The sequence below is a fragment of the Streptomyces sp. NPDC031670 genome (assembly GCF_055580545.1).
Genome location: NZ_JBVILC010000001.1, coordinates 708,139 through 820,665, shown reverse-complemented (window position 1 = coordinate 820,665; position 112,527 = coordinate 708,139). Strand labels below are relative to the sequence as shown.

102 protein-coding genes and 3 pseudogenes (1 of these 105 only partly in view) are annotated in these 112,527 nt (G+C 73.1%); 44 read left to right on the top strand and 61 right to left on the bottom strand.

What is annotated here, in order from left to right; all coding sequences use genetic code 11:
* Positions 1-3,297: pseudogene (fxsT, locus tag ACZ5ID_RS03720) on the top strand (FxSxx-COOH system tetratricopeptide repeat protein) (it extends 666 nt beyond the left edge of the window).
* Between the two features lie 161 nt (positions 3,298-3,458).
* On the opposite strand, the gene ACZ5ID_RS03715 reads toward fxsT, so the two are convergent.
* The 11 genes from ACZ5ID_RS03715 to ACZ5ID_RS03665 all read right to left on the bottom strand — a co-directional run bounded on the left by ACZ5ID_RS03715 (position 3,459) and on the right by ACZ5ID_RS03665 (position 13,975).
* Positions 3,459-4,322: an alpha/beta fold hydrolase gene (locus tag ACZ5ID_RS03715; protein WP_468893030.1), complete on the bottom strand. Its 864-nt coding sequence runs from the start codon at positions 4,320-4,322 to the stop codon at positions 3,459-3,461.
* Between the two features lie 141 nt (positions 4,323-4,463).
* Positions 4,464-4,871 (bottom strand): CoA-binding protein, encoded by a 408-nt coding sequence (locus ACZ5ID_RS03710; protein ID WP_468893028.1) that lies wholly within the window; start codon positions 4,869-4,871, stop codon positions 4,464-4,466.
* A 28-nt stretch (positions 4,872-4,899) separates the two neighbouring features.
* Positions 4,900-5,796, bottom strand: coding sequence for a class I SAM-dependent methyltransferase (locus tag ACZ5ID_RS03705; RefSeq protein WP_468893027.1), 897 nt, complete (start codon positions 5,794-5,796; stop codon positions 4,900-4,902).
* Positions 5,796-6,590 (bottom strand): alpha/beta fold hydrolase, encoded by a 795-nt coding sequence (locus ACZ5ID_RS03700; protein WP_468893026.1) that lies wholly within the window; start codon positions 6,588-6,590, stop codon positions 5,796-5,798. Before ACZ5ID_RS03700 ends, ACZ5ID_RS03705 begins: the two co-directional genes overlap by 1 nt.
* Positions 6,587-7,240, bottom strand: a complete 654-nt coding sequence (locus ACZ5ID_RS03695; RefSeq protein ID WP_468893024.1) for a LysR substrate-binding domain-containing protein — start codon at positions 7,238-7,240, stop codon at positions 6,587-6,589. Before ACZ5ID_RS03695 ends, ACZ5ID_RS03700 begins: the two co-directional genes overlap by 4 nt.
* The gene (locus tag ACZ5ID_RS03690) at positions 7,233-8,081 is read right to left on the bottom strand and encodes a DUF6182 family protein (RefSeq protein WP_468893023.1); all 849 of its coding nucleotides are present in this window, start codon (positions 8,079-8,081) and stop codon (positions 7,233-7,235) included. The genes ACZ5ID_RS03695 and ACZ5ID_RS03690 overlap by 8 nt, the downstream gene beginning before the upstream one ends.
* Positions 8,072-9,235, bottom strand: a complete 1,164-nt coding sequence (locus tag ACZ5ID_RS03685; RefSeq protein ID WP_468893021.1) for a hypothetical protein — start codon at positions 9,233-9,235, stop codon at positions 8,072-8,074. The genes ACZ5ID_RS03690 and ACZ5ID_RS03685 overlap by 10 nt, the downstream gene beginning before the upstream one ends.
* 46 nt (positions 9,236-9,281) lie before the next feature.
* On the bottom strand, positions 9,282-10,688 hold the full coding sequence (locus ACZ5ID_RS03680) for an FAD-dependent oxidoreductase (protein ID WP_468893019.1): 1,407 nt from the start codon (positions 10,686-10,688) through the stop codon (positions 9,282-9,284).
* 17 nt (positions 10,689-10,705) lie between these two features.
* Entirely contained in the window at positions 10,706-11,563 is an 858-nt protein-coding gene (locus ACZ5ID_RS03675) for a class I SAM-dependent methyltransferase (RefSeq protein ID WP_468893018.1), read from the bottom strand.
* A 74-nt stretch (positions 11,564-11,637) separates the two neighbouring features.
* Positions 11,638-13,338: a GH3 auxin-responsive promoter family protein gene (locus ACZ5ID_RS03670; protein ID WP_468893016.1), complete on the bottom strand. Its 1,701-nt coding sequence runs from the start codon at positions 13,336-13,338 to the stop codon at positions 11,638-11,640.
* Entirely contained in the window at positions 13,325-13,975 is a 651-nt protein-coding gene (locus ACZ5ID_RS03665; protein ID WP_468893015.1) for a hypothetical protein, read from the bottom strand. Before ACZ5ID_RS03665 ends, ACZ5ID_RS03670 begins: the two co-directional genes overlap by 14 nt.
* A gap of 292 nt (positions 13,976-14,267) precedes the next feature.
* Between ACZ5ID_RS03665 and ACZ5ID_RS03660 the strand changes: the two genes are divergently transcribed.
* The 3 genes from ACZ5ID_RS03660 to ACZ5ID_RS03650 all read left to right on the top strand — a co-directional run bounded on the left by ACZ5ID_RS03660 (position 14,268) and on the right by ACZ5ID_RS03650 (position 19,157).
* Positions 14,268-14,894 carry a YigZ family protein gene (locus ACZ5ID_RS03660; protein WP_406552161.1) on the top strand — a complete coding sequence of 209 codons (627 nt, stop codon included), beginning with the start codon at positions 14,268-14,270 and terminating at the stop codon, positions 14,892-14,894.
* Positions 14,895-14,964: 70 nt separating this feature from the next.
* Positions 14,965-16,146, top strand: coding sequence for an exonuclease SbcCD subunit D (locus ACZ5ID_RS03655; RefSeq protein WP_468893013.1), 1,182 nt, complete (start codon positions 14,965-14,967; stop codon positions 16,144-16,146).
* Positions 16,143-19,157, top strand: coding sequence for an AAA family ATPase (locus ACZ5ID_RS03650; RefSeq protein ID WP_468893012.1), 3,015 nt, complete (start codon positions 16,143-16,145; stop codon positions 19,155-19,157). The genes ACZ5ID_RS03655 and ACZ5ID_RS03650 overlap by 4 nt, the downstream gene beginning before the upstream one ends.
* 19 nt (positions 19,158-19,176) lie before the next feature.
* On the opposite strand, the gene ACZ5ID_RS03645 is transcribed toward ACZ5ID_RS03650, so the two are convergent.
* A complete protein-coding gene (locus ACZ5ID_RS03645; RefSeq protein ID WP_468893010.1) occupies positions 19,177-19,623 on the bottom strand; it encodes an Lrp/AsnC family transcriptional regulator in 447 nt (148 codons plus the stop codon).
* Positions 19,624-19,717: 94 nt separating this feature from the next.
* Between ACZ5ID_RS03645 and ACZ5ID_RS03640 the strand changes: the two genes are divergently transcribed.
* A complete protein-coding gene (locus tag ACZ5ID_RS03640) occupies positions 19,718-20,203 on the top strand; it encodes a rhodanese-like domain-containing protein (RefSeq protein ID WP_468893008.1) in 486 nt (161 codons plus the stop codon).
* Positions 20,204-20,251: 48 nt separating this feature from the next.
* Here the strand turns inward: ACZ5ID_RS03640 and ACZ5ID_RS03635 are convergent, their stop codons facing one another.
* Positions 20,252-21,934 carry a DUF885 domain-containing protein gene (locus tag ACZ5ID_RS03635; protein ID WP_468893006.1) on the bottom strand — a complete coding sequence of 561 codons (1,683 nt, stop codon included), beginning with the start codon at positions 21,932-21,934 and terminating at the stop codon, positions 20,252-20,254.
* 50 nt (positions 21,935-21,984) lie between these two features.
* Positions 21,985-22,515, bottom strand: a complete 531-nt coding sequence (locus ACZ5ID_RS03630) for an Lrp/AsnC family transcriptional regulator (RefSeq protein ID WP_468893005.1) — start codon at positions 22,513-22,515, stop codon at positions 21,985-21,987.
* Positions 22,516-22,574: 59 nt separating this feature from the next.
* Between ACZ5ID_RS03630 and ACZ5ID_RS03625 the strand changes: the two genes are divergently transcribed.
* Entirely contained in the window at positions 22,575-23,840 is a 1,266-nt protein-coding gene (locus ACZ5ID_RS03625; RefSeq protein ID WP_468893004.1) for a trans-sulfuration enzyme family protein, read from the top strand.
* On the opposite strand, the pseudogene ACZ5ID_RS03620 reads toward ACZ5ID_RS03625, so the two are convergent.
* Both ACZ5ID_RS03620 and ACZ5ID_RS03615 read right to left on the bottom strand, forming a co-directional pair.
* Positions 23,803-25,176 (bottom strand): annotated as a pseudogene (locus tag ACZ5ID_RS03620) (GNAT family N-acetyltransferase); the annotation flags it as partial. The gene ACZ5ID_RS03625 and the pseudogene ACZ5ID_RS03620 sit on opposite strands and share 38 nt — an antisense overlap.
* A gap of 170 nt (positions 25,177-25,346) precedes the next feature.
* Positions 25,347-26,930: an alkaline phosphatase D family protein gene (locus tag ACZ5ID_RS03615; protein ID WP_468893003.1), complete on the bottom strand. Its 1,584-nt coding sequence runs from the start codon at positions 26,928-26,930 to the stop codon at positions 25,347-25,349.
* Between the two features lie 286 nt (positions 26,931-27,216).
* Here ACZ5ID_RS03615 and ACZ5ID_RS03610 point away from each other — a divergent pair, with 286 nt between their 5' ends.
* The gene (locus tag ACZ5ID_RS03610; protein ID WP_468893002.1) at positions 27,217-27,630 is read left to right on the top strand and encodes a VOC family protein; all 414 of its coding nucleotides are present in this window, start codon (positions 27,217-27,219) and stop codon (positions 27,628-27,630) included.
* On the opposite strand, the gene pdxR is transcribed toward ACZ5ID_RS03610, so the two are convergent.
* Entirely contained in the window at positions 27,627-29,114 is a 1,488-nt protein-coding gene (gene pdxR / locus ACZ5ID_RS03605; RefSeq protein WP_468893000.1) for a MocR-like pyridoxine biosynthesis transcription factor PdxR, read from the bottom strand. The two genes, ACZ5ID_RS03610 and pdxR, sit on opposite strands and share 4 nt — an antisense overlap.
* On the opposite strand from pdxR, the pseudogene ACZ5ID_RS03600 reads away from it, so the two are divergent.
* Positions 29,105-29,566 (top strand): annotated as a pseudogene (locus tag ACZ5ID_RS03600) (EamA family transporter); the annotation flags it as partial. The gene pdxR and the pseudogene ACZ5ID_RS03600 sit on opposite strands and share 10 nt — an antisense overlap.
* A 483-nt stretch (positions 29,567-30,049) precedes the next feature.
* Here the strand turns inward: ACZ5ID_RS03600 and ACZ5ID_RS03595 are convergent.
* Positions 30,050-30,880, bottom strand: coding sequence for an alpha/beta fold hydrolase (locus tag ACZ5ID_RS03595; RefSeq protein ID WP_468892999.1), 831 nt, complete (start codon positions 30,878-30,880; stop codon positions 30,050-30,052).
* 204 nt (positions 30,881-31,084) lie between these two features.
* Here ACZ5ID_RS03595 and sigJ point away from each other — a divergent pair, with 204 nt between their 5' ends.
* On the top strand, positions 31,085-32,059 hold the full coding sequence (gene sigJ, locus ACZ5ID_RS03590) for an RNA polymerase sigma factor SigJ (RefSeq protein ID WP_468892998.1): 975 nt from the start codon (positions 31,085-31,087) through the stop codon (positions 32,057-32,059).
* Positions 32,060-32,307: 248 nt separating this feature from the next.
* Complete coding sequence (locus tag ACZ5ID_RS03585; protein ID WP_468892996.1) at positions 32,308-33,069, top strand: GntR family transcriptional regulator; 762 nt, start codon at positions 32,308-32,310, stop codon at positions 33,067-33,069.
* Positions 33,070-33,181: 112 nt separating this feature from the next.
* Here ACZ5ID_RS03585 and ACZ5ID_RS03580 read toward each other — a convergent pair whose 3' ends face one another.
* The 3 genes from ACZ5ID_RS03580 to ACZ5ID_RS03570 form a co-directional block, all read right to left on the bottom strand.
* A complete protein-coding gene (locus ACZ5ID_RS03580; RefSeq protein WP_468892994.1) occupies positions 33,182-34,339 on the bottom strand; it encodes an ROK family transcriptional regulator in 1,158 nt (385 codons plus the stop codon).
* Positions 34,340-34,427: 88 nt separating this feature from the next.
* Positions 34,428-35,078, bottom strand: coding sequence for a response regulator transcription factor (locus ACZ5ID_RS03575; protein WP_406554645.1), 651 nt, complete (start codon positions 35,076-35,078; stop codon positions 34,428-34,430).
* 239 nt (positions 35,079-35,317) lie between these two features.
* Positions 35,318-36,490: a sensor histidine kinase gene (locus ACZ5ID_RS03570; protein ID WP_468892992.1), complete on the bottom strand. Its 1,173-nt coding sequence runs from the start codon at positions 36,488-36,490 to the stop codon at positions 35,318-35,320.
* 107 nt (positions 36,491-36,597) lie between these two features.
* On the opposite strand from ACZ5ID_RS03570, the gene ACZ5ID_RS03565 reads away from it, so the two are divergent.
* From ACZ5ID_RS03565 to ACZ5ID_RS03550, 4 genes are all read left to right on the top strand, one after another.
* The gene (locus tag ACZ5ID_RS03565; RefSeq protein ID WP_468892990.1) at positions 36,598-37,539 is read left to right on the top strand and encodes an ABC transporter ATP-binding protein; all 942 of its coding nucleotides are present in this window, start codon (positions 36,598-36,600) and stop codon (positions 37,537-37,539) included.
* A 3-nt stretch (positions 37,540-37,542) separates the two neighbouring features.
* A complete protein-coding gene (locus ACZ5ID_RS03560; protein WP_468892988.1) occupies positions 37,543-38,289 on the top strand; it encodes an ABC transporter permease in 747 nt (248 codons plus the stop codon).
* Between the two features lie 37 nt (positions 38,290-38,326).
* On the top strand, positions 38,327-38,764 hold the full coding sequence (locus tag ACZ5ID_RS03555) for a hypothetical protein (protein ID WP_468892987.1): 438 nt from the start codon (positions 38,327-38,329) through the stop codon (positions 38,762-38,764).
* A 129-nt stretch (positions 38,765-38,893) separates the two neighbouring features.
* Positions 38,894-39,295 (top strand): hypothetical protein, encoded by a 402-nt coding sequence (locus tag ACZ5ID_RS03550; protein ID WP_468892985.1) that lies wholly within the window; start codon positions 38,894-38,896, stop codon positions 39,293-39,295.
* A gap of 139 nt (positions 39,296-39,434) precedes the next feature.
* Here ACZ5ID_RS03550 and mug read toward each other — a convergent pair whose 3' ends face one another.
* Genes mug through ACZ5ID_RS03535 form a run of 3 tightly spaced genes read right to left on the bottom strand, consistent with a single transcriptional unit; the run spans position 39,435 to position 42,362 of the window.
* Positions 39,435-39,992, bottom strand: coding sequence for a G/U mismatch-specific DNA glycosylase (gene mug / locus ACZ5ID_RS03545; protein WP_468892983.1), 558 nt, complete (start codon positions 39,990-39,992; stop codon positions 39,435-39,437).
* 40 nt (positions 39,993-40,032) lie between these two features.
* Positions 40,033-41,475 carry an adenylosuccinate lyase gene (gene purB, locus ACZ5ID_RS03540; protein ID WP_468892982.1) on the bottom strand — a complete coding sequence of 481 codons (1,443 nt, stop codon included), beginning with the start codon at positions 41,473-41,475 and terminating at the stop codon, positions 40,033-40,035.
* Positions 41,476-41,534: 59 nt separating this feature from the next.
* The gene (locus tag ACZ5ID_RS03535; RefSeq protein ID WP_468892981.1) at positions 41,535-42,362 is read right to left on the bottom strand and encodes an SGNH/GDSL hydrolase family protein; all 828 of its coding nucleotides are present in this window, start codon (positions 42,360-42,362) and stop codon (positions 41,535-41,537) included.
* A gap of 709 nt (positions 42,363-43,071) precedes the next feature.
* Here ACZ5ID_RS03535 and ACZ5ID_RS03530 point away from each other — a divergent pair.
* Positions 43,072-43,362: a holin gene (locus ACZ5ID_RS03530; RefSeq protein WP_468892979.1), complete on the top strand. Its 291-nt coding sequence runs from the start codon at positions 43,072-43,074 to the stop codon at positions 43,360-43,362.
* A gap of 39 nt (positions 43,363-43,401) precedes the next feature.
* Here ACZ5ID_RS03530 and ACZ5ID_RS03525 read toward each other — a convergent pair whose 3' ends face one another.
* From ACZ5ID_RS03525 to bioB, 8 genes are all read right to left on the bottom strand, one after another.
* Positions 43,402-44,421, bottom strand: a complete 1,020-nt coding sequence (locus ACZ5ID_RS03525; RefSeq protein ID WP_468892978.1) for a hemolysin family protein — start codon at positions 44,419-44,421, stop codon at positions 43,402-43,404.
* Positions 44,418-45,929 (bottom strand): hemolysin family protein, encoded by a 1,512-nt coding sequence (locus ACZ5ID_RS03520; RefSeq protein ID WP_468892977.1) that lies wholly within the window; start codon positions 45,927-45,929, stop codon positions 44,418-44,420. The genes ACZ5ID_RS03525 and ACZ5ID_RS03520 overlap by 4 nt, the downstream gene beginning before the upstream one ends.
* A gap of 271 nt (positions 45,930-46,200) precedes the next feature.
* Complete coding sequence (locus tag ACZ5ID_RS03515; protein ID WP_468892975.1) at positions 46,201-47,004, bottom strand: ABC transporter ATP-binding protein; 804 nt, start codon at positions 47,002-47,004, stop codon at positions 46,201-46,203.
* Between the two features lie 132 nt (positions 47,005-47,136).
* Positions 47,137-47,808: a class I SAM-dependent methyltransferase gene (locus ACZ5ID_RS03510; protein WP_468892973.1), complete on the bottom strand. Its 672-nt coding sequence runs from the start codon at positions 47,806-47,808 to the stop codon at positions 47,137-47,139.
* A 111-nt stretch (positions 47,809-47,919) separates the two neighbouring features.
* Positions 47,920-48,273: a VOC family protein gene (locus tag ACZ5ID_RS03505; RefSeq protein ID WP_468892971.1), complete on the bottom strand. Its 354-nt coding sequence runs from the start codon at positions 48,271-48,273 to the stop codon at positions 47,920-47,922.
* Positions 48,273-48,965, bottom strand: a complete 693-nt coding sequence (gene bioD / locus ACZ5ID_RS03500) for a dethiobiotin synthase (RefSeq protein WP_468892970.1) — start codon at positions 48,963-48,965, stop codon at positions 48,273-48,275. The genes ACZ5ID_RS03505 and bioD overlap by 1 nt, the downstream gene beginning before the upstream one ends.
* A 1-nt stretch (position 48,966) precedes the next feature.
* Positions 48,967-50,274, bottom strand: coding sequence for an adenosylmethionine--8-amino-7-oxononanoate transaminase (locus tag ACZ5ID_RS03495; protein ID WP_468892968.1), 1,308 nt, complete (start codon positions 50,272-50,274; stop codon positions 48,967-48,969).
* On the bottom strand, positions 50,267-51,478 hold the full coding sequence (gene bioB / locus ACZ5ID_RS03490; RefSeq protein WP_406553815.1) for a biotin synthase BioB: 1,212 nt from the start codon (positions 51,476-51,478) through the stop codon (positions 50,267-50,269). The genes ACZ5ID_RS03495 and bioB overlap by 8 nt, the downstream gene beginning before the upstream one ends.
* 144 nt (positions 51,479-51,622) lie before the next feature.
* Here bioB and ACZ5ID_RS03485 point away from each other — a divergent pair, with 144 nt between their 5' ends.
* The gene (locus ACZ5ID_RS03485; protein ID WP_468892966.1) at positions 51,623-52,765 is read left to right on the top strand and encodes an 8-amino-7-oxononanoate synthase; all 1,143 of its coding nucleotides are present in this window, start codon (positions 51,623-51,625) and stop codon (positions 52,763-52,765) included.
* A gap of 16 nt (positions 52,766-52,781) precedes the next feature.
* On the opposite strand, the gene ACZ5ID_RS03480 is transcribed toward ACZ5ID_RS03485, so the two are convergent.
* Together ACZ5ID_RS03480 and ACZ5ID_RS03475 are read right to left on the bottom strand one after the other, a co-directional pair.
* Positions 52,782-53,030, bottom strand: a complete 249-nt coding sequence (locus tag ACZ5ID_RS03480) for a DUF397 domain-containing protein (protein ID WP_468892964.1) — start codon at positions 53,028-53,030, stop codon at positions 52,782-52,784.
* Between the two features lie 7 nt (positions 53,031-53,037).
* A complete protein-coding gene (locus ACZ5ID_RS03475) occupies positions 53,038-53,895 on the bottom strand; it encodes a helix-turn-helix domain-containing protein (protein WP_468892962.1) in 858 nt (285 codons plus the stop codon).
* A gap of 242 nt (positions 53,896-54,137) precedes the next feature.
* Here ACZ5ID_RS03475 and ACZ5ID_RS03470 point away from each other — a divergent pair, with 242 nt between their 5' ends.
* The gene (locus tag ACZ5ID_RS03470) at positions 54,138-54,569 is read left to right on the top strand and encodes an ATP-binding protein (protein ID WP_468892960.1); all 432 of its coding nucleotides are present in this window, start codon (positions 54,138-54,140) and stop codon (positions 54,567-54,569) included.
* Positions 54,570-54,667: 98 nt separating this feature from the next.
* Here ACZ5ID_RS03470 and ACZ5ID_RS03465 read toward each other — a convergent pair whose 3' ends face one another.
* From ACZ5ID_RS03465 to ACZ5ID_RS03455, 3 genes are all read right to left on the bottom strand, one after another.
* Entirely contained in the window at positions 54,668-55,141 is a 474-nt protein-coding gene (locus tag ACZ5ID_RS03465) for a C40 family peptidase (protein WP_406553810.1), read from the bottom strand.
* A gap of 501 nt (positions 55,142-55,642) precedes the next feature.
* Positions 55,643-55,951 carry a hypothetical protein gene (locus tag ACZ5ID_RS03460; RefSeq protein WP_468892959.1) on the bottom strand — a complete coding sequence of 103 codons (309 nt, stop codon included), beginning with the start codon at positions 55,949-55,951 and terminating at the stop codon, positions 55,643-55,645.
* Between the two features lie 5 nt (positions 55,952-55,956).
* The gene (locus ACZ5ID_RS03455) at positions 55,957-56,589 is read right to left on the bottom strand and encodes an ATP-dependent Clp protease proteolytic subunit (protein WP_468892958.1); all 633 of its coding nucleotides are present in this window, start codon (positions 56,587-56,589) and stop codon (positions 55,957-55,959) included.
* Positions 56,590-56,671: 82 nt separating this feature from the next.
* Between ACZ5ID_RS03455 and ACZ5ID_RS03450 the strand changes: the two genes are divergently transcribed.
* From ACZ5ID_RS03450 to ACZ5ID_RS03415, 8 genes are all read left to right on the top strand, one after another.
* Entirely contained in the window at positions 56,672-56,953 is a 282-nt protein-coding gene (locus ACZ5ID_RS03450; protein ID WP_468892957.1) for a type II toxin-antitoxin system Phd/YefM family antitoxin, read from the top strand.
* 210 nt (positions 56,954-57,163) lie between these two features.
* On the top strand, positions 57,164-57,466 hold the full coding sequence (locus tag ACZ5ID_RS03445) for an urease subunit gamma (protein WP_406553806.1): 303 nt from the start codon (positions 57,164-57,166) through the stop codon (positions 57,464-57,466).
* 14 nt (positions 57,467-57,480) lie between these two features.
* Entirely contained in the window at positions 57,481-57,792 is a 312-nt protein-coding gene (locus tag ACZ5ID_RS03440) for an urease subunit beta (protein WP_468892956.1), read from the top strand.
* Positions 57,785-59,506 carry an urease subunit alpha gene (locus ACZ5ID_RS03435; protein WP_468892953.1) on the top strand — a complete coding sequence of 574 codons (1,722 nt, stop codon included), beginning with the start codon at positions 57,785-57,787 and terminating at the stop codon, positions 59,504-59,506. The genes ACZ5ID_RS03440 and ACZ5ID_RS03435 overlap by 8 nt, the downstream gene beginning before the upstream one ends.
* An 85-nt stretch (positions 59,507-59,591) precedes the next feature.
* Positions 59,592-60,266, top strand: a complete 675-nt coding sequence (locus ACZ5ID_RS03430; RefSeq protein WP_468892951.1) for an urease accessory protein UreF — start codon at positions 59,592-59,594, stop codon at positions 60,264-60,266.
* Between the two features lie 124 nt (positions 60,267-60,390).
* Positions 60,391-61,068, top strand: a complete 678-nt coding sequence (gene ureG / locus ACZ5ID_RS03425; RefSeq protein ID WP_468892950.1) for an urease accessory protein UreG — start codon at positions 60,391-60,393, stop codon at positions 61,066-61,068.
* Positions 61,065-61,841: an urease accessory protein UreD gene (locus ACZ5ID_RS03420; RefSeq protein ID WP_468893176.1), complete on the top strand. Its 777-nt coding sequence runs from the start codon at positions 61,065-61,067 to the stop codon at positions 61,839-61,841. Before ureG ends, ACZ5ID_RS03420 begins: the two co-directional genes overlap by 4 nt.
* A gap of 109 nt (positions 61,842-61,950) precedes the next feature.
* Complete coding sequence (locus tag ACZ5ID_RS03415; protein ID WP_468892948.1) at positions 61,951-63,528, top strand: alpha/beta hydrolase; 1,578 nt, start codon at positions 61,951-61,953, stop codon at positions 63,526-63,528.
* A 61-nt stretch (positions 63,529-63,589) separates the two neighbouring features.
* On the opposite strand, the gene ACZ5ID_RS03410 is transcribed toward ACZ5ID_RS03415, so the two are convergent.
* The 7 genes from ACZ5ID_RS03410 to ACZ5ID_RS03380 all read right to left on the bottom strand — a co-directional run bounded on the left by ACZ5ID_RS03410 (position 63,590) and on the right by ACZ5ID_RS03380 (position 69,901).
* Entirely contained in the window at positions 63,590-64,621 is a 1,032-nt protein-coding gene (locus ACZ5ID_RS03410; protein ID WP_468892946.1) for an NAD-dependent epimerase/dehydratase family protein, read from the bottom strand.
* Between the two features lie 64 nt (positions 64,622-64,685).
* Positions 64,686-65,387 (bottom strand): lysophospholipid acyltransferase family protein, encoded by a 702-nt coding sequence (locus tag ACZ5ID_RS03405; RefSeq protein WP_406554725.1) that lies wholly within the window; start codon positions 65,385-65,387, stop codon positions 64,686-64,688.
* Between the two features lie 40 nt (positions 65,388-65,427).
* Positions 65,428-65,586, bottom strand: a complete 159-nt coding sequence (locus ACZ5ID_RS03400; RefSeq protein ID WP_180357116.1) for a hypothetical protein — start codon at positions 65,584-65,586, stop codon at positions 65,428-65,430.
* Between the two features lie 83 nt (positions 65,587-65,669).
* Positions 65,670-66,620 carry a cytochrome c oxidase assembly protein gene (locus ACZ5ID_RS03395; protein ID WP_468892943.1) on the bottom strand — a complete coding sequence of 317 codons (951 nt, stop codon included), beginning with the start codon at positions 66,618-66,620 and terminating at the stop codon, positions 65,670-65,672.
* Positions 66,621-66,726: 106 nt separating this feature from the next.
* Positions 66,727-67,752, bottom strand: a complete 1,026-nt coding sequence (locus ACZ5ID_RS03390) for a 6-phosphofructokinase (RefSeq protein ID WP_406554727.1) — start codon at positions 67,750-67,752, stop codon at positions 66,727-66,729.
* Positions 67,753-67,911: 159 nt separating this feature from the next.
* Positions 67,912-68,640 (bottom strand): type 1 glutamine amidotransferase, encoded by a 729-nt coding sequence (locus tag ACZ5ID_RS03385; RefSeq protein WP_101387171.1) that lies wholly within the window; start codon positions 68,638-68,640, stop codon positions 67,912-67,914.
* A gap of 22 nt (positions 68,641-68,662) precedes the next feature.
* Positions 68,663-69,901 carry a MurT ligase domain-containing protein gene (locus tag ACZ5ID_RS03380; protein ID WP_358836097.1) on the bottom strand — a complete coding sequence of 413 codons (1,239 nt, stop codon included), beginning with the start codon at positions 69,899-69,901 and terminating at the stop codon, positions 68,663-68,665.
* A 117-nt stretch (positions 69,902-70,018) separates the two neighbouring features.
* Between ACZ5ID_RS03380 and def the strand changes: the two genes are divergently transcribed.
* Positions 70,019-70,576, top strand: a complete 558-nt coding sequence (gene def / locus ACZ5ID_RS03375) for a peptide deformylase (RefSeq protein ID WP_468892940.1) — start codon at positions 70,019-70,021, stop codon at positions 70,574-70,576.
* 200 nt (positions 70,577-70,776) lie between these two features.
* Here the strand turns inward: def and ACZ5ID_RS03370 are convergent, their stop codons facing one another.
* A complete protein-coding gene (locus tag ACZ5ID_RS03370) occupies positions 70,777-71,424 on the bottom strand; it encodes a TetR/AcrR family transcriptional regulator (RefSeq protein ID WP_468892938.1) in 648 nt (215 codons plus the stop codon).
* A gap of 209 nt (positions 71,425-71,633) precedes the next feature.
* Here ACZ5ID_RS03370 and ACZ5ID_RS03365 point away from each other — a divergent pair, with 209 nt between their 5' ends.
* The gene (locus tag ACZ5ID_RS03365; RefSeq protein WP_468892936.1) at positions 71,634-72,887 is read left to right on the top strand and encodes an acyl-CoA dehydrogenase family protein; all 1,254 of its coding nucleotides are present in this window, start codon (positions 71,634-71,636) and stop codon (positions 72,885-72,887) included.
* Between the two features lie 78 nt (positions 72,888-72,965).
* On the opposite strand, the gene ACZ5ID_RS03360 is transcribed toward ACZ5ID_RS03365, so the two are convergent.
* The 3 genes from ACZ5ID_RS03360 to ACZ5ID_RS03350 are packed head-to-tail and all read right to left on the bottom strand — an operon-like array spanning position 72,966 to position 76,910.
* Complete coding sequence (locus tag ACZ5ID_RS03360; protein ID WP_468892934.1) at positions 72,966-73,454, bottom strand: glutathione peroxidase; 489 nt, start codon at positions 73,452-73,454, stop codon at positions 72,966-72,968.
* 32 nt (positions 73,455-73,486) lie between these two features.
* Positions 73,487-74,365, bottom strand: coding sequence for an acyl-CoA thioesterase (locus ACZ5ID_RS03355; protein WP_468892933.1), 879 nt, complete (start codon positions 74,363-74,365; stop codon positions 73,487-73,489).
* 31 nt (positions 74,366-74,396) lie between these two features.
* Positions 74,397-76,910, bottom strand: a complete 2,514-nt coding sequence (locus tag ACZ5ID_RS03350) for a DEAD/DEAH box helicase (protein ID WP_468892932.1) — start codon at positions 76,908-76,910, stop codon at positions 74,397-74,399.
* Between the two features lie 123 nt (positions 76,911-77,033).
* Between ACZ5ID_RS03350 and ACZ5ID_RS03345 the strand changes: the two genes are divergently transcribed.
* On the top strand, positions 77,034-77,825 hold the full coding sequence (locus tag ACZ5ID_RS03345) for a metal-dependent hydrolase (RefSeq protein WP_468892930.1): 792 nt from the start codon (positions 77,034-77,036) through the stop codon (positions 77,823-77,825).
* A 52-nt stretch (positions 77,826-77,877) separates the two neighbouring features.
* On the opposite strand, the gene ACZ5ID_RS03340 is transcribed toward ACZ5ID_RS03345, so the two are convergent.
* Together ACZ5ID_RS03340 and ACZ5ID_RS03335 are read right to left on the bottom strand one after the other, a co-directional pair.
* Positions 77,878-79,659, bottom strand: coding sequence for an ABC transporter ATP-binding protein (locus ACZ5ID_RS03340; RefSeq protein WP_468892928.1), 1,782 nt, complete (start codon positions 79,657-79,659; stop codon positions 77,878-77,880).
* Positions 79,656-81,473, bottom strand: a complete 1,818-nt coding sequence (locus tag ACZ5ID_RS03335) for an ABC transporter transmembrane domain-containing protein (protein ID WP_468892927.1) — start codon at positions 81,471-81,473, stop codon at positions 79,656-79,658. The genes ACZ5ID_RS03340 and ACZ5ID_RS03335 overlap by 4 nt, the downstream gene beginning before the upstream one ends.
* 158 nt (positions 81,474-81,631) lie before the next feature.
* Here ACZ5ID_RS03335 and ACZ5ID_RS03330 point away from each other — a divergent pair, with 158 nt between their 5' ends.
* Entirely contained in the window at positions 81,632-83,245 is a 1,614-nt protein-coding gene (locus ACZ5ID_RS03330; protein ID WP_468892925.1) for a peptide-N4-asparagine amidase, read from the top strand.
* A gap of 52 nt (positions 83,246-83,297) precedes the next feature.
* Here ACZ5ID_RS03330 and ACZ5ID_RS03325 read toward each other — a convergent pair whose 3' ends face one another.
* Both ACZ5ID_RS03325 and ACZ5ID_RS03320 read right to left on the bottom strand, forming a co-directional pair.
* Entirely contained in the window at positions 83,298-84,737 is a 1,440-nt protein-coding gene (locus ACZ5ID_RS03325) for a Gfo/Idh/MocA family protein (RefSeq protein WP_468892924.1), read from the bottom strand.
* 304 nt (positions 84,738-85,041) lie between these two features.
* Positions 85,042-85,485, bottom strand: a complete 444-nt coding sequence (locus ACZ5ID_RS03320) for a MarR family winged helix-turn-helix transcriptional regulator (RefSeq protein ID WP_406557576.1) — start codon at positions 85,483-85,485, stop codon at positions 85,042-85,044.
* Positions 85,486-85,630: 145 nt separating this feature from the next.
* Between ACZ5ID_RS03320 and ACZ5ID_RS03315 the strand changes: the two genes are divergently transcribed.
* Entirely contained in the window at positions 85,631-87,436 is a 1,806-nt protein-coding gene (locus tag ACZ5ID_RS03315; RefSeq protein WP_468892923.1) for an ABC transporter ATP-binding protein, read from the top strand.
* 27 nt (positions 87,437-87,463) lie between these two features.
* Positions 87,464-88,294, top strand: a complete 831-nt coding sequence (gene mltG / locus ACZ5ID_RS03310) for an endolytic transglycosylase MltG (protein ID WP_468892922.1) — start codon at positions 87,464-87,466, stop codon at positions 88,292-88,294.
* Positions 88,295-88,358: 64 nt separating this feature from the next.
* Here the strand turns inward: mltG and ACZ5ID_RS03305 are convergent, their stop codons facing one another.
* On the bottom strand, positions 88,359-89,444 hold the full coding sequence (locus tag ACZ5ID_RS03305) for an NAD(P)-binding domain-containing protein (RefSeq protein ID WP_468892921.1): 1,086 nt from the start codon (positions 89,442-89,444) through the stop codon (positions 88,359-88,361).
* A 98-nt stretch (positions 89,445-89,542) separates the two neighbouring features.
* Here ACZ5ID_RS03305 and ACZ5ID_RS03300 point away from each other — a divergent pair, with 98 nt between their 5' ends.
* Positions 89,543-89,962 (top strand): secondary thiamine-phosphate synthase enzyme YjbQ, encoded by a 420-nt coding sequence (locus ACZ5ID_RS03300; RefSeq protein WP_468892920.1) that lies wholly within the window; start codon positions 89,543-89,545, stop codon positions 89,960-89,962.
* Here ACZ5ID_RS03300 and ACZ5ID_RS03295 read toward each other — a convergent pair.
* The gene (locus ACZ5ID_RS03295; RefSeq protein WP_468892919.1) at positions 89,946-90,572 is read right to left on the bottom strand and encodes a TetR/AcrR family transcriptional regulator; all 627 of its coding nucleotides are present in this window, start codon (positions 90,570-90,572) and stop codon (positions 89,946-89,948) included. The genes ACZ5ID_RS03300 and ACZ5ID_RS03295 overlap by 17 nt on opposite strands.
* Before the next feature lie 242 nt (positions 90,573-90,814).
* Between ACZ5ID_RS03295 and ACZ5ID_RS03290 the strand changes: the two genes are divergently transcribed.
* From ACZ5ID_RS03290 to ACZ5ID_RS03255, 8 genes are all read left to right on the top strand, one after another.
* On the top strand, positions 90,815-91,378 hold the full coding sequence (locus ACZ5ID_RS03290) for a (2Fe-2S)-binding protein (protein WP_468892917.1): 564 nt from the start codon (positions 90,815-90,817) through the stop codon (positions 91,376-91,378).
* Complete coding sequence (locus tag ACZ5ID_RS03285; protein ID WP_468892915.1) at positions 91,375-92,367, top strand: FAD binding domain-containing protein; 993 nt, start codon at positions 91,375-91,377, stop codon at positions 92,365-92,367. The genes ACZ5ID_RS03290 and ACZ5ID_RS03285 overlap by 4 nt, the downstream gene beginning before the upstream one ends.
* On the top strand, positions 92,364-94,505 hold the full coding sequence (locus ACZ5ID_RS03280) for a xanthine dehydrogenase family protein molybdopterin-binding subunit (RefSeq protein WP_468892914.1): 2,142 nt from the start codon (positions 92,364-92,366) through the stop codon (positions 94,503-94,505). The genes ACZ5ID_RS03285 and ACZ5ID_RS03280 overlap by 4 nt, the downstream gene beginning before the upstream one ends.
* The gene (locus ACZ5ID_RS03275; protein ID WP_468892912.1) at positions 94,498-95,685 is read left to right on the top strand and encodes an XdhC family protein; all 1,188 of its coding nucleotides are present in this window, start codon (positions 94,498-94,500) and stop codon (positions 95,683-95,685) included. The genes ACZ5ID_RS03280 and ACZ5ID_RS03275 overlap by 8 nt, the downstream gene beginning before the upstream one ends.
* A gap of 82 nt (positions 95,686-95,767) precedes the next feature.
* Positions 95,768-96,340, top strand: coding sequence for a M48 family metalloprotease (locus ACZ5ID_RS03270; RefSeq protein ID WP_406552862.1), 573 nt, complete (start codon positions 95,768-95,770; stop codon positions 96,338-96,340).
* A 24-nt stretch (positions 96,341-96,364) separates the two neighbouring features.
* The gene (locus ACZ5ID_RS03265; protein WP_468892911.1) at positions 96,365-97,579 is read left to right on the top strand and encodes an MAB_1171c family putative transporter; all 1,215 of its coding nucleotides are present in this window, start codon (positions 96,365-96,367) and stop codon (positions 97,577-97,579) included.
* Positions 97,576-98,598, top strand: coding sequence for a DNA-binding protein (locus ACZ5ID_RS03260; protein WP_468892909.1), 1,023 nt, complete (start codon positions 97,576-97,578; stop codon positions 98,596-98,598). The genes ACZ5ID_RS03265 and ACZ5ID_RS03260 overlap by 4 nt, the downstream gene beginning before the upstream one ends.
* An 84-nt stretch (positions 98,599-98,682) precedes the next feature.
* Positions 98,683-99,168: a DUF3574 domain-containing protein gene (locus ACZ5ID_RS03255; protein WP_468892908.1), complete on the top strand. Its 486-nt coding sequence runs from the start codon at positions 98,683-98,685 to the stop codon at positions 99,166-99,168.
* Between the two features lie 28 nt (positions 99,169-99,196).
* Here the strand turns inward: ACZ5ID_RS03255 and ACZ5ID_RS03250 are convergent, their stop codons facing one another.
* The 5 genes from ACZ5ID_RS03250 to ACZ5ID_RS03230 all read right to left on the bottom strand — a co-directional run bounded on the left by ACZ5ID_RS03250 (position 99,197) and on the right by ACZ5ID_RS03230 (position 106,877).
* Complete coding sequence (locus ACZ5ID_RS03250) at positions 99,197-102,061, bottom strand: NHLP bacteriocin export ABC transporter permease/ATPase subunit (RefSeq protein WP_468892906.1); 2,865 nt, start codon at positions 102,059-102,061, stop codon at positions 99,197-99,199.
* 1 nt (position 102,062) lies between these two features.
* Positions 102,063-104,336: an NHLP family bacteriocin export ABC transporter peptidase/permease/ATPase subunit gene (locus ACZ5ID_RS03245; protein ID WP_468892905.1), complete on the bottom strand. Its 2,274-nt coding sequence runs from the start codon at positions 104,334-104,336 to the stop codon at positions 102,063-102,065.
* Entirely contained in the window at positions 104,333-105,139 is an 807-nt protein-coding gene (locus ACZ5ID_RS03240; protein WP_468892903.1) for a hypothetical protein, read from the bottom strand. Before ACZ5ID_RS03240 ends, ACZ5ID_RS03245 begins: the two co-directional genes overlap by 4 nt.
* 75 nt (positions 105,140-105,214) lie before the next feature.
* The gene (locus tag ACZ5ID_RS03235; RefSeq protein WP_468892901.1) at positions 105,215-105,442 is read right to left on the bottom strand and encodes a type A2 lantipeptide; all 228 of its coding nucleotides are present in this window, start codon (positions 105,440-105,442) and stop codon (positions 105,215-105,217) included.
* Between the two features lie 382 nt (positions 105,443-105,824).
* Entirely contained in the window at positions 105,825-106,877 is a 1,053-nt protein-coding gene (locus tag ACZ5ID_RS03230; RefSeq protein WP_468892900.1) for a chitinase, read from the bottom strand.
* A gap of 195 nt (positions 106,878-107,072) precedes the next feature.
* On the opposite strand from ACZ5ID_RS03230, the gene ACZ5ID_RS03225 reads away from it, so the two are divergent.
* A complete protein-coding gene (locus ACZ5ID_RS03225) occupies positions 107,073-108,077 on the top strand; it encodes a tellurite resistance/C4-dicarboxylate transporter family protein (RefSeq protein WP_468892898.1) in 1,005 nt (334 codons plus the stop codon).
* Here ACZ5ID_RS03225 and ACZ5ID_RS03220 read toward each other — a convergent pair.
* Both ACZ5ID_RS03220 and ACZ5ID_RS03215 read right to left on the bottom strand, forming a co-directional pair.
* Positions 108,061-108,384, bottom strand: a complete 324-nt coding sequence (locus tag ACZ5ID_RS03220; RefSeq protein WP_406555318.1) for a cupin domain-containing protein — start codon at positions 108,382-108,384, stop codon at positions 108,061-108,063. The genes ACZ5ID_RS03225 and ACZ5ID_RS03220 overlap by 17 nt on opposite strands.
* 125 nt (positions 108,385-108,509) lie before the next feature.
* Complete coding sequence (locus ACZ5ID_RS03215) at positions 108,510-108,989, bottom strand: Lrp/AsnC family transcriptional regulator (protein ID WP_468892897.1); 480 nt, start codon at positions 108,987-108,989, stop codon at positions 108,510-108,512.
* Positions 108,990-109,147: 158 nt separating this feature from the next.
* On the opposite strand from ACZ5ID_RS03215, the gene ACZ5ID_RS03210 reads away from it, so the two are divergent.
* From ACZ5ID_RS03210 to ACZ5ID_RS03200, 3 genes are all read left to right on the top strand, one after another.
* Positions 109,148-109,519 carry a VOC family protein gene (locus ACZ5ID_RS03210; RefSeq protein WP_468892895.1) on the top strand — a complete coding sequence of 124 codons (372 nt, stop codon included), beginning with the start codon at positions 109,148-109,150 and terminating at the stop codon, positions 109,517-109,519.
* A gap of 182 nt (positions 109,520-109,701) precedes the next feature.
* Complete coding sequence (locus ACZ5ID_RS03205; RefSeq protein WP_468892894.1) at positions 109,702-111,216, top strand: FUSC family protein; 1,515 nt, start codon at positions 109,702-109,704, stop codon at positions 111,214-111,216.
* Positions 111,217-111,343: 127 nt separating this feature from the next.
* Positions 111,344-112,387: a lactonase family protein gene (locus ACZ5ID_RS03200; RefSeq protein WP_468892893.1), complete on the top strand. Its 1,044-nt coding sequence runs from the start codon at positions 111,344-111,346 to the stop codon at positions 112,385-112,387.
* Positions 112,388-112,527: the final 140 nt, after the last annotated feature.

Genomic DNA, 112,527 nt, shown 5'->3' with positions numbered 1-112,527 from the left:
ACCCGGATCGACGACGGCGAGAAGGAGAAGGCCGACGCCGGGCGGGCGCTCGCCCGGGAGTGCTTCGAGGGCTTCCCCAGCGGACTGCGCGGCGAGGCCGCCGACGGCTACTGGGGCACGGTGGAGATCCCGTACCGGCCCTTCTACGCCTACGAGGAGGTCCTGGCGACCTTCGGCGACACGCCGGGTCTGGGCAGTTCGCTGCTGGCCGCCTGCGAGCGGCTCACCGGGGTGCTCACCGAGGGCGAGGTGACCGGGCTGCCGCCGATCGACGAGGCCCTGCGGATCGCCCACCTCGACGCCTTCACCCGGCGCCGGCCCGTCTCGCCCGCCAACATCGTCCTGAACCACGTCTCCGAGGACCGGATGTGGGTCGAGTGGCTGACCGCCGTCCTCGGCGCGGCGGGCTTCCGCACCTTCCCCGTCGATGTGCGCGCCCCCCACCCCGGGCGGCCCCAGGAGGAACCCGCGGGGGAGGCCCACCGCGTTCTGCACCTCGCCTCCCCGCCCTACCTCAAGTCCCGCGCGGGACGCGGCCTGTGGGACAGCGGCCCCGCCCAGGACCGGGCCGGAGGCCGCCGCCAGGTGCTGCCCGTGCGCGTCGGCGACGTACGGCTCACCCCGCCGCCGGGCGGTCTGCGCGCGGTGGACCTGGTGCGCGTCGACGAGGCCGAGGCGGCGGCGGCGCTGCTCGGCGCACTCGGCCGGGCGGAGGCCGCCGGCACGCTGCCGTGCGCCCCCGAGCGGCCCCGCTTCCCCGGGAACGCGCCCCGCGTGTGGAACGTACGGCCGCGCAACACCTGGTTCACCGGCCGCACCGACCTGCTCGACCGGGTACGCGACCAACTGCGCGGCGACAGCCGCTCCGCCCAGCGCCTGCCCCAGGTCCTGTACGGACTCGGCGGCGTGGGCAAGACACAGGTCGCGCTGGAGTACGCGCACCGCTTCCGCGCCGACTACGACCTGGTCTGGTGGATCGAGGCGGAGCGCCCCGACCTGGTGGTGGCGTCGCTGGCGCAGCTCGCCGCCGAGATGGACCTGCGGGCCGGGGACGTGGTGGCCGAGGCGGCCATGGCGGCCCTCCAGGAGCTGTGGCGCGGCGAGCGCTATCCGCGCTGGCTGCTGATCTTCGACAACGTCGAGGACCCGGACCAGGCGCTGCGCCGCCTGCCCGACGCCATCGGACCGCTCCCCGGCTCGGTCTACGGGCATCTCCTCGCCACCTGCCGCAACAAACCGGCCACCCCACGGGTGGAGAGCACCCAGGTCGAGGTCTTCGACCGGTTCGAGAGCGTGGAGCACCTGACCTGGCGGGTGGCGGGCCTGCCGCCCGAGGACGCCGACCGGGTCGCCGACGCGGTCGGCGATCTGCCGCTGGCCGTGGAGGTGGCGGCGGCCTGGCTCGCCGAGACGGCGACGCCCGTCGACGAGTATCTGCGCCAGCTCGCGGAGCAGAGCACCTAGGTCCTCTCGCTGGGCACGGCCCCGGGGTACGGGCTGCGGTTCGGCGCCACCTGGGCCATCTCCATCAGCAGGCTGCGCGAGGAGTCCCGGGCCGCGGTGCGTCTGCTGGAGATCTGCTCGTTCTTCTCCGCCGAACCCGTCTCGATGCGGCTGATCGGCAGCGACGCGATGTTCGACGCGCTGCTGCCGTACGACGCCGATCTGCGCGAGCGGTACATGCTGGGCCGGGTCATCCAGACGCTCAACCGGTTCGCCCTGGCCAAGGTGGACCCGGCGGACAGCAGCATCCAGGTGCACCGCCTCGTCCAGGCGGCCGTGCGCGACGCGCTCACCGCCGAGGAGCAGACCGAGACCAAGCAGGTCGTCCACCGCATCCTGGCGCAGGCGCGGCCGGCCGAGGGCGTCGACCGCGACGACCCGGTGAACGACCCCAAGAGCTGGCCCGCCTTCGAGCTGATCTGGCCGCATCTGAACGCGTCCGGCGTCGCGGAGAGCGACGACCCCAAGGCCCGCGAGCTGATGATCGACCGGATCCGCTATCTGCTGCGCCGCGGCGAACTGGAGAGCGCCCGGGCCTTCGGAGCCGAACTGGACCGCATCTGGACCCGCCGGCTCGGTGAGGACGCGCTCCAGACCCTCAACATCCGCTTCGAGCTGGCCAACGCGCTCCGCGCCCAGGGCCGCTACCAGGAAGCCCTGACCCTGGACGAGGACACCCTCGCCCGCCAGCAGCGCCTGTTCCACCCCGCCGACGACCACCCCAGCGTGCTGGTCGTCACCGGCAGCCTCGCCGCCGACCTGCGCGCGGTCGGCAGGTTCACCGAGGCGCTGGAGCGCGACCTGTGGGTCTACCGGGGCATGCGGGGCCTCTTCGGGGAGACCCACCGGCGCACCCTGACCGCCGCGCACAACCTCGCCATCGACTACCGGCTGACCGGGGACAGCGAGGCCGCGCGGCGCCTCGACGAGCGGACCGTGGAGCGGCGCGGCATGCTGCTCGGCGACGACCACCCCTACACCCTGGTCACCAAGGCGAACCTGGCCCGGGACCTGCGCGAGACCGGCGAGTACGCGGTGTCGGGCGAGGTCCTGCGCGAGGTCGTGGAGGGGCTGCGCCGGGTCCTGGACCCGCACGCCCCCGAGGTGCTGCGCGCCGCCAAGAGCCTCGCCGTCTCGCTGCGCAGGGCCGGACATCCGCACGAGGCGATGCGGCTGACGAGCGAGGCGTACGAGCGCTTCCACGACCGGTACGGTCCCGACTCGCCCGACACCCTGGCCTGCGGGGTCAGCCTCGCCGCCGACCTGGCGGCCACCGGCGAACCCGGGCGCGCCCTGGAGCTGGCGCGGCGGACGCTGCACGGGTACCGGGGGACGCTGGGGGAGTCCCACCCCTACAGCCTGGCGTGCCGGGCGAACGTGATCGTCCATCTGCGGGCGACCGGAGGCGCCGAGGAGGCGGTCGAAGACGCCGAGGAGGTCCGCGGGCGCCTGGAGCGGGCGCTCGGCCCCCAGCACCCGTTCACCCTCTGCGCGGCCGTCAACCTGGCGAACGTGTACGGGGACCTGGGCCGGGCCGACCTCGCCGAGCGGTGGGAGTACGTGGCGCTGGAGGGGCTGCTCGACAAGCTCGGCGCCTGGCATCCGGACGTACTGGTCTGCCGGTCGAATCTGGCGGTCTCCCTGCGGGCGGCGGGCCGGGGGGACGACGCGGCCGGAATGCGCGCGGCGGTGATCGAACCGGCCGCGGAACGGCTCGGCGTGGACCACCCGATCGCGGAGGCGGCCCGCTCATGGCGACGGCTGGACCGGGACATCGAGATCCAGCCGGTCTGACGCGGGCGGGGAGTGCGCCGGGGTGCCGGGCCGCACGGGAGGGACCGCGGAGAGCCGCGCGCCCGGGGCCGGGGCTGAGTCGGCCCGCAGCCGCGTCGCGGCCCCCGGCCGGATCAACGCCGCTCACCCCGCCGCGCGACGGCCGCACGGGAGCGCGCCCCTCAGGCCACCGCCCACCGCAGCGCCCAGGTGAACACCGAGAGCGCGCCGAAGTGCGCCTGGTCCGACGGCACTTCCAGCCGGGCGCCCGGTATCCGCTCGGCCAGCCAGCGGGTGTGCCGCGCGGGCGCGAAGACGTCCTGCGCGCCGTGCCACAGCAGCACCGGCGTACGGATGTCCTCCGGCCGGAACTCCCAGGGCGAGCTCAGCGCCAGGATGTCGTCCACCCACCCGTCGGCCGAACAGCGCAGCCCCTCCGCGAAGTTGCGCACCAGCAGCGCCCGGATCGCGGCGTCGGCCAGCACTTCCCGGTCCGGCCCCGGCACCATGGCGTGCATCGCGGTGACCGTCGCCCTCGGATCCGCCCGTATCGTCGCCGCCCGCCCCTCGAAGGCGGCGGTCACCGCCCGGGGACCACCCGCCGCGATCGTGTACGCCCGGACGTTGTCCTCGGTCATCCCGTCGAACCAGTCGAGCCCTTCCGCGTCCCGTGGCGCGAGCGGTACCAGCGCCACCGTCCTGGCCGTGCGCCCGCCGAGCAGCGCGGCACACGACAGCGCGTGCGGAGCGCCGCCCGAGCGCCCCACCACGGCGAACTCGCCCAGCCCGAGGGCGTCGGCGATCGCCGCCACGTCCTGCGCCGCGTGCCCGACCCGCCGCCCGGAGCGCCGGTCCGAGTCGCCGTACCCCGGCCGGTCGAAGGTGATGAGACGGACGCCCATCCGGTACAGCACGGTGCTGCGGGGAGCCGGGCCGTGTCTGCTGCCGGGAGTGCCGTGCAGCAGGAACACCGGCCTGCCCCGCGGGTCGCCCCGGCTCTCCACGGCCAGGTTCCGGCCGTCCGGGGTGCGGATGAACGTCGGCAAGGCGCGCCTCCCGTGGGTCGGTTCGGGGGCTGGGGATGGCGTCAGTATGAGCGCGCCGGGACGGCCGGTACAGGGACGGTGGGATGCGGTGGGATGCGGAGGGTGGTGGGACGCGGGCGCGGCCCCGCGGCCCCGAGGGGCTCAGCCGAGCCGGGGCAGCTCGATCGCCGGGCAGCGGTCCATGACCATGTCGAGCCCTGCGGCCCGCGTCCGCTCGTACGCCGCCTCGTCGATCACCCCGAGCTGGAACCAGACCGCCCTGGCCCCGGCGGCCACCGCCTGGTCGGCTATCTCCCCGGCCTGCTCGCTGTTCACGAACACGTCCACGACGTCGACGTCGAAGGGGATCGCGTCCAGCGACGGATACCCCTGCTCGCCGTGGACCGTCTCGGCCTTCGGATGGACGGGCACGATCCGCTTCCCGTACCGCTGGAGCACCGCCGCCACTCCGTACGCCGCGCGGCGTTCGTTGGACGACAGACCCACGACCGCCCAGGTGTCCCCGGTCTCGGTCAGGATCCTGCGGATGGTCTCCTGCTCGCTGCTCACGTCATGCCTCCCGCGGACCAGGGGCCCGTCAGATGTGCTTCTCTCCCGCAGAACGAGTGGCGGGCTCCCGGAATTCCCATCCGCCGGGCACGGTGGCGACGGCCAGCACATTGCCCTCGCTGATGTATCCGTCGGGCGCGTCCAGCGGGTGGTCCGCCGCGTCCGGGTCCGCGAACCGGCCCCACTCCTCGCTCAGCCCGAGCGCCGCCGCCTGCTCGGCGAGGCGGGCGCAGGTCGGGGCGTAGAACGCCCGGGCCTGCGGGGAGAGCGGGGCGAAGTGCTCGATCAGGACCGTCTGTTGCCGCACATCGGTCAGGCCCGCAGCCTTCAGATGACGGTAGAGATCACGGCTGCGCAGGAGCTGGGCCGCGTATCCCGGAGTGCGTCCGGCCGCGCGGAAGAAGTCCGCGAAGAGATACGGGTCGGCCGGCCGGGCGGTGATCAGATGGGCGTCCAGGTCCTTCACCGCTATCGTGCCGCCGGGCCGCACCACCCGGCGCAGCTCCCGCAGAGCGAGGGCCAGTTCGGTGTCGCTCAGATACTGCGCGGTGTTGGCGCACCAGACGGCGTCGAAGGTGGCGTCCGCGAAGGGCAGCTCCAGCAGGTCGGCGCGGCGCACCTCCACCGGGCAGGCGGGAGCCCACCGCCCCAGCCGTTCCCGGGCCAGCCCGGCGTTCTCCTCGGCCAGGTCCACGGCCGAGACCCGTCCCCGTGGCCCCACCAGGTCCGCCAGCCACGGCAGGAAGTCCCCGCCTCCGCAGCCCGCGTCCAGGACGTGCGCACCGGGCCGGATGCCCGCCCGGCCCAGGAGAGTGAGGTAGGCGTCCCGGCACGCCTCGAAGTGGGCGTCGACGATGGTGTGGTGGGTGAAACCGAGCCCGGTGGAGGTCGTGAACCCCCAGGCACGGTGGTCCTCGCCCGGCATCAGCGCCCTCCCCCTTCCGCGGTGAGTGCTGCGCACTCTTCGAGCAGCGCGTCCAGCTCGGCCTGGGTCGCCTCGGGTGTCTCCATCGGCGGCAGATGGCCCGCGCGCGGGACGACGACGAGGCGCCCCCGGGGCAGGGCGTCGGCCATCGTGCGCGCGTCCGCCTCCGTCACCAGCTCGTCCTCCTCCCCGATGATCACCACGGCCGGAAGGTCGGCGCCCCGCAGAACGTCCAGCGTGTCCTCGCGCGCCGCGATCGCCCGCTGGGCCCAGGCCAGGGACGCGGGGGCGGCCCGGGCCGCGACGGCGCGGACCCGCGCCAGCACCTGCGGGCGCTCGGCCCGCGTGGTCGCGCCGACCAGCCGGGGCACGGTGGACTCGACGGCCGCCGGGCCCCTCACCGGGTCCTCCATCAGGGCAGCGAATCCCGCCCGGGCCGTACGTGCCGCCTCGTCGTCCGCCTGCGCCCGCGTCGAGAGCAGGGCCAGCCCCTGGGCCCGCCCCGGATGCCGACGCAGGAACACCATCGCCGCGTAGCCGCCCATCGACACCCCGACCAGCACCGCGCGCCCGATCCCGCGCCTGTCCAGCTCCCGTGCCAGGTCGTCGGCGACCGCGTCCAGCGACGGCGGACCGGCACCGAGCGGAGTGCCGCCGAAACCGCGCTGGTCGGGCGCGATGACGGGGTGGCCGCGCCGCTCCAGGGCCGCTCGCTGCGCGTCCCACATGGAGGAGTCGAGAGCGAGCGCGTGCAGGAGCACCACGGGCACCGCGCCGCCGGGCGCCGCCGTCATCGCGCGGTGCTCCCGTTCTCGGCGTCCTCGATGAACCGCGTGATGTGCGCGGCCGGTTCGGGGGTGCGCAGCCAGGCGAGGGAGACCGGCGCGGGCGGCAGGTCGAAGATCGGGACCACCTTCATCCGGGCCGGCGCGACCGCCTCCAGGGACTGGAACGTCAGATGCACCGCGTCCGTCCCGGAGAGCGTCCCCATCAGGCCCTTCACCGTGCCCATCTCATACGCCCGCCGGATCCTGCGGCCCTTGGGGGTGCGGGGCGGCACCACCTCGTCCCACACGTACTCGGGGAAGGCGCCCGGGCAGCGGAAGCCCTCGTAGGCGGCCAGCTCCTCCACCGACACCGACGCGTGCGTGGCGAGCGGGTGGTGGGCGCCGACGATCACCGCGCGCGGATCGAGGGCCACGGGCCGGCTCACCGCCAGATCGGACTCCCGCAGCCCGTACTTGACGATCATGACGTCCAGTTCCTTCGCCCGCAGTCCACGGAACGGGTCGGCCACCTCGTACCCGACGAGCTCGACCTCGTTCTGGTCGCGGCCCGCCGCGCGGATGATCGCGGCGGCGAGGTCGGGCGAGCCGTGGATGCCCAGGCGGACCGGGGGCGTGCCCGGGAGGCGGTCGGCGGCAAGCGGGGCGGAGTCAGTCATCGGGGGTCTCCTCGGTCAGTGCGGCGAAGGCGCGGAGCCGGTCGGGGTGGGCGGGGTCGATGTCGACGCGGAGCGCGGCGAAGGGAGCGGTCGCGCCGGTCAGGCTCGGGACGGAGCGCAGGGTCAGCCGGTCGCCCGGCGAGATCAGGCCGTCCAGGGCCGCCTCGGCCACGAGGTGGTTGAGGTGGACGAGCGCCTCGGGCACCCGAACGCCCGAGGCGGCCAGATAGAGGTCGCGGTGGATCCCGGCCCTCGGCGGTGGGCCGGAAGGCGGCGCGACTGACCGCGCCGGGTGCTGTCGCCGTGTCCCGGAGCCGCCCCGAGTGGCGGTCGGGGCCGGGACCGTGACCGTTCTCGGCGGGCCCACCGGGAACGCGGCCGTGGACAGGAACAGCTTGAGCAGACGGCGCAGCTCCGCACTGCTCGCGGCGGGTGCCGGGCCGCACCAGCCGACCGACCCGTCCTCGGCCAGGCGGTCGAAGGAGTAACGGCCCAGCAGGTTCGCGGGGTTCCCGGCCAGATACACCGTTCGGGTGAATGATCGGCGCCAGGCCGCCGCCGCGTCGGGCGCGAGCCCCAGAGCGAAGGCGGACGCCTCACGGACCCAGGCCGCCGGGTCGAAGTGGCGCACGACCGCCACCGCCTGGACGGCGCCGGCGTCCGGCCGCTCGCTGAGCCGGGTGCGCGCCGCCAGCAGCGCGGCCGTATCCGACTCTCCCTCGGCGGGGACCAGTTCGGGCCGCGCCGCCCGCAGCCGCCGCAGCGCCTCGGCGTGGAGCCGCCGCTGCGTCAGCGCTACGGGCGCCTCCGGCGGGCGCGGCCGTCGCCCGGTCAGGGGCACAGGAAGACCTCCCTCAGCAGATCGCGCGCGGGCGCGGCACGGCGCCGGCCCAGCAGACTGGTGGTGAGCCGGTAGGGATCCACATGGGTGTGGTCGCGGCGGTGGACGCCCAGCCGTGCGGGCAGAGCGGGCTCCGCGGTGGCGGGCGCGCCCGCGAGGAGGCGCTCGGCGCGCCCGAGGCACTGGCGCAGCAGATCGGGCCGGTGCGACTGGGCCTGGCCCGGCCCCAGCGTGGCGATGAAGTAGAGCCGCATACCGAGCCGGATCGCCGCCTCGTCGTGGTCGGCACGGGCCGCGTCCAGCAGCGCGGTGGCGTCCGTGCCCCGCCAGCCGCCCGACCGGGCCGAACGAATCCGGCCGTCGACCGGCACGCGCCCCACGGTGACCCGGTGCACGACCGGCCCCAGTGGGCCGAGCACGCGCGCGAGGAGCTGGTAGTCCGGGTCGAGCTCACGGTCGTAGAGGAACACCACCTCGTCGTAGTGCGGCGCGAGCGGCAGGAGCTCCCGCAGGGCGCAGGCGAGGTAGTTGGGCCGCCCGTCGGCGGTGACGATCTGCCGCAGCGGCAGACCGTGCCGCGTCAGGTCGAGGTAGACCGGGCCGCCGAGCCCCCGGTGGTCCAGGCACAGTCCACGCGCGCGCAGCTGCTCCAGAGCCTCCTCCAGACCGAGACCAGGCGGCTGGTGGTCGAGGAGGCCGGGGTCGTACAGGCCCAGGCCGGCGTAGTGGCCCCGCCACAGTTCGAGGACGCGGGTGGCGGCCGGGTGCACCCAGCCGTGGTGCTCGACGGCGTCGGCGTACGGGCGCAGCGCGGCGGCCGGAACCGGGTCCTTCGCCGCCCGGTGGCGTACGTACAGCGAGCCGATGTCGTCCTCGGTCAGCTCCGCGTAACCGGTGTCGCCCTGGGTCCGGTCGAGGAACTCCCAGAAGGCCAGGGTCTGTTCGGTCAGGTGATACGTGGTGTGGCTGAAGCGGTAGTCGACCTCCGCCAGGCACGCGGTCGCCCGGTACATCACGTCCGTCCAGAACAGGCCCTTGAGGTGGGAGGGCATGAGCGGCTTGGAGGGGGTGATCGTGACGGGGGCGAGCAGGACCCGGGGGCGCGCCGCCCCGGCCCCGGCCCCGGGGGAGGAGAGGAGGGCGGGGGCGGTCACGGGCGCCCTCCGTCCGGCCCGGGGGCGGCGCGTCGGCACAGGGGCGTCACGAGGAGGCTCCTTCCGCCGCCGCCAGGACGCTCAGGAGCTTCTGGCGCGGCAGCGGCCCGGCGCTCATCGGGAGCCCGCCACGCGGTGCCTGGGCGACGCGGTGGCGGAACTTCTCGTCCCCGAACACCTCGTCCGGAGTGCTCAGCCCCATCAGGACCCGCGTCAGCCCCCGCCACACCGTCCCGTCATGGGTGGCGGCCGACCGTATGGACGTGTCGGGGCAGCCGGGGTAGGCGGGCGGCAGGGAGCGGCCGTGCACGACGGCGCTCCAGCGCCCGATCCGCTCCCGGTCGGTGCTCGCCGCGTGCTCGTACCACGGCCGCAGCAGGACGTCGGCGAACTCGGCCGCGGCCTCGCCGCGCCGCCCGGCCGGGTGGGCCGCGAGCGTGTCGGCCAGGCCGAAGGCCTGCGCGAGCGCCAGCGACATCCCGCGCCCGTGGAGCGGGTTGGTGACACAGGCCGCGTCCCCGACCGGGAACAGCCCCGTCACGGGCGGACGCACGGCGGTCGCCCGCAGCGCGTTGGCCGGGCCGCCGATCGTGTGGACGGCCGAGATGGGGGCGCTGACGGCCTCGTCCAGCCAGGCGGTGAGTCCGGGAGTCGCGTGTGCGACGGCGGTGAAGGCGTCGGCGTGCCGCAGCCGGTCCAGCTCCGTGTCGCCGGGCAGGGTGCCCAGGGCGATCGCGAAGGTGCCCGCGTCGCCGGGGTGCAGCACGCCCGCGTAGTGGTCCCAGATGTCACCGGCGGCGTGGCCGCGGTTCAGCGGACCGGGCAGGGTCCCGCTTCTGAGCCGGTAGAAGCGGGTGAAGCCGCGCAGCCCCCCGGGGCTCGTCAGATCCCCCGGGACCGGGACTCCCGCGTCGGTGAGCCAGCCACGGGCGGCGGCGCGGCGCCCGGTGGCGTCCACGACCACATCGGCGGACAGATGCGCGCCGTCGGTGGTCACCACGCCGCGCACCGACTGCCGGTCGGAGCTCAGCCGCAGCCCGCGTACGGTCGTGCCGTGCCGGATCTCCACCTGCGGCAGGGCCTCGACCGTCCGGTACAGGACGAGTTCGAGCGTGGTGCGGCGGCAGCCCAGGGCGACCAGCAGGTCGTCGCCCACCTCGCGCGCGCGGTCGGTCGCACCCGGCGGCATCGCGCGCGTGAGGTCGAACAGCGGGGCGCCGGCGGCGAGCAGCCGCTCCAGCACCTCGGGGGCGCGGGTGCGCAGGGTGCGGACGCCGAGCGAGGTCAACGTGTGGGAATGCTGGGCCTGCGGCACGGTGGGGCGCTGCCAGCGGCCGTGCAGATCGGCCATCGCGCCCCGGGGCGGCGGGGCGGAACGCTCCAGGACGACGACCTGCCGCCCGGAGCCGGCGAGCGCGAGAGCGGAGGCCAGTCCCGCGACACTGCCTCCCACGACCAGAGCCTTGGACATCAGCGCCGCCGGCCGTGGACGAAGAACACCCGGCGCACGTCCGTCTCGTGCCGCGGCGGCACCGGGTCCGGCCAGCGGCCGAAGTCCGCCCCCGGTTCACCCGGCTGCACCGCCGCCACGGAGAATCCGCAGTCGTCGAAGAGCGCCTCGGGCTCGTCGGTCCCGAACAGCCAGGGGCAGCCCCAGCCCGCGAAGATGTCGAGCAGGCCCCGCATATGAGCGAGGGTCAGGGCCGCGCAGTTGACCAGGTCGGCGGCGATCCGGCTGCCGGGCGCCGAGAAGTCCGCCACACGGCGCAGGACGCGTCGGGTGTCCTCTTCGGGGATGTAGTACAGCAGCCCTTCCAGCAGCCAGGTGGACGGCAGGGCCGGGTCGTAGCCCGCCTTCCGCAGGTCGTCCTCCCAGTCGGGCGCGGTGAGGTCCACGGCGACCGTACGGTGGTCGGTCCCCGGCCGCACCCCCTCCAGCCGGTCCCGCTTGTACGCCAGCACCGCGGGCCGGTCGACCTCGTAGTAGCACAGCCCCTCGGGCCAGGGCAGCCGGTACGCGCGCGAGTCCATCCCGGCCGGGGCCAGCACGATCTGCCGCATCCCCGGCTCGCGGGCCGCTTCCTGAAGGAAGTCGTCGAAGAACCGGGTGCGGATGGCGTTGTAGTCGGGGGTGCTGGGGAGCGTACGCGAGGCGTCTGCCGGGAACGTCGCCTTCCGGATCTCCGCCAGCAGCTCCGGACCGATCTCCCCGCAGAGCGTGTCCGCGTACGGATCCCGGTAGATGCGGTCGGGCCGGCGCGTCTCCGCGGCACGCAGGGCGGCGGTGAGCAGGGCGGTGCGTTCGACGGCGTCGAGCAACTCGGTCACGGGGTTGTCGTCTCCTTCGGTCGGGCGGGTGGGGTCGCGGGGCCGCGGTGGCGGGTGGGGCCGCGACTGGAGGGTCAGGAACCGTTCCCGTCGGTGAGTCGTTGCCATTGCGCCGGGTCCTGGCGGAAGAGCCGGTCTTTGACCTGGGTGGGACGGACGCCGTCGGCGACGGTGGCGTGCCAGTCGTCGAGGAAGGCGTCGGGATGCAGGAGGAGGGCGGTGGGGGCGCCCAGGCGGGCGTGGGCGCGGGCGCGGCGATAGCCGGGGGATTCCCGCGCGAGGGCGTGGTCGAGGCGCGTCAGGAACGCGTCGGTCTCGGTCTCGCTCCAAGGAGTGGCTGAGGCGAGGGCGAATTGGTAGGCGGGGGTGCCATGGGGATCAGGGGTGACACGGCAGGCGGCGTTGCGCAGTTCGAGACCGCCCGCGGCGAGGGCGGTGGTGAGGGCGCGCAGGACCTGGGCGTCGCGCAGCCGCTCCCCGGCCGCGTCGGAGAGGGTGTTGCGGCCTGCGTATTCGAGGCGCGGCACACCGCCCTCGTGGTCCACGACCCGTACGACGTCACCCACCGCGTAGCGGTAGAGACCGCCCACGTGGCTGAAGACGGTGTGGTAGTCGCGGCCGACCTCCAGTTCGTGGGGCTGGAGCGTCGGCATCCTGGGGGCGAGGTCCTGGTCGGCGTCGGCGAACTCGTACAGGGAGGCGGTGACGACGAGGCTGCCGGCGGTCGGGTGGCGGTCGAGGGCGACTCCGGTCGGGCCCTCCGAGGCGGCCACCGGGGCGGGCAGGAGGGTGACGCCCGGCCCGAACTCCTCGCGCAGACGCGGGAGGTAGAGCGAGGCGAGGCCGGTGGTCCAGCAGAACAGGGCGCGCACGTTCGGCCAGATGTGGGCCGGCCGGATCCGCCCGAAGTGCGCGGCGAGACGGTCGAGTTCGCGCGCGCGTGCGGGGTTGGGCGGGCGGTGGGGATGCCCGCCCAGGGTGCCGTCGCCCACCTCCCGGACGATGCGCTCCCACCACAGATTCAGCTGGTGGGGGAGGGCCGCGACCATCGCCGGGTTGATCCCGATGACACAACGGACGTCGCTCTCGACGGCCAGCCGCAGCCGAAGGTACATCTTGTCGAGGTGCGCCCCCGCCTCCACCTGTACGGGCAGGGTGGCCCAGGGGGCGCCGGTACCGGGCTCCGCGGAGAGCGGCTCGCCGAAGCGCGCGCCGAAGTCGACCTGGCTGGTGCCGACATGGGGGAGTCCCGAGGCGGTGGTCGGAGGAGCGGCGACGGGGTCGTGCTTGAGGTTGAGGACGGCGTCCGGGCGGGCCAGGACGTCGGGGAAGTGCTCGATCAGCGGCGCCCAGGCGGCGTAGTAGAACGGGAAGAACGTGGTGCGCATGAAGCGGGGCGTGACCGGGATCTTCTTGTGGGCGCCGGTGCTGCCGCTGCTGGTGAAGAAGACGGCGGGCCGGTCGGCCGTGAGGACGTTCTCCTCGCCCGCGGCGGCGCGCTCGATCCAGGGTGCGAGGCCGCTGTAGTCCTGGACGGGCACGGCCTCGCGCCAGTCGTCCGGGGTGCGCACGCGCGCGAAGCCGTGGGCGCGGCCGTACGCGGTGTCGGCGTTGAAGGCGAGCAGGTCCTCCAGGACCCGCTGCTGGTGTCCGGCCGGGTCCGTGAACGCCGCCCGCAGCCGGGCCCGTGCGGCGAACACCCGCGCCCGGTATCGCTCCACCCGCTCCGGATCGGTCCGGGGCAATCCGTCCCGACGCGCCTCAGACACCGTCATGGCGGACCACCTCCCGCACGGCGTCGGCGGTCCGTCCGGGGGAGCCCTGCTGCTCCAGGACGGTCACCGGAAGGTCCCGGATCTCGTCCCACATCAGCTTCTCCAGGTCCGTCTGGTACCGCTCGAACGACATCCGGTCCGGCCGCACGCCGTAGTGTTCGAGGGAGTTGAGCCCTCTGCCGCGCCGGCTGCGGCGCCAGGCCTCCTGGGGCGCGACCCTGAGGTAGACGACGTGGCGCGGCTGGGGAAACGAGCGCCACCAGTCGTACATGGGGTTCTCGCGGACCCCCGCCAGACGGCACTTCGCGAGGATCTTGTAGTAGTACGAGTCCACGAGGAGCGGCCCGTCGTCGGCGGTCCCGGCGGCGGTGAGGAGCTGGTCGCGCAGGTGCACCACGGCGGTCTGGAGCATGCTGGCCATGAAGTCGGGCGAGTAGGCGCCGTCCGGGGCGGCGACGTCCTTCACCACCTCGCGCCGCAGCCGGCCGATCAGCGCGTGCCGCTCGGTGAGGAAGCGGTCGTCGACCGAGACGACCCGGACGGGCTCGGGGCCCCCCGCGAGCCGGGAGATCGCTGATGACTTGCCCGCGTAATCGCCTCCCAGAAGGACGGAGAATAACGGGAGGTTTGCTGACATATCGGATTGCTCCTTACGGATCGGCGCACTCTCTGCTGTGGCACGACTCCTCCCCGCAGCCTGCGTGAGTCGGCTATAGGGAGAGTTGAGGATCAAGGGGGAGGAGCGGGTGACGGTTCAACTGATGTCCACCGGGATGTCGCCCGGGGGTGCGCCTCGGTCCGGCACCCGGCCCCCGCCCCGGTGACATCCGTCACCCCGGGCCCCCGCGGCCCCGGCGAGCGCCGCCCGAGCCACCGGGGCCCCGCGGTGAGCCGCAGGTCACGGGCGCGGCACCGCATAGGGTGGCCGTATGCAGGAGCAGTACCGGACGATCGCCCGCGAGGGCGTGCACGAGACCGAGATCAACCGATCGCGGTTCATCTGCGCGCTCGCGCCCGCCGCGACCGAGCAGGAGGCGCAGGCCTTCGTCGCGCGCGTCCGCGCGGAGCACCCGACGGCGACCCACAACTGCTTCGCCTACGTCATCGGGGCCGACGCCTCCGTACAGAAGGCGAGCGACGACGGCGAGCCGGGCGGCACCGCAGGGCTCCCGATGCTCCAGATGCTGACCCGCCGCGAGGTGCGGTACGCCGTCGCCGTCGTCACCCGCTACTACGGCGGGGTGAAGCTCGGCGCGGGCGGCCTCATCCGCGCGTACGGCGGAGCGGTCGGCGAAGCCCTGGACGCGCTCGGCACCGTGGTGCGCCGGCGCTACCGCCTGGCCACCGTCACCGTCGACCACCAGCGCGCGGGCAAGCTGGAGAACGACCTGCGGGCCACCGGCCGCGCCGTGCGCGAGGTGCGCTACGCCGAGGCCGTCACGATCGGCATCGCCCTCCCGGAGGCGGACGTGGAGTCCCTGCGCCGCTGGCTCGCGGATGTCACCGCGGGCACCGCGACGCTGGAGCTCGGCGGCGAGGCGTACGGGGACGCGTGACAGCTGTGAGCCGTACCGGTAAGGCAGTTGCCGCCCGGGATGTCCGACCCCACCGATACCCTCGGGAATCATGAGACTCCTGCATACGTCGGACTGGCACCTGGGACGGTCGTTCCACCGGGTCGCCCTGCTCGACGCCCAGGCCGCGTTCCTCGACCACCTGGTGGCGACGGTGCGCGAGCGCGACGTGGACGCGGTCCTGGTGGCGGGCGATGTCTACGACCGGGCCGTGCCGCCGCTGGCGGCCGTGGAGCTCTTCGACCGCGCCATCCACCGGCTCGCCGACGAGGGCGTGCCGACGGTGATGATCTCGGGGAACCACGACTCGGCCCGGCGGCTCGGCGTCGGCGCGGGCCTCATCGAGCGGGCCGGCATCCATCTGCGCACCGACCCGGCGGGATGCGACACCCCGGTCCTGCTGTCCGACGCCCACGGGGAAGTGGCCTTCTACGGACTCCCCTATCTCGAACCGGCCCTGGTCCGCGAGGAGTTCAAGACCGACAAGGCCGGGCACGAGCAGGTCCTGAGCGCGGCCATGGAGCGCGTCCGGGCGGACCTCGCGGCACGCCCGCGCGGCACCCGCTCCGTGGTGCTCGCCCACGCGTTCGTCGCCGGGGGTGAGCCGAGCGAGAGCGAACGCGACATCACCGTCGGCGGGGTCGCCGCCGTCCCGGCGGGAGTCTTCGACGGCGTCGACTATGTGGCGCTCGGCCACCTCCACGGCTGCCAGACCCTCTCGGACCGCGTGCGCTACTCGGGCTCCCCCCTGGCGTACTCGTTCTCCGAGACCACCCACCGCAAGACCATGTGGCTCGTCGACCTGGCCGCCGACGGAGCCGTCGCTGCCGAGCGCGTCGACTGCCCCGTCCCGCGCCCGCTCGCCCGCGTCCGGGGCCGGCTCGACGACCTGCTGGACGATCCCGCCCTGGAGCCCCACGAGGACGCGTGGGTCGAGGCGACACTCACGGACCCGGTCCGCCCCGACGACGCGATGGCCCGCCTCACCGCCCGCTTCCCGCACACCCTGAGCCTGGTCTTCGAGCCGGACCGCGCCCCCGAGGACCCGCTCGCCTCGTACGCGCGCCGCCTGGAGGGCCGCACCGACCAGGAGATCGCCGAGAACTTCGTCGCCCATGTGCGCGGCGGCAGCGGCCCGGACGAGCGGGAGCGCACCGTGCTGCGCGCCGCCTTCGACGACGTACGGGTGGAGTCCGAGCTCATCCGGGACCACGCGCGCGAGGGGGCCCGATGAGGCTGCACCGGCTGCGCGTCACCGCGTTCGGCCCCTTCGGCGGCACCCAGGAAGTCGACTTCGACGCGCTCTCGGCCGGCGGCCTCTTCCTGCTGCACGGCGTGACCGGAGCGGGCAAGACCTCTGTTCTGGACGCCGTGTGCTACGCGCTGTACGGAGCGGTGCCCGGCGCCCGCCAGAGCCCCGGCGCGGTGCTGCGCAGCGACCACGCGGCGCCCGACACCGTCACCGAGGTCCTGCTCGATCTGACCGTCGGCGGACGGCGGTTGGAGATCACCCGCAGGCCGCAGCAGAACCGGCCCAAGAAGCGCGGCAGCGGCTTCACCACCGAAAAAGCCCAGACCTGGCTGCGCGAGTACGACCCGGGCGCGGCCGAATGGCGGGCGCTCAGCCGCTCCCACCAGGAGGTGGGGGAGGAGATCGGGCAGCTCATCGGGATGAGCCGCGAGCAGTTCTGCCAGGTCGTCCTGCTGCCGCAGGGCGACTTCGCCAAGTTCCTGCGCTCCGACGCCGAGGCGCGCGGCAAGCTGCTCGGCCGCCTCTTCGACACCGGCCGGTTCGCCGCCGTCGAGGAGCGCCTCGCCGAGCTGCGCCGCGCCGCCGAGCAGCAGGTCAAGACCGGAGACGAGCGGTTGCTCAACCTCGCCCAGCGGATGGCGCAGGCCGCCGGGGACGGCCCGGACGCGCGCGACTGGCCGCTGCCCGGCCACCGCCCCGGCGAACCCGGGCTCGCCGAGGGCGTCCTGGAGTGGGCCGCCGTCGCGCGCGCCGGGGCCCGCGAGCGCCTCGCCGTCGCGGAGTGCGCCCTCGCCGCCGCCGAGAGCCGTCAGGCCGCCGCCCGTACCGCACTCGACGACGAGCGCCGCCTCGACGAGCTCCAGCGCCGGTACGCCGACGCCCGCCGCCGAGCCGACGAGCTGGCCGCCGCCGAGCCCCGGCGCGCGGCCGTACGGGAGCGCCTGGCGCGGGCCCGCAAGGCCGACCTGGTCGCCCCCGCCCTCGCCCTGCGCGCCGAGGCCGAACACGAGCACGAGACGGCGGCCACGGCCCGTGAGCGCTCGCGCGCGTCACTGCCCCCGGAGCTGGCCGAGGCAGGGGCCGAGCAACTGGGCGCGCTGGAGCGGCAGATGCGCCAGGAACTGGGCGCGCTCGACGCCGCCCGCCGGGCCGAGGCCCGCAGCGCCGAGATCACCGCCGAGCGCGCCGAACTCGACCGCCAGGCCAGGGCCGACGAGCACCTGCTCCTGGACGCGGCCGGCTGGCTGGCCGCCTGGGAGGGCGACCGCCGGCGCCACCAGGAGCGCGTCGACGCCGCCCACCAGGCCGCCGCCCGCACCGAACAGCTGGCAGGACGGCTGGAGCCCGCCCGGCGCAGGCTGGCGGCGGCCCGCGAGCGCGACTCGCTCCAGGTGCGCGTGGCCGCCGCCGAGGAGCGCGGGAGCGCCGCCCGGGAGCGGGCCAACACCGCCCATGAGCACTGGCTGTCCCTGCGCGAGGAGCGGCTGCGCGGTATCGCGGCCGAGCTCGCCGCGGGGCTGCGCGACGGGGAGGCGTGCGCCGTCTGCGGCTCGCCCGAGCACCCCGAGCCCGCGCGCGCCACCACCGGCCACGTGGACCGTACGACGGAAGAGGCCGCCCACGACGCCTACCGGCAGGCCGAAGCGGCCCGCGCCGAGGCCGAGCGCGCCCTCGCCTCGGTACGGGAGCGGTTGGCGGCGGCGAGCGCGGAGTCGGGCACCGAACCGCTCGCGGTCCTTGACGGCCAGGTGCGCGAGTGGGAGGCCGAATACGGCGAGAGCCGTGCGCTCGCCGCCGGACTGCACGCGGCCCGGGAGGCCTTGGAGAGCGCCGAGCGCGAGCACGCCCGGCGCCTGGAGCAGCAGCGCGAGGCGGACAGGCGCGTGTCCGCCCGTACCGCGCGGCGCGAGGAGATCGAGCGGGAACAGGCCGCCCTGGAAAGGGAGCTGGCGGTGGCCCGGGGCGAGGCCCGCAGCGTCGCCGAGCAGGCAGCGCTCCTCGATCACCGGGCCGGACTGCTCGCCCGGGCCGCCGAGGCGGTCCGGGAGGTCGAGGTGAGCGCCCAGCGGCTCAAGGAAGCCGACGGCCGGCTCTCCGAGGCCGCCTTCCGGGCCGGCTTCGACACGCCACGGGCGGCGGCCGAGGCATTCCTCGACGACCGCCGGCAGAGCGAGCTCCAGCACCGGCTCGACGAGTGGCAGCGCGAGGAGGCGGCGGTCGCTGACCGGCTCGCCGACCCCGGGACCGTCGCGGCCGGCGCCCGTCCGGCCGCCCGGCCGCAGGAGGCCGAGGCCGCCCACGCGCGCGTGGAGCGCGCGCTGCGGGAGGCCGCCTCGGTGCTGGCCGCCGCCCGCGCCCGCTGCGCCGAGCTCGGCAGGCTGGGACGCGAGGCCGCGGCGGAGACGCGCCGGATCGGCCCCCTGCGCGAGGAGTACGACCGGGTGGCCCGGCTCGCCGGGCTCACCGCGGGCACCTCCGCCGACAACGAACGCAAGATGCGGCTGGAGTCGTACGTACTGGCCGCGCGGTTGGAGCAGGTCGCGGCTGCCGCCACGGCCCGGCTGAGCCGTATGTCCGGCGGTCGCTACACGCTGGTGCACTCCGACGCGCGGGGCGGACGCGGCCGTTCCGGACTGGGGCTGCACGTGGTCGACGCCTGGACCGGCCGGGAGCGCGACACCGCCACGCTCTCCGGCGGCGAGACGTTCTTCGCGTCGCTCGCGCTGGCCCTGGGCCTGGCCGACGTGGTCACCGACGAGGCCGGTGGCGTCCGGCTGGACACGCTCTTCATCGACGAGGGCTTCGGCAGCCTCGACGACCAGGCCCTGGACGAGGTCCTGGACGTCCTGGACTCGCTGCGCGAGCGCGACCGCAGCGTCGGAATCGTCAGCCATGTCGGGGATCTGCGCCGCCGTATCCCCACCCAGCTGGAGGTCGTCAAGGAGCGCGACGGGTCGCGGGTGCGCCACCGGACGGCCGGGGCGGGGGACTGAGCGCTTCCGCGCGCGGCCTTCAGCGGCCGGTGGCGCGGCGGGGCAGGGGCGAGGAGTAGACCACGCTGGTCGTCACCGACCCCAGGGCGCCGATCTTCCCGGAGATCTCCTCCAGGTGGCTCATCGACCGCGCGCCCACCTTGATCACAAAGCAGTCGTCGCCCGTGACGTGGTGCGCTTCCATGATCTCCGAAGTCGTCTCCAGCAGATCGTGGAAGGGCTTGTAGTTGCCGTTCGGGTACCGCAGCCGTACGAAGGCGAGGATGCCCCGGCCCAGCCGCTCCTGGTCGACGATCGCCGTGTAGCCCGATATCACCCCGGCCTCCTCAAGGCGCCGCACGCGCTCCGTCACGGCGCTCGGGGACATGGCGACGACGCGCGCCAGCTCCGCGAAGGTGGCCCGGCCGTCCTGCTGGAGGGCGTCCAGGATGCGCCAGTCGGTGGCGTCCGGGGAATACTCGGTCATGGCTGCCAGACAACAGGGAAATCCCCGGCGAATCAAGAGATGTTCCGGGGATCGCGTCTTCCGGCCGGTGAGCGGCAGCCGTAGATTTCCGGCCATGACAACAACGCGGCCCGCCGCCGCCAACCCCGTCCTGCGCGTCGCCCCGGCCGCGCCCGCCGACGCCGCCGCGTACTTCCGCGCCGCCCTGGTCTTCCACGCGGACGTCTCCGATGTGGCGTCCGCGCTGGCCCAGGGCGGCGAGCCGGGCTTCACCGTGCTGGACTCGCGCTCCACGCGGGCCTGGGACCAGGGCCATGTGCCCGGCGCCCTGCACCTGCCGACCGCGCTCATCGCCGAGCAGGCCGAGCAACTGCTCGACAGGTCCCTGCCGGTCGTCACCTACTGCTGGGGGCCCGGCTGCAACGGCGCCACCCGCGCCGCGCTCGCCCTGGCCGAACTCGGCTACCAGGTCAAGGAGATGCTCGGCGGCTTCGAGTACTGGGTGCGCGAGGGCTTCGCGTACGAGACCTGGGAGGGCCTTCGCAAGCGCGAGGCCGACGCGCTGACCGCGCCGGCCGGCGCGGAGGACTGCGGCTGCTGACCCGCGGCGGCGGTGGCGGCGGGCCAAGCCCGCCACCACCGCGCGCACTCAGAGCTTGGACAGCTCGTCCACCAGGTCGTCCAGCCCCAGCGGCCCCTGCGACAGCGCCGCCATGTGCCAGGCACGCGCGTCGAAGGCCTCACCGTGGTGCTTCTTGGCGTTCTCGCGGCCCATCAGCCAGGCCCGCTCGCCCAGCTTGTAGCCGATCGCCTGCGCGGGCACGGACAGATAGCGGGTGAGCTCGCTCTCCACGAAGTCCGCCGGACGCCCGCTGTGGCGGCCGAAGAACTCCTGCGCCAGCTCCGGTGTCCAGCGCTCGCCGGGATGGAACGGCGAGTGGCCGGGGATCTCCAGCTCCAGATGCATACCGATGTCCACGATGACCCGGCACGCCCGCATCATCTGCGCGTCCAGGTACCCCAGGCGCCGCTCCGGGTCGGGCAGGAAGCCCAGTTCGTCCATGAGCCGCTCGGCGTAGAGCGCCCACCCCTCGGCGTTGGCGCTCACCGTGCCGATGGTGGCCTGGTAGCGCGAGAGCCGGTCCGCCACGTGCCGCCACTGCGCGATCTGCAGATGGTGGCCCGGTACACCCTCGTGGTACCAGGTCGAGACCAGGTCGTACACGGGGAAGCGGGTCTCGCCCATGGTGGGCAGCCAGGTGCGGCCGGGGCGCGAGAAGTCCTCGGAGGGGCCGGTGTAGTAGGGCGCGGCGGCGCTCCCGGGCGGCGCGATGTGCGACTCCACCTTCCGTACCCGCTCGGCGAGTTCGAAGTGTGTGCCGTCCAGGGCCTCGATCGCCTCGTCCATCAGGGCCTGCAGCCAGGCGCGGACCTCGTCCACGCCCTCGATGTGGGTGCCGTGCTCGTCGAGGTGGGCCAGCGCCTCCCAGGGGCCCGCCCCCGGCAGGATCTTGTCGGCCTCGGTCCTCATCTCGCCGAGGATGCGGTGGTACTCGGACCAGCCGTAGGCGTAGGCCTCGTCGAGGTCCAGGGTCGTCCCGTTGAAGTAGCGCACCCACCGGGCGTACCGCTCACGGCCCACGGTGTCGGGGGCCCCGGCGATCGCGGGGGCGTACACATCGCGCAGCCAGTCGCGCAGGTTGACGAGCGCCTCGCCCGCCACGCGCGCGCCGGCGTCGAGTTCGGCCCGCAGGGCCCCGGGTCCCGGCGCGGCGAACTCCGCGAACCAGTTGCGGTCCGTGCCGATCCACTCGGTGAGCTGGCCGACGAAGGTGTCCGTGGCGCGCGGCCCGGCGAACAGGCCCCGGTCCAGACCCAGTTGCAGGGAGGCGCGGTAGCCCTCCAGGGCGGCGGGAACGGCCGTGAGGCGCGCCGCCACGTCCGCCCAGTCGGCCTCGTCGGCGACCGGCATCATGGTGAACACCTGGCGCACCGAGTGGACGGGTGAGCGCAGGTTGCTGACGCAGCGCAGTCCCTCCTGCGCCTCGTGGACGGCGAGTTCGGACGACAGGCGCTCCCGCAGCAGTCTGGCGCAGCGCCGCTCCGAGTCGCTGTCGGCGCCCGGTGTCCGCTCCGCTTCGTCGAGCCGCGCCAGCGTCGCGCGGCCGAGGGCGGCCACCGCCTCCTGCCCGGCGGGCGAGAAGTCCGGAAGCAGCCGGGCGCTCTCGCGCACGCCCAGATAGGTACCGGTGATGGGGTCGAGTTCGATGAGTGCGTCGACATGGGCGTCGGCGACCTGGCGGGGCAGCACGCTGCTGGAAGTGTCTGGCATGGTCCACATACTCGTACGAGCACGGGCTCCGCGTCACCCACAGGCGACCTTCAGCCACCGGGGACGGAAGGGGAGGGAGGGGGCGGAGCGGACGCCGGTGCCGGTGTCGGTACGGGGGGCAGCAGAGGGCCGCACTCCCACTGCTGGAAGATCAACCGCGTCTCCACCCGGGCGACTTCGCGCCGTGAGGTGAATTCGTCGATGACCAGCCGCTGGAGGTCGGCCGTGCCCGTCACGGCCACATGGACCAGGTAGTCGTCCGGGCCGGTGAGGTGGAACAGGGCGCGGGACTCCGGGAGCGCCCGGATGCGTTCGACGAACGGACCGATCAGTTCGCGCCGATGTGGCCGCACCTGCACCGAGAGGAGGGCCTCCAGGCCGCGGCCCATTCGCGCCGGGTCGAGCCGGAGCTGGTGCCCGAGGATCACTCCGGTGCGGCGCAGTCTGGTGACCCGGTCCAGGCAGGTGGAGGGCGCCACGCCCACCTGGGCCGCGAGATCGCGGTAGGTGGTCCGGGCGTCGTTCTGCAGAAGGCGCAGAATGTCCAGATCCACCGGGTCCAGTACGACAGAATCGGCCATTGGCCGAACGTAGCACGGACCTCGGCGCTTCTTTCCGGTCACGCCCCCACAGTGCCGCCATGGACACCGACACCCAGGACCGCGCCCAGGCCGCACCCCGTGCCCTGGCCACCGAAGCCGTCCACGCCGGCCGCGACGACCTCGCGGCACTCGGACTGCATGCCCCGCCGATCGACCTCTCGACGACCTACCCGTCGTACGACAGCGCGGCCGAGGCCGCCCGGATCGACGCCTTCGCGGCCACCGGAGCGCTGCCCGAGGGGCCGCCGGTGTACGCCCGTCTCGACAACCCCACCGTGGGCCGTTTCGAGACAGCCCTCGCCCGGCTGGAAGGCGCCGAGGGCGCTGTCGCCTTCGCCAGCGGCATGGCCGCCCTCTCCGCGGTGCTGCTCGCCCGGGCCTCGGCGGGCCTGCGGCACGTGGTCGCCGTCCGGCCGCTGTACGGCTGCAGCGACCACCTCCTGGACGCCGGGCTGCTCGGTACGGAGGTGACCTGGGTGGACCCGGCGGGCATCGCCGACGCCCTGCGGCCCGACACCGGTCTGGTGATCGTGGAGACCCCGGCCAACCCGACCCTCGCCGAGGTCGACATCAGGGCCGTCGCCCACGCCTGCGGTTCGGTGCCGCTGCTCGTCGACAACACCTTCGCCACACCGGTGCTCCAGCGTCCGCTGGAACAGGGCGCGCGGATCGTGCTGCACAGCGCCACCAAGTACCTGGGCGGCCACGGCGACGTCATGGGCGGCGTGGTCGCGTGCGACGACGCGTTCGCCCGGCAGCTGCGCCAGGTGCGGTTCGCCACCGGCGGCGTGCTGCACCCGCTGGCCGGCTATCTGCTGCTGCGGGGCCTCGCGACGCTTCCGGTACGGATGCGGGCCGCCGCCGGGAGCGCCGCGGAGCTCGTACGCAGACTGACCGATGACCCCCGGGTGGCCCGGGTCCACTATCCGGCGGTGGGCGGGGCGATGGTCTCCTTCGAGGTGTACGGCGACCCGCACGCCGTGATCGCGGGCGTCCGGCTCATCACCCCCGCCGTGAGCCTCGGCAGCGTCGACACCCTCATCCAGCACCCGGCCTCCATCAGCCACCGGATCGTGGCCGAGGGAGACCGGCGGTCCGCCGGGGTGAGCGACCGGCTGCTGCGGCTCTCGGTCGGTCTGGAGGACGTGGAGGACCTGTGGGGCGATCTGAGCCGGGCGCTCAGCGCTCCGCCTGCTCGAACGACGACCGCTCGAACAGCGGACGCTCGAACGTGGGCAGGGAGGCCGACGGAAAGTCGGCCGACGGACGCGCCCCCGCGCGAGCCTTCGGCAGCCGTGCGGTGATCACCAGGGTGCCCTCCTCGATCTGGTAGTCGAGCGGCAGCCCGAGGCCGCGCATCGCCGCCACCATCCCGGTGTTGGAGGACTGCGTCACCGCGTACACGCTCTCGCAGCCCGCCTCGGCCGCCAGTGCCACCAGGCGCTCCAGGAGCTCGGAGCCGATGCCCCGGCGCTGCCAGTCGTCCTCGACGAGCAGCGCCACCTCGGTCTCGTCGCCGTCCCACAGCAGATGGCCGAGGGCGACGAGCCGCCCGGAGGCCGACTCGGCGGCCAGGGTGCGCCCGTAGCGGGGGCTGAGCAGGTGGTTCAGATAGCGGTCGGCGTCGCCGACCGGGCCGTGGTAGCGCAGGCCGAGCGTGCGGTCGGAGCAGCGTTCGTGCATGGCCTTGGCGGCCTCGACATCGTCCTGGCCGGCCCGGCGGACGGTGATCTCGTTGCCCTCGGCGAGGGTGAGGACGTCCTGGCTGCGGGGGATGCGCGGACCGAGCCGCGCGTCCAGCTCGACCAGCGCGCGCGCCCGCGCGAACTCGGTCGGGGTGAAGGGCAGGTAGGGCCGCTCGATGGTGATGACCCCGCCGCCCGGATCGCGCAGCCGCATGGTGGTCGATTCGAGGACGCCCTCGACCGGCGCCGTCTCACCGGTCGGACGGCCGGACAGCGACACGGCGGGCAGTGAGTGGATGGTGCACCGGCCCAGCAACTGGCGGAGCGCGAGCGGCAGTTCCGCCGCGTCGAGCGCGGTGCGGGTGGCCAGGCCGAGCACCCGGGTGGGCGCGTCCACCAGGTCGTGCGCGTCGGCGCGCTCCAGCCAGATGTCACCGCCGCCCGCCCCGGCGATCTCCCGGGTCAGCCGGGCGGCCGAGAGGTCGGCGGGGGCCCGCAGCAGGAGTTCGTCGACCGTGCCCTCGGCCAGCGGGTGCGTCTGGAGGGTGAGGATGTCGACCCCGCTGTGGGCGAGTGCGGTGCACAGGGCGGCCAGGCTGCCGGGCTCGTCGCGCACGGTGGCCCGCATCCGCCACAGCGAGGTCTCGCGTGAGGCGGCGCCGTTGTGGGCGGACCCGTCGGCGGGCGCGGCGCCGGTGCGAGCGGGCGCCGCGCCCGTATCGACGGGTGCCGGCGGCGCGTGGCTGTGGCGCCGGGCCCACCAGGTGTGGAAGGCCGCCGTGGCGACCAGCGCGACCGCCGAGGCGATCAGCAGGAACGGTCCGTCCGGTCCGTGTGCGACCGTGTTCGCCACGGCGTCGGCCACCGCCACGGCGGTGAACATCGCGGCCAGCTCGATCAGGTCCCGCCGCCAGTGGGGGCGGCGGGTGCTCGTGCGGACAGTCAACTCGGGCATCTCAGTCATGCCTTCACTGTGACCGAGCGGTGTTGCGTGATCGCGAACGCTTTGTGACTGATGGGTTAAGTGTGGTTCTGGTGCATTTCTGGCCGTTTCTTACGGCTTGTGGCGTGGAATGACCACCTCAGGGCCGCACTCCGTACGCCGTCGCGCGAGCCCGTACGTGGCTACTGGCCCACCAGCCCCGGCTTCAGCACCTTCGTGAAGAGTACCGAACCGCCCTGGGCGCGCAGACGCACCGTCAGCTCGCCACTGCCGCCGTCGATCTCGACCTCGCCGAAGTTCGGCGGGGCCTCCATCGGCGAGGCGTTGGCCCTGGCGGGCGCGTGGACGAAGACCTGGTCGGGGCCGAAGGTCGCGTCGAGCGCGTTCGCCGGGAAGCCGCCCGCCGCGAGCGGCCCCGACACGAACTCCCAGAACGGGGCGAAGTCCTTGAACGCCGCCCGCGACGGCTCGTAGTGCTGGGCCGCCGTGTAGTGCACATCCGCCGTCAGCCACAGGGTGCCGGTGATCCGGCGGTGCTTGATGAACCGCAGCAGCTCCGCGATCTGGAGCTCGCGCCCGAGCGGCGCGCCCGGGTCGCCCTGGGCCACGGCCTCGAAGTTCACCGGTCCGTCGGTGACGACCAGACCGAGCGGCATGTCGGCGGCGATGACCTTCCACACCGCCCGGGAGCGCCCGAGCTCCCGTTTCAGCCATTCCAGCTGCTCCGCGCCGAGGATGCCCACGGTGTCGTCGGCCCGGCGCCCGGGGGAGTTGGCGTCGCGGTACGTGCGCATGTCGAGCACGAACACGTCCAGCAGCGGCCCGTGGCGCACGACCCGGTGCACGCGGCCCTCACGGCTGCCCGGCCGCAGCGTCGAGACGGGGAAGTACTCGCTGAAGGCTCGCAGCGAACGGGCCGCCAGCACGTCGATGTTCTTCTCGGTGTAGCGGGCGTCGTCCAGGATCTGGCCGGGGTACCAGTTGTTGCGCACCTCATGGTCGTCCCACTGGACGATGGACGGCACCCGCGCGTTGAACCGGCGTACGTTCTCGTCGAGCAGGTTGTAGCGGAAGTTGCCCCGGTACTCGTCCAGCGTCTCGGCGACCTTGGACTTCTCCTCGGTCGTGAGGTTCCGCCAGACCCGGCCGTCGGGCAGCGTCACGCTGGGCGGGATCACCCCGTCCGCGTAGATGTTGTCGCCACTGGAAAGGAAGAAGTCCGGATCGAGCCGTCGCATCTCGTCGTAGACGCGGAATCCGCCGATGTCCGGGTTGATGCCCCAGCCCTGCCCCGCGACGTCCCCGGACCAGAGGAAGCGCACGTCCCGGTGGCGCGAGGCGGGCGCGGTGCGGAAGGTGCCGTACACCGGCTTTCCGGTACGACGGGGGTCGTCGGGGTCGGCCAGGGTGACGCGGTAGTGGATCTGCTCACCGGGCGGCAGCCCGCGCAACTGCGTCGTACCGGTGAAGTCGGTGCCCGGCCCCAGCAGCGGGCCCAGCCGGCTGCGCGCCCGGCGGAACGATTCGGTGGCCGAGGTCTCCACGACCATCCGGGCCGGCCGGTCGGACCGGACCCACACCAGCCCCGAGGACGCCGTGATGTCACCGGTCTGCACGCCCCAGTCGGCGTTCGGCCGCCCGGAGAGCGCCAGCGCGGGCGCGGCCGTGGCGAGCCCGGCGGGCAGGGCGAGCCCCGCCGAGGCGACGAGCGAACCCTTCAGTACGGTACGGCGGTTGGGCGAGGGGATCCGAGGGCGGTACGGCATCGAGGCGCCTCCTGGGACGGGTGGTGGGTCAGGGCGGTGGTCCGGCGCGTGCGGATCCGTGCCATGCCTACTGCCCGGCTGCGGCGCGGGCGCGAACCCCGGGTGAACAGCTGGAGGTCACCTGTGAGCACCCAGTCCTCGGACATCTGGCCGGATACCTTCGGCCTAGGGCGAGCGGCCGGGGACCGAAGGACGATCGCCTCTGTGATCTTCGATGACTATGTTGGGTACACGCCACCGGCTCGGGCGGCGTGTCACCCCACCACCAGCGAAAGCCGAGGCTCCCATGCCCGTCGGAGGCCGTTCACACATCCGTATCGCCCGCCCCTCGCGCGACCTCGCCGCGGCGGAGCGCTTCTGGGTGGAGGGCCTGGGCCTGGACGTCGTGTGGCGGCACGACGCGCAGGGCGCGGGCCCCGGCGAGCATGCGCTGCTGATGGTCGGCTGGCCCGACGCCGACTGGCATCTGGAGCTGGTCCAGGCGCAGGCCGGGGACGTCGCGCCCCGGCCGACCGAGGAGGACCTGCTGGTCGTCTACGCGGACGAAGAGGTTCCGCAGGACCTGGTGGCGCGCCTGGAGGCGCACGGCGGCAGGCGGGTGCCGTCGCCCAACCCGTACTGGAACGAGTGGGGCGTGACGATCGAGGACCCGGACGGCTACCGGTTGGTCCTGTGCAGGCGGGGCTGGTCCAACTCCTAGGCGCCGCCGCCGTCCAGCGCCCCGGCCAGGAGCCGCACCCCGCGCGCGATGTCCGAGGGCGTCAGATGGGCGTACCCGAGCACCAGCGGCACGCCGTCGCCCGCATCGGCCCCCGGCGAGCGGTAGTACGACAGGGGACGCACGGCCACGCGCGCGTGGGCGGCGCGTTCGAGCAGACGCGGCTCCGGGCCGTACCGGTCGGGCAGCCGCGCGATGATGTGCAGCCCGGCCGCGATCCCGCTCACCCGCGCGCCCGGAAGGTGCTCGTGCAGCGCCCCGACCAGCGCGTCCCGCCGCTCCCGGTAGGCGCGTTGGCACCGGCGCAGCTGACGGTCGTACGCGCCGCTGGTGACGAAGTCCGCGAGCAGCGCCTGGTCCAGCGCGGGATTGCCGAGGTCCATGGTGCGTTTGCGAGCGACGATCGAGCCGGTCAGCCGCTCCGGCGCGAGCAGCCAGCCGAGCCGCAGGCCCGGGGCGAGCGACTTGCTCACCGACCCGGTGTACGCCACACGTTCCGGGTCGAGCCCCTGGAGGGCCCCGACCGGCGCGCGGTCGTACCGGAAGTCGCCGTCGTAGTCGTCCTCGACGACGAGCCCGTCCACCGCCCGGGCCCAGTCGAGGAGTTCGGCCCGCCGACGCGCGGAGTAGGCGATTCCGGACGGGAACTGGTGGGCCGGGGTCGTCACCGCGACCCGCACCCCGCTGGCGTACAGCGGGTCCATCGCCAGGCCCTCCCGGTCGAGCGGCAGCCGCCGGGTCCGTACGCCGGTGGCCGCGAACAGCGCGGTGTGCTCGGGGCTGCCCGGGTCCTCGACGCCCACGGTCCGCCCACCCCGCTCTTCGGGCGTGAAGCGCTCGGCGAGGGCGAAACCGAGCAGCGTCGTCGCCTGAGCCACCCCGGAGCAGACCACGATCCGTTCCGGGTCGGCGACCACGCCCCGCCGCCGGGCCAGCAGAGCGGCGAGCGCGGTCCGCAGCTCCGGCAGCCCGCGTGGATCGGGGTAGCCGAGCGAGCGGTGCGGCAGCCGCTCCAGGACGCCCCTGTGCGCGGCGGCCCAGGCGGCCCGCGGGAACAGCGACAGGTCGGGGGTGCCGGGCAGGAAGTCGACCCGGGCCCCCGGGTCGCGCGGAGCCAGATCACGCGCGCGTGGCGCGTCGGCGGCGCGCGCCGCCGCGCCCACCCAGGTCCCCGAGCCCCGGTCGCTGCGCAGATAGCCCTCGGCGGTGAGCTGCTCGTACGCCTCGGTGACCAGGCCCCGTGAGACCCCGAGGTCGGCGGCGAGCTCACGGCTCGACGGCAGCCGGGTCCCGGCGGCGAGCCGGCCCGACCGGACCGCCTCCCGGAACGCCGACTGAAGCATTCTGCCGCGCTGCCGGGCCGGTGCGGCGGCGGCCGGAAGCAGCAGTTCCCAGGCCGCGTTCCACGACGGGCGCGCCTCGCCGCCCTGAGGCGCGTGGGGCGAAGTGGTCCCCGATGACGTCATGGAAGTGGACCTTAAACAAGACCACCGCGCTGCCTAGCGTCGGCCCCATGAACGTGTCACAGCTACGGGGCGCGGCGCTCGCCGCCGTCGCCTGCGTCCTCGTCGGCGGGTCCTTCACCGCCAACAGCGTCCTCGGCGACTATCCGCACGCCGGCGGCCAGGCCCTGCGGTACGGGCTGGCCTGTCTGCTGCTGCTCCCGCTGCTCGGCCGGGGCGGCACCGCGCCGCTGCGCCGCCTCGGGCCGGCGCAGTGGGTCCTGCTCGCGCTGCTCTCCGCCGTCGGCATGGTGGGCTTCAACATGGCGGTGCTGGCCGCCGAGCGCACGGCCGAACCCGCCGTCCCCGGGGTGTTCGTCGGGTGCGCGCCGGTCGTGGTGGCGGTCCTCGTGCCGCTGCTCGACGGGCGACGGCCCACCCGGCCGGTGTTCTACGGAGCCTTCCTGGTGGCAGCCGGGGCCTTCACGGTGCAGGGGTGGGGCCGGGCGGACGCGGTGGGCATCGCCTGGTCGGCGGGTGCACTGGTGGGCGAGGTGGGGTTCGCGGTGCTCGCGGTGCCGGTGCTGCGCCCGCTGGGACCCAAGCTGCTCTCGGCGGCCGTCTGCGGCGTCGCGGCCTGCGAGTCCGCCGCCCTCGCCCTCGTACTGGACGGGCGCGCCGCGCTGCGGCTGCCCGACGCCACCGAAACGGCCGCCCTGGTCTGGCAGGCCGCCGTCGTCACCGTGGTCGGTTTCGTCTGCTGGTACGCGGGGGTGCAGCGGATCGGCGCCGAACGCGCGACGCTCTTCTCCGGCCTCATTCCCGTCTCGGCCGCGCTCACCGCGCCGCTCGTCGGCACCGGCGCGTACGGCACGGCGCAGGCGGCGGGCAGCGCGCTGGTCGGCGCGGGGGTCGCGCTGGGCGCCGGGGTGCTGAGCGGGCGCCCCCGGCGCGGCGGCTCAGCGGCTGGTGTCGAGGATGACGCGCGCGACCAGGGCGGGGTCGTCGTTCATCGGGACGTGGCCGCAGCCGGGCAACCGCACCAGCCGGGCGCCGGGCAGGGTGTGCTTGGCACGGACGCCCTGCCGGCGCAGCAGCAGCCGGTCCTTGGCACCCCAGGCGACGGTGACCGGGACTCCTGTCACGTCGGCGGTGAACCGTACGTCGATCCCGGCTCGCAAGGTCTCGTCGAAGCCGTCGGCCTCGCGCAGCGCGAGCGTCTCGGCGACGACGGCCTCGGGTGAACGGCGCCCGGGGCGCGCGTAGATGGTGCTGGTGAGCGCCGCGCGCCCGGGCGCGCTCCGGGACAACCGCTCGATGGCCGGCAGCGGCAGCAGCCTCGCCCCCCGCCGCATCGCGGTCAGCGTCGCGAAGGCGTAGCGGCGTTCCGCCTGGGACCAGAATCCCGCGGGGGAGAAGGCCGTCACCGACCGTACGAGCTTCTCGCGCCCCAGCTCCAGGGCCAGCAGTCCGCCCAGGGAGTTGCCCGCCACATGCGGCCGGTCGATGCCGACCTCCTCGCAGAACGCGCCCAGGACCGGCACGACGGTCGACAGCCCGTACGAGAGGCCCTCGGGCAGCGCCGGGGACCGGCCGAAGCCCGGCAGGTCCACGGCTATGACGTCGCGCTCGGCGGCCAGCAGGTCGAACACCGGGTCCCAGGCCTGGCGGTGATGGCCGATGCCGTGCAGCAGGAGCAGCGGATCGCCCGAGCCGGCCCGCCGGTAGGAGACGGTGACGGTGCGGCTGCCCCGGGGGGAGCCGGTCGTGAACGAGACCTCTTCGGTCATGGTGCTGCTCCCGGTCGTGGAGGGACGGCCCCGCGCGGACATGGCTGACGCGGCGGACGGCGGTAGACACCGTGTCAGCAACAATTACCCTTCGGTAGCTTGGAGTTCAAGGGGCGTGTCCAGGACAGTGTGCGAGGGGTGAAGAATCGAACAGCGCGGGTTCTCCTTCTGGACAGCCGGTTGTCGGTCGGCTGGGATGGAGCGGTGACTGCCCCCACCGCCGCCGATCTCTTCGAAGACCACAGGTCCGTCCTCACGGGCGTGGCCTACCGCATGCTGGGCCGTGTCACCGACGCCGAGGACGTGGTGCAGGAGGCCTGGCTGCGCTGGTCGGCGCGGGAGCGCGAGAGCGTGCGCGACCCGCGCGCGTTCCTGGTACGGATCACCACACGGCTCGCCCTCGACCGGCTCAGGCAGATCCAGGCGCGGCGCGAGGCGTACGTGGGACCCTGGCTGCCCGAGCTGATCGCGACCGAATTCGGTCCCGTCGTCCCCGACACGGTCGAACAGGCCATGCTGGCCGACTCCGTCTCGCTCGCCGTTCTCGTGGTCCTCGAATCGCTCTCGCCACTGGAGCGGGCGGTCTTCGTCCTGCGCGAGGCGTTCGGCTTCCCCTTCGCGGAGATCGCGGCCACTCTGGACCGCTCCGAGCCGGCGGTGCGCCAGCTCGCGGGGCGCGCCCGGCGCCATGTCGACGAGCGCAAGCCGCGCTACGACGTCGACCCCGTCCACCGCCGCGACCTCACCGAGCGGTTCATGGCCGCCGCGGGCGGCGGCGACCTCGACTCCATGCTCGCCCTGCTCGCCCCCGACGTCCGTTTCATCGGCGACAGCGGCGGCAAGTCCAAGGCCCCCACCAGGATCATCGAGTCGGCCGACAAGGTCGGACGCTTCCTGTACGCGGTCTCGCACGAGGGCGGACCGGACAGCGAATTCGTCATCCGGGAGATCAACGGCGGTCCGGCGGTACTGGTCCTCTACGGCGGCAAGCCGGACAGCGTGCTCCAGCTCGACGTCCTCGACGGCCGCGTCCACTGCGTATATGTCGTACGCAACCCGGACAAACTGACCGCGCTCATCCGTGAGGTGGAGTGCGCGCAGGGAGAGGGAAGCGGCGGCGGCGAGGAGTGCGACCCGTGCGCGGGCCGTGAGGAGTACGTGGACCACTCGCCCGGTTAGCCCCACCGGCCCCCGCAGTCACAACCCGTGCCCGGATCCGGGCACGGGTACTTTGCTGCGCCCCGCACACGGGACCGCGAACGTCGTGTGAACGCTCTGCGCCAGGGGTCGGATTCGTTCCGTAACGGAACGAGGATTGGTCTTGACCAAGGGGGTGTGCCGCCCTATGGTCGCAGAGTTAGTGCAGGAACCTTTAATAAACAAGGGCGCAGAAAAGCCGCCGGGGCACGGCGATTGCGGAGGACAGGGTGGGGACCACGCAGCTGGAAACGGTGCCGGAGCCGAAGTACTGGCACCTCAAGACCGTGCTGAGCGAGGCGCTCGACTCGGACTTCGCGGTGGGAGAGATCCTGCCCAACGAGCGTGAACTGGCCGCCCGCTTCGGCGTCGCGCGCGCCACGCTCCGCCAGGCTCTGGAGCAGCTCGAACTCGAAGGCAGGCTGCAGCGCCGCCGCGGCGTCGGCACGACCGTCGCCCCGCCGCGCGTGGGCGTCTCCGTCGGCACCGAGCAGCACGACTGGCCCGGCACCGCCGGTGACACCTGGCAGGTCGCCGACTGCGCCGTCGGCGCCCCGCCGCTCTCGGTGGCCCGGCTCTTCGACGGCCAGCCGCTCGACGAGGTGCACACCGTCCGCCGGATCCGCACCACCCACGGCCAGCCCGTCGCCGCCGAGCTCCTCTACGTACCGGCGTCCTCGGTGCCGGACCTCACCTCGATCGACGCGCCGTCCGGGCCCGCCCGCGCGCGCAGCGTGCTGCGCGAGCTCCAGCGCCTCGCCCTGGAAGGCCAGGACCGCGCGGTCGAGCTCGGCTCGGCCCGCGCGGACGACGCCAAGGAACTCGACCGGCTGCCGGGCGCGCCCGTGCTCGTCGTGACCACGCGCTACTTCTCGCTCGGCCGGACCGTCGCCGTTTCGGTGGCGACCTACCGCGCCGACACCTGCCGCCTCACCTTCGGCGACTCGGGCGACGTGCAGATCAGCCACGACGGCCACCGCCAGGCCTCCTGACCCCTGCCCCCCGTTTCTCCCGTACGGCCCGCCGCTTGGACAGCGGCGGGCCGTACGCGTTCGGGCCGGGGCAGGTCCCCTTGCTCATCCGCCCGCTTGCCCCTTCGCCCGCTCAGCGGCGGGCCGTCACCGTGCCCTCGACCGCGAACAACTGCTCCTCGACATGGTCGAGCGCCAGCCGCAGCGCACCGGTCGCCACCGCCGCCTCCCCGAGCAGCGAGAGGGCGACCCGCGGAGGACGCAGGCAGTACCGCGCCAGCTCCTGCCGCAGGGGTTCGAGCACCCCGTCGATGCCCGCCGCCCAGCCACCCACGACCACCAGCTCCGGGTCGAGCGCGAGCACCAGCGCCGCCACGTCGTGGACCAGCCTCTGAATGAACCGCTCGACCGCCTCCTGCGCACCGCTGTCACCCCGCTTGGCCAGGGCGAACACATCCGCGACCGCCTGCTCGTCCAGCGGGTGCAACGGTTCCTCGGTCGTCGACAGCAGCCTCTCCGGCGTCACGTCGCGGCCCAGCAGGTGCAGCGCGCCGATCTCGCCGGCCGCGCCGCCGAAGCCCCGGTGCAGCCGCCCGCCTATCAGCGATCCGGCTCCGGGGCTCAGTCCCGCCAGGACGAAGACGATGTCGTCGGAGTCGGTCGCCGCACCCTTCCAGTGCTCGGCCACGGCCGCCGCGTTGGCGTCGTTCTCGACCAGGACCGGGCAGCGGAACGACCGCCGCAACCGCTCGCCCAGGGGCAGGCCGGTCCACTCGGGCAGTGCCGTCCCCAGCCGTACGGTGCCGTCGGCCTCCACTATGCCCGGGCTGCCCACACCGACCGCGCGGAGCGAGCTGCGCGCCACTCCGGCCCGCCGCAGCAGATCGGCGACCGTCGCCCTGACCTTCTCCAGTCGCTCGTCGGCGGAGGCCGTCTCCGCCACCACGCGGGACCCGGCACCCACGATCCGGCCGTCAAGCCCGGACAGCAGCGCCGCCACCCGGTGCGGGCCGATCTCGATACCCAGCAGATGGCCCGCCTCGGCCCGGAACCTGAACCGGCGCGCGGGACGCCCCTGGCGGCGCGCCTCACCCTCCTCGGGAGCCGACTCGACGACGAGCCCGCCCTCCATGAGTCCTTCGACCACACCCTCGACCGTCGGCCTGGACAGACCGGTGATCCGGGTGAGATCGGTCAGAGTGGGGGATTCCGCCCCACGCAGCGCATGGAGAACCACTGCGGAATTGATCCGCCGCAGCAGAGAGGGATCCCCGCCGGTCAGCCGCCCCAACGTGTGTCCTCCCAGCTCGTACGCGTGTCTGCCGGATCGTACTCGCTGGTCAGGTAGACGGCGAGTGGCGGATGGTCACGGAGACGCATCAGCTCGGAGCCACGAAACCCGACTCGTACGCCGCGATGACCGCCTGGGTCCGGTCCCGGGCGCCCAACTTGGCCAGGACGGCGCTGACATGCGTCTTCACCGTCTCGGTACCGACGATCAGCCGGGCCGCGATCTCCGCGTTGTTGAGCCCGCGCGCCATGAGCCGCAGAACAGCCGCCTCACGCTCGGTGAGCGCCGCCTTGTCCAGCGCCGCCTTCGCTTCCCGGTTGCCGTACTCGGCCGCAAGCGCACGGACCGCCGCGGGGAACAACAACGACTCGCCCTCCGCGACCAGCCGTACCGCGTGCACGATCTCGGCGGGCCGGGCCCGCTTCAGCAGAAACCCGTCGGCACCCGCCCGCAGCGCCTCGTACACGTACTCGTCGTTTTCGAACGTGGTGACCACCAGGATCTTCGGCGGATTCTGCACGGTGCGCAGCACCGCCCGGGTGGCCTCTATGCCGTCGAGCAGCGGCATCCGCACATCCATCGCCACCACATCGGGGCGCAACTGGCGCACCAGCGGGATGACGGCGGCGCCATCGGCGGCCTCGCCCACCACCTCGATATCGGGCTGGGACTCCAGAACAGCCCGCAGACCCGCGCGGACCAGGGGTTCGTCGTCGACGAGAAGAACGGTGACCGGCATCCGTCCACCCTAGGGCGTGTTCGGATCTTGCCCTCGTCGTGGGTGGCCGGCACGCACGTCCGCGGATTTGCCGTCGGTTGACGGCGCCTGCGAGGTCTCGGCTCCGCCCAGCCAGGGGGACCCCCACGCGTCGCCGCCCCTCTCCGCCTCGCAGCCACGCAGCGTCCCCCGCTCGTCCACCGCGCCGGCGCGCCAGGGCCGAAGCCGGCCAGACCTGAACGGCACGCCCGGGCGGTCCATCAGCGCAGGCCGTCCAGCGGGAGCCGGACGCGCACCCTCCACTCTCCTTCCTGAGGACCCGAACGGGCCTCGCCACCCAGCAGCGCCGCCCTTTCCCGTATACCGCGCAGCCCGCTGCCGCCCTGTCCGCCGGGTAGGGAACCCGGCAGTGGATTCGTCACATCGAGCTCCAATCGTTCACCCGACACCGCTATCCGCACCCGCACGGGCACCGGTCCGCAGTGCCGCAGCACATTGGTCAGCGCCTCCTGAAGGATCCGGTACCCCTCCCTGGAGACGGGGCCGGGCACGGAGGTCAGCGGGCCGCTCAGTTCGACCTCCACCTTCGCCCCCGACGCCCGCGCCGATTCGAGCAGCCGGTCGGCCTCGTCGAGCGTCGGCCGCTGTCCCACCGGGCCCCCACTCTCACGCAGGACCAGCAGGACGCGCTCCAGGTCGTCCAGTGCCGCCCGGCCCGTCTCCTCGATCGCCGCTAGCGCCCTGGCGGTGAACGCCGGATCTCCCGCCGTCCGGGCAGCGCCCGCCTGCACCACGGCGACGGTCAGGGCGTGCCCGATCGAGTCATGGATCTCGCGCGCGATCCGGTTGCGTTCGAGCAGTTGCTCCGTCCGTTCCTCCAGCGCGGTCAGCCGCTCCTCCTTCGACGGGCCAAGCAGTTGCCGCGCGAGGGTGGCATTCAGCTCTCCGAGGGCCGTGACGCAACCGAGCATGAGGAGGAGGGGCAGCGGGGCGAGCACCCACCACCACCAGTGCGGTGCCATGTCGCGCAGCACGGGGACTTCGCCCGCCCCACTGCCCGCGGGAGCGGTCAGCAACTCGTACGTGATCATGGGGAGCCATACCGATACCACCATGGTCACCAGCGCGAGGGCCAGTCGGATCTCCAGCCACGCGACGGTCCGCCACTGCTCGGCCCAACCGGCCGACGAGGCCGCGGAAACGGTCGCGTCGTGCCGACCCCGCTCCTTCGGCACGACGAGCAACTGGACCTGTATGCCCTCGGCCAGGCGCACAGCCGGTATCAGCCCTATCAACAGCAGCGCGAGGAAGGGGACATAGGGCTTTTCCATGTCGATGAACAGCCAAATGCCGTACACGGCGACGGGCATCGACAGATGCAGCCATCGCGTGTACGTCACGGAGCGGCCCAGCGGGCGGAGGAAGCGGAACATGTCGCCATCGTGCCAGCGCCCGAATCGCCGCGGCTCCCCCGCACGGGGGAGATGATCCCCCCGCCCGGGGGAGGCCCAGGACCTGGCACGACGGCGAATGTTGAGACATGACCAGCATCGACGTCCAAGAGCTCACCAAGGAGTACGGAACCACCCGCGCCGTGGACCGCCTGACGTTCAGCGTGCGGCCCGGCCGGGTCACCGGCTTCCTCGGCCCCAACGGCGCGGGCAAGTCCACGACCATGCGCCTCGTGCTCGGCCTGGACCGGCCGACCTCCGGCACCGCCACGGTCGGTGGCCGCCCGTACGCGGAATTCGACGAACCGCTGCACCACGTCGGGGCGCTCCTCGACGCCCAGGCCGCTCACGGCTCGCGCACCGCGCGGAACCATCTGCGCGCCCTCGCGGCCGGCAACCGCATACCGGTGCGCCGTGTCGACGAGGTGCTGGAAGAGGCGGGAATCGCCAGTGTGGCGGACCGACGCGTCAAGACCTTCTCCCTCGGCATGCGCCAGCGGCTCGGCATCGCCGCGGCCCTGCTCGGCGACCCCGCGGTGCTGATCCTCGACGAGCCCTCCAACGGACTCGACCCGGAAGGGATCATCTGGATACGGGAGTTGATGCGCGGGCTCGCGCGGCAGGGCCGGGCCGTCCTGGTCTCCAGTCATCTGATGAACGAGACCGCCTCGTTCGCCGACCACCTCGTCGTCCTCGGCCGGGGACGATTGCTGGCCGACACCGCCATGCAGGACTTCATCGACTCGCGCATCCAGCCGCGGGTGCGTCTGCGGACCACCGAAGGCGGCCGTCTGCGCACGGTCCTCACCTCCCGGGGCTTCGCACCCGTCCAGGGTGAGGACGGCCGCTGGACAGTCGAGGGCGCACGGGTCGAGGACGTGGGACCGATCGCCGCGGCGGAAGGCATCCCGATCCTCGAACTGGCGACAGAGGAAGCCACGCTGGAGCAGGCCTACCTCGACCTGACAGCCGGCGAGGCGGAGTTCGCGTCCGCCATGTCCGGAAATCCCCACCGCGACCAGGAGGTATGAGCCATGTCGTTCCCCGCGGTTCTCCACGCCGAGTGGATCAAGGTCCGCTCGCTGCGCTCTCTCGTCGGGTCGCTGATATCCGTGTTCCTGGCCACAGCCGGACTGACCGTCCTCATGTGCGCCACGCTGGGTCGCCCGGAGCCCGACAGCACCGACTTCGACCCCGTCCTCTTCTCCTACTACGGCCTGAACTTCGGGCAGATGGCGGCGCTCACCTTCGGGGCGACAGCCATGGCCGCGGAGTACAAGAACGGAGGAATACGGATCTCGCTCGGCGCCGTGCCCGACCGGGGGCTGTTCTACAGGGCGAAACTGGCCGTGATCGGCGGGCTGGTCCTCGCCGTGGGCCTCGTCACCAGCCTGACGTCTTTCCTGTCCGGCCAGGCGCTCATGGACAAGGGGTTCGGCATAGGCATCGGTGATCCCGGGGCCCTGCGCGCGGTGATCGGATGCGCCCTTTACCTGTCCCTGCTCAGCCTGCTGGCCGCGGGCCTCGCGGCCCTGCTGCGCAGCGTCACCGGGGCCATGAGTGTGCTGGTGCCGCTGTTCCTGATCGTGCCCTTCGTGGTCGGGGACGTGTCGGAGGGTGGCGGCGCCCAGGACTTCCTGCCGGACCGGGCCGGACGGCAGATCCTTCTTCTCCACTCGGAGGGGCCGTTGGGGGCCTGGAGCGGCATGGCGGTTCTCGCCGCGTGGAGCGCCCTGGCCGTGGCGGCGGGCTGGTGGACGCTGCGGCGGCGGGACGCCTGACGGACGAATTGTCAGTGGCTGCGGGTTTACTGACTGCATGACCACCGCACGGCATCTCGAAGTCATCGACCTGCTGCGCGTCCGCGACTTCCCCGCGGAGCGCGGCAGGTCGGGAGCGATCACCAGCGGCCCCGGCTACCACCTGGTGGAGCTCAGCACCAGCGAGGACTTCTGGGATGACGACGGCAGCAGACGCGTCGAAGTGGAGGAGCAGTACGAGGCCGAGTGCGAGGCACTGGCCGGGCTGTTGAGCCGGCGGTGGGGTGCGGCGCAGATGATCAGTCTCTGGAGCGTGTTGACCCGGGGCATGGAAGGAGAGGAGATAGCCGCGCCGTGGGACGAGTTGAGCAACAGCGTTCCCTACCTCCACATCTGGCAGGCGGACGGCCGCTGGGTCGCCGTCGGCGTCTCGCAGTGGGACACGGAACTGGAGTTCCAGCTGCTGGCGGTGGTGACGGAGGTCGATCCGCCGTAGGGCGTGCGGGGTGACCTGCCGTACGGGGGAGAGGCACGGCCGCGGGGTGAGGTCCGGCGGTTCGGTGGTCCGCCGTGGCGTAACGTCCTGATGCGTCGCCGTCTCCTGCCGGCGGGTGAGGAGATCGTGATGACGTACGCAGTGGCGGACCTGGGCGGCGGTACGACGGAAGTGTCCGTCGTGGCGGACGGTCTGGTGCAGATGACCGGCTTCGCCGGCGGTGGTGAGGCGTCAGTGGCCGAGTTCACCCCCGCGCAGGCCCGGGAGCTGGCGGCGGCGCTGGTGCGGGCGGCGGACGAGGCGGAGAATGTGGCCCCGAGCGAGCCCGTGTCGGTCAAGGCGCAGGACCTGCGCCGGGGTGACGTACGGGACGGCGACCGGTCGATGACCGTCGACCGGGTGAAGGTCGAGAGGGCGATCTCGACGGCACATGTCACCTGGAAGTCGGACGCGGGCCGCACCTGGACACAGAGCTATGCGATGGACACGGACATCCGTCTGCGGAGGCGGGGGCCGGAAGCAGCCAGGTGAGGAGAAGTGGGCAGGGGGTTGGGAGCTCAGCAGTGCTGGTGGCCGCGGCGCTGGGGGCGCGGCGCACCCGCTGGGCCGGGGGCGAGATGGCCGCCGCCAGCCGCCAGCCGTCTGCCGCTGGCCCCGTCAGCCTCCCCCGCTAGCCGTCTGTCGGGTTTGGTTGCGCTTGCGCCGCCGTTCGTAGGCGGGCGAACTCCTCGGCCATCGTCTCCGCCGTCCAATGGGCGTTCAGACCACTGGGGTTGGGCAGGACCCAGACGCGGGTGTCGCCGATGGTGCGGGTCTGGGGGCCTATGCGGGCCTTGCGGTCGTCGAAGGCGGTGCGGTAGGCGGTGACGCCGACCACGGCGAGGTAGCGCGGGCGGAGCCGTTCGACCTTGGCGGTGAGGATACGGGCGCCCTCGCGGTACTCCTCGGCGCTCAGCTCGTCGGCCCGGGCGCTCGCCCGGGCGACGACGTTCGTGATGCCGAGGCCGTAGGTGAGCAGTTCGTTCTGCTCGGAGGGCTTCAGTCGGCGCGGGGTGAAGCCCGAAAGGTGCAGGACCGGCCAGAAGCGGTTGCCCGGACGGGCGAAGTGGTGGCCGGTGGCGGCGGACATCAGACCGGGGTTGATGCCGCAGAAGAGCACGGACAGACCGCCCGCGACCACGTCGGGAATGACGTTGTCGCGAGCGGCCTGGAGTTCCTCGGGAGTCATCGTGTGGTCCCGTCCGTGACGTCGTCGGCCCGGGGCCGGGTCAGAGGATCGAACCCGGAGTGTACGCGGCGGCGGTCGGGTGCTGCTTGACGATCTCCTCGATACGGGAGACCAGAGCGGCGACCTGGTCACCGGCGGCGCCGGTGAAGGACAGCTTGTCGGCCATCAGGGCGTCGAGCTGGGCACGGTCGAGCGGCATACGGTCGTCGGCGGCCAGCTTGTCGAGGAGTTCGTTTCGCTCGGCGCCCTGCTCGCGCATGGCGAGCGCGGAGGCGACGGCGTGCTCCTTGATGACCTCGTGCGCGGCCTCGCGGCCGACCCCGGCGCGTACCGCCGCCATCAGCACCTTCGTGGTGGCGAGGAAGGGAAGGTAGCGGTCCAGCTCGCGGGCCACGACGGCGGGGAAGGCGCCGAACTCGTCGAGCACGGTGAGGAAGGTCTCGAGCAGACCGTCGAAGGCGAAGAACGCGTCGGGCAGCGCGACCCGGCGGACGACCGAGCAGGAGACGTCGCCCTCGTTCCACTGGTCGCCGGCGAGCTCGCCGGTCATCGAGGCGTAGCCGCGCAGGATGACCATCAGGCCATTGACGCGCTCGCAGGAGCGGGTGTTCATCTTGTGCGGCATCGCGGACGAGCCGACCTGGCCCGGCTTGAAGCCCTCGGTGACCAGCTCGTGTCCGGCCATCAGACGGATCGTCTTGGCGACCGAGGAGGGTGCGGCGGCGAGCTGTACCAGGGCGGTGACGACGTCGTAGTCGAGGGAGCGGGGGTAGACCTGCCCGACGGAGGTGAAGGCGTGGGCGAAGCCGAGGTGACCGGCGATGCGCTGTTCGAGCTCGGCGAGCTTGGAGGCGTCGCCGCCGAGCAGGTCGAGCATGTCCTGGGCGGTGCCGACGGGGCCCTTGATACCGCGCAGCGGGTAGCGGGCGAGCAGCTCCTCCAGGCGGCCGTAGGCGACGAGGAGCTCGTCGGCGGCGGTGGCGAAGCGCTTGCCCAGGGTGGTGGCCTGCGCGGCGACGTTGTGCGAGCGGCCCGCCATGACCAGCTCCGCGTACTCACCGGAGAGCTTGCCGAGCCGGGCGAGGACGGCCACGGTCCGGTCGCGCATCAGCTCCAGGGAGAGCCGGATCTGGAGCTGCTCGACGTTCTCCGTCAGGTCGCGGGAGGTCATCCCCTTGTGGACCTGCTCGTGCCCGGCGAGGGCGTTGAACTCCTCGATCCGCGCCTTCACGTCGTGGCGGGTGACCTTCTCGCGCTCGGCGATCGAGGCGAGGTCGACCTGATCGAGTACGCGCTCGTAGTCGGCGAGGGCGGCGTCCGGCACCTCGATCCCGAGGTCCTTCTGCGCGCGCAGCACGGCGAGCCAGAGCTGACGCTCCAGCTTCACCTTCTGCTCGGGGGACCAGAGGACGGCCAGCTCCGTGGAGGCGTAGCGGCCGGCCAGGACATTGGGGATGCGAGGCTTCGCAGACACAGCAGTCACGTGTCCAGATTCTACTGGCGATTTCTGCAGGCCAGCGCCCCGGTCCGGTTTGTGGCTTGCTACGAGAGCGCGGTCACGTCGCCGGACGTCGTCCCCGGTCCGTCCGCCACGGGCGGAGTGAGGTCGTACGGCAGCAGCTCCGGGCGCTTCGCGAGGCGGCCGTCGCCCGAGGACCTGCCGGTGAGGCGGCGGCCGATCCACGGGGCGAGGTGCTGCCGGGCGAACCGCGCGTCGGCCACCCGGCGCGACGCCCAGCGCGGGCGCGGCCCGTTCGACAGCGGGGCGAGCCAGTCGTCCTCGGGGGGAAGGCCGAGCTTCTGCCAGACCGCCTCGGCCACCCGGCGGTGGCCCTCGCCGGTCAGATGGAGCCGGTCGACGTCCCACAGCCGCGGGTCGCCGAGCACGGCCGCGCCGTACAGGTCGACGACGAGGGCGTTGTGCTTGGCGGCGAGGTCTTCGATGTGGGAGAAGAGCTCTTCCATACGGGGGCGGAAGCGTTCCATGACCGGGCCGTTGCGGCCGGGACTGCGCATCAGGACGAGCTGCCCGCAGGACGGCGCCAGCGTCTCGACGGCCTCGGTGAGGAGCCCGCGCACCCGGCCCATGTCGCACTTGGGGCGCAGTGTGTCGTTCAGGCCGCCCACCAGGGTCACCACGTCCGCCCGCATCGCGGCGGCGGGCTGGACCTGCTCGTCGACGATCTGGCCGATGAGCTTGCCGCGTATGGCGAGATTGGCGTAGCGGAAGCCGGGCGTCCGGGCGGCGAGCCGGGCCGCGAGCAGGTCCGCCCAGCCGCGGTAGGAACCGTCGGGCAGGAGGTCGGACATGCCCTCGGTGAAGGAGTCACCGAGCGCGACAAAGCTGGTGTAGCTGGCATTCATCTCCATGGCGGAGCGATCGTACCGCGCGGTAGTGTCACGCGGTCCGGGTGGAAAGGGCGAGGGGGAAACGTATGGGCGGGGCGCCGGAACAGGGGTGGGCGGAAGCCGTGGCGGGGGTTTCGGCGGGGGCTTGGGTGCCGGGTTCGGCGGGGCTGGTCGTCGCGGGGGACGCCGGTGACGACGACGTCTTGTCCGACGGTTTGCCGGCCGCGGCAGCGTACTGACCCGCGTCGGTGCCCGCCCCAGGGTCGGCGCCGGGGCACGTAGCCGATCGCCCGGGCCTCGGCGTCCATGGCCGGCACCTGGCACCCGACGCCCCCACCCGGCACCTGGCACCCCCACCCGGCACCCGGCGTCCGGCACCCGGCGCCCCCCCACCCGGCACCTGGTTATCGCCGCGGCTGTTGTGGCGCCTGGCTCTTGGCCGCCGAGCGCAGCCCGGCCCATGTTTTCCGGGCCGGTGCGGCGCCGCGCGTGCGCCCGGGGCGTGGACTCGGCAGGTCCGGGTCGCGCGGGCCCTGTCGGCGCGGGGCGTTCCGCGGTATGCCGGGAACACTCATCTGCCCCCGTGGCCCCGCGCCCCCGTGCCTCAATTCTGTTTCAGTTCGGACCACTTGACCCCGCAGACTACGACGCGGGTCACGACACAGTTCACACCACAGACCAACACGCGACCACGCGACCACGCGATCACGCACGAGAAAGCGAGCGTTCCATGTTCACCAAAGCCTTCTGGAAGGCGACTGCCGAGCGGGCTATCCGTACGTTCGCGCAGTCGCTCGCGGCGGTCCTGACGGCCGGGGCGACCAATCTGTTCGACGTGGACTGGAAGGCGGCGCTCGCCACCGCGGGGCTGGCCACGGTGGCGTCCGTGCTGATGGCCATCGGCTCGTCCGGTCTGGGGCGGCCGGGCCCGGGCCTCACCGAGACCACGGAGCCGGACGCCCCCGCCAAGCCGGTGGCCGCGGCGCCGGGGACCGAAGCCGCCCCCAAGCCCGCTGTGTGAGCGGCCCCGGGGGACACGGCCCCGGGGGACACCACTCGGCTAGGCCGTGTCCGGTGTGCCGACCAGCTCGCGCAGGACGTCCTCCATGGCCAGCAGCCCCGCCGGCCGTCCGTCGTCGTCGAGCACCGCCGCGAGGTGCGTACGGCTGCGGCGCATGGCGGTCAGTGCGTCGTCGAGCGGTGTCGAGGTCCGTACCCGGGCGATCGGCCACAGCGCCGTCACCGGGAACGGGACATCGCGCGGCATGGCGTCGAGCGCGTCCTTGACGTGCAGATAGCCGAGGATGCGGTTGCCGGTGTCCACGACCGGGAAGCGGGAGAAGCCCGAGAGCGCGGCGAGCCGCTCCAGCTGCTCGGGGGTCGTGCCCACCGGGGTGTGCACCACCTTCTCCAGCGGCACGACCACGTCCTGGACGGGGCGCCGCCCCAGCTCAAGGGCGTCGTGCAGCCGCTCGGCGGCCCGGTCGTCGAGCAGCCCGGCGTCGCCCGCGTCCCGGACCATCCGGGCCAGCTCGTCGTCGGAGAACGTCGCCGCGACCTCGTTCTTCGTCTCCACCCGCAACAGCTTCAGCAGCGTGTTGGCGAAGGCGTTGATGGCGAAGATCACCGGGCGCAGCGCACGGGCGAGCGTCACCAGGGGCGGCCCGAGCAGCAGCGCGATCCTGGCAGGTTCGGCCAGCGCGATGTTCTTCGGCACCATCTCGCCGAGCAGCATGTGGAGATAGGTGGCGAGGGCCAGGGCGATGAAGAAGGAGACCGGACGCGCCGCGGCCTCCGCCACCCCGATCAGGTGGAACACCGGCTCCAGCAGATGCTCGATGGCGGGCTCGGCGACCACACCGAGCACCAGGGTGCACAGCGTGATGCCCAACTGCGCCGCCGCCATCAGCGCGGAGACGTGTTCCAGCCCCCAGATCACGCTGCGCGCACGGCGGTTGCCCTGCTCGGCGAGCGGTTCGATCTGGCTGCGGCGCACCGAGATCAGCGCGAACTCGGCGCCGACGAAGAAGGCGTTGACGACCAGCGTCGCCAGACCGATCAGCAACTGGACGGCGGTCATCGGCCGGCCCCCTCGTCGTGGGAATCCCGCAGGTCGCGGGCGGTGGCGCCGTCGCGGTCGGCGGAAGCCCGGCGGGCCTCACGCCGTTCGGCCCGGCCCCGTCGCGTACCGCCGTGCTCACGGTGCCCGGCGCCCCGGTGCTCCCGGCGGCGGCGGTGTCCGGACCCCGCGTCGTCGCCCTCCGCGTCCGCGTCCCCGTCGCCGGGCAGCGGGGCGTGCAGCAGGACGCGGGCGGCGCGGCGGCCGGACGCGTCGACCACGTCGAGCCGCCAGCCGCCCAGCTCCAGGGTGTCGCCTAGGGCCGGGATACGGCCGAGACCGGTGGCGACCAGGCCCGCCAGCGTCTCGTACGGGCCCTCCGGCACACGCAGGCCGATGACCTCCAGCTGGTCGGTGCGGGCGGCGCCGTCGGCCGAGTAGAGGATGCGTCCGTCGGCGTCCTCACCGGCCCGGGCCAGGTCGGACGTCTCGTGCGGGTCGTGCTCGTCGCGTACTTCGCCGACGACCTCCTCGACGATGTCCTCCATGGTGACGACGCCGGCCGTACCGCCGTACTCGTCGATGACGACGGCCATGGTCCGCCGCCCGTACAGCTGGTCGAGGAGCCGGTCCACGGTCAGTGTCGCGGGTACGAGCAGCGGCTCGCGCAGCAGCTCGGTGACCGGGTGGCGCAGCCGCTGCTCGGTGGGGATGGCGAGGACGTCCTTGATGTGGGCGATGCCGACGATGGTGTCGAGGCTGCCCCGGTAGACGGGGAAGCGCGACAGGCCGGTCGCGCGCGTGGCGTTGGCGACGTCCTCCGCGGTGGCGTGCACCTCCAGGGCGGTGACCTGTACGCGGGGCGTCATCACGTTCTCGGCGTCGAGTTCGGCGAGGCTGAGCGTACGGACGAAGAGCTCGGCGGTGTCCGCTTCGAGGGCGCCCTGCTTGGCGGAGTGGCGGGCCAGCGCGACCAGCTCCTGCGGGCTGCGGGCGGAGGCCAGCTCCTCGGCGGGCTCCATGCCGAGGCGGCGCACCAGGCGGTTGGCGGTGTTGTTGAGGTGGCTGATGAAGGGGCGGAAGGCGGCGCTGAAGACGCGCTGCGGCGTGGCCACGACCTTGGCCACCGCCAGCGGCGAGGAGATCGCCCAGTTCTTGGGGACGAGCTCGCCGACGACCATCAGGAAGACCGTCGACAGGGCGGTGCCGAGGACCAGCGCGACCGAGCGGGCCATGGAGCCCGACAGGCCGAGCGAGCCGAGGGGTCCGCTGATCAGCTTGGCGATGGAGGGCTCGGCGAGCATGCCGATCACCAGGTTGGTGACGGTGATGCCGAGCTGCGCGCCGGAGAGCTGGAAGGTGAGGCTGCGCACGGCCTTGAGGGCGCCGCTCGCGCCGCGCTCGCCGTTCTCGACGGCCCGCTCCAGCTCGCCGCGCTCCACGGTGGTGAGGGAGAATTCGGCCGCCACGAAGGCCCCGCAGGCCAGCGACAGCAGCACGGCCACCACGAGCAGAAGCACTTCGGTCATCGGTTCACCTCCGTCCCATGATCGGGCAGGGTCAGGAGGATCGCGCGATGTCGTGTACCGGTACGGGGACGGGTACTGGGAGGCTCGCCCATGGGCGGACGCTCACACCTTTCAGTCGGGGGTTGGTGACCCCCATGGTAAAGCATTGGCAAAGTGGTGGTGTGGGGTGGCTGAGGGGCCGGGCAGTCTGGAGAGGCCCCGGGGTCAACAGGGTGCCCCCGCCGCGGGGGCCCACACCGGCCGTCGCCCGCTCTTCCGGCCGTCGCCCGGTCTACCGGCCGTCCGCCGGTCCGTCGTGCCCCGGCGACGCCGTGTCCGTGCCGACGCCACCCGAGAAGAGCCGCAGCCGGTCCAGTACCGCTTCGGCCGTCGGGGCCGGCATCTCGTCCACGATCCGCCCGTCGGCCAGGAAGAGCACCAGGTCGGCGCGGCTCGCCGCGACCGGGTCGTGGGTGACCATGACGACCGTCTGCCCCAGCCCGTCCACGGCCTCCCTCAGGAAGGTGAGCACCTCGGCGCCGGCGCGTGAGTCGAGGTTGCCGGTGGGCTCGTCCGCGAAGATCAGCTCCGGGCGGGAGGCCAGTGCCCGCGCGCAGGCCACCCGCTGCTGCTGGCCGCCGGAGAGCTGGGCGGGCCGGTGCCGCAGCCGGTCGCGCAGCCCGAGCGTGTCGATGACCCGGTCCAGCCACTCCTGGTCCGGTTTGCGCCCGGCGATGTCCATGGGCAGCGTGATGTTCTCGGCGGCGGTCAGCGTCGGCAGCAGGTTGAACGACTGGAACATGAAGCCGACACGGTCCCGGCGCAGCCGGGTCAGCTCCCGCTCCCGGAGCCCGGTGATCTCGGTGTCGCCCAGCCACACCTGCCCCGCCGAGACGGTGTCGAGCCCGGCCAGACAGTGCATCAGCGTGGACTTGCCCGAGCCCGAGGGGCCCATGACCGCGGTGAACCGGCCACGCGCGATGTCCACGTCGACCGAGTCCAGCGCCAGGACGGCCGTCTCGCCCGTGCCGTACGCCTTGGTCAGCGCCCGGGCCCGCGCGGCGGCCCCTTCCGTCGCCGCTGCAGCTGTGGACAAGGCCGCCTCCCGGGTCGTTGCGTCGTGGCTGGACCGACTCCGTTACGGCATACGAGAGTAGGGGCGCGGACCGGCTCCGGGCCATCCGGCGGCAGCAGGAGTTCCGGGCCGCCGGGGCGGCGCCGGGCGGGGTCAGCCGAGATCGGGGCGCCGGGCCGCGCCCAGGACGCACGGTGAGGCCGGGTGGCTCGGACCGTTCTCGGGCAGCCGCAGCCGGCGGACCCCGGTCAGCTCGAAACCGGCCGCCTCGATCGCCGCGACCGGGTCGCGCGAGGTGTGGCACCCGCCGAACAGCAGCGGCCACAGGGTCCGGTCCGCCACCCGCTGGACGGCCGGGAGCACGCCGCTCTCGGCCCGGACGTGCTCGAAGAAGCGCAGCTCGCCGCCGGGGCGCAGGACCCGGCGGATCTCGGCCAGCGAGCGCGGCACATCCCGTACGGAACACAGGACGAGCGAGACGACGGCCGCGTCGAACGCCTCGCTCTTGACCGGCAGCGCCTCGGCTGCCCCGGGCACCACGTCGACCGGCACGTCCGCGCGCAGCGCCGCCCGGACGGCCGGTGCCCGCAGCCCGCGCTCGGGTTCGATGGCGACCACCTCGGAGACGGTGCCCGGGTAGTGCGGGAAGTTGAGGCCGTTGCCCGCGCCGATCTCGATCACCCGGCCGGAGAGCCCGGCCAGCAGTTCACGGCGGTGGGCGGCCAGACCCGCTCTTCGGTCGGCGCCTTCGCTGAACCGGCCGTAGAAGCGGGCGAACAGGGGATGGTGCACGGCGTCCGGAGCGATCTTGGCGGGCTGCTCCATGGGGACCCTCCAACCACGGGCGGAGAACGGGCGGGGCGGACACCGGGATTGTCCCCGCTCCGGCCCCGCGTCACCCGCCCCCGGCCCTGCCGCACCCCGGCCCGCGGCACGTCACCCGCTCACGAAGCAGAACTCGTTCCCCTCCGGGTCGCGCATCGCCTGGAACGAGCCCTGGGCGTCCGTGACGGTGCCGCCCACCGGCCGCGCGCCCAGGCGCACCGCGGCGGCCCGGGCGCGGGCGACGTCCTCCACCGCGAGGTCGAAGTGGAGCCGGTTCTTGCCCGCCTTCGCCTCCGGCACCCGCTGGAAGGCGAGCCGCGCGGTGCCCGGCGCGTCGAGGTACGTCCAGCCCGCGTCGCGGACCACCGGGTTGCCGCCGAGCAGCGCCGCCCAGAACCGGGCCAGGCGGTCCGGCGCGGCGCAGTCGACGACGGTCTGGCGCAGCCGTGCCCGTAAGACCGCCATCACAGCCTCCAGTGACCGCCGAGCTCCGGGCCGAGCCAACTCGGCGCCGCGGCCCGGAAGTCCGCGGCCGGGAGCCGTCCGGCGCCTTCCGGTACCAGCCCGATCAGCGGCGAGCCCGAGGACTCCGGCAGGTCCGCCAGGTTGCAGCGGGAGGCAAGGTCCGGTTCGGCGGGCCAGCTGCCCACGACCAGGCCCGCGCAGGCGAGGCCCCGGGCCCGCAGCGCCTCGCCGGTCAGCGCCGCCATGTTCAGCGTGCCGAGACCGGCGGGGGTGACGACCAGGACGGGCGCGGCGAGCAGCCGGGCCGCGTCCGCGAGGGTGCCGCCCTCGTCGTCGAGGCGGACCAGGAGCCCGCCCGCGCCCTCCACCAGGACCAGATCGTGCTCGGTGGCCAGCTTCTCGGCCGCCTCGGCGACCTCCTCGGGCCGTACGGCACGCATCCCCGCCCGCCGGGCCGCCGTGTTGGGGGCCAACGGGTCGGGGAAGCGGGCGAGTTCGGCGCCGGTGATGTCGTCGCCCGCCAGGCGCCGCACCTCCGCCACGTCCCCGTGCTCGCCGGGCGCGACCCCGGTCTGGGCGGGCTTGAGGACGGCGACCGAGCGCCCGGCGGCGCGGGCCACCGCGGCGACGGCGGCGGTGACGACCGTCTTGCCGATCTCCGTGCCCGTACCGCTCACTACCAGTACCGTCATCTCAGCCCTCCCGAGCCGCAGCGCCCACGGCACGGCAGATGCGCGCCAGGTCCTCGTCACCGATCACATAGGGCGGCATCGTGTAGACGAGGTCGCGGAACGGGCGCAGCCACACGCCCTCGCGGACCGCCGCCCGGGTCGCCGCCGCGACGTCCACCTCGTGGTCGAGCTGGACGACGCCGATGGCGCCGAGGACGCGGACGTCCTTGACGCCGGGCGCGTCCGCGAAGGCGCCCAGCCCCTCGCGCATCCCCGTCTCCAGGCGCTTGATCTCCGCCTGCCAGTCCTGGGCGAGCAGCAGGTCGATCGAGGCGCAGGCGATGGACGCGGCCAGCGGGTTGCCCATGTAGGTGGGCCCGTGCGCCAGGACCGGGACCTCGCCCGAGGAGATGCCCTCGGCGATCCGTGTGGTGCACAGCGTCGCGGCCATCGAGAGGTAACCGCCGGTCATCGCCTTGCCCACGCACAGCACATCGGGCGCGACGGCGGCGTGCTCGGAGGCGAAGAGCGTGCCGGTACGGCCGAAGCCGGTGGCGATCTCGTCGAACACCAGCAGCACGTCGTGCTCGTCGCACAGCTCGCGCAGCACCCGCAGATAGCCGGGGGAGTGGAACCGCATCCCGCCCGCGTTCTGCACCACCGGCTCCACGATCACCGCCGCCACCTCGTCGGCGTGGCGCGCGACGGTCTCGCGCAGATGGCGTACGTAGGCCTCGTCCGGCTCCGCGTCGTACCCGGTGGGGGGCGCGTCCGCGAAGACCTGCTCCGGCAGGCGGCCGGACCACAGGGAGTGCATACCGCCGTCCGGGTCGCACACCGACATCGGCTGCCAGGTGTCGCCGTGGTAGCCGCCGCGCCAGGTCAGCAGGCGCTGCTTGCGCGGGCGCCCGGCCGACTTCCAGTACTGCAGGCACATCTTGATGGCGACCTCGACCGAGACCGAGCCCGAGTCGCTGAGGAAGACGTGCTGGAGCGGCTCGGGGGTGATCTCCACGAGCTTGACGCTGAGCCGCACGGCGGGCTCGTGGGTGAGCCCGCCGAACATCACATGGCTCATCCGGTCCAGCTGCGCGTGCGCGGCGGCGTTCAGGGCCGGGTGGTTGTAGCCGTGCAGCGCCGACCACCAGGAGGCCATGCCGTCGACGAGCTCGCGCTGTCCCTCGCTCTCCTCGGCCAGGCGCAGCCGGACCCCGGCCGCGGACTCCACGACCAGCGGCTCCTGGCGGCCCGGCATGGGGCCGTAGGGGTGCCAGACGTGCCGGCGGTCCAGCGCCCGCAGCTCGGCGACGCCGTAGAGCGGATCAGGCATTGGGGGCGAGGTCCGTTCCGGCACCCCGGCGGCGCACCGCCACCAGGTCCGTACGCGCCTCGGGGACCTCCGCCGCGGCCGGGGCGCTCCCGCCGCAGGGGCCGCAGCCGGCACCCTCGTGCGAACCGCAGCCGCCGCCCTCGTGCGAACCGCAGCCGCTCGCCGCGTGCGAGCCGCAGCCCGCGGCGGCGATCGCGTCGGCGCGGTGCTCGGGCAGGGTGGTGGTGCCCGCGCCCTCCACCTCGAAGCCGGCGTCCGCGATCATCTCCAGGTCGGCCCTGCCCTCCTGGCCCTCACTGGTGAGGTAGTCGCCGAGGAAGATCGAGTTGACCAGGTGCAGGGCGAGGGGCTGCATCGTGCGCAGATGCACCTCACGGCCGCCGGCGAGGCGCACCTCGACGTCCGGGCAGACGAACCGGACCATCGCCAGGATGCGCAGACAGCGCTGCGGGGTGAGGTTCCACTCCTTGCCGAGCGGGGTGCCCTCGAACGGGATGAGGAAGTTGACCGGCACCGAGTCCGGGTCGAGCTCGCGCAGCGCGAAGACCACGTCGACCAGGTCCTCGTCGCTCTCGCCCATGCCCGCGATCAGACCGGAGCAGGCGGAGAGCCCGGCGCCGTGCGCCTTCTGCACGGTGTCGACGCGGTCGGCGTAGGTGTGGGTGGTCGTGATGTCCCCGTACGTCCCCTCGGACGTGTTGAGGTTGTGGTTGTACGCGTCGGCGCCCGCCGCACGCAGCCGCTCGGCCTGGCCGTCGGAGAGCAGACCGAGGCAGGCGCACACCTCGACGCCCTCGTTCTGCTCCTTGATCGCCTCGATGGTCTGCGAGACGCGGTCCACGTCGCGGTCGGTCGGGCCGCGCCCGCTGGCCACCAGGCAGACGCGCTTGGCGCCGCCCGCGACACCGGCGGCGGCGGCCCTGGACGCCTCGTCCGGCTTCAGCCAGGTGTACTTGAGGATCTCGGCCTTCGAGCCCAGCCGCTGCGAGCAGTACGAGCAGTCCTCCGGGCACAGCCCGGACTTCAGGTTCACCAGGTAGTTCAGCTTCACCCGGCGCCCGAACCACTGCCGGCGCACCTTTCCGGCGGCGGCCACCACGTCGAGCAGTTCCTCGTCGGAGGTCGCCAGTACGGCGAGCGCCTCTTCACGGCTCGGCAGCTCGCGCCGCAGCCCCTTGTCCACCAGCGTGTTCAGCAGGTCCATGGCGCCGATCCTTGCCCAAGACCCCGCTTCCAGCCAAGGAGGGATCGTACAACTGCGCTCCCTGAAGGTGTGTGTATCGCCACACCCTGACCCCGTCCGCGGCGGAATAAGGTCTGTGCGCTGCCTACAAAAGGGATCTCCACCATGCCCCGAGCGCCATTCGACTGGATCGACGGAGCGACCGAGCGGCGCGAGCGCGCCGGTCTCGTACGGGTGCTGCGGTCGCGCGCCGCCGACCAGGACCTCCTGGACCTGGCGAGCAACGACTACCTGGGGCTCACCCGGCATCCGGCGGTCACCCGGGGCGCCGCCGACGCCGCGCTGCGCTGGGGCGCCGGCGCCACCGGCTCGCGGCTGGTCACCGGCACCACCGCGCTCCACACCGAGCTGGAGGAGGCGCTCGCCCGGTTCTGCGGCTTCGAGGCGGCACTCGTCTTCTCCTCCGGGTACGCGGCCAACCTCGCCGCGCTGACCGCGCTCGGCGAGCGGGACACGCTGATCGTCTCCGACGCGGGCAACCACGCCTCGATCGTCGACGGCTGCCGGCTGGCACGGGCCGGCACCGAGGTGGTCCCGCACGCCGACCCCGAGGCCGTGCGCAAGGCCCTGGACGCCCACGGCGGGCCCGCGCTGGTGGTGAGCGACTCGGTCTTCTCGGTGGACGGCGACGCCGCCCCGCTGCCCGGGCTCGCCGCCGCCTGCCGGGAGTCCGGTGCGGCCCTGGTGGTGGACGACGCCCATGGCCTCGGGGTGCTCGGCGAGGGCGGGCGGGGCGCGCTGCACGCCGCCGGGCTCGCGGGCGCCGAGGACGTGGTGGCCACCCTCACCCTGTCGAAGTCGCTGGGCAGCCAGGGCGGCGCGGTCCTGGGCCCGGCCCGGGTCATCCGGCACCTGGTCAACGCCGCCCGAACGTTCATCTTCGACACCGGGCTCGCGCCCGCGGCGGTGGGGGGCGCGCTGGCGGCGCTGCGTCTCCTGGAGGCCGAGCCCGAGCGGGCCGGCCGGGCCCGTGCCGTGGCGGCCGAGCTGTACGAGCGGCTGACGGCCGCGGGTCTTCGGGCGGCGCGCCCGGACGCGGCCGTGGTGTCGGTGCGGGCGCCCTCGCCGGAGCGGGCGGTGGCCTGGGCGGCCGACTGCCGGGGCGCGGGTCTGGCGGTGGGGTGCTTCCGGCCGCCGTCGGTGCCGGACGGCATCTCCCGGCTGCGGCTCACCGCCCGGGCCGATCTGACGGAGCAGCAGGTCCAGTGGGCGGTGGACACGATCCTGCGGACCGCGCCCACCGCCTAGTCCCCCGTTCGCACACTCAACTCCCGCAGTGGGGCGCCTCGTCGGGGTCGACGGGCAGACCGGCGACGAAGCCGCGCCAGGCCCGCGCTCCGAAGAGCAGCGCGGGTCCGGCGATTCGCTTGGAATCGCGGACGGCGAGCAGTCCGGCGTCGAGGAATGCGGCCTCGACGCAATTGTTCATTCCTGTACTACGGCTGCTGCGCCGCCATTTCGCACCGTTCAGAGAAGTGCTGGAAGGTACATGCGTGGGGGGTACGGGCACCATGCCTCCCTTACACGCCGTCAGCCATCACGGCGATGAGATTCATTGATTCCTCGAACGAGAGGGCCTGCGCCTCGACCGTGTGGAACGCGGCGCTGTACGCCTCAAGGTCTTCTCTCCGTTCGAGATAGAGGCTACTCGTCAAGTGGTCGATAACGACAACGTCCAGATCGGAAATGTGCGGAAAGGAGAAGATAATGAAAGAACCGGAGAGCCCGATATGGCCACCGCTACTGAAAGGCAGCACCCGCAACCGGACCTGCGGCAGCCGGGCCGCCTCCAGGAGATGGCGCAGCTGCCGCCGCATCGCCGCCGCGCCGCCCACCTCGCGGTGGAGCGCCGCCTCGTCCACCACCGCGCTCAGCTCCAGCGGCGGATCCGCCCGCAGCACCTCCTGGCGTGCCAGGCGTACCTCCACCAGGGAGTCCACCCGCGCCGCGTCCAGCTCGCCGAGGGCCGCCCGGGTCACCGCGCGGGCGTACTCCGGTGTCTGGAGCAGTCCCGGCACCACCGACAACTCCAGGGTGCGCGCGGCCGACGCCTGTGACTCCAGACTGATGAAGTCCCGGTACTGCGGCGGCAGCAGCCCCCGGTAGGCCTGCCACCACTGGTCGCCGCCCCCGTCCCCCGCGCCCGCCAGCGCCTCCAGCAGCGCCCGCAGCCCCGGGTCGTCCACCCCGTACACCTCAAGCAGGCGGGCCACGTCGGCGGCCCGCACCCCGCTGCGGCCGGTCTCGATCCGGCTCACCTTCGACTGGTGCCAGCCCAGTTGCCCGGCGACCCCACCGCTCGTGAGGCCGGCCGCGGAGCGCAGCCGGCGCAGTTCCTCGCCGAGTTTGCGACGGCGTACCGCGGGCCCGTGCCACATGTCGGCCTCCTTCCACCCGGCCGGGATGCGGGTGATGGGCAAGTGTGGCGCCCAAATACAGGTGTTCGTCGCAGAGTTCACCGCTTTGAGCGACAGATATATGCACATCCCGGTGGATCGGGGCATCCCGCGGCACGATGAGTGGCACTCTGGCGCGAAGCACAAGTCCGGACCGGCCTCGTGTTTGTCCGCTCGCCGCGAGTCCAGCAGGCCGGTCCGGATGGGAAAGGGACAGCGTCGCCATGGCAGATCACCAAGAATCAACCCTCACTCTGCCGAGCGATCCCGCCTCGGTCTCCGCCGCCCGCAGGCACGTCGCCGGCGTACTCACCGAGTGGGGTCTCCCGTCGGACGCCGACACCGCCGACACGATCCGGCTGATCGTCTCCGAGCTGGCGACCAACGCCGTGCAGCACACCCTCGGCCAGTCGCCCACCTTCACCGTGGACCTGCGCCTGGAGCGTGAGGAGCAGCTCCACATCGGGGTGACCGACAGTCACCCCCGCTGGCCGAAACGGCTTCCGGCGGCCGTCCAGCAGGACAACGGGCGGGGCATGGTGATCATCCGCTGGCTCGCCGCCGAGTGCGGGGGGCGTCTGTCGGTCATCCCGACACCCGAGGGCGGGAAGACCGTCTGGATCGCGCTGCCGTGGACGGAGCCGGTCCAGAGCTGAGCCGGAGCGCCCGTCGGACGCCCCCGTGGGGCCCGTGGGCCGCTCGGCGCGGGTGGTGCCCACCCGCACCGCGCCGACCGGCCCCGGTGTCGCGTACGTCAGCTCACGCGCCCGTACCAGACGCTCTTCGACCAGATCTTCTCCAGCCGGACCACGGCCCCGGTCTTGGGGGAGTGCCATATCTTTCCGTCCCCCGCGTAGATCCCCACGTGGTAGACGTTCGAGCCCGAGTGGAAGAACACCAGGTCCCCGCGTTGGCGGGCGGACGAGGAGATGTGCCTGGTGCTGTTGTACTGCTGCTGGGAGGTACGGGGCAGCTTCTTGCCGGCCTGCTTGAACGAGTAGACCGTGAGCCCGGAGCAGTCGAAGCGGTGGGGGCCGCTGGCCCCGTACTTGTACGGTGCGCCCTTCTTCGAGGCGGCGACGTTGAGCGCCTTCGTGCCGGATGTGGCGGCACTCGCCTCGCTGCCGGCGCCCGGCGCCAGCATCGTGCCGCCGACGGCGGCGAGAGTGAGGGCGGAGACAGCCCCGACTCGGGTCAGCAGGGACGGAACGTGATTCAGCGCAGACATGCGCGACCCTTCGTCAAACCGCCTGCGAAGGATGACCTGTCGGGTTCGGACTGGCGAAGATGCCCGGCCGCTCACGCGGCTTAACCCCAGGAGCCTCCGGTTGCCCGGCGGCCCCGCACTGCTTGGGTCCTCCACTCCTGCCGTTCCGTGCGTTCGACCAGTCGTCCGGGTGCGGCGGCAGGACTCGGCGTCCGCCCGGACCGCCCCGCCGCGGCGGCGGGGGCTTGTCGTCGGTAGGGATCTTGACCCACCAAGTGTCGGATTTCCGAGCCGAAACGGCGTTTTGTGAGGCTCCTCACGACTGACCCGTTCGGGTGGACATCGATGTTTCAAGGCTCCTGACGGGGTGTCCGACCTGCGCCGTACCGGCGACGGAACGATTCATTCCGTTCGGTGTCTGCGCAGACGGAGCAATATCGCCGGTACGCCGTTCGGACCATCGGATGGTGCGAACGGGGGACGCCGACTCGTACCGGCGCCGGGGTGCACGGACACCTGCGGTCAACTCGCGGATGACGGCGGCGGCACCGTGACCCGGCCCGCGCGGCGCTCCCCGTCGAGCACCCGCAGCGCCCGCGCCAGCGTCTCGGAGTGCAACTCCGTCTCGCCGCGCCGGTGCATGACCGCCAGCGCGTCGCGCAGCGCCACCGCCCGCCCGACGAGGGCCTGCGCGGAGCGCAGCGCGCCGTAGGTGTCACGGTGCCGGGTGGGATTGATCCGGCCCAGCCTGTCGAGCGCGCCGAGGTAGGCGTCGATGAACTCGGCCTCGGCGCGTGTCAGCGCGGGCAGCGGCGGGAGTTCGGGCAGCACGGCGGCTACCTCCCCTGCGGGGCGGCCGAGTTGTGGCGGCCGGTGACGATGTGGTCGACCAGTCCGTACTCGGCCGCCGCGGTGGCGTCGAGGATGGTGTCCCGTTCGAGGTCGGCGTCCACCCGCTCGACGGACTTCCCCGTGTGCCGGGCCAGCAGTCCGGCCAACAGCGCGCGCCCGCGCTGCAGTTCGGCGGCGTGGATCTCCAGGTCGGACGGCCGGCCCTGGATCGGCTCGGCGACCGAGGGCTGGTGGATCAGGATCCGCGCGCCGGGCAGCGTCAGCCGCTTGCCGGGGGCGCCGGCGGCGAGCAGCACGGCCGCGGCGGAGGCGGCCTGGCCCAGGCACACGGTCTCCACGTCGCAGGTGATGAACCGCATCGTGTCGTAGATCGCCGTCATCGCGGTGAGCGAGCCGCCGGGGGAGTTGATGTACAGCGAGATGTCGCGGTCGGGGTCGGCGTACTCCAACTGCATGAGCTGGGCCATCACATCGTTGGCCGCGGCGTCGTCGACGGCGGTGCCGAGGAGGACGATCCGCTCCTCCAGGAGCTTGGAGTACGGATCGAGGGTGCGGATCCCGGTCGAGGTGCGCTCGGAGAACTCGGGCAGGACGTAGCGGGCGGACGGGCCGTGCATGACGTACCTCTTCTCTGGCATGGCTCTCGGGCCGTCGTCTGTAAAAAATGTACAGGACGTACAGGCCGTTATGATGGGGAGCATGGCCTATGAGATTCCGGTGACGCAAGCCCGAGCTGAGCTCGCCGAGCTGATCAACCGCGTGGTGTACGGCGGGGAGCGCGTCGTCGTGACCCGGCACGGCAAGCCCCTCGTCGCCCTGGTGTCCGCCGCTGACCTGGAACGACTCGAAGGCGCGGCGGAGCCGGCCGAGGAGCAGGTGATCCGGTCCGTGTCGTCGGTGCGCCAGGTCCCGTCCGCTCCCGGCGAACGGCGCCGGTTCGGCATCGCCGCCGAGCACCGGCAGCCGCCCGCGGGTGACTGAGGGACTCCGCATCGGGCCGGTCCGGATGGATGCATTGGCCATGGATATGCAAAGCGTGAGTTAACGAGCCGGAAAAACTTCCGCCGTAACGTGCAATGCCTCGCTGTGGAGCAGGGAACCCCAGGTCAACAGAGTGTTGAACTTGGATAGGGTCCCGCAGCGTCGAGAACGGGATTCCCCCGTTCCGGGCACGACTGTGAGGTGGGAAGCGTGCAACTGACGCCGCACGAGCAGGAGAGACTGCTCATCCATGTGGCCGCGGACGTCGCGGAGAAGCGCCGCGCCCGGGGGGTGCGGCTCAACCACCCCGAGGCCGTCGCCCTCATCACCTCGCACATCCTCGAAGGCGCCCGCGACGGCCGGACGGTGGCCGAACTCATGGTCTCCGGGCGCGAGGTGCTCTCCCGCGACGAGGTCATGCCGGGCATCCCGGAGATGATCCACGACGTACAGGTCGAGGCGACCTTCCCGGACGGCACCAAGCTCGTCACCGTCCACGAGCCCATCGTCTGACGGGGGAGCGCCGCATGATCCCCGGAGAGATCCTGTTCGCGGACGGACCCGTACGCATCAACGAGGGCCGCGAGATCACCACGATGACCGTCCTCAACGCCGCCGACCGGCCCGTCCAGGTCGGCTCGCACTACCACTTCGCCGAGGCCAACCCCGGCCTGGACTTCGACCGCGTCGCCGCCCGCGGGCTGCGGCTGAACATCGCCGCGGGCACCGCCGTGCGCTTCGAACCCGGCATCCCCGTCGATGTCGAACTCGTCCCCCTCACCGGACGCCGGGTCGTCCCCGGGCTGCGCGGCGCGATCGGAGGCCCCCTCGATGGCTGAGCTCCACCGTGCCGTCCACGCCGACCTGTTCGGCCCCACCACCGGCGACCGCATCCGGCTCGCCGACACCGAGCTGCTGATCGAGATCGAGGAGGACCGCGCCGGCGGCCCCGGACGCGCGGGCGACGAGGCCGTCTTCGGCGGTGGCAAGGTGATCCGCGAGTCCATGGGCCAGGCCCGCACCACCCGCGCCGAGGGCGCGCCCGACACCGTGATCACCGGTGTCGTCGTCCTCGACCACTGGGGGATCGTCAAGGGCGACCTCGGCATCAGGGACGGCCGGATCACCGCGCTCGGCAAGGCGGGCAACCCCGACACCATGGACGGCGTCCACCCGGACCTCGTCATCGGTCCCGAGACCGAGATCATCGCGGGCAACGGGAAGATCCTCACGGCGGGCGCGGTGGACACCCATGTCCACTTCATCTCGCCCACCCTGATCGACCAGGCGCTCTCCTCGGGCATCACCACCCTCGTCGGCGGCGGCACCGGCCCGGCCGAGGGCACCAAGGCCACCACCGTCACCCCCGGCCCCTGGCATCTGGCCCGGATGTTCGCGGCCCTGGAGAACGCGCCCGTCAACATCGGCCTGCTCGGCAAGGGCAACACGATGTCGCGCGAGGCCATGCACTCCCAGCTGCGCGGCGGCGCCCTCGGATTCAAGATCCACGAGGACTGGGGGGCGACCCCGGCCGTCATCGACGCCTGTCTGTCCGTCTGCGACGAGACCGGCGCCCAACTCGCCATCCACACCGACACGTTGAACGAGGCCGGCTTCGTCGGCGACACCCTCGCCGCCATCGCGGGCCGCTCGATCCACGCCTACCACACCGAGGGCGCGGGCGGCGGACACGCCCCCGACATCATCACCGTGGTCTCCGAGCCGTATGTCCTGCCGAGCTCCACCAACCCGACCCGGCCGCACACCGTCAACACCATCGAGGAACACCTCGACATGCTGATGGTCTGCCACCACCTGAACCCGGCGGTGCCGGAGGACCTGGCGTTCGCCGAGTCGCGCATCCGGCCCTCGACCATCGCGGCCGAGGACATCCTGCACGATCTGGGCGCCATCTCCATCCTCTCCTCGGACTCCCAGGCGATGGGCCGCATCGGCGAGGTCATCCTGCGTACGTGGCAGACCGCGCACGTCATGAAGGCGCGCCGGGGAGCGCTCCCGGGCGACGGGCGCGCCGACAACCACCGGGCGCGCCGCTATGTCGCCAAGTACACGATCAACCCGGCGGTCGCGCAGGGTCTGGACGACGAGATCGGCTCGGTCGAGCCGGGCAAGCTCGCGGACCTGGTGCTGTGGGAGCCCGCGTTCTTCGGGGTCAAGCCGCAGCTGGTCATCAAGGGCGGCCAGATCGCGTACGCGCAGATGGGCGATGCCAACGCGTCCATCCCCACCCCCCAGCCGGTCCTGCCCCGACCGATGTTCGGCGCGTACGGGAAGGCTCCCGCGGCCAACTCGCTCACCTTCGTGGCGCAGGCGGCCCTCGACGACGGGCTGCCCGAACGGCTGGGCCTGGACAAGAGGTTCACCGCCATCAAGAGCACCCGCCGGGTGGGCAAGGCGGACATGCGCGAGAACGACGCGCTGCCGGACGTCCGGGTCGACCCGGACACCTTCACGGTGACCATCGACGGCGACACGGTCGAGCCGGCGCCCGCCGCCGAACTGCCCATGGCGCAGCGGTACTTCCTGTTCTGACGCCCGCCCCGACATCCGCCCCCGTACCCGTCCCGATGTCCGTCCGGACACCCGTCCCGACGCCTGTTCCGAAAGCGGCCGACACGTGACTCGCGCAGCCCTGCTCGTCCTCGCCGACGGCCGGTTCCCGGCCGGCGGCCACGCCCACTCGGGAGGCGCCGAACCCGCTGTGCGGGCGGGGCGTGTCCGGGACGCGGACGATCTGGCGGAGTTCTGCCGGGGGCGGCTGCACACGACCGGGCTGGTCTCCGCCTCGCTCGCCGCGGCAGCCGCCCTCGGCGTCGATCCGCTCGCCCTCGACGAGGCCGCCGACGCCCGCACCCCCTCTCCCGCGCTCCGGGCCACCGCGCGCCGGCTCGGCCGGCAGATGATGCGGGCGGCCCGGGCCACCTGGCCCGGCGAGGAGCTCGCCGCGCTCGCCGCGGCCCGGCCGCGCGGGGCCCATCAGCCGGTCGTGCTCGGGCTGGCGGCGCGGGCGGCGGGGCTGGGCGCCGAGGACGCGGCGCACTGTGTGGCCTACGAGTGCGTCAGCGGCCCCGCCACCGCGGTGGTGCGGTTGCTGAGCCTCGATCCGTTCGACGCCACGGGGGTGCTCGCCCGGCTGGCGCCCGAGCTGGACGCCGTGGCGGCGCGGGCCGCGCGATGGGCGGCCTCGGCCGCCGAGGAGGGGGTGGATGTGCTGCCCGCGGCCTCGGCGCCGCTGCTCGACGTCATGGCCGAGGCGCACGCGGCCTGGCCGGTGCGGCTGTTCGCGTCGTAGTCCGTTTCCCGCCCGCCCTCCGTACCTGTTCCCACCCCGTCCCGAATCCCGGGGCCTCGCCCCCGTACCCGCCCTTCACGAGCTCGTCCGCGACCGCCGGACGGCCGCCAACCGGAGCCGCCCCATGCATCTCGACCACTCCCACGACGGCCCCGCCGCGCTCAGCGCCGACGCCCGCCGGCCCGACGGGACTCGGCGCGCGCTGCGCGTCGGGCTCGGCGGGCCCGTCGGGTCCGGGAAGACCGCGACCGTCGCCGCGCTCTGCCGGTCCCTGCGGGACCGCTTCTCGCTGGCCGTCGTCACCAACGACATCTACACCCGCGAGGACGCCGAGTTCCTGCTGCGCAACGCCGTGCTGCCGCCCGAGCGGATCCAGGCGGTGGAGACCGGCGCCTGCCCGCACACCGCCATCCGCGACGACATCTCCGCCAACCTCGAAGCCGTGGAGGACCTGGAGGAGGCGGTCGGGCCGCTCGACCTGATCCTGGTCGAGTCCGGTGGCGACAACCTCACCGCCACCTTCTCCAAGGGCCTGGTGGACGCCCAGATCTTCGTCATCGACGTGGCGGGCGGCGACGACATCCCCCGCAAGGGCGGCCCCGGGGTCACCACGGCCGACCTGCTCGTCGTCAACAAGACCGACCTCGCCCCGTACGTCGGCTCGGACCTGGAGCGGATGGCCCGCGACGCCGAGCGGCAGCGGGCCGGACTGCCGGTCGTCTTCCAGTCGTTGCGGTCCGAGGACGGCGTGGACGCGGTCGCCGCCTGGGTACGGGACCAGCTCGCGGCGTGGCAGGGATGACCACCGGCGCCGGAGTGCGCGCCACCGCGCGGATCGTCGCCACCCCCGAGGGCCTGCCCGTGCTGGCGGGGGAGGGACCGCTGGCGCTGCGCCGCACCCGCGCCACCGGCGGATGCCACCGGGTCACCGTCGTCGGAGCGATGAGCGCCCCGCTCGGCGGTGACCGCCTCGCCGTGGAGGCCGAGGTGCGGGACGGGGCCCGGCTCACCGTGGACTCGGCCGCCGCCACCATCGCCCTGCCCGGCCGCACCGGGGAGGCCGCGCGCTACGACGTGCGGCTGACCGTGGGCCCCGGCGGCGGCGAACTGCACTGGCTGCCCGAGCAGTTGATCTCGGCGGGCGGCAGCGATCTGCGGATGCGCACCCGGGTCGAGCTCGCGCCCGACGCGCGGCTCGTCCTGCGCGAGGAGCAGATCCTCGGGCGCCACGGCGAGGACCCCGGCACGCTCGCCACCCGGCTCACCGTGCACCGCGCGGGCCGCCCGCTGCTGGACCAGGAGCTGTCGTACGGGCCGGGCGCGCCCGGTGGCTGGAATGGATCGGCGGTCCTGGGCGGGCACCGGGCGGTGGGGCAACTCCTGGTCGTCGACCCGCGGCTGGCCGAAAACCCCGTCGAGGCGCGGGTGCTCGGGGCGGGCGCGGTGCTGACTCCGCTGGCCGGGCCCGCCTTCCTGGTGACGGCCGTGGCGCCGGACGCCCGGCTGCTGCGGCGCGTACTCGACGAAGTCCGCACCGCTCAGCGGGACTCGGCTCCCCGCCTATCGGTTCGGTAAAGAAACACCAGTACGACCTGTTCTCGACAGGCACCAAGGCGCGAGGATCCCCCGAGACCATGGAACGCGTCGCTCCGATGCGGCGCACCTCATCTGGGGGAGGAACGACTTGAGACGCACCGCAGTGCTCGGTTCGGCCGGCACTCTGATAGCGGGCACGCTCATAGCCGGCGCGATAGCGGCACCGGCGGCCACCGCCGAAAGCCGTCACCACGGCACGTCCGAGGCGCGCGGCGTACAGCTCGCCGCCGAGCGGGCCGCCACGAAGGGCATCGCCTGGACCGACTGCCCGGCCGACTGGGGCTTCGCCAAGCCGATCCAGTGCGGTTACGTCAGCGTTCCGCTCGACTACGCCCACCCCTACGGCCAGCAGATCAAGCTCGCCGTGGACCGCATATCCTCCACCGGCACCCCGGCCGAGCGCCAGGGTGCCCTCGTCTACAACCCGGGCGGTCCCGGTGCCTCCGGCATGCGCTTCCCGACCCGGGTGACGGGCAAGAACCCCCTGTGGGCCACCACCGCCAAGGCGTACGACTTCGTGGGCTTCGACCCGCGCGGCGTGGGCCACTCGACGCCGATCTCCTGTGTGGACCCGCAGGAGTTCGTCAAGGCGCCCAAGGCCGACCCGGTGCCCTCCAGCGAGGCCGACAAGCGCGCCCAGCGCAAGCTCGCCGCCGAGTACGCGGACGGCTGCGCCGAACGCAGCGGCTGGATGCTGCCGTTCATGACCACCCCGAACACCGCCCGCGACCTGGACGTCATCCGCGCCGCGCTCGGTGAGAAGAAGCTCAACTACCTGGGCGTCTCCTACGGCACCTACCTGGGCGCGGTCTACGGCACGCTGTTCCCCTCGCACGTGCGCCGCATGCTGGTCGACAGCGTCGTCGACCCGGCGCGCGACAACATCTGGTACCAGGCCAACCTGAACCAGGACGTCGCCTTCCAGGGCCGCTGGAGCGACTGGGAGAAGTGGGTCGCCCAGAACGACGCGACCTTCCACCTCGGCGACACGGCGGCCAAGGTCGAGCAGCAGTGGGTGAAGCTGCGCGCCGCCGCCAAGAAGAACCCCATCGGCGGCGTGGTCGGCCCCGCCGAGCTCATCGCGTACTTCCAGAACGCCCCGTACTACGACTCCTCCTGGGCGCCCACCGCCCGGACGTGGAGCAAGTACGTGGCGGGCGACACCCAGGCGCTGGTCGACGCCGCCGCGCCCGACATGTCGGACACCAAGGGCAACATCAGCGCCGAGAACGGCAACGCGGTCTACACCGCCGTCGAGTGCGCCGACGCCAAGTGGCCCACCAGCTGGAAGAAGTGGGACCGGGACAACACCCGGCTCAACAAGAACAACCCGTTCATGACGTGGGCCAACGCCTGGATGAACCTGCCGTGCGCCACCTGGCAGACCAAGCAGCAGACCCCGGTCGAGGTCCGGACCGGCAAGGGTCTGCCGCCCGTCCTGATCGTCCAGAGCACCCGGGACGCCGCCACGCCGTACCAGGGCGCCGTCTCGCTGCACCAGCGCTTCAAGGGCTCGCGCCTGATCACCGAGAAGGACGCGGGTTCGCACGGCGTGACCGGTCTGGTCAACCCGTGCGTCAACACGCGGGTCGAGGCCTACTTCCTGACCGGCAAGGTCGACAGCGCCGATGTGACGTGCGCCCCGCACGCCACGCCGAAGCCGTAACACCGAAGGACAGCTGAGCGGGGGGCGCCCGGGAACTCCGGCCGCCCCCTCGCGTTCCCCCTCAGCCCCGCGCCGCCAGCCAGGCGTCCTCCGCCGCGTAGTCGAACATGTCCGCGTACTTGGCCATGGCCGGGAACGCCTCCCGCCAGTCGCCGCCCCCGAGCCGGTCCGCGATCGAGGCGACCGTCGCGGGCAGCGACTCCACGTACCCGGTCACCGGCCGGTAGCCCAGCTCCCGTTCGGCCGCGGACATGTCGTAGACGACCGGATGCGGCGTGCTCCACGGGGTAAGGCCCACCGTGCTGCCCTCCTCCGGTGCCCCGTCGAGGAGCACCGTCTCGCCGCGCACCCCCAGCACCTCGTCGACCGCCGCGCCGATCTCCGCGACCGTCGGCGCCTGCGGATCGGCCGCGTTGAGCACCCGCGAACCCGGCCGGAGCGCGGCCAGCCTGATGAGCTCGGCGATATTGGCGACATGCGCCGGATGGAAGCGGCTCGCCCCGCCGAACGCGAGCACCCGCACCGGCCGCCGGTCCAGTGCCCGCTTCACGAAGAACAGCTCCCTCGGGGCGCGGCAGCCGGGTCCGTGGACCGCGCCCGCCCGCAGCAGGGTCGAGGGCAGCGCCGAGGCGAGCAGCTCCCGCTCCAGCATGATCTTGCGCGTACCGTACGTCCCCTCGCCCGGCGCGACCGTGGCCAGCGACTCCGGGATCGGCAGCGGATAGCACGGGGAGCCGTCCGGCTCGCCCTGGGTGTCGAAGCTGCGGCCCCGCTCGTCCTCGTACACCGCCCCGCTGGAGATCACCACGGCCGAGCCGACGCGGTCCGCGAGCGAGGCCAGCTGCCGGGCGTGGCCGCCGTCGTACGCCACCATGTCCACCAGGACGTCGCAGCCGTCCCCGAGCGCGGCGGCCAGCTCCCCTTCCGCGTCCCGGTCGAGCGCGAGCGGACGCACTCCGTCCGGCCACTGCGGATCGCCTCCGCCGCCGCGCGAGGCGGCACGCACCTCCCATCCGTCCTCGGCGAGCGCGCGCACCGCGGCCCGCCCGATCTGTCCCGTTGCCCCTATGACGAACGCTGTTCCCTTTCCCATGCACCGGACGCTACGGCCCGGTGATCGCCGGGGGCAGGCGATTGTGCCCTGCGCGGATCCGCTGTCAGCCGAGGAGCCTGGGGAACTTTCCGGCTGCCTCGGCCTTCACCTCGGCCGCGTACCGGTCCACGTACTCCTGGCCGGACAGCTCCAGGATCTTGTACATCAGCTCGTCGGTGGCGGCCCGCAGCACCGCCTTCTGGTTCTCCATCCCGGCATAGCGGGAGAAGTCGAGCGGCTCGCCGAAGCGGATGGTGACGCGCCGGATCTTCGGCACCACCTGGCCGGGCGGCTGGATCTCGAAGGTGCCGACCATCGCGCAGGGGATCACCGGGACCCCCGCCCTGATGGCCATCACGGCGACCCCGACCTTGCCCTTGTAGAGGCGTCCGTCGTGCGAGCGGGTGCCCTCCGGATAGATGCCCAGCAGCTCGTCCTTGGCCAGCACCCCGAGGCCCTCGCGGATCGCCGCCTGCCCGGCCTCCTTGCCGGAGCGGTCCACCGGGATCTGCCCGACCGCGCGGAAGAAGGCGGCCGTGAGCCGGCCCTTGACGCCGGGCCCGGTGAAGTACTCCTGCTTGGCGAGGAAGGTGATGCGCCGCTTGAGCATCACCGGCATCAGGAAGTGGTCGGAGAAGGACAGATGGTTGCCCGCGACGATCGCCGCCCCCTCGTCCGGGACGTGCTCGAGACCCTCGATCCTCGGCCGGAAGAGCAGCTTGAGCAGCGGCCCCAGAAGGGCGTACTTGAGCACGTAGTACAGCAACGCACCAGCTCCTCACTCGGCCCGCCCGCCGGGCCGCCGCTCAGGCGCTGCGCGAAGCCGCCATGCCCACCGTCGCCAGGCCGAGGACCACCCAGCCGAACCAGAGCCAGCCGCTGCTGCCGAGCGCCACCGTGTAGGCAGTGATCATCACCAGCGCCACGACGGTGAGCACCACCATCGCCTTCGTCGTGCCGGGCATGGGGTCCCCTTCCTCCCGGCCGCTGCCGTGGAGTCCATGGTCGCCCCCAGGGGGCCCGCCGCGCCAGAGGGGCGCACCGGGCGTTACCGCCCGCGTGCGTCGAGCGACGCCAGATAGGCGTTGTAGGCGGCCAGCTCCTTGTCCCCGTCGCGGTCGGCGGCCCGGTCCTGCCGCTTCGCCTCGCGCTTCTCGGTGGCGTACCACTGGAAGACGAGCGCGATCAGGACGACCACGGACGGGATCTCGCTGAACGCCCAGGCGATGCCGCCGGCCGCCTCCTGGTCGGCGAGCGCGTCGATGCCGAGCGAGGACGGCGGGTTCTTGTACGTGCCGACCATCGGCTGGGTCGCCATCATCAGGGCGATACCGAAGAAGGCGTGGAAGGGCATGCCCGCGAAGAGCTCCAGCATCCGCATGATGTAGCCCGGGCGGTGCGGGCCCGGGTCCACGCCCATGATCGGCCAGAAGAAGATCAGGCCGACCGCGAGGAAGTGGACCATCATCGCGACATGGCCGGTCTTCGAGCCCATCAGGAAGTCGAAGAGCGGGCTGAAGTACAGCGCGTACAGGCTCGCGATGAACATCGGGATGGTGAACGCGGGATGCGTGATCACCTTCAGATAGCGGCTGTGGAGGAGCGCGAGCAGCAGCTCACGCGGGCCCCTGCGCCCGCGCCCGGCCACCGGCAGCGCGCGCAGCGTCAGCGTCACCGGCGCGCCGAGCAGCAGCAGGATCGGCGAGAGCATGCTGATGACCATGTGCTGCACCATGTGCACGCTGAACATGACCATGCCGTAGTCGTTGAGCTTCGTGCACATCACCAGGGCGATGCTCAGCACACCCAGGGTCCAGAAGACCAGCCGGCTCACCGGCCAGCTGTCGCCGCGCCTGCGCAGCCGCAGCACCCCGTAGCCGTACAGGCCGAGGCCCGCGACACAGCCGATCAGGAAGAACGGGTCCATGGACCACTCAAGGCCGCGCCCCAGCGTGAACGGCGGCAGATCCATCGTCATGCCGTGCCCGCTGTGATCCATCCGCTGACTCCTGATTTCGTACCGGTTGTCCGCACCCAGAGTAGAGCCGCCCCCGGTCGCGTTCGCGACCGGGGGCGGCCCGTGGAGTCCGGAAACCGTGCGCTCCTCAGAGCACGCACTCCGCCTCGGAGTAGCGCTCGGCGGGGACGGTCTTGAGCGTCGCCGTCGCCTCGGCGAGGGGGACCATGGTGATGTCGGTGCCGCGCAGCGCGGTGAGCATCCCGAACTCGCGGCGGTGCACGGCCTCCACCGCGTGCCAGCCGAAGCGGGTGGCGAGGACGCGGTCGTACGCGGTCGGGGTGCCGCCGCGCTGGACGTGGCCGAGGATGACCGCGCGGGCCTCCTTGCCCAGGCGCCGCTCCAGCTCGACGGAGAGCTGGCTGGCGACCCCGGCGAAGCGCTCGTGGCCGTAGATGTCGGTGCTGCCCACGTCGAAGCGCATCGAGCCCTCGCGCGGCTTGGCGCCCTCGGCGACCACCACGATCGCGAACTTCTTGCCCGCCGAGAAGCGGCGGCCGACCAGCTCGGTGAGCTCGTCGATGTCGAAGGGGCGCTCGGGCACCACGATCGCGTGGGCGCCGGCGGCCATCCCGGAGTGCAGGGCGATCCAGCCGGTGTGGCGGCCCATGACCTCGACGATCAGCACGCGCTGGTGCGACTCGGCGGTGGTCTTCAGCCGGTCCAGGGCCTCGGTGGCCACACCCACGGCCGTGTCGAAGCCGAAGGTGACGTCGGTGGAGGCGATGTCGTTGTCGATGGTCTTCGGCACGCCGACGATGGGCAGACCGGCCTCGGAGAGCAGATGGGCCGCCTTGAGCGTGCCCTCCCCGCCGATCGGGATGATCGCGTCGAGGCCGAGCTCGGCGACATGGCCCCGGGCGCGCTCCACGCCGTCGCGCAGATGCGCGGGCTGGACCCGGGAGGAGCCGAGGATCGTGCCGCCGAGGGCGAGGATGCCGCCGACCGCGTCGAGGTCGAGCTTGCGGTAGTCGGCCTCCAGGAGACCCTTCCAGCCGTCGTGGAAACCGATGACCTCGTCGCCGTGGTCCACCACCGCGCGGTGCACGACGGAACGGATGACGGCGTTGAGGCCGGGGCAGTCGCCGCCGGAGGTGAGCACACCAATTCGCATTGCCCGGAAAACCTTTGCAACGTGGGCCGACGACCGGACCACGTCGTCCGGTTGGATCCCCGCCACCCTACCGGCGCAGGGTGGCGGGGCCGAATCAGACGTCCGACTGATGGACCTCGGAGGAACGTACGAACGCCGTCCCCGGGAGTGCGGACCGGGTCAGGCGGGCTGGGTCGCGGAGGCGATGCGCTCGGCGCGCAGCGCCTCGTACCACCGGTCGTCGGTCGGCGGCAGCGCGTTCACATCGAGGGCCAGCTTCAGCAGCAGGTCCGCGATCTGCGGGTTCCGCGCCAGCACGGGACCGTGCATGTACGTGCCGAACACCGTCTCGTTGTACGCGCCCTCGGTGCCGTCGCCGGTGCCGTTGCCCCGGCCCAGGCGGACCCGGGCGAAGGGGCGGGCCGTGGGGCCCAGGTGCGTGATGCCCTGGTGGTTCTCGAAGCCGGTCAACTGCGGAAGGCCCAGGCGCTCGTCGATGTCGCCCAGCACGTCACCGACGCACCGCTCGCCCTCGCCGCGGGTGGAGACCACGTCGAGCAGACCGAGGCCGGGCTCGCGCTCGCCGAGGTCGTTGATGAACTCGTGGCCCAGGATCTGGTACCCGGCGCAGACCGAGAAGATGATCGCGCCGTTGGCGGCGGCGCGCTGGAGGCCGCCGTCGCGGCGCAGCCGCTCGGCCGCGAGCCGCTGCGGCCGGTCCTCGCCGCCGCCGATCAGGTAGATGTCGCCGGAGGACGGCACCGGCTGGTCGCTGCGGACGTCGAGGCGGGCCACGTCCAGGCCGCGCTGACGGGCCCGGCGCTCCACGACCAGCGCGTTGCCCTGGTCGCCGTAGGTGCTCAGCAGGTCGGGGTAGACCCACACGAGGCGCAGGCTGTTGTCGCTCATGCTCGCTTGCTCCTTAAGGGTCTCAGTTGCCGACCGTGCGGCGTACGTCCTGGAAGGCGGTGTAGTTGGCGATCAGCTCGATCTGGCCGGGGGGCGCGAGCTGGACGCACTCCGCGAGGCTCTCGCAGACCCGGAAGTCCAGGTTCGCGACCTCCAGGCGGACCGCCAGGTCCAGCTTGCGGTCACCGATGACGAAGATCGGGTGTCCGGCCAGCCGGGTGTAGTCGACGTCCCACAGCCACGAGGTGTCCGTGCCGTCGGCGCCGCGGGCGTTGACGGAGAGGATCACCGGCGTCGGCGGCGGGTCGATCAGGGAAAACGTTTCGAGCCAGCCCGCCGGGTTCTTCGCCAGCAGCAGCCGCAGCTCACGGCCCTGGAACGAGACGACGTCATAGCGACCGGCGACCGCCTGCACCTGGTACATCCGCTCCAGGGCGACCTGCGGCGGCACCCCGAAGACCGCGGCGACCGCGGCGGAGGTGGCGGCGTTGGCCTTGTTGGCGCGGCCGGGCAGCTGGAGGTGGATCGGCCAGGCCGAACCGTGCGGGTCCAGCACGTAGTCGCCGCTGAGCACCCAGCTCGGGGCGGGGCGGCGGAAGCCGCACTCACCGCAGAACCAGTCGTCGCCGGGGCGCTGCATCACACCGCCGCAGGCCGGGCACGACCAGGCGTCGTCCTTCCACTCCTGGCCGGCCGCCACCCACACCACGTTGGGGGAGGAGGACGCCGCCCAGACGACCAGCGGGTCGTCGGCGTTGGCGATCACCACGGCCTTGGTGCCCTGGAGCCCCTCGCGCCACTTCTCCGCGAGCATCCGGGTCTCGGCGGCCCGGTCGAGCTGGTCACGGCTCAGGTTGAGCAGTGCGATCGCCTTGGGCGTCACATCGCGAGCGACTCCCGAGAGGTACTTCTCGTCCACCTCGATCACGCCGAAGCGGGCGTCCGAGCCGCCCGCCAGCGCCGAGGTGATGCCCGCGGGCATGTTGGCGCCCAGCGCGTTGGACACCACCGGGCCGCTGGCCCGCAGCGCCTCGGCGATGAGCCGGGTCGTCGTCGTCTTGCCGTTCGTCGCCGAGACCAGGACCACGTCCAGGTGGTTCGCCAGCCGCCCCAGCAGATCGGGGTCCAGCTTGAGCGCCACCCGGCCGCCGATCACCGATCCACTGCCCCGCCCCGCCGCGCGCGACACCGCCGCAGCGGCCTTGCCCGCCGTCACGGCGAGCTTGGCCCGCGGTGACAGCGGCTCCGCGTTGCCTGCCATCGTCCTTGATCCTCCTTGCGCCTGGGTCGGACCTCAGCCTATCGAGATCCGGACAGCGGCCCGAACCGCGCCACCACCGGCGCGGCCCCGGGTGGCCCGGAACGTACGCTTGCGGCCATGCGCCACCGTCCGATTCCCGGCAGTTCCGGCACCGTACGAGAGATGTCTCTCCTCGGTGACCCGGCCCTGCACGCCCCCTGTGAGCCCGTCAGCGACTTCGGTCCGTCCCTGGCCCGACTGGTCGAGGACCTCTTCGCGACGATGTACGCGGCGCGGGGGGTGGGCCTCGCGGCCAATCAGATCGGCGTGGGCCTGCGGGTGTTCGTCTACGACTGCCCCGACGACGAGGACGTCCGCCACCTCGGACACCTCGTCAACCCCCGCCTGGTGTCGACGGACGGCGTCGTGGTCCGCGGGCCCGAGGGCTGTCTCTCCCTGCCGGGCCTGGAGGCCGGTACGGAGCGGTACGACGAGGCGGTGGTGGAGGGGTGGACGGTCTCGGGGGAGCCGGTGCGGGTGTCCGGGACGGGCTTCTTCGCGCGGTGCCTCCAGCACGAGATGGACCACCTGGAGGGGTTGGTGTACGTGGAGCGCTTGACGGGGTGGCGCAGGAGGCGGGCGGTACGGGCGGCCCGCCGGGCGGGACTGGGATTCCCGGCCCGGGCGTTGCCCTGAGCCCCTGGGGGCGGGGGTGCGTCCGCGGGTGGCGGGGTGTCTGCTCGCGCAGTTCCCCGCGCCCCTTGGCACCTCCGGCTACCGCACCTTCAGCCCCTCCGGCGTTTGAGGAGAGGGGCCGGGGCGGAGCCCCGGGCCTTCAGGGGCGCGGGGAACTGCGCGCTCAGCCACAGACAACCCGCAGACAACATCCCGACCCGCTAGAACCCCGGGCCCCCGGCCCGGTCCGCCGCCGCGGCCAGGCGGCCCCACAGCAGGTCCGCCAGTCCCCGCACCAACTCCGCCCGCGAGCAGGGCCGTTCGCCCAGCCACCAGTCGCCCGCCGCGTGCATCATGCCGACGATCCCGTGGCCCCACACCCGCGCCAGCGCCTCGCTCCCCGGCCCGAGGTCTATCCGCTCGGCTATCACCACGCCCAGCTCCTCGCCCATCCGCCGCAGCAGCGGCGCGGAGTGGCGGCCCACGTCGAAGCCGGGCTGCTCGCCGCCGCTGTCCTCCGCGGGGTGCATCAGGAAGCGGTACACCTGCGGCCGTGCCTCGATCGCCACCAGATACGTCTCCAGCGTCGCCTCGACCCGCTCACGGCGCCCGGCGGGCGCGTCCAGCGCCGCCCGCAGCGCCGCGAGCAGCGCGTCGGTGTGGCGCTGCGCGAGGGCCCGGTAGAGCCCGCCCTTGTCCCCGAAGTGCCGGTAGAGGATCGGCTTGGTGATCCCCGCCTCCGCGGCGATCGCGTTCATCGACGCCTTGGGGCCGTCCCGGAGCACCACCCGGTCCGCCGCCTCCAGCAGTTCCCGCCGACGGCTCTCGGCCGACGTCCGCTGCTGCTCGGCCTGGTGTGTGGTCTCCATGGCTTCGTCTCCCCGCCCGTACTCGTACTGCGTCTTTCCCGGTTCCGTCGGCGCCTGTTCCGCCATCCGGAATGCCTGCGCAACGTAACACCCCGGCCAGGTCCCGCGCTGACCGGCGGTTCTCCGGTTGACATGTCCTACCGACGAGTAACATACTGCGGTTACCGCAAGTAACGCTTGTCTGTGGCACGGGAAGTGGTGGAGGGGACATGGCTGAGTTCACTATGGAGCTCAACGACGACCAGAAGCAGGTCAGGGACTGGCTGCACGGGTTCGCGAAGGATGTCGTCCGCCCCGCCGCCGCGGAGTGGGACGAGCGCGAGGAGACCCCCTGGCCGGTGATCCAGGAAGCCGCCAAGGTGGGAATCTACTCCCTGGACTTCTACGCCCAACAGTTCTTCGACCCGACCGGTCTCGGCATCCCGGTCGCCATGGAGGAGCTGTTCTGGGGTGACGCCGGCATCGCCCTGTCGATCGTCGGGACGGGCCTCGCCGCCGTCGGTGTCCTCGCCAACGGCACCGAGGAGCAGATCGGCACCTGGATTCCCCAGATGTACGGCGACGTGGACGATGTGAAGGTCGCCGCCTTCTGCTCCTCCGAGCCGGACGCGGGCTCCGACGTCGCCTCGATGCGGACGAAGGCCGTCTACGACGAGGCCAAGGACGAGTGGGTGCTCAACGGCACCAAGACCTGGGCCACCAACGGCGGCATCGCCAACGTCCACGTGGTCGTGGCGGTCGTCGACCCCGGGCTCGGCTCCAAGGGGCACGCCTCCTTCATCGTGCCGCCGAACACCCCCGGCCTGTCCCAGGGCCAGAAGTTCAAGAAGCACGGCATCCGCGCCTCGCACACCGCCGAGGTCGTCCTGGAGGACGTGCGCGTCCCCGGCCACTGCCTGCTCGGCGGCAAGGAGAAGCTGGACGAGCGCCTGGCCCGGGCCCGCGAGAAGGCGAAGGCGGGCGGCGTGGGGGCACCTCCCAGCGGTAGCTGGGGGAGCGTCAAGAACGCCGCCATGGCCACCTTCGAGGCCTCCCGCCCGGCCGTCGGCGCCATGGCGGTCGGCACCGCCCGCGCCGCGTACGACTACGCGCTCGAATACGCCATGGGCCGCGAGCAGTTCGGCCGCCCGATCATCGACAACCAGGGCGTCGCCTTCCAGCTCGCCGACATGCGGACGCAGATCGACGCCGCCCGTCTCCTGGTGTGGCGCGCCTCCTGGATGGCCACGGCGGGCCGGCCCTTCACCTCCGCCGAGGGCTCGATGTCCAAGCTGTTCGCGAGCGAGACCGCCAAGAAGGTCACCGCGCAGGCGATCCAGATCCTCGGCGGCAACGGTTACACCCGGGAGTACCCGGTGGAGCGCATGCACCGCGACGCCGCCATCTACACGATCTTCGAGGGCACCAGCGAGATCCAGCGCCTGGTGATCGCCCGCACGCTGTCCGGCATGCCGATCCGCTAGCTTGCTGCCCTACAGAGCCGGCTCCGTTCCCGTGTGGCGGGAACGGAGCCGTATCGTTTTTCCGGCCGTGCCCCTTGCTCAGACCGGCAGCTGGGCCTCGATGGCCGCCACGACCTCCGGCGCTTCCGGCTCGGTGGCCGGACGGATCCGGGAGACCACCTCGCCGGCCGGGGAGATCAGGAACTTCTCGAAGTTCCACTGGATGTCGCCCGCCTCGCCCTGAGCGTCCGCGACCTCGGTGAGGCGCCGGTACAGCGGGTGGCGGCCGTCGCCGTTGACGTCGGTCTTCTCCAGCAGCGGGAACGTCACCCCGTACGTCGCCGAGCAGAACGTCTGGATCTCCTCCGCGCTGCCGGGCTCCTGGGCGCCGAACTGGTTGCAGGGCACACCGAGAACGGTGAAGCCGCGCTCGCCGTACCGCGCCTGGAGGCGCTCCAGACCGGCGTACTGCGGGGTCAGACCGCACTTGGACGCCACGTTCACGACCAGCACCGCCTTGCCCTTGTAGTCGGCCAGCGAAGTGGGCTCGCCGGTCAGGGTGCGCAGCGGGATGTCGTACAGGCTCATCAGCCAACTCCTCGTAACGGGGGTGGGACGGGTCAGTCGCGGGCCGGCAGCGGGCGGAACAGGCCCTCCTGGACCACGGACACCAGCAGCCGGCCCGCACGGTCGTAGATGCGACCGCGGGCCAGGCCCCGGCCGCCGGTCGCGATGGGGGACTCCTGGTCGTACAGGAACCACTCGTCGGCCCGGAACGGCCGGTGGAACCACATGGCGTGGTCCAGCGAGGCCATGTCGAAGCCCCGCGGACCCCACAGGGGCTCCACCGGGATGCGGACCGCGTCGAGCAGCGTCATGTCGGACGCGTAGGTGAGCGCGCAGGTGTGCACCAGCGGGTCGTCGCCCAGCGGGCCGACCGCGCGCATCCACACGGCGCTGCGCGGGTCCGCGTCCTTGATCTCCTGCGGTGTCCAGCGCAGCCGGTCCACGTACCGGATGTCGAAGGGCTGACGGCGGGCCATGCGCTCCAGGGCCTCCGGCAGCACGCCCAGGTGCTCGCGGATCTCGTCGGCGACGGTGGGCAGCGACTCCGGCTCGGGGAAGTCCAGCCGCGGCGGCAGCTGGTGCTCGATGCTGCCCTGCTCCGGCTGGTGGAAGGAGGCCGTCAGATTGAAGATCGTGCGGCCCTGCTGGACCGCGGTGACCCGGCGGGTGGTGAACGACCGGCCGTCCCGCACCCGCTCGACCTGGTAGACGATCGGCACACCGGGGCGGCCGGGGCGCAGGAAGTAGGCGTGCAGCGAGTGCACCGGGCGCTCGCCGTCCGTGGTGCGCCCGGCCGCCACCAGCGCCTGGCCGGCCACCTGCCCGCCGAAGACCCGTTGCAGGGACTCCTCGGGGCTGCGGCCACGGAAGATGTCGACCTCGATCTGCTCCAGGTCGAGCAGATCGACGAGTCTCTCGGCGGGGTTGGTCATGTCGTCGCGGTCCTTTCCGGAACGAAGGAGGTCAGAGCTCGCCCACGTCGGTGACGCGCACCACCGCGCGGCCCTCTTCGTCGGAGGCCGCGAGGTCGACCTCCGCGCTGATGCCCCAGCCGTGGTCGCCGTTGGGGTCGGCGAAGGTCTGGCGGACGCGCCACAGGCCGTGTGCCGGGTCTTCCTCGATCGCCAGCAGCTTCGGTCCGCGCGCGTCGGGGCCGGTGCCCAGGTCCTCGTACTCGTCCCAGTACTTGTCCATGGCCTCGCCCCAGGCGTCCGCGTCCCAGCCGGACTCGGCGTCCATCTCGCCGAGCGCGTCCACGTTGTCGAGCGCGGCCAGCTCCACCCGGCGGAACATCGCGTTGCGCACCAGCACACGGAAGGCGCGGGCGTTGGCCGTGACCGGCTTGACCTCGTCGGCCTTCTCCTGGGCCTGCTCGGCGGTCTCGATCTCCGGGTTGGCCAACTGCTCCCACTCGTCGAGCAGACTGGAGTCGACCTGGCGGACCATCTCCCCGAGCCAGGCGATCAGATCCTCCAGGTCCTCGGTCTTCAGGTCGTCCGGGATGGTGTGGTCGAGCGCCTTGTACGCGCTCGCCAGATAGCGCAGGACGATCCCCTCGGTGCGCGCCAGCTCGTACCAGGAGGTGAACTCGGTGAAGGTCAGCGCCCGTTCGTACATGTCACGGATGACGGACTTCGGCGAGACGGGGTGGTCGCCCACCCACGGGTGCGACTTCTTGTAGACGTTGTACGCGTGCCACAGCAGCTCTTCCAGCGGCTTCGGGTACGAGATGTCCTGGAGCCGCTCCATGCGCTCCTCGTACTCGATCCCGTCCGCCTTCATCTGCCCGACGGCCTCGCCGCGCGCCTTGTTCTGCATGGCCGCGAGGATCTGGCGCGGGTCGTCGAGCGTGGACTCGACGACGGAGACCATGTCCAGCGCGTACGAGGGCGACTCCGGGTCCAGCAGGTCGAAGGCCGCGAGCGCGAACGTGGAAAGCGGCTGGTTGAGCGCGAAGTCCTGCTGGAGGTCGACGGTGAGCCGGATGGTGCGGCCCTCGGCGTCCGGGGTGTCCAGCTGCTCCACCACACCGCCGTCGAGCAGCGAGCGGTAGATGGCGATGGCGCGGCGGATGTGCCGCAGCTGCGCCTTGCGCGGCTCGTGGTTGTCCTCCAGCAGATGGCGCATCGCCGCGAAGGCGTTGCCCGGCCGGGCGATCACCGAGAGCAGCATGATGTTGGTGACCCTGAAGCGCGAGGTCAGCGGCTCGGGCTCGGCCGCGATCAGCTTCTCGAAGGTGGCGTCCGACCAGGCCACGAAGCCCTCGGGGGCCTTCTTGCGGACCACCTTGCGGCGCTTCTTCGGGTCGTCGCCCGCCTTGGCGAGGGCCTTCTCGTTCTCGATGACGTGCTCGGGCGCCTGGGCGACCACGAACCCGGCGGTGTCGAACCCGGCCCGTCCGGCCCGGCCCGCGATCTGGTGGAACTCGCGGGCGCGCAGGGTGCGCACCCGCGTGCCGTCGTACTTGGTGAGCGCGGTGAACAGCACGGTGCGGATGGGCACGTTGACGCCGACACCCAGGGTGTCCGTCCCGCAGATCACCTTCAGCAGACCCGCCTGCGCCAGCTTCTCGACCAGGCGCCGGTACTTGGGCAGCATGCCCGCGTGGTGCACACCGATGCCGTGGCGCACATAGCGGGAGAGGTTCTGGCCGAACTTGGTGGTGAAGCGGAAGTTGCCGATCAGCTCCGCGATCGCGTCCTTCTCCTCGCGGGTGCACATGTTGATGCTCATCAGCGACTGCGCCCGCTCCACCGCCTGGGCCTGGGTGAAGTGCACGATGTAGACGGGCGACTGCTTCGTCTCCAGGAGCTCGGTCAGCGTCTCGGTGATCGGCGTGGTGACGTACTCGTACGAGAGCGGTACCGGGCGGGTCGCCGAGCGGACCACCGCGGTCTGGCGGCCGGTGCGCCGGGTCAGGTCCTTCTCGAACATCGAGACGTCGCCGAGCGTCGCCGACATCAGGACGAACTGGGCCTGGGGCAGTTCCAGGATCGGGATCTGCCAGGCCCAGCCGCGGTCCGCCTCGGCGTAGAAGTGGAACTCGTCCATCACGACCTGGCCGATGTCGGCGTGCCTGCCGTCGCGCAGCGCGATGGAGGCGAGGACCTCGGCGGTGCAGCAGATGACCGGGGCGTCGGCGTTCACGGACGCGTCGCCGGTCAGCATGCCGACGTTCTCGGTGCCGAAGAGCTTGCACAGGTCGAAGAACTTCTCCGAGACCAGCGCCTTGATCGGCGCGGTGTAGAACGTGACCTCGTCCCGGGCCAGCGCCGCGAAGTGCGCACCCGCCGCCACCAGGCTCTTTCCGGAGCCGGTGGGGGTGGAGAGGATCACGTTCGCGCCCGAGACCACCTCGATCAGCGCCTCCTCCTGGGCCGGGTACAGCGAGATGCCCCGCTCCTCGGCCCAGGTGGAGAAGGCCTCGAAGAGGGCGTCGGGGTCGGCACTCGGCGGGAGCTGATCGATAAGGGTCACGACCCCATCTTGCCTGGCTTCTCCCCATGAGAGGGAACCGGCGGCGAGGCAAGAAGATCATGAAGGATAGGCTGACGGGCCAACTGGGCCACGGGACAACAGGAAATGGGGCGGGGCACGGTCATGATGGGACCTGCGCACTCACTGTCAGGAGCGGCAGCCTGGCTGGGGGTGGGGGCCGCCGCGGCGGCCACGGGACACGCCATGCCCTGGCCGGTCCTCGTCGTCGGCGCGCTGATCAGCGCCGGGGCGGCGCTCGCGCCCGACCTCGACCACAAGTCCGCGACCATCTCGCGCGCCTTCGGACCGGTCTCCCGGGCGCTGTGCGGCGTCGTCGACGACCTCTCGCACGCCGTCTACCAGGCGACCAGGGGCCCCGGCGACCCGCGCCGGGGCGGCGGGCACCGCACGCTCACCCACACCTGGCTGTGGGCCGTCCTGATCGGGGCGGGCGCCTCGGCCGCGGCCGTCTTCGGGGGGCGCTGGGCGGTGCTCGGCATCCTCTTCGTCCATGTGGTGCTCGCCGTGGAGGGCCTGCTGTGGCGGGCCGCCCGGATGTCCAGCGACGTCCTGGTGTGGCTGCTGGGCGCGGCCGGCGCCTGGATCATGGCCGGGGTCCTGGACAAGCCCGGCAACGGCTCGCACTGGCTCTTCACCGGCTCCGGCCAGGAGTACCTGTGGCTGGGCCTGCCGATCGTGCTCGGCGCGCTGGTCCACGACATCGGGGACGCGCTGACCGTCTCCGGCTGCCCGGTCCTGTGGCCGATCCCGGTGGGCCGCAAGCGCTGGTACCCGGTGGGCCCGCCCAAGATGATGCGGTTCCGGGCCGGGAGCTGGGTGGAGCTGAAGGTGCTGATGCCCGCGTTCATGGTGCTCGGCGGGGTGGGGGCGGCGGGCGCGCTCAACTTCATCTGAGCCCGCCACCGCCCGTACGCCCCCGGGCCCGCCCCGGCCGGCAGGCTCGGCCTCACCCGTGCCAGGACCGCCACAGCGCCGCGTACGCCCCGTCCGCCTCGACCAGGGCGTCGTGGCTGCCCAGCTCGCTGATGCGGCCGTTCTCGACCACCGCGATCACGTCCGCGTCGTGCGCGGTGTGCAGCCGGTGGGCGATCGCCACGACCGTACGGCCGTCGAGCACCCGGGCGAGCGACCGCTCCAGGTGGCGTGCCGCGCGCGGGTCCAGGAGCGAGGTCGCCTCGTCCAGGACCAGGGTGTGCGGATCCGCCAGGACGAGCCGGGCCAGCGCGATCTGCTGGGCCTGCGCCGGAGTGAGGGCGTACCCGCCCGAGCCGACCTCCGTGGCCAGGCCGTCCTCCAGTGCCCGCGCCCAGCCGTCCGCGTCGACCGCGCCCAGGGCCGCCCACAGCTCGGCGTCCTCGGCGCCGGTCCGGGCCAGCAGCAGGTTGTCCCGCAGCGAGCCCACGAAGACGTGGTGCTCCTGGTTGACCAGTGCCACGTGCTCGCGCACCCGCTCCGCGGGCATCCGCGACAGCTCGGCCTCGCCGAGCGTGATCCGGCCCTCGCGCGGCGCGTAGATGCCCGCGAGCAGCCGCCCGAGCGTGGACTTGCCCGCGCCGGACGGGCCCACCAATGCCACCCGGGTGCCCGGGGCGACCGACAGGGACACCTGGTGCAGGACGTCCACGCCCTCGCGGTAGCCGAAGCGCACCTCGTCCGCCTCGACGTCCCGGCCCCGCGGGCGCAGCCCGGCGTCGCCCGCGTCCGGCTCGATGTCGCGGACGCCGACGAGCCGGGCCAGGGAGACCTGGGCCACCTGGAGCTCGTCGTACCAGCGCAGGATGAGGCCGACCGGCTCGACCAGCATCTGGGCCAGGAGCGCTCCCGTGGTCAGCTGCCCCACCGTGAGCCAGTCCCGCAGGACGAACGAGCCGCCGATCATCAGCACCGCGAGCATGATCGTCACATGGGTGGCGCTGACGACCGGGAAGAGCACCGACCGCAGCCACAGCGTGTACCGCTCCCAGGCCGTCCACTCGCTGATCCGCCGCTCGGACAGGGCGATCCGGCGCTCGCCCAGGCGGTGCGCCTCGACGGTCCGGCCCGCGTCCACGGTCTCGGCTAGCACGGCGGCGACGGCCGCGTACCCGGCCGCCTCCGAGCGGTACGCCGAGGGTGCCCGTCTGAAGTACCAGCGGCACCCCGCCACCAGCAGCGGCACGGCGATCAGCACCGCGAGCGCCAGCGGCGGCGCGGTGACGCCGAGCGCGCCGATGAGCAGCAGCGCCCACACCACGCCGATGGCCAGCTGCGGCACGGCCTCGCGCATCGCGTTGGCCAGCCGGTCGATGTCCGTGGTGATCCGCGACAGCAGATCGCCGGTGCCCGCGCGCTCCAGGACGCCCGGGGGCAGCCCCACCGACCGCACCAGGAAGTCCTCGCGCAGATCGGCCAGCATCTCCTCGCCGAGCATCCCGCCGCGCAGCCGCACCAGCCGGACGAACACGGTCTGCACCACGAGCGCCACGGCGAACAGCGCCGCCGTGCGCCCCGGATGGAGGTCGGGGACGTCGTCGGACAGGTCCTCGACGACCCCGCCGAGCAGATAAGGGCCGACCATCGAAGCGATCACCGCGACCGCGTTGACGCCCACCAGGAGCGCGAACGCCTTGCGGTGGCGCCGCAGCAGATGGCGTACGTACGCCCGGACGGTCGCCGGGGTGCCGACGGGGAGCGTGGTGGCCGACTCCGGGGCCGCCGGGTCGTACACCGGTGGCGTCACGCCGATCATGCCGTTTCCTCCCATGCGTCCTGTGCGTTCGTCTCCTCGTCGGTCTCCCGGGTGACCACCGCGCGGTAGCGGGCGTCGCCGCGCAGCAGCTCGCGGTGGCGGCCGACCGCGGCGACCTCGCCGTCGTGCACGAGCACCACCCGGTCCGCGAGGTCCAGGAGCAGCGGCGACGACGAGAACACGACCGTCGTACGCCCCGCGCGCAGCCGCTTGACGCCGCCCGCGACCCGTGACTCGGTGTGCGAGTCGACCGCCGAGGTCGGCTCGTCCAGGACCAGGACCTCCGGGTCGGTCACCAACGACCGCGCCAGGGCGAGGCGCTGGCGCTGGCCGCCGGAGAGCGACCGGCCGCGCTCGGTGATCCGGGTGCGCATCGGGTCGCCGTCGCTGTCCACCGACGCCTGCGCCAGGGCGTCGAGGACGTCGTCGCACTGGGCGGCGGCCAGCGCCTCGCCCGGCGTGACCTTCCCGGACGCGGGCACGTCCAGAAGCTCGTGGAGCGTGCCGGAGAGCAGCACCGGGTCCTTGTCCTGGACGAGGACGGCGGCCCGTGCCGTGTCCAGCGGGAGCCCGTCGAGCGCGACTTGGCCGAGCAGCGCGGACGGCACACCGCCCGCCTCGGCGGTATGGCCGCCGAGCCGCTCGGCCAGCCGCCCGGCGGCGTCCGGATCGCCGCACACCACGGCCGTGAACCGGCCCTCGGGCGCGAGCAGTCCGCTCGCCGGGTCGTACAGGTCGCCGGACGGGACCGGGGCGGTCCGCGACGGCCCCTCCGTCCGGGACGGCACCCCCGTGTCCGTCCCGGACGGGTCCGTGGCCCGGCTCAGGGCGAGCACGCGGGCCGCGCGCCTGGCCGAGGGCCGGGAGAAGGAGTACGCCATGGCGATCTCCTCGAAGTGGCGCAGCGGGTACAGCATCAGCGTCACCGCGCTGTAGACGGTGACCAGTTCACCGACCTCGATCCGGCCGTCGCGGGCCAGCGCCGCCCCGTACCAGACCACCACGATCAGCAGCAGGCCCGGCAGCAGCACCTGGACCGCCGAGATCAGCGACCACATCCGGGCGCTGCGCACGGCGGCCCCGCGCACCTCCTGGGAGGCCTCCTCGCGGTAACGGGCGAGGAAGAGCTCCTCGCCGCCGATGCCGCGCAGCACCCGCAGCCCGGCCACGGTGTCCGAGGCCAGCTCGGTCGCCCGGCCGGCCTTCTCCCGCTGGACGTCGGCCCGCCGGGTGGCGGGCGGCAGCAACGGCAGGACGGCCAGGGCCAGTACAGGAACGCCGACGGCGACCACCACGCCCAGCGCCGGCTGGTAGAGCACCAGACCGACACAGATGATCACCAGGGCGGCGGCTGCCGCGGCGAACCGAGACAGGGCCTCCACGAACCAGCCGATCTTCTCGACGTCGCCGGTGGAGACCGCGACGACCTCGCCCGCCGCGACCCTGCGGGTGAGCAGCGAGCCGAGCTCGGCGGTCTTGCGCGCGAGGAGCTGCTGCACGCGCGCGGCGGCCGTGATCCAGTTGGTGACCGCGGTGCGGTGCAGCATGGTGTCGCCCACCGCGATGGCCACGCCGAGCACGGCGATGATGCCGCCCGCGAGCGCGAGCCGCGCCCCCGAGCGGTCGATCACGGCCTGTACGGCGACGCCGACGCCGAGCGGCAGTCCGGCGATGCCGCACTGGTGCAGCAACCCCCAGGCCATTGACTTGAGCTGCCCGGAGAGCTGGCCCAGGCCCAGCCACAGCAGGAAGCGGGGACCCGAGCGGACGTCCGGTTCGCCTGGATCCGTATAAGGAAGATCGCGAATCTGCATGACGTCCCAAGGATCGGAAAGAGTGGTTCAAACCGTGCAAGGTTGGCCTTCCGCGAGGCCTCGGGGCAATCGATTTTCGCGCCCGGGCGGCCGGAACGCGCCAAGAGCGGCGGCCCGCCCCTGGCGTGGCGGGCGCACGCGCGCTTCACTCCTGACGCATGAGACCACTCAGGATCATGTCCATGATCGGCGGCATGGTGCTCGCGGCCGGCGCGCTGCTCGGCGCGGGCCCGGCCGCGACGGCCGCCTCCGCCGCGGAGCCCCCGGCCGAGTTCGGCACCGACTGGCACGACCCGGTCACCGCCGCACCGCCGGTGACCGTCCCGCACACCCGCAGCTGCCGGGTCACCCTGGCGCAGGCGCAGTTCCGCGACTTCACGCCCTACAAGGGGAGTTACGCGCCCCCCAAGGGCTGTGGCGAGCGGTGGAGCAAGGTCGTGCTGCGGCTCGACGGCAAGGTCAAGGGCAGGCAGTACGACCGGCTCGGTTACCTCCACGTCGGCGGCGTCGAGGTGCTGCGGACCTCCACGCCCGAGCCCTCACCGGACGGCATCGCCTGGAACGTGGAGAAGGACGTCACCCGGTACAGCGACACCTTCCGCTCCCCGCAGCCCGTCGAGATGCTCATCGGCAACGTTGTCGACGAGACCTACACCGGGGTGATCGACGTCCAAGTCACGCTGACGTTCTACGCGGCCGAGGGCAGGGTGAGGCCCGCCGCCGCGCCGGACCGGGTGCTGCCGCTGGACGGCACCGCGCTGACCACCCCGCGCAACTCCGAGCGGATCGTCGCCGAGGTGTACGCCACGGGCTCGGGCGGCGGCTGCGAGGAGTTCTGGTACCTGGCGGTGCCGGACCCCGCGCCCTACTCCTGCAAGGCGCCCGCCGGACCCAACCGAGAGGTGCGGATCAAGGTCGACGGCCAACTCGCCGGAATAGCCTCGCCGTTCCCGAACGTATGGACCGGCGGCTGGTCCAACCCCTTCCTCTGGTACGTCGTCCCGGCGCCCCACGCCTTCGACGTCCGGCCGCTGGAGTACGACCTGACACCGTACGCGGCGCTGCTCGACGACGGCCGCGCGCACCGGGTGGAGGTGTCCGTCGCCGGGGTCCCCGAGGGACAGGCCGGCTGGTCGACGCCGGTCAACGTGCTGGTGTGGCAGGACCACGGCAGCCGGGTCGTCACCGGCGCGCTCACCCGGCACGAGGAGAGCGCCCCCACCGGCTCCACCAGCTACACGCCCGGCACCGAGTCGCGCCTCGACGCCCGGGCGGGCCACCGGCTGACCACGGCCGGCTACCTCGACACCTCGCACGGCCGGGTCACCACCACGGTCGCCCGGAGCGTGGCCGCCGACACCGTCCACCGCTGGACCGAGGGCGAGAACACCGACGCCCTCAAGGGGAGGTGGACCGATGACAGCGCGGTGACCACGGACGGGCACGGGCCGGCCGTCACCGCGCGCGTGCACCGTACGTACACGATGGACGGCACCACCACCATCGGCGCGGACAACCGGCTGCGGACCGTGATCACCCTGGGGGACCTCGCGGACACCGCCACCCTGCGTGCGGGCCGGGCCGCCTCGTGGTCGCACCTGGACGACACCTACCGGGGCGACGCCTCCTGGACCCTGAACGTGCCGCGCGAGCAGCGGCACGCGACGGGCACCTCGGCCGAGCGCTACCGGCTGCTGGGCTCCGACGGCTGCTACGACCGCGGCCTCAGGACCGCTCAGGGCGCCCTCACCGAGGATCTGCGGCGCTGCTGACGAGGGGGTGCGGGGCCCGCGCTCGCCGCCGAGCGCGGGCCCCGCGGCCCGCTCAGGCCTCCGTGGGCTTCTCGGAGTCCATGCCGGGGCGGGACCGGTGCCACTCGCCGCGCGTGAAGTCGGGAATCCGCTGGGGCGTGCTGCCCTCCTTGAGGGAGAGGTGGCTCAGCGGCACCGGCGCCGACCAGGTGGCCGCGTCGTACACGTCGAAGTCCGGTACGAGTCCCAGGCGCATGCACTGCATCAGCCGGAACACCAGCATGTAGTCCATGCCGCCGTGCCCGCCGGGCGGGTTGGCGTGCTCCTTCCAGAGCCAGTGGTCCCAGTCCGCGTACCGGGAGAAGTCGCCCCAGTTGTCGTCGTGCTGGTCCGGCTCCAGGTAGATCCGCTCCGGATAGTCCTCGAAGAGGCCCTTGGTGCCGCCGAGGCTGTTGATGCGGCTGTAGGGGTGCGGTGTCGACACGTCGTGCTCCAGACGGATCACCCGGCCCCTGGCCGTCTGCACCAGGGAGATCGTCCGGTCGCTCTCGATGTACGACTCCTTGAAGCTCGGGTCGCCCGGGGGCATATGGGCCTCGCGGTACTCGGCGAGGCCGAGCGCGGGGGTGCCCATGCTGACGATGGACATCACGCGGTCCCCGCGGTTGACGTCCATGTAGTTGGCGACCGGGCCGAAGCCGTGCGTGGGGTAGAGGTCGCCGCGCAGCCGGGTGTGCCACAGCCGCCGCCAGGGGCCCTCGTAGTACTTGGGGTCGAACATCAGGCCGCGCAGATCGTGGATGTAGGCGCCCGCGCCGTGCAGCAGATCGCCGAACTTGCCCGCGTGCGCCATCCGCAGCACCCGCATCTCGTTCCTGCCGTAACAGCAGTTCTCCAGCTGCATGCAGTGGCGCCGGGTGCGCTCGGAGAGGTCGACCAGCTCCCACAGCTGGTCCAGGTGCATCGAGGCCGGGCACTCCACGCCCGCGTGCACGCCGTTCAGCAGGGCCGCCCTGGTGATCTCGAAGTGGGAGTCCCAGGGCGTGGCGATGTGCACGAAGTCGATGTCGCCCCGCTGGAGGAGCTGTTCGTAGTCGTGGTCGCCGTGGACGTAGACGGCGGGCGCGGGCTGCCCGGCCGCGGTCACCTTCGCCGCGGCGCTCTCCGCCTTCGCCTTCACCGGGTCGCAGAGCGCCACGACCCGCACACCGGGAACGGCGAGGTAGAGGTCGATCATGCTGCCGCCGCGGTTGCCGAGGCCGATCAGGCCCACCCGGACCGTCGACCGCCGCTGGAACGGCACCCCGATCATGCTCCGGCCCTGTCGCCGGGGCGCGGGTGCCCCGGCGGCGGCCGTGGTCCGTACCGGCTGTCCGGTCAGCGCGGCCTGCTCGGCCGCGGCGGCGCTGTGCGTGCCCAGGGCGCCCATACCGACCCCGGCGCCCGCGGCCCCCGCCGTCCACAGCACGGAGCGTCTGCTGATGTCGTGGTTCTGCGGAGCTGCGTCGTTCATCGAGTCTCCTGGGAAGAGAGGGAGCTGATTTCTGCGCGGCGTACACGAACCTCGGTAAGGACCATGGTTGTTGGGGCTGCTGCCGCGCAAGGGGGCCTGTCGACGCCCGGGGCCGCCCCGGGAAGGTGCACCGCTGCACGTCGTCACGGTACGTCCGGATATGCCCGGTTCGTGGGAGGCGCGGGGAACGGGTGCGGAACGGCTCGTTGACGGCCCGTCAGTGCGGCGGCGGGGTACCGGCCGCGGGCGGCCCGGGGTGCGCGGACCGCGGTTTCGGCGGTGCGGGCGCCCGCGTGGGACCGCCTCAGCAGCGGCGCTCGGGCGCTCCGTCGACCAGGGCGGACAGCAGGCCGCCCAGCACTTCGCGCTGGTCCGCGGTCAGCGGCGCCAGGATCTCCTCCGCCGCGCCCCGGCGGGCACCGCGCAGCGAACGCAGCGTCGCCCGGCCCGCTTCGGTGAGCTCGATGCGCACCACCCGGCGGTTGGTCGGGTCGGGGACCCGGCGCACGTTCCCGCTCTCCTCCAGGGCGTCCACCAGGGTGGTCACGGCGCGCGGGACCACTTCGAGGCGGGCGGCGAGATCGGCCATGCGGGGCGGGCTGTCGTAGTGCGCGACCGTCCGCAGCAGCCGGGACTGGGCAGGGGTGATGCCGACCGGCTCCAGGTACTGCTTGTGGATGCGGTGGAGTCTGCGCGTGAGCCGGAGCAACTGCTCGGCCAGCACGCCGTCGGCGTCGGTGGTGCTCATACGGGAACAATATCAGGACCTTGTGCATTGTGAGTATAGGTAACAGTGAGCTATGCTCCACCAGTCTTGTCAGTGGCGTCGCCGCCCGGGCCCCCAAGGACCCACGAGCGGTGCCGCCCTGCCGCCTCACCCCGCGAAGGAGCCCATGCACCCCGAGGAATCCCCCTGGACGCCCCCGCCCCGTGGCCGCGAGGAGCAGCCCGCCCAGACGCGGCGCATCCTGCGCCTCTTCCGCCCCTACCGCGGCCGGCTGGCCATCGTCGGCCTGCTGGTCGCCGCGTCCTCACTCGTATCGGTCGCCTCGCCGTTCCTGCTGCGCGAGATCCTGGACGTCGCCATCCCGCAGGGCCGCACCGGGCTGCTCAGCCTGCTCGCCCTCGGCATGCTCGCGACCGCCGTCGTCACCGGTGTCTTCGGCGTCCTCCAGACGCTGATCTCCACCACCGTGGGCCAGCGCGTCATGCACGACCTGCGCACCGGTGTCTACGCCCAGCTCCAGCGGATGCCGCTCGCCTTCTTCACCCGCACCCGGACCGGCGAGGTCCAGTCCCGGATCGCCAACGACATCGGCGGCATGCAGGCGACCGTCACCTCCACCGCCACCTCGCTCGTCTCCAACCTCACGGCCGTTGTCGCCACCGTCGTCGCCATGCTGGCCCTCGACTGGCGGCTGACCGCCGTCTCGCTGCTCCTGCTGCCGGTCTTCGTCTGGATCAGCCGCAAGGTCGGCCGCGAGCGCAAGAAGATCACCACCCAGCGCCAGAAGCAGATGGCCGCGATGGCCGCCGAGGTCACCGAGTCGCTGTCGGTCAGCGGTATCCTGCTCGGCCGCACCATGGGCCGCGCCGACTCGCTCACCCGGTCCTTCGCGGCCGAGTCCGAGCGCCTGGTCGACCTCGAAGTGCGCTCCAGCATGGCCGGGCGGTGGCGGATGTCGACCATCGGCATCGTCATGGCCGCCATGCCCGCCGTCATCTACTGGGCCGCGGGCCTCGCCCTCCAGGCCGGCGGACCCTCGATCTCCATCGGCACGCTCGTCGCCTTCGTCTCGCTCCAGCAGGGCCTGTTCCGGCCCGCCGTGAGCCTGCTCTCCACCGGAGTGCAGATGCAGACCTCGCTCGCCCTCTTCCAGCGCATCTTCGAATACCTCGACCTCCCGGTCGACATCACCGAGACCGACAACCCGGTCCGCCTGGAGAAGGTGCGCGGCGAAATCCGCTTCGAGTCGGTCGACTTCAGTTACGACGAGAAGAGCGGCCCCACGCTCAGCGGCGTCGACGTGGCCGTCCCGGCCGGCACCAGCCTCGCCGTCGTCGGCCCCACCGGCTCGGGCAAGTCCACGCTCAGCTATCTGGTGCCGCGGCTGTACGACGTGACCGGCGGCCGGGTCACGCTCGACGGTATCGACGTCCGCGACCTGGACTTCGACACCCTCGCGCGCGCGGTCGGCGTGGTCTCCCAGGAGACCTACCTCTTCCACGCCTCCGTCGCCGACAACCTGCGCTTCGCCAAGCCCGACGCCACCGACGAGGAACTGGAGTCCGCCGCCCGTACGGCCCAGATCCACGACCACATCGCCTCCCTGCCCGACGGATACGACACGGTGGTCGGCGAGCGCGGCTACCGCTTCTCCGGAGGCGAGAAGCAGCGCCTGGCCATCGCCCGGACGATCCTGCGCGACCCGCCCGTCCTCATCCTCGACGAGGCCACCAGCGCGCTGGACACCCGGACGGAACACGCCGTGCAGCAGGCCATCGACGCGCTCTCGGCGGGCCGTACCACGATCACCATCGCGCACCGCCTCTCCACCGTCCGGGACGCCGACCAGATCGTCGTACTGGACGGCGGCCGGATAGCGGAGCGCGGGACCCACGAGCAACTGCTCGACCAGGGCGGCAAGTACGCCGCGCTGGTACGGCGCGACGCACGGCTGGCGCCGGTCGCCTCCTGACGGGGTCCGCGGGGATAACGTGCCGGTATGACGGATTCCTCACGCGGGTCCGGACACCGGACCGGGCTCACCCGGCGCGGCTGGATCCTCCTCGGCGCGCTCGGCCTGCTGCTCCTGGTGGGGGCGGCGGTGCTCCTCCTGGTGCTGCGGGAGGGCGGGGGGAAGGCGCGGCCCCTGGTCGTCCCGGAGGGCCGGCGGGCCGGGCAGGTGTACGCGGCGGTCGACAAGCGCCTCGGCGTGGCGGCGGGCACCACCCGCCGGGCGGCGTCCGAGGCCCGGCTCACCCTGCCTGCCGAGGCCCGGGGCAACCCCGAGGGCTACCTCTTCCCGGCCACCTATCCGGTGACCGGCAAGACCACTCCGGGCGGGCTGCTCGCCTATATGGTCGACACCGCCAACCGGCGCCTCGACCAGGACCGCATCGGGGAAGCCGCGCGGCGCATGCGGATGACGACCTATCAGGCCGTGATCGTCGCCAGCATCGTCCAGGCCGAGGCCGACACCGTGGCCGACATGGGCAAGGTCTCCCGGGTCGTCCACAACCGGCTGGCCAAGGGCATGCCGTTGCAGATGGACTCGACGCTCAACTACGCCCTGAACCGTTCGACGCTGATGACCACGCACGCCGACACCCGCACCGACAGCCCGTACAACACCTACGCGCGCGGTGGTCTGCCGCCGACTCCGATCGGCAACCCCGGCCGGCAGGCACTGAGGGCGGCGATCGCGCCGCCGCCGGGGGACTGGCTGTACTTCGTCACGGTGGCCCCGGGGGACACCCGCTTCACGGCCGACTACGCGGAACAGCAGCGGAACGTGCGGGAGTTCAACAGGACCCGGACCGCGACGTCCGGCTAGATCCGGCCCGGCGGTCCTGGCGGCGCCGGGAACCGCGCCCAGCCCGGGGCGGCAGCCCAATCCATCACGCCACTTCCAGCGGTGGGGTGCTCAGCAACGCCCTGATCTCCCGAACGGCCGCGCGACCGGCGCGATTCGCCCCGATCGTGGACGCGGAAGGTCCATAGCCGACGAGATGCACCCGCTCGTCCCTGACGGCGCGAGTGCCCTCGATCTGTATGCCGCCACCGGGCGTACGCAGCTTCAGCGGCGCCAGATGGTCGATCACGGGCCGAAATCCGGTGGCCCAGAGGATGACGTCCGCGTCCACGGTCCGCCCGTCGTCCCACGCCACCCCGCCCGGCGTGATCCGGTCGAACATCGGCAGCCGCTCCAGCACACCGCTCTCGCGCGCCGCGCGGATCGCGTCGTTGAGCGGCAGTCCCGTCACCGACACCACGCTCCGCGGCGCCAGTCCCTGCCGTACGCGCTCCTCGACCATCGCGACCGCGGCCCGCCCCCACTCCTCGGTGAACGGGCCCTCCCGGAAGACGGGCGGGCGGCGGGTCACCCAGGTCGTGGCGGCGGCGTAGTCGGCGATCTCCATCAGATGCTGGGTGCCGGAGGCGCCACCGCCCACCACGACCACCCGCTGACCCGCGAACTCCTCCGGTCCCGGATAGTTCGCGGTGTGCAGCTGACGCCCCCGGAAGGTCTCCTGGCCCGGGTAGCGGGGCCAGAACGGCCGGTCCCAGGTGCCGGTGGCGTTGATCAGGGCCCGGGCGGCGTACCGGCCCTCGGACGTCTCGACGCGCAGCCGCCCGCCCTCGCCCTCCCGTACGGCGCTCACGTCCACCGGCCGGTGCACCCGCAGTCCGAAGGCGTCCTCGTAGTCGGCGAAGTACCGCGCGATCACCGCGGAGGAGGGGCGGTCGGGGTCCGCGCCGGTCAGCTCCATCCCGGGCAGCGCGTGCATCCCGTGCACCTTGCCGTACGTCAGCGAGGGCCAGCGGAACTGCCAGGCGCCGCCCGGCCGGGGGGCGTGGTCGAGGACCACGAAGTCGCGGTCCGGCTCCAGACCGGCCCGCCGCAGGTGGTAGGCGCCGGACAGACCCGCCTGCCCGGCGCCGATGACCACCACGTCCACGTCCCGCGCCTCGAAGTCGTTCACGGTTCTGCCAACCAAGCGGGGTGCGGGGATCTTCCCCGGGGCCACGCCGTGTCCCGCCGGATGCGTGTTCTCGCCCCAAGGGGCGCGAGGATGGGGCCATGTCCGTCTTCACCACGCGCGTTCTGCGCCTCACCACAGGCACGTCCGAGACCGTCACCGATCTGACCCGGGAGTGCGAGAGCTTCCTCCGCGAGGCCGCCGGCGGCGGCGACGGCCTCCTGAACGTCTTCGTGCCGCACGCCACGGCCGGGATCGCCGTCCTGGAGACCGGCGCGGGCAGCGACGACGACCTGCTGGCCGCGCTGCACACGCTCCTTCCGGCCGACGACCGCTGGCAGCACCGGCACGGCAGCCCCGGCCACGGCCGCGACCATGTGCTGCCCGCGCTGGTGCCGCCGCACGCCACGCTGCCCGTCGTCGCCGGGCGGCTGGAGCTGGGGACCTGGCAGTCGGTGTGCCTGGTCGACACGAACAAGGACAACCCGGACCGGCAGGTGCGGCTCAGCTTCCTCGGTTAGGGCCGCCGCGCTGGGCGCGCGCCCCCGGCGCCCCCGCCCGCAGTCCGTCCATCACCAGGTCGAGGAGGCGGCCGGCGCGGGCCTGCCAGTCGCTGTGCGGATCGATCTGCCAGAGGCCGGCGATGGCGAGCATGAAGTCGTCGGGGGTCACGCCCGGGCGGATGGTCCCCGCCTCCTCGTTCGCGTCGAGGAGCAGCGTGACCGCCGCGGTCATCGGACCGTGGCCGAGTCCGGCCAGTGTGCCGCGCGCGGTGGCCTTGCGCATCGCGTCGGCGAGGCCCGCCTTGGCCATCGCGTACTGGGCGAGACGGTCCATCCACTCGCGCAGGGCCCGGTCCGGAGCACGGGTCAGCAGGAGCTGGGCCGCGGTCTCGGCGACCTGCTGCACCTCGTACCGGTAGACCTCCAGGACCAGTGCCTCGCGGTGGGGGAAGTGCCGGTAGAACGTCCCCTGCCCGACCCCCGCCTTCTTGGCGATCGCGCTCAGCGGGGCGTCGGCCGAGCGGGTCAGCTCGGCGAGCGCCACCTCCAGGATGCGCTCGCGGTTGCGCTGCGCGTCCGAGCGCAACGGCGTGTCTCGGCCCACCGGGGTCCCCTTCTTCTGTCGCACCCGTCCTCCCTCCGCGTGCGCGGGCGCCGGGCGGACGATCCCAGCGGATTCGGCTCTTGTTAAACGGACAGGTGTCCGTTAGGTTCGGAGGCTAACGGACACCTGTCCGTTTAGGTCCACCATAGCGGCAGACACGGCCGGAGTGGACGGCCGGCGCACGCCCGACCGGCCTCTCGCCCGCCGGGCCCCGCGGATTCCCGATGGACGGCGCTTCGCCTCAACCACGCGAGAGAAGGCTGCTCATGACCCCATCGACGTCCAGCGCCATCACCCTCCACATCAACGGCGAGAAGTACCCCCTGCCCGTCGACCACCGCACCACGCTGCTCGACGCCCTGCGGGAGCGCCTCGACCTGACCGGCACCAAGAAGGGCTGCGACCAGGGGCAGTGCGGGGCGTGCACCGTCCTGGTGGACGGACGCCGTGCCCTTGCCTGCCTCCAGCTCGCGGTGGCCGCCGAAGGGCGCGAGATCACCACCATCGAGGGCCTGGCGGACGGCGACCGGCTCCATCCCGTACAGCAGGCCTTCCTCGACCTCGACGGCTACCAGTGCGGCTACTGCACCCCCGGGCAGATCTGCTCGGCCATCGCCGTGATCGAGGAGCACGCGGCGGGATGGCCCAGCGCGGTGACCGCCGATCTGCGGCCCGAAGCCGGGCCCGGGGAGCTGACCGCCGAGGAGATCCGCGAGCGTATGAGCGGCAACCTGTGCCGGTGCGGTGCCTATGTGTCGATCGTCGAAGCGGTGGCGCGGGCCGCCGGGGCCACCCGGGGCGGGGCGACCGGGACGGAGGCGGTGGCATGAGGGAGTTCGCCTACCGGCGCGCGGCCGACGTTCCGGGCGCGGTGGCGCTGCTCGGCACCGACGCCGAGGCGCGTTTCCTCGGCGGCGGCACCAACCTCGTCGACCTGATGAAGTCCGGCGTGGAGCGGCCCGCGCTCCTCGTCGACGTGACGGGACTGCCCCTCGACCGGATCGAGACCACCGAGGACGGCGGGCTGCGCATCGGCGCGACCGTCACCAACAGCGACCTCGCTGCCCACCCCGAAGTACGGCTCCGCTATCCGGCGTTGGCGCAGGCGGTCCTCGCCGGCGCCTCGGGCCAGCTGCGCAACATGGCCACCGTGGGCGGCAACCTCCTCCAGCGCACCCGGTGCGGCTACTTCACCGACCTGGCCGCCCCCTGCAACAAGCGCGCCCCCGGCAGCGGCTGCTCCGCCGTCGAGGGCGAGCACCACAACCACGCGATCCTCGGCGCCTCCGCGCACTGCGTGGCCGTGCACCCCTCCGACATGGGAGTGGCGCTCGCCGCCTTCGACGCGGTCGTCTGCTACGAAACGGCCGACGGGCCCGGCGAGTTGCCGCTGGAGGCGTTCTATCTGCCGGTCGGTGACACCCCGCACCGGGAGACCGCGCTGCCGCCGGGTGCGTTGATCACGGCGGTGACACTGCCGCCGTCGCCCGTCGCCGCCCTCTCGCGCTACCGCAAGGTGCGCGAGCGCGCCTCGTACGCCTTCGCGATCGGCTCGATCGCCGCCGCCCTCGACCTGCGCGAAGGCCTCGTCCACGACGTGCGCCTGGCGTTGGGGGCCGTGGCGTCCCGGCCGTGGCGGGCCCGTACCGCCGAGCGCGCGCTGACCGGGGGACCCGCGGACGCCGCCGCCTTCGCCTCGGCGGCCGACGCGGAGCTCGCGGCGGCGCGGGCGCTGCCCCACAACGCATACAAGGTGACGCTCACACGCAATCTCGTCGTGGCCGCGCTCACCGAACTCGCCGAGGAGGCCGCCCGATGACCACGACCACAGGACCCGCCCGGGTCACCGGCGCCGTCGGCACCGCCCACACCCGGGTGGAGGGCCGCGCCAAGGTCACCGGTGCGGCCCGCTACGCCGGCGAGATCCCCTTCGCCGACCTCGCCCACGGCTGGCTGGTGGTGTCCACCGTCGCGCGCGGCAGTGTCCGTTCCGTGGAGACCGGCCCGGTCCTCGCCATGCCGGGCGTCCTGGCCGTGCTGCACCACGGCAACGCGCCGCGCGTCGACGCCGACTACGTGGGCCTGCTGGGGCGGCCCGACCCGATCGTCGGCCTCTTCCAGAGCGACCGGGTGCCCTGTGCCGGCTGGCCGGTGGCGCTGGTCGTCGCCGAGACCTCCGAACAGGCCCGGGAGGCCGCCGAGGCACTGGTCGTCCGGTACGAGACGGAGCCGCACGACGTCGCGTTCCTCCCGGACGGGCCCGGCGTCTACACCCCGGAGCCGCGCGAGACGATGGAGACGGACAAGGGGGACCTGGAGCGGGAACTCGCCGCGTCCGCCGTCGTCGTGGACGCGCGCTACACCACGCCGGAGGAGCACCACCACCCGATGGAGCCGCACGCGGCCACCGTCCGCTGGGACGGCGGCCGGCTGGAGGTGTACGACTCCAACCAGGGCAGCAAATGGGTGGCCGACGAGCTCGCCAAGCTGTTCTCGCTCGACCCCGCCTCCGTACGGGTGCTGTCCGAGCACATCGGCGGCGGCTTCGGCTCCAAGGGCCTGCGCCCCCACCAGGTGGCCGCCGCGATGGCGGCGACCGTACTCCAGCGCCCGGTCCGCGTCGTCCTGACCCGGCGTCAGATGTTCTCGCTCATCGGCTACCGCAGCCCCACCGCCCACCGCGTCCGGCTCGGTGCCGACGCCGACGGACGGCTGCGCGCCTTCGGGCACGAGGCGCGGAACGCCACCTCGACCGTCCACGAGTTCGTCGAGGCGAGCGCCGCGTTCGGCCGGGTGATGTACGACGCCGACGCGCACCGCACCGCCAACCGGCTCGTCCGGCTGGACGTGCCGACGCCGACCTGGATGCGCGCGCCGGGCGAGGCGCCCGGCTCGTTCGCGGTGGAGTCCGCGCTCGACGAGCTCGCCGAGCGGTGCGGCATCGATCCCATCGCCCTGCGGGCCCGCAACGAACCCGCCGTCGGGCCCGTCTCCGGGCTGCCGTTCGCCGGCCGCGGTCTGCTCGCCTGCTTCGAGGAGGGCGCCCGGCGGTTCGGCTGGGCGGGGCGCGACCCGCGCCCCGGAGTGCGCCGCGAAGGGCGCTGGCTCCTGGGCACCGGCACCGCGGCGGCCACCTTCCCGGCGGGCGCCCGCCCCTCCACCGCGGCCGTGACGGCCGAGGCGGACGGCACCTTCACGGTACGGATCAGCGCGGCCGACATCGGCACGGGCGCCCGCACCGCGCTGACGCTGATCGCGGCGGACGCGCTGGAGACCGAGCCCGGCCGGGTCCGGGTCCGGATCGGGGACAGCGACTTCGGGCCCGCGATGGTGGCCGGCGGCTCGGCGGGCACCCGCTCCTGGGCCTGGGCGATCATGGCCGCCGCGGCCGGACTGCGCGAGCAACTGGCGCTCGGCGGCGACCTCCCGCCCGAGGGCCTCACGGTCCGCTCGGACACCTCCGCCGCGATCGCCGCGCTGCCCGAGAAGGAACGTCACTCCTACGGGGCGCAGTTCGCCGAGGTCGCCGTGGACCCCGCCACCGGCGAGGTCCGGGTCCGGCGGATGCTCGGGATCTTCGCCGCCGGCCGGATCGTCAACCCGCTCACCGCACGCGGCCAGTTGACCGGGGGGATGATCTGGGGCATCTCCATGGCGCTGCACGAGGAGGCGGTCCGCGACCGGGCCTCGGGCGCCCATGTCGGGCCGGACCTCGCCGGCTACCACTTCGCGGCGCACGCCGATGTCCCGCGGATCGAGGCGGACTGGGTGGACGACCCGGACGCGGACGACCCGGTGGGGATCAAGGGCATCGGGGAGATCGGGATCGTGGGGGCCGCGGCGGCGGTCGCCAACGCCGTCTGGCACGCGACCGGCGTCCGCCACCGCGATCTGCCCATCCGCCCCGGCCGGGTCCTCGCGGCCGGCGCCGGACCGGACGGGAGCCGGGGTGCTTGACCTGGCCGGGGAGCTGGACCGGTGGGCGCGGGAGGGCCGGGACTTCGCCGTGGCCACGGTGGTGGCCGTGGGCGGCAGCGCGCCGCGCGGCCCCGGCGCCGCGCTCGCCGTGGACGGTGACGGCACCGCCATCGGGTCGGTCTCCGGCGGCTGTGTGGAGGCGGCGGTCTACGACCTGTGCGTCCAGGCCCTCCAGGACGGCGAGGCCGTGCGCGAGCGGTTCGGCTACAGCGACGAGGACGCCTTCGCGGTCGGGCTGACCTGCGGCGGGGTCGTGGACGTCCTGGTCACGCCGGTGCGCGCGGACGCGCCGGACCGGGCGGTGGCCGAGGCCGCGCTCGCCGCCGCCGCCCGGCGCGGGACCGCGGCCCTCGCACGGGTGGCCGCGGGTCCGCCCGGACGACTGGGCCGGGCCCTGTTCGTCCGCCCCGACGGATCGTACGAAGGGAGCCTCGGCGGGCTTCCCGGCCTCGACCGCGCCGCGGCGGCCGAGGCGCGCGCCCTGCTGGACGCGGGGCGCACCGGGGAGTTCGCCCTGACGGAGACGGGGGAGCGGTGCGGGGCGGACGGGCTCACCGTGTTCGTCGAGTCGAGCGTGCCACCGCCGCGCATGATCGTGTTCGGTGCCGTGGACTTCGCCGCCGCCCTGGTGCGGGCGGGCACGTTCCTCGGCTACCGCGTCACCGTCTGCGACGCGCGCCCCGTCTTCGCCACCCGGGAGCGCTTCCCGGAGGCCGACGAGGTGGTGGTGGACTGGCCGCACCGGTATCTGCGCGGGACCCGGACCGACGGGCGCACGGTGGTGTGCGTGCTGACCCACGACGCCAAGTTCGACGTCCCCCTGCTGGAGACGGCGCTGCGGCTGCCCCTCGCCTTCGTCGGGGCGATGGGCTCGCGCCGCACCCACGAGGACCGCGACCGCCGACTGCGCGAGATCGGTCTCACGGAGCGCGAACGGGCCCGGCTGCGCTCGCCGATCGGCCTCGACCTCGGCGCCCGGACCCCCGAGGAGACCGCGCTGTCGATCGCGGCCGAGATCGTCGCCGCGCGGCGGGGCGGCACCGGAGTCCCCCTCACGGGATCGCCCGCACCCATTCACCATGACCCGGACGAAAGGGGCACCGGCGCTTTTCCGCCCCACCCGTCCGAAGGGAACTCACGGAAATCCTGTCCGAGTTGAGCGTATGGCATCATGGCCGCATTGTCCGCGGGGATCAGGGGCCCTGCATCACGGGCTGGTTGAATCAGTGAGGGTCAATTCCGTGCTGCCTGACTCAGCGTTACCGTCAGCGGAGGACCGTCGGCGCAGGCGCCGTCTGAAAAAGGTCCGTCATACCTGTGAGGCGCTGCTCGCGCAGTGGGGCATGGAGCACGGTTGCGGCATCGAGGAACTCCACCGCTATCTCAGTGCGCAGAACCGGCGGCCGATCCATCTCATTCCGATGCCGTTCCCCGAACGCCATCTCTTCGGCCTTTGGCTGAAAATGGACGACTTCGATGTCATCGCTTACGAGAAGGCCGCATCGCAGTCACACAAAGAACACATCATCGCCCATGAGCTGGCGCATATCGCCTTCCAGCACCGGGGCTCGGTGAATTTCGACCGGACCGACGCGGGGCGGCTGTTCTCGGATGTGGAGCCGGGAGTGGTCCAGAGCATGCTGATGCGTTCGCGCTACAGCGACGACGAGGAGCAGGAGGCCGAGACGATGGCCTCGCTGATCCTGGCCCGGGCCACCAAGCGATGGCTCGAACCCGCCTGGGGCGTCCCGGACGAGGCCGCCGAGGTCGTCGCCCGGATCGAGAGCGGTGTGGGAAAGCCGGACAACGGATGACTGGCAACGGGTGACTGGCAACGGATGAACACTGTCTACGGATTGCTGGCGTGGACCTGCGCCCTCGGCGGCCTCGCGGCGTTCGCCTACCGGCTGCCGGATCTCCTGCGCAGAAAGCACGACACCGCCCTGTGGGCACTGTGCACCTACTTCCTCTGTTCCGGTATCAGCTTCCTGGTCGACCTGGACGCCCTGCGGGTGCACATCTCGGCCCTCTTCGGGCGCCCCAACGTCACCTCGCTCATCGTGCAGGTGGCGGTCGTCGTGCTCACCGCGGCGCAGCAGGTCGTCCTGGTGTACTGGTCGTGTCCGCCCGAGGAGGCCCGGCTCAGGGCCCGGCGCCGGGTGCTGTTCTTCGGTGTCGCGCTCGCTGTGCTGGTGGCCGCGTCCATCGCCGTCGGCCCCGTGACGAAATCGACGACGGCCACCTCGACGATCCTGCTCAGCATCCAGCACGGCGAATACGCGCTGTACATGTCGTTCTATCTGGTGCTCTGTGCCATCGGCCAGTTCGAGACGGTCCGGCTCTCCCTGCGGTTCACCACGATGGCCAACCGGCAGTGGCTCAAGGTCGGCATGCGGACGGTGACGCTCGGCGCGAGCCTGATCCTGGTCTACTGCGTCACCCGGGGCATCCAGATCGCCGGCACCCGGATGCACTTCGACGGCTCCGCCCTCGACCCCGTGCAGTGGTCGTGCGGCAGCGTCGGTGCCCTGCTCCAGATCACCGGCTGGACCATCCCGTCCTGGGGCATCCACATCACCCGCGCGCTCGGCTGGCTGCGCAGCTACCGCTCGTATCTGCGGCTGCGACCGCTGTGGTGGGCGCTCTACCAGGCGTCGCCGGACATCGCGCTCGACCCGCCCCGCTCCTGGCCGCGCGATCTCATCCCGCCCCGCGACCTGCACTACAGCCTCTACCGGCGCGTCATCGAGATCCGCGACGGCCAGCTGACCCTGCGCACCTCGCTCTCCCTCGCCGAGTTCGCGCGCGAGGCGCGCTCACTCGACCTGCCCGAGGACCCCACCTCCCCGCTGGGCGAGGCGCTCCAGGTACGGGCCGTGCTGAGCCGTCCGCCCGAGGAGCGGGCCGAGCGGGCCGACGCGTCCGACATCCCCGCCCGGCCGCCGTACGAGGACTTCCGCGACGAGGTGGAGTGGCTGACCGAGGTCGCCTCGTCCTTCACCGCCCTCGCCCAGCGCCGCCCCCGGCGCGCCGAGGCCCGGGTCACCTCATGAGCGGGCGAACGGACCGGGCCTCCTCGGCCCGCGTGCGGGCGTGCGCGGGGCGGGGCGGGACCCGCCGCCCCGAGGGGACCCACGAGGACCCGGCCGCCCTGGTCCCGGTGGCCCTCGGCGCGATCAAGGACCTGGTCGCCCTCGACGCCTCGCGCGGCGCGACGGCCGCCGTGCCGGCCGTGCGCGGACTGCTGCGCCGTATCCCGCAGCTGTCGGCCCACCCGGCCCGGACGGGCGTCCGCGACCGGGATCTGCTCGCCGCCCTGGCCGAGTTGAGCGAGGTGATCGGCTGGATCCTCTTCGACGCGGGCCACTACCGGCGGGCCCGCCGGACGAACGCGCGCGCCCTCGCCCTCGCGGAGCTCTGCGGCGACCGGGGCACGGCCCGGCTGACGCTCCTCAACCACAGCATGCTGGAGGCCCACACCGGCCGTCCGCGGGCCGCGTTGGAGACGGCCACGCGGGTGGCCGGGCCCCGGCCGCTGCCCGCCCTGGTGGACAGTCTCGTCCTGGTCCGCCGGGCGCACGCGACCGCCATGCTGGGCGGCGACCGGGAGGCCGTGGCCCTCGTCTCCCGCGCCCGCGACCGGTTCCTCGACGGCGGCTCCCCGAACGACCCGCCCTGGGCGTGGTGGATCGACCGGGCCGAACTCCTCGGCCACGAGGGCTGGGTGCTGTCCCGGCTGGGCGCCTGGCGCCGGGCCGTCCCCCTGCTGTACGAGGCGACCACCGCGCCCGGCCCCTCCTACCGCCATCTGTTCACCGCGGAGCTCCTGGCGGCGCTGGCCGGGGCGCGGGCCTGGGGCGAGGCGGAGGCGCTGATCGCGGAGCTCGCGCCCCGGGCCGGCGGGATCGGCTCCGTACGCACCACCGAGCGGCTCGGGGCCACGGCGGGCCGGCTGCTGGCGAGCCCCGGCGCCCCGCCGAACCTGCGGGACGCGGCGGCCTTCCTGCGGGAGTCGCTGCCCGGCCGGTCCGGCGGCCCGGACACCCCGGTCCCCCGGAACGCTCCCGTCTGAGAACGGCCCCGTTCCGAGCACAGCCCGTTCCGTGAACCATCCGTTCGGGAACGGCCCCACCATCCGTCGACAGACAGGACCCGCATGCTGCACATTCGGATCTCCACGCCCGCCGCCGCCGCTCTGGTGGCGATCGCCCTCCTCTTCGCCACCGGGGGACCGGTGTCCGAGGTCGCCTACGGCACGGCTCCTCCCGCCACCGCCACCGCGACCGCGCAGAGCGCCGCCGAAGGGCCCGGCAGTCCGCACATCGCCACGCACCTCTACTTCGGCACGGGCCGCCACCAGGGCAAACCGCCCATCACCGACGCCGAGTTCATGAAGTTCGTCGCCGACGTGGTCACCCCGCGCTTCCCCTCCGGCCTCACCCTCCAGGAGGGCCGTGGCCAGTGGCGCGACAAGGACGGCGACATCAACCGCGAGCGCAGTTACGAGCTGACGGTGCTGTATCCCGTCGCCGAGGCCCGCGCCCATGACCGCGACATCGAGTACATCCGGCACCTGTACTGCGCCCTGTACGAGCTGGAGTCCGTGGGCCGCGCCGACGTCCGCGCGCAGGCCAGCTTCTGAGGGACCCGGGCAGGGACCCCGGCCCGGACTACCGCAACTGCCGCCGCACCAGCTCGTGGAGCCGTCCGCCCGTGTCCGCCAGGAGCTCGGCGGGCGGCCCCTCCTGCACCACGCGCCCCTCGGACATCACGATCACGCGGTCGGCGTCCAGCACCGTGGAGAGCCGGTGGGCGATCACCACACGGGTGGCGTCCAGGGCGCGGGTGCTCTCGATGACGACCCGCTGGGTCTCGTTGTCGAGCGCGCTGGTCGCCTCGTCGAAGAAGAGGACGCGCGGGCGCCGCACCAGCGCCTGGGCGATCATCAGCCGCTGGCGCTGGCCGCCGGAGACCGCGCCGCCGTCCGCGATCATCGTGTGCAGCCCCATGGGCATCCGCTTGATGTCCTCGGCGAGCCCCGCCATGGCGACGGCCTCCCACACCTCCTCCAGGGTGAACGCCTCCGCGCCGCAGACGCACTCCAGGATCGACCCGCTGAGCGGCTGGGCGTTCTGCAGGACCACACCGCACTGGCGGCGCACGGCCGCCCGGTCGAGCGCGGCGAGGTCCTGCCCGTCGTACAGGACGCTGCCCGCCACCGGCCGGTCGAAGCCGATCAGCAGCCGCAGCAGGGTCGACTTGCCGCAGCCGCTGGGGCCGACGATCGCGACGAACTCGCCGGGCCTCACCTTCAGGGACACGTCGTCCAGGACCAGCGGGCCGTCGTCGGTGTAGCGGAAGGACAGGCCCCGGGCCTCGATCTCCCCGGACAGCGCGCCGGGCTGGGCGCCGCAGCCGCGGACCTCGGGTGCCTCGTCGAGTACCGGCTTGATCTGCTCGAACATCGGCAGCACGGCAGCCGCCGACAGGAACGCCCCGGTGAGCTGGGTGACCGAGGTGAGCACCATGGTCACGGAGGTGCTGAACGTCAGGAAGGCGCCGGCCGACAGCGCCCCCCGGGCCGGTCCCGCGAGCAGCATGAACATCACCAGCGAACACAGCGGCAGATAGACGGCGTTGAGCACGGTCGTCAGGTTCTTGACGCGGTCCGCGCGCTGCTGGAGCTCCCGGCTGCGGGCGAACTCCCGCGCCCAGGCCCCGTACGCGAAGCTCTCCGCCGCCGCGACCCGCAGCTTGGGCAGTCCGCGCAGGGTCTGGAACGCCTGGTTGTTGAGTTTGTTGCCCAGCTCGACCAGCCGGCGCTGCCAGCGCAGCTCCCAGACGCCGAGGGCGAGGAAGACCGCCGCGATCACGGCGAGCATCCCGAGCGCCGTCAGGGCGAGCGGAACGCTGAAGCAGAGCAGCAGCACCAGGTTCACCACCCCGACCGTGCCGGCCTGGACGACGACCGGGGTCAGTCCCGACAGCACCCGGCGGATCGCGCTCACCCCCATCGCCGCGCTCGCCAGCTCACCGGTGGAGCGCTCGGTGAAGAACCGTGTCGGCAGCCTCAGCAGCCGGTCCCAGACAGCGGGTTGGAGGGTGCTCTCGATCCGCCCCTCCATCCGCAGCAGGGTCAGGTTCTGCATCAGGGAGAAGGCAGCCGCGACCACCCCGCTGACGATGATCGCCAGTGAGACCTGGGCGATCAGTGAGGTCTGGGCCCCCGGTACGTACACCCCGAGCACCTGGCCGGTGGCCAGCGGCACCAGGGCGCCGAGGCCCACCGTGACCAGCCCGGCGACGACCAGGTTGCGCAGGTCGGCGCGGGTGCCGCGCAGCCCGAACCGCAGCAGCCCCCACTTGCCCAGCGGTGTCTCGGGCAGCGGCCGGTAGAACATGACGGCCCGCTCCTCGAACTCCCCGGCGTTGGCCGCGCCGACCCGGGTGCGCCGGCCCGTCGCCGGGTTCACCGCCTCGTATCCGCCGCGCCGCCACAGCAGGGCGACCGGCGTTCCGCTCGCCGCCCTGCGGCCGACCAGCGGGCCCGCGTTCTCGCGCCACCAGCTACCGTCCAGCCGGACCGGACGGCTGCGGACCCGGGAGGCGACCGCCACCCGCTCGACGGGGTCGATCCGCTCGCTCACCGCGCCCCCGAGGGAGGGTTCGGTGAGGGTGATCCCGGCCGCGCGGGCGACGAGCGAGCACACCGCGTACGTGGCGTCGTCGCCCGCCCCGGCCGTCCGCGAGGGCGTCCTGCCGGGGCGGCCGATGGAGGTCACCAGGGCCCGGTCGGCCTCCTCGCGGACGGCCTCGCCCGCCTTGATGCCGGCCGCCGTGCGGTCCTCGTGCGCCCGTTCCATACGTTCGATCCAGCGGTCCAGGGCGGACAGCAGCCGATGCTGGCGGTTGACCATGCCCTGCCACAACGCCCCGTCGACCAGCAGGTCCCCGGCCGCCTCGGCGCTGAACGCGGCGCCGTACTGGACGCTCCCGGGGGAGACCGGCAGCCACAGGACGTCGTCATCGGCCACCGGCTCCTCAAGGGTGGTCCGGCCGTCCAGCGGAGCCTCGAACAGCACGCGCTGGCCGCGCCCGACGCCGAGCGAGAAGGCGTGCTCCAGGAGGCTGAGGGCGCTGTCCCCGGTGTCATAGCTGCTGCCGTAGCCGCCCTCGTACGCCATCGCGTCCGCGTACGCGCCGCGGTACAGCTCCCGCAGTGGGATCCGGCGCAGCACGCACGCGCGCAGCGGCCGGCCCACCAGGGTGTGCTGCGGGCCCTCGACCGGGCCCAGCAGGAGCGTGCCGGGTTCGAGGCGGCCCAGGAAGTGCCAGTGGCCCCGCGCCGCCGCGTCCACCGCGAACAGGTCCAGGGCGCCGCCCACGACCAGCCACAGCACCTGCGGGCCCGCCAGGGAGAAGCCCTGCGGCCCGGTGCAGTCGATCTCCTGGCCGAGGCCGCCGAACGCCGCGAGGACGGGGTCGTGCGCGGGGTCGTCGTGGGCGGCGCCGGCGAGGCCGTTCACGGAGGTCACCTCAGTGCTCCCTGACCAGCTCGGCGTAGGGGCCGCCCGCCGCGAGCAGCTCCTCGTGGCGTCCGCGCTCGACGACCGACCCGTGGTCGAGGACCACGATCTCGTCGCTGTCGCGGACCGTGCTCAGCCGGTGGGCGATCACCACGCAGGCGCAGCCGCGCCGGCGCAGGTTGTCGATGATGATCTGCTCGGTCTCGGCGTCCAGGGCGCTGGTCACCTCGTCGAGCACCAGGACGCTGGGGCGGCGCACCAGCGCGCGGGCGATCTCCAGGCGCTGGCGCTGCCCGCCGGAGAAGTTGCGGCCGTCCTGCTCGACCCGGCCGTGGATCCCGCCGGGCCGACGGGCGACGACGTCGTGGAGCGCCGCGTCGCGCAGGGCGGCGACGACCGCCTCGTCCGGGATCGAGGGGTCCCACAGTGCCACGTTGTCCCGTACGGTCCCCTCGAAGAGGAAGACGTCCTGGTCGACGAAGGACACCGAGGCGGCGAGCGCGCTGCGGGGGATGTCCTCCAGGCGCTGTCCGTCGATACGGATGGTGCCCTCCCAGGGGGTGTAGAGCCCCGAGACCAGCCTGGACACCGTGGACTTGCCGCTGCCGGAACCCCCGACCAGGGCGACCTGCTGTCCGGGCCCCACCGAGAGCGAGAAGCCGGAGAGCAGCGGAGCGTCCAGCGGGCTGTAGCCGAAGGTGATGTCCTCCAGCGCGACATGGCCCCGCAGCCTGCGGGTGCGGTCGGCCGGCTCGTCACGTGTGTACAGCGCGTCCACCGGGAAGTTCTCCACGTCCTTGAGCCGGGCCACGTCGGCCGCGAAGTCCTGGATGCGGCCCGCCACCGAGTTCAGCCGGGTGACCGGCGCCGTGAACCGTGTGACCAGCGCCTGGAACGCCACCAGCAGTCCCACCGACAGATGCCCCTCGACCGCCCGCAGCCCGCCGATCCACAGGATGAGCGCGCTGTTGAGCGTGGCGAGCAGCGGGGCGACGATCCCCAGCCACGCGCTCGGCACCCCCAGCCGCTGCTGCTCCTCCAGTGTGGTCGCGTGCTGCCCCGCCCAGCGGCGGAAGTAGCCGTCCTCGCCGCCCGTCGCCTTCATCGTCTCGATCAACTGGAGCCCGGTGTACGAGGTGTTGGTCAGCCGGGCGCTGTCGGCCCGCAACTTCTGCGTACGGGTGGCCCGCAGTCGTACCACCACACGCATCGCGACCACGTTGAGCAGCGCGATGCCCACGCCGATGACGGTGAGCTGCGGGTCGTAGGTCCACAGCAGGAAGGCGTAGAGGAGCACCACGACGCCGTCGACGGCCGCCGCGGTCAGGTCGCGGGCCAGGGTCTCGGCGACCGCGTCGTTGGACTGGAGCCGCTGGACGAGGTCGGCGGGGCTGCGCTGGGCGAAGAAGGTGACCGGCAGCCGCAGCAGGTGCCGGAAGAAGCGGGCGCCGCCGAGCGTCGAGGAGATCATCCGCCCGCGCAGCAGATTGGCCTGCTGGAGCCAGGTCAGCGCGGCGGTGAGCGCCACCGCCGCGCCCATGGCGGCGAACACCGTGCCGAGCAGCGAGGTCTGCTCGCCGATGAGGAAGGTGTCGATGTACGTACGGCTCAGCGCGGGCAGCGTCGCGCCGACCGCCACCAGCAGCAGACTGGCGAGCAGGGCGACCAGCATGGTGCCGGTGGTGCCGCGCAGCCGCGCCGGCAGCGCGCCCAGCACCCCGGGCCTGCGACCGCCGCGCCGGAACCCGGCACCGGGTTCGAGGACGAGGACGACGCCGGTGAAGCTGGTGTCGAAGTCCTCGGCGGGCACGAACCGGCGGCCCTTGTCGGGGTCGTTGATGTACACACCGCGCCGACCGAAGCGACGGCCCATGCCGTCGTAGACGACGTAGTGGTTGAACTCCCAGAACAGGATGGCCGGGGCCGGTACCTCCGCCAGCGCGGCGGGCTCCATCTGCATGCCCTTGGCCGTGAGGCCGTAACCGCGGGCGGCCTTGAGGACGTTGCTGGCCCGCGAGCCGTCGCGGGAGACGCCGCAGGCGATGCGCAGCTCCTCCAGCGGCACATGGCGGCCGTGGTGGGCGAGCACCATCGCCAGCGAGGCGGCGCCGCACTCCAGGGCCTCCATCTGGAGGACGGTGGGGCTGCGCACGGTCCTCGCCCGCTTCGCCTTCGGCGCCGGCCGGGCCCGGCGCCTGCCCGCCGGGGCGCTCTCGGGGCGGTGGCGGCCACGGCCGGGCGGCGGGAGCTGCGGGGGCGCGGGGGAGGCGGGTGGTGCGGTCACGGGAGGAGCCAATCGAGGGGACGCTGGTCGGCCAGGTGGACGGAGCCGATGGCCAAGGTCATGGAGTCGACCGGGTACGGCGGGCCCTGGGCCGAGGACCAGCGGTAGCCCGACTTCGTGGCGGCCGAGCGGTCGAGCTCCACCAGGACGGCGACCGGTCTGCCCGCGCGGGAGAACTCCTCGCCGAGCTGGGCGTCGCCGAGGAAGGCGGCGATGCGCTGCCGGGTCTGGGCGCCGCGGCCGACGGCCGCCACCCTGCCCCGCAGCACGCCGTACCGACGGCTGGGCACGGACTCTACGGTGAGGTCCACCGAGGCACCGACCCGTACCGAGGCGCCGCCCGCGCCCGGTACGTACAGCATCGCCATCAGCGGATCACCGGCGCCGCCGGTCCGCTCGACGCTCGCCACGTCCGCCCCGGTGGTGACGACCGCGCCGACGGCGGTCCTGAGCGTGGTGAGCCGGCCCGCCTCGACGGCGCGGACGGTGCGGTCGCCGCGCTCGGTGCGGACCTTGAGCAGCGGTGCCCCGGCCGCGAGGTCCTGGCCCTCCTTGGCGAGCACACCGGTGACCTGTCCGGCCACGGGGCTCTGCAGGACGTAACTGCCCCGGGCGTGGGTGAGGATGCCGGGCGCGCCGAGGGTGGAGGAGACGGAGCCGGTGACCGCCCAGAAGCAGGCGGCGGCCATGACGGCCACGGTGACCGCGAGGACGAGCAGGCCCTGCGGGCGCGCGAAACGCACCGGCAGGTCGAGTTCCTCCGGTGACTGGAGCTTGGTGAGGGCCTGTTGACGGAATTGCACGGAACGCTGCCCCTGCCTGGGGGACGCACGCGGGGAGCCCCGGAACCGAGCGGGTTCCGGGGCTCGCGCGCCGTCTCAGAGACCGGCGACGAGGCCGGAGGCCAGGCCGGTGACCGGGGCGGTGTTCACGCCGGTGGTCGAGTGGACCAGACCCGTGACCGAGCCCACGATGCCCGAGACCGGGAGGAGCGAGTCGGCGGTGCCGGTCACGTTGCCGAGCGCGGTGCCGACGAGGCCGCCGGACACGTTGTCGAGGTCGGCGTCGGAGATCTCGCGGGTCTCGACCTGGGGGGTGTAGTTCATGGGGTAACTGCCCTTCGTATTGGGGGGAATGGTGTGGGGGGAATCCCTGCGGCAAGGGCCCTCGGGGGGCCGCTCCGCATGGGCCAGGATCAAAGCACGACGACGCGGGCCCCAGCCAATCCCACCGTGCCTGACCAGGCCTTGTCCTGCGGTGAACGGCTTTCTCGTGCACATCCGTCGAGGAATCGGTGGCAGCTTCTTCACGAGCTTCACTTCATGAATTCCGTTTGGCCGGGCTCCCTTTCTCGCAAGTGGGACACTCCGGCCTTTTCGGCCGCCGGGCCGCCGGGGGCGGACAGTCCCCCGGCGGTCCGGCGTGACTGGTTCGGGCATGCGGTGTGCAGGTTTTCGGAAGGTGAGGTTCCGGAGTGGAGTAACAAAATCAGCGCCCTTGCAGCGCCTTCACATTGCTGCCGAACGTCCAGCCCTTCGAGCCGTCCCAGTTGACCGACCAGGTCATCAGGCCCTTGAGCGCGCCGCCGTAGCGGTTCCATGCCAGGGCGACCAGGTTCGGTGACATGTAGCCGCCCCCGGCGCCCGGTTGCGCGGGCAGACCCGGGACCTGCTTGTCGTAGGGGACCCTGACGGTGGTGCCCTGGACGGTGAGGCCCCTGTCGAGGCAGTCGGTCTGGGCGGTGAAGCCCTGGACGGTGCCGGCCGCGTAGGAGTCGCCGGAGCAGCCGTACATATTGCCGTTGTAGTACTGCATGTTGAGCCACCACAGCCGGCCGTTGTCCGCGTACTTCTTCACGATGGGCAGATACGCGCCCCAGATCGACCCGTACGTGACACTGCCGCCCGTCACATAGGCCGTCTCCGGCGCCATCGTGAGCCCGAAGTTCGACGGCATCCGGGCGAGGACGCCGTCGATGACGCGGATCAGGTTCGCCTGGGAGGGGGAGAGCCGGCCGATGTTCCCGCTGCCCACCAGGCCGGTCTCGATGTCGATGTCGATGCCGTCGAAGTTGTAGGTCTTGAGGATGGGCACGATCGTCTCGACGAACCGGTCGGCGACCGCGCCGGAGTTGAGGTCGATCCCGGCCGTCGCCCCGCCGATGGACAGCAGGATCGTCTGCCCGGCCGCCTTGGCCGCGCACATCTCCGCCGGCGTCGCGACCTTCACGGTCGCGTCCATCCCGTCCTCCCAGAGCGCCGTGCCGTCGGAGCGGATGACCGGAAAGGCCGCGTCGAGCACGTTGTAACCGTGCGCGGCGATACGGGAGTCGATGACCGGGGTCCAGCCGAACGGCGGATGGACGCCGTTGGCGGAGCCGTCCCAGTTCTCCCAGTAGCCCTGGAGCACCTTGCCCGCGGGCTTCGACTTGACCGCGCAGGTGTCGCCCCGGGGCGCGGCGGGCGTGGCGGCGGCGGGCAGCTGTGCGGCGAGCGCCAGCATCAGGGCCGCTCCCGCGAGACGTGACATCCGACCGAGCATGGGGGTACCTCCTGGGCTGTGGGGAACCTGGAGACGTACGGGTCCGGTTGCGGTACGGGGTCCGGCTGCGCCACACCGTAAAGTGGTCCAGACCTTCCGTCAATAGGTCTGGACCAAGCAGGAACGGGTACTTCCCCTGGTCCCGTCGGCGCATCCGGGTGGCGGGCGGTGCGGGTGCCGCGTACCGATGGCACGGTGACCCGTCCTCCCGGCCCGCGGTGGGCCGACCTCCCCCCGGCCGCCGGCGCCGTCGTCATGGCGACCGGCATCATCTCCGTCGGCCTGCACCTCGTCGGCCACGAGACGCTCTCCCTCGCCTGGCTCGCGACGGCCGGAGCGGTCTGGCTGGTCCTCGCCGTGGACTTCGCGGTCCGCTTCCTGCGCGACCGCCCGCGCTGGCGCGCGGAGGCAGACACCCCGCCCGCGCTGACGGCCGTCGCCGCCACGGCCGTGCTCGGCACCCGGCTCTCGGTGCTGGGGCGCCAGACCCTCGCCCTCACCCTGCTCGCCCTGGCCGCCGCGCTCTGGCCCGTACTGCTCTGCTCCGTCCTGCGCCACTGGAGACGAAGAATGCCCGGGGGCGCGTTCCTGGTCTGCGTCGCAACCCAGGGCCTGGCCGTCCTCGCGGCCACGCTGGCGGCGGCGGGCCAGGGCGACTGGCTGGGCCGGGCGGCGCTCGTCCTCTTCTGCCTCGGGGTGCTGCTCTACGCGCAAGCCCTCCTCCGGTTCGACTTCCGCCAGGTGTGGACCGGGGCGGGCGACCAGTGGATCGCGGGCGGCGCGTTGGCGATCTCGGCGCTGGCCTGCGCGAAGCTCACCGCGTCCCCTCTGTGGACCGGCGGCGCCCACCACGCCCTGCGCGACTCCGCGCTGGTCCTGCTCGGCCTCTGTCTCGCCTGGTACGCCATCCTGCTGGCGGCCGAGGTGGTCAGACCCCGGCCGCACTACGACGTACGGCGCTGGGCGACCGTCTTCCCGCTCGGCATGGCCGCCGCGGCCACCCTCGCCACCGGCGCCTCCGCGCACGTGAGGGGGCTGCGCACACTGGGCGAGGTGCTGCTGTGGGTCGCGGTGGCGGCCTGGGTGCTGACGCTCGCCGGGTTCCTGAGGACCCGGGCGGCGCCCGGAGCGCGCGCCAAAGCCGCGCCGCGCGCCTCTCCCGACCGTGTCACCCGCGAAGGGCCTACTCCACGGCGGTGACGGCCGTCAGCAGCACCGCCGAGTCCTCCAGGGCGAGCAGGCCGTGGCGCTCCCGGGGGAGCTCGCAGAGCTCGCCGGTGCGGAGCTCCTTGTTGCCGCTGTTCGACGTCAGCCGCACATGGCCGCGCAGCACCTGGAGGCTGGCCGCGAGCGGCGCGTTGTGCTCGTCGAGTTCGGAGTCCGAGGCCAGCGCGATGACGCTCTGCCGCAGCGGGCCGTCGTGCGCGACGAGCTGGGCGCTGCGGCCGTGCGAGGCCACGCGCGCCAGGGCCAGGTGCTCCTCGGTGAGTGCTGTGAGGTCCTGCATGGACCGGTCCCCTTCCTCAGCCGGACGGCCGTGCTCCGATCGGGTGGCGTCGCCTTCAAGCCTTCCGGCTCCCCGGCGGTACGCAACTCGGGGCCGGGACGGCACGGCGGAGCGCGCTCCGCCGCCTACGGCGCTCCGGCGGCCCGCCCCACCGACTCCACCAGCGGCAGCAGCCGGTGCGGCACCCGCTCGCGCAGGGCCACCTCGGTGCGGGTGCGCACCACGCCCGGGAGCCGGATCAGGCGCTGGATGACGTCTTCGAGATGACCGGCGTCGCGGGCCACGACCCGGGTCAGCAGATCGCCGCCGCCGGTGATCGAGAACGCCTCGACGATCTCCGGCACGGCCGCGAGCGCGTCCCCCACCTCGTCGAGATGGCCCTGGGTGACCTCGACGTGGACGAAGGCGAGCACCGGGTGGCCGAGGGCCGCGGGGGACAGGGACGGACCCGTCCCGGTGATCACGCCGTCCCGCTCCAGCCGGTCCAGACGCGCCTGGAGCGTGCCGCGCGCGATGCCGAGCAGCCGTGCGTACTCGCGCACGCTGGTGCGGGGCCGCTCGATGAGGAGCCGCAGGATCCGGGTGTCGAGCGCGTCCACCGCCATGGTCCGTCGGTCCCTTCCTGGTGCTGCCGTACGCGATTCAACCGTACCAATGGCCCAGTCGGAACCGGACGGCGTGCCGCCGCGCATGGCGGGCGTCCCGGCGGGTACGTCGATGGACGAGTGGGACGTAAGTGACGTGAGAGCGAGGGGTGTCGGACGTGATCCGAAAGCTGCAGGCGGTCGCGCTGGACTGTGCCGATCCGGTACGGCTGGCGGAGTTCTACGCGGAGCTGCTCGGCGGCCGGGTGGTCGCGGACCCGGACGACTCCGACTGGGTCGAGGTGCACGGCTTCGAGGGCACCAAGCTGGCCTTCCAGCGGGTGGACGGCTACCGGGCGCCCCAGTGGCCCGGCCAGGAGCACCCGCAGCAGGTCCATCTGGACTTCGACGTGGACGACCTCGAAGGGGAGGAGCAGCGGGCGCTGGCGCTGGGCGCGACCGTGCTGGAGCGCACGGACCAGCTCCAGGAGGCCAACTGGCGTGTCTACGCGGACCCGGCGGGCCATCCGTTCTGCCTCTGCGTGCACTGAGGAAGGCTGGACCGATGGACCTGCCTGGACGCGGAAGAGGGTGAAAGGGCGTACCAATGGCACAGTCGGGCGAGGTCCACTTGAGCCATTGGGCCCGGCAGTGATCTCATGGACGGGTCGATGGCGCTGCGGGTCTCCGCAGCGCCTTTCTCATGTCGTCCCGGGAGAGGAGCAGCAGGTCCGTGTTGAAGAGGGTGTTCGTGGCTCCGGACCCGGGGCGGATGCGGCTGCGCAACGCGACCCGGGCCGTCGTGGGCATCGGTCTGGCGGTGGCGGTGTGCGGCCTGGCCGGCCACTCGCTCGTCGCGGCCATCACCGGCGGCCTCGCGGCCCTGCTGGCACTCTTCACGGTCACGGACCCCACCGTGCGCGGCCAGGCGGTCACCACCGCCCTGCTGCCGGTGGCCGGTCTGCCGGTCTTCGCCCTGGCCGCCGAGCTGCACGCCCACCCCCTGGCCCGGGACCTCGCCTTCCTCGCGGTCGTGGGCGCCGGCGTCTACGCCCGGCGCTGGGGACCGCGCGGCCACTCCCTCGGCGTGTTCGCCTTCATGGCGTTCTTCATCACGCAGTTCCTGCACACGGTCCCGGGCCAACTGCCCGAGCTGTACGCGGCCGTCCTCCTGTCCGTGCTGACGGCGGCGGCCGTAAGGTTCGGCGCGTGGTGCTACGAGCGGCGCCTTCCGCCGCCGCCCCTGGTGTCGGCGCCCGCCCCGGGCAGGGGCCTGCGCCGGGCGACCACCCGGCAGGCGGTGCAGGCCATGACCGGAGCCGCCTTCGCGCTGGCGATCGGGCAACTGCTCTCGCAGGAGCGCTGGTACTGGGCGGTCGGCGCCACCTGGTGGATCTTCGTGAACACGACGTCCCGGGGCGAGACGCTGGTGCGCGGCTTCCGGCGGGTCCTGGGCACCGTCATCGGCATCGTCTGCGGGGTGGCGGTCGCGATCCCGCTGCACGGCGAGCCGGTGCCCTCCGCGGTGCTGATCGCGGTGTGCGTGTTCGGGATCTTCTACACGGCCCCCGTGTCGTACACGTGGATGATGCTCGCCGTCACCGTCATGGCCAGCCTGCTCTACGGGCTGCTGGGCGTCCTGAACACCGACCTGCTCGCCCTGCGGCTCTTCGAGACGGGCGTGGGCCTGGCCGGGTCCGCCCTGGCCGTCCTGCTCGTCCTGCCGGTCACCACGCACACCACCACGGACTCCTGGGTGCGGCACGCCCTGCACAGCGTGCGCGCCTCCGCCGCCGCGGCTGCGGCCCGCCTCGCCGGGGAGGACGCCGACCCGACGCCGCACATCACCGAGCTGGAGCACACCCTCGCCAGGGTCCGGCTGTCGCTGGCCCCCCTGGTCCACCCGCTCAACCCCCGGCGCGCGCGGAAGGCCAGGGCCCGGCAGATCCTGGGCTACCTCGACGACTGCGCCCGGGAGGCCCGCAACCTGGCCCTGGTGGCCGCCGACGCCGAGGCCTCCCACGACCAGCGGCTCGCCGCCGCCTGCGAGCGGGTGGAAGCCGCCGTGGCCGCGCTGGTCGCCACCCCGGCCACGGAGGCGGTCTCCGCCCGTCCGCCGGCCGTCGAGCACAGGACCGCCGCCGTGGAGCATCCGGCCCTCGCCCACCTGCACGAACTGGAGCGGGTCCTGGTCAGCCTGGGCAGGCCCCTCCAGGCCGCCCCGGGGTCCCCGCTGGCCGACGCCTGACCCACGGCCGTCACGGGCCGCCCGGCCCCGGGGCGTCGCGGGCGGTTGGTCTAGACCGCCTGCTACGGTCGCCGCAGTCGGCGCCGGGCCCAGCCCCGGCGCACAGTCGCGCGAGAGGGGTGGCACGGTGGCCGAGAGCAGCGCCGGGCGGGCATTCATCGGGTCGTTCACCACGTCGGGGGGCCGGGGCGTGACCGTCGCCGCCGTGGACGCCCTGACGGGCGCGCTCACCCCCGTGGGCGCCACGGACGCCCTTCCCGACCCCTCGTTCCTCGCCCTCTCGGCCGACGCCACCGTGCTGTACGCGGTGGGCGAGAGCGAGCACGGCACCGCCGCCGCCTTCGACGTACGGGGCGACAGCCCGGTCCTGCTGGGCCGGCCGGTGCCGGTGGACGGCGCCGGCCCGACCCACCTCGCCCTCGCCGCCGGCCACCTGGTGACCGCCAACTACACCTCCGGCAGCGTCACCACGCTCCCGGTCCGCCGCGACGGCCGCCCGGGCCCCGCCGCGTACGTCCTTCAGCACCACGGCTCCGGCCCCCACCCCGAGCGCCAGACCGGCCCGCACGCCCACCAGGTGCTGCCCGACCCCAGCGGGCGCTGGCTGCTGAGCGTCGACCTCGGCACCGACTCGGTGGAGGTCTGCGCCCTCGACCCGGCCGACGGCGTGCTGCGCCCGCACGGCACGACCGCGCTGCGCCCCGGCAGCGGCCCCCGCCATCTGGCCTTCCACCCCGACGGCCGCCACGCGTACGTCCTCAACGAGCTGGAGCCCACGCTCGTCGTCTGCCGCTGGGACGCCGCCGAGGGCGTCCTGGAGCCGCTGGGGGAGACCCGGGTGATCCATGACGGCGTGACGGACGAAACGTTCCCCTCCGAGGTCGTCGTCGCCCGCGACGGACGGTTCCTCTGGGTCGCCAACCGGGGCCACGACTCGATCGCGACCCTCGCCCTCGACCCGGACGGCGAACACGCCGTCCTGGTGGCCACCGTGGACTGCGGCGGGCGCTGGCCGCGCCATCTGGCCCTCGGCCCCTCGGGCCGCCGTCTGTACGCGGCCAACGAGCGCTCCGGCGACGTCAGCTGGTTCGACCTCTACGAGGAGAGCGGCATCCCGCGCCTGGCCGGCTCGGTGCCCGCCCCCGCGGCCTCGTGCGTCGTCTTCGGCTGAGCCCCCGGGGGACACTTCCCCCATGGACGCGGGAGGGGGGGGAAACCGGGAGGGGGGGGGGGGTCTTTCTTTCCCCCCTCAACCCAGGCCACGAGGGGACCCGATGGGGATTGGAAAAAAGCAGGGCGGGGAAAGAAGGT

Coding starts and splice junctions, on each gene's coding strand:
- ACZ5ID_RS03705 (WP_468893027.1), bottom strand. CDS start 5,796: ATGCCGGGCGAGGACCACCGTGCCTGGGGGTTCACGACCTCCACCGGG.
- ACZ5ID_RS03700 (WP_468893026.1), bottom strand. CDS start 6,590: ATGACGGCGGCGCCCGGCGGCGCGGTGCCCGTGGTGCTCCTGCACGCG.
- ACZ5ID_RS03695 (WP_468893024.1), bottom strand. CDS start 7,240: ATGACTGACTCCGCCCCGCTTGCCGCCGACCGCCTCCCGGGCACGCCC.
- ACZ5ID_RS03670 (WP_468893016.1), bottom strand. CDS start 13,338: ATGACGGTGTCTGAGGCGCGTCGGGACGGATTGCCCCGGACCGATCCG.
- ACZ5ID_RS03665 (WP_468893015.1), bottom strand. CDS start 13,975: ATGTCAGCAAACCTCCCGTTATTCTCCGTCCTTCTGGGAGGCGATTAC.
- ACZ5ID_RS03660 (WP_406552161.1), top strand. CDS start 14,268: ATGCAGGAGCAGTACCGGACGATCGCCCGCGAGGGCGTGCACGAGACC.
- ACZ5ID_RS03655 (WP_468893013.1), top strand. CDS start 14,965: ATGAGACTCCTGCATACGTCGGACTGGCACCTGGGACGGTCGTTCCAC.
- ACZ5ID_RS03650 (WP_468893012.1), top strand. CDS start 16,143: ATGAGGCTGCACCGGCTGCGCGTCACCGCGTTCGGCCCCTTCGGCGGC.
- ACZ5ID_RS03645 (WP_468893010.1), bottom strand. CDS start 19,623: ATGACCGAGTATTCCCCGGACGCCACCGACTGGCGCATCCTGGACGCC.
- ACZ5ID_RS03640 (WP_468893008.1), top strand. CDS start 19,718: ATGACAACAACGCGGCCCGCCGCCGCCAACCCCGTCCTGCGCGTCGCC.
- ACZ5ID_RS03635 (WP_468893006.1), bottom strand. CDS start 21,934: ATGCCAGACACTTCCAGCAGCGTGCTGCCCCGCCAGGTCGCCGACGCC.
- ACZ5ID_RS03630 (WP_468893005.1), bottom strand. CDS start 22,515: ATGGCCGATTCTGTCGTACTGGACCCGGTGGATCTGGACATTCTGCGC.
- ACZ5ID_RS03625 (WP_468893004.1), top strand. CDS start 22,575: ATGGACACCGACACCCAGGACCGCGCCCAGGCCGCACCCCGTGCCCTG.
- ACZ5ID_RS03615 (WP_468893003.1), bottom strand. CDS start 26,930: ATGCCGTACCGCCCTCGGATCCCCTCGCCCAACCGCCGTACCGTACTG.
- ACZ5ID_RS03610 (WP_468893002.1), top strand. CDS start 27,217: ATGCCCGTCGGAGGCCGTTCACACATCCGTATCGCCCGCCCCTCGCGC.
- pdxR (WP_468893000.1), bottom strand. CDS start 29,114: ATGACGTCATCGGGGACCACTTCGCCCCACGCGCCTCAGGGCGGCGAG.
- ACZ5ID_RS03595 (WP_468892999.1), bottom strand. CDS start 30,880: ATGACCGAAGAGGTCTCGTTCACGACCGGCTCCCCCCGGGGCAGCCGC.
- ACZ5ID_RS03575 (WP_406554645.1), bottom strand. CDS start 35,078: ATGCCGGTCACCGTTCTTCTCGTCGACGACGAACCCCTGGTCCGCGCG.
- ACZ5ID_RS03570 (WP_468892992.1), bottom strand. CDS start 36,490: ATGTTCCGCTTCCTCCGCCCGCTGGGCCGCTCCGTGACGTACACGCGA.
- ACZ5ID_RS03565 (WP_468892990.1), top strand. CDS start 36,598: ATGACCAGCATCGACGTCCAAGAGCTCACCAAGGAGTACGGAACCACC.
- ACZ5ID_RS03560 (WP_468892988.1), top strand. CDS start 37,543: ATGTCGTTCCCCGCGGTTCTCCACGCCGAGTGGATCAAGGTCCGCTCG.
- ACZ5ID_RS03555 (WP_468892987.1), top strand. CDS start 38,327: ATGACCACCGCACGGCATCTCGAAGTCATCGACCTGCTGCGCGTCCGC.
- ACZ5ID_RS03550 (WP_468892985.1), top strand. CDS start 38,894: ATGACGTACGCAGTGGCGGACCTGGGCGGCGGTACGACGGAAGTGTCC.
- mug (WP_468892983.1), bottom strand. CDS start 39,992: ATGACTCCCGAGGAACTCCAGGCCGCTCGCGACAACGTCATTCCCGAC.
- ACZ5ID_RS03535 (WP_468892981.1), bottom strand. CDS start 42,362: ATGGAGATGAATGCCAGCTACACCAGCTTTGTCGCGCTCGGTGACTCC.
- ACZ5ID_RS03530 (WP_468892979.1), top strand. CDS start 43,072: ATGTTCACCAAAGCCTTCTGGAAGGCGACTGCCGAGCGGGCTATCCGT.
- ACZ5ID_RS03525 (WP_468892978.1), bottom strand. CDS start 44,421: ATGACCGCCGTCCAGTTGCTGATCGGTCTGGCGACGCTGGTCGTCAAC.
- ACZ5ID_RS03520 (WP_468892977.1), bottom strand. CDS start 45,929: ATGACCGAAGTGCTTCTGCTCGTGGTGGCCGTGCTGCTGTCGCTGGCC.
- ACZ5ID_RS03510 (WP_468892973.1), bottom strand. CDS start 47,808: ATGGAGCAGCCCGCCAAGATCGCTCCGGACGCCGTGCACCATCCCCTG.
- ACZ5ID_RS03505 (WP_468892971.1), bottom strand. CDS start 48,273: ATGGCGGTCTTACGGGCACGGCTGCGCCAGACCGTCGTCGACTGCGCC.
- bioD (WP_468892970.1), bottom strand. CDS start 48,965: ATGACGGTACTGGTAGTGAGCGGTACGGGCACGGAGATCGGCAAGACG.
- ACZ5ID_RS03495 (WP_468892968.1), bottom strand. CDS start 50,274: ATGCCTGATCCGCTCTACGGCGTCGCCGAGCTGCGGGCGCTGGACCGC.
- bioB (WP_406553815.1), bottom strand. CDS start 51,478: ATGGACCTGCTGAACACGCTGGTGGACAAGGGGCTGCGGCGCGAGCTG.
- ACZ5ID_RS03485 (WP_468892966.1), top strand. CDS start 51,623: ATGCCCCGAGCGCCATTCGACTGGATCGACGGAGCGACCGAGCGGCGC.
- ACZ5ID_RS03480 (WP_468892964.1), bottom strand. CDS start 53,030: ATGGTGCCCGTACCCCCCACGCATGTACCTTCCAGCACTTCTCTGAAC.
- ACZ5ID_RS03475 (WP_468892962.1), bottom strand. CDS start 53,895: ATGTGGCACGGGCCCGCGGTACGCCGTCGCAAACTCGGCGAGGAACTG.
- ACZ5ID_RS03470 (WP_468892960.1), top strand. CDS start 54,138: ATGGCAGATCACCAAGAATCAACCCTCACTCTGCCGAGCGATCCCGCC.
- ACZ5ID_RS03465 (WP_406553810.1), bottom strand. CDS start 55,141: ATGTCTGCGCTGAATCACGTTCCGTCCCTGCTGACCCGAGTCGGGGCT.
- ACZ5ID_RS03455 (WP_468892958.1), bottom strand. CDS start 56,589: ATGCACGGCCCGTCCGCCCGCTACGTCCTGCCCGAGTTCTCCGAGCGC.
- ACZ5ID_RS03450 (WP_468892957.1), top strand. CDS start 56,672: ATGGCCTATGAGATTCCGGTGACGCAAGCCCGAGCTGAGCTCGCCGAG.
- ACZ5ID_RS03440 (WP_468892956.1), top strand. CDS start 57,481: ATGATCCCCGGAGAGATCCTGTTCGCGGACGGACCCGTACGCATCAAC.
- ACZ5ID_RS03435 (WP_468892953.1), top strand. CDS start 57,785: ATGGCTGAGCTCCACCGTGCCGTCCACGCCGACCTGTTCGGCCCCACC.
- ureG (WP_468892950.1), top strand. CDS start 60,391: ATGCATCTCGACCACTCCCACGACGGCCCCGCCGCGCTCAGCGCCGAC.
- ACZ5ID_RS03420 (WP_468893176.1), top strand. CDS start 61,065: ATGACCACCGGCGCCGGAGTGCGCGCCACCGCGCGGATCGTCGCCACC.
- ACZ5ID_RS03410 (WP_468892946.1), bottom strand. CDS start 64,621: ATGGGAAAGGGAACAGCGTTCGTCATAGGGGCAACGGGACAGATCGGG.
- ACZ5ID_RS03400 (WP_180357116.1), bottom strand. CDS start 65,586: ATGCCCGGCACGACGAAGGCGATGGTGGTGCTCACCGTCGTGGCGCTG.
- ACZ5ID_RS03395 (WP_468892943.1), bottom strand. CDS start 66,620: ATGGATCACAGCGGGCACGGCATGACGATGGATCTGCCGCCGTTCACG.
- ACZ5ID_RS03390 (WP_406554727.1), bottom strand. CDS start 67,752: ATGCGAATTGGTGTGCTCACCTCCGGCGGCGACTGCCCCGGCCTCAAC.
- ACZ5ID_RS03385 (WP_101387171.1), bottom strand. CDS start 68,640: ATGAGCGACAACAGCCTGCGCCTCGTGTGGGTCTACCCCGACCTGCTG.
- ACZ5ID_RS03380 (WP_358836097.1), bottom strand. CDS start 69,901: ATGGCAGGCAACGCGGAGCCGCTGTCACCGCGGGCCAAGCTCGCCGTG.
- def (WP_468892940.1), top strand. CDS start 70,019: ATGCGCCACCGTCCGATTCCCGGCAGTTCCGGCACCGTACGAGAGATG.
- ACZ5ID_RS03370 (WP_468892938.1), bottom strand. CDS start 71,424: ATGGAGACCACACACCAGGCCGAGCAGCAGCGGACGTCGGCCGAGAGC.
- ACZ5ID_RS03365 (WP_468892936.1), top strand. CDS start 71,634: ATGGCTGAGTTCACTATGGAGCTCAACGACGACCAGAAGCAGGTCAGG.
- ACZ5ID_RS03360 (WP_468892934.1), bottom strand. CDS start 73,454: ATGAGCCTGTACGACATCCCGCTGCGCACCCTGACCGGCGAGCCCACT.
- ACZ5ID_RS03355 (WP_468892933.1), bottom strand. CDS start 74,365: ATGACCAACCCCGCCGAGAGACTCGTCGATCTGCTCGACCTGGAGCAG.
- ACZ5ID_RS03345 (WP_468892930.1), top strand. CDS start 77,034: ATGATGGGACCTGCGCACTCACTGTCAGGAGCGGCAGCCTGGCTGGGG.
- ACZ5ID_RS03340 (WP_468892928.1), bottom strand. CDS start 79,659: ATGATCGGCGTGACGCCACCGGTGTACGACCCGGCGGCCCCGGAGTCG.
- ACZ5ID_RS03335 (WP_468892927.1), bottom strand. CDS start 81,473: ATGCAGATTCGCGATCTTCCTTATACGGATCCAGGCGAACCGGACGTC.
- ACZ5ID_RS03330 (WP_468892925.1), top strand. CDS start 81,632: ATGAGACCACTCAGGATCATGTCCATGATCGGCGGCATGGTGCTCGCG.
- ACZ5ID_RS03325 (WP_468892924.1), bottom strand. CDS start 84,737: ATGAACGACGCAGCTCCGCAGAACCACGACATCAGCAGACGCTCCGTG.
- ACZ5ID_RS03320 (WP_406557576.1), bottom strand. CDS start 85,485: ATGAGCACCACCGACGCCGACGGCGTGCTGGCCGAGCAGTTGCTCCGG.
- ACZ5ID_RS03315 (WP_468892923.1), top strand. CDS start 85,631: ATGCACCCCGAGGAATCCCCCTGGACGCCCCCGCCCCGTGGCCGCGAG.
- mltG (WP_468892922.1), top strand. CDS start 87,464: ATGACGGATTCCTCACGCGGGTCCGGACACCGGACCGGGCTCACCCGG.
- ACZ5ID_RS03300 (WP_468892920.1), top strand. CDS start 89,543: ATGTCCGTCTTCACCACGCGCGTTCTGCGCCTCACCACAGGCACGTCC.
- ACZ5ID_RS03290 (WP_468892917.1), top strand. CDS start 90,815: ATGACCCCATCGACGTCCAGCGCCATCACCCTCCACATCAACGGCGAG.
- ACZ5ID_RS03285 (WP_468892915.1), top strand. CDS start 91,375: ATGAGGGAGTTCGCCTACCGGCGCGCGGCCGACGTTCCGGGCGCGGTG.
- ACZ5ID_RS03280 (WP_468892914.1), top strand. CDS start 92,364: ATGACCACGACCACAGGACCCGCCCGGGTCACCGGCGCCGTCGGCACC.
- ACZ5ID_RS03265 (WP_468892911.1), top strand. CDS start 96,365: ATGAACACTGTCTACGGATTGCTGGCGTGGACCTGCGCCCTCGGCGGC.
- ACZ5ID_RS03260 (WP_468892909.1), top strand. CDS start 97,576: ATGAGCGGGCGAACGGACCGGGCCTCCTCGGCCCGCGTGCGGGCGTGC.
- ACZ5ID_RS03255 (WP_468892908.1), top strand. CDS start 98,683: ATGCTGCACATTCGGATCTCCACGCCCGCCGCCGCCGCTCTGGTGGCG.
- ACZ5ID_RS03235 (WP_468892901.1), bottom strand. CDS start 105,442: ATGAACTACACCCCCCAGGTCGAGACCCGCGAGATCTCCGACGCCGAC.
- ACZ5ID_RS03230 (WP_468892900.1), bottom strand. CDS start 106,877: ATGCTCGGTCGGATGTCACGTCTCGCGGGAGCGGCCCTGATGCTGGCG.
- ACZ5ID_RS03220 (WP_406555318.1), bottom strand. CDS start 108,384: ATGCAGGACCTCACAGCACTCACCGAGGAGCACCTGGCCCTGGCGCGC.
- ACZ5ID_RS03215 (WP_468892897.1), bottom strand. CDS start 108,989: ATGGCGGTGGACGCGCTCGACACCCGGATCCTGCGGCTCCTCATCGAG.